General features: G+C 71.5%; 105 protein-coding genes, 1 pseudogene and 1 riboswitch (1 of these 107 cut by a window edge). Of the genes and pseudogenes, 37 read left to right on the forward strand and 69 right to left on the reverse strand.

All coding sequences use genetic code 11. From position 1 onward, the window contains the following. Positions 1-50: 50 nt before the first annotated feature. The 6 genes from BIU98_RS11780 to BIU98_RS11805 form a co-directional block, all read right to left on the reverse strand. Positions 51-1424: a glucose-6-phosphate dehydrogenase gene (locus BIU98_RS11780; protein WP_071276071.1), complete on the reverse strand. Its 1374-nt coding sequence runs from the start codon at positions 1422-1424 to the stop codon at positions 51-53. A gap of 167 nt (positions 1425-1591) precedes the next feature. After that, the gene (locus BIU98_RS11785; protein ID WP_071276073.1) at positions 1592-2008 is read right to left on the reverse strand and encodes a cytochrome c oxidase subunit 4; all 417 of its coding nucleotides are present in this window, start codon (positions 2006-2008) and stop codon (positions 1592-1594) included. A 4-nt stretch (positions 2009-2012) separates the two neighbouring features. Next, positions 2013-3749 carry a cytochrome c oxidase subunit I gene (gene ctaD / locus BIU98_RS11790; protein WP_071276075.1) on the reverse strand — a complete coding sequence of 579 codons (1737 nt, stop codon included), beginning with the start codon at positions 3747-3749 and terminating at the stop codon, positions 2013-2015. An 11-nt stretch (positions 3750-3760) separates the two neighbouring features. Further along, on the reverse strand, positions 3761-4663 hold the full coding sequence (gene coxB, locus BIU98_RS11795) for a cytochrome c oxidase subunit II (protein ID WP_071276077.1): 903 nt from the start codon (positions 4661-4663) through the stop codon (positions 3761-3763). Between the two features lie 296 nt (positions 4664-4959). After that, positions 4960-5331 carry an iron-sulfur cluster assembly accessory protein gene (locus BIU98_RS11800; protein ID WP_071276079.1) on the reverse strand — a complete coding sequence of 124 codons (372 nt, stop codon included), beginning with the start codon at positions 5329-5331 and terminating at the stop codon, positions 4960-4962. Between the two features lie 171 nt (positions 5332-5502). Next, positions 5503-6963, reverse strand: a complete 1461-nt coding sequence (locus tag BIU98_RS11805) for a dipeptidase (protein WP_071276081.1) — start codon at positions 6961-6963, stop codon at positions 5503-5505. Positions 6964-7035: 72 nt separating this feature from the next. On the opposite strand from BIU98_RS11805, the gene BIU98_RS11810 reads away from it, so the two are divergent. Continuing rightward, positions 7036-7608: a DUF3043 domain-containing protein gene (locus tag BIU98_RS11810; RefSeq protein WP_071276083.1), complete on the forward strand. Its 573-nt coding sequence runs from the start codon at positions 7036-7038 to the stop codon at positions 7606-7608. Positions 7609-8743: 1135 nt separating this feature from the next. On the opposite strand, the gene BIU98_RS11815 is transcribed toward BIU98_RS11810, so the two are convergent. From BIU98_RS11815 to BIU98_RS11935, 25 genes are all read right to left on the reverse strand, one after another. After that, on the reverse strand, positions 8744-9820 hold the full coding sequence (locus tag BIU98_RS11815; protein ID WP_083393189.1) for a quinone-dependent dihydroorotate dehydrogenase: 1077 nt from the start codon (positions 9818-9820) through the stop codon (positions 8744-8746). Further along, positions 9817-10302: a transcriptional regulator NrdR gene (nrdR, locus tag BIU98_RS11820; RefSeq protein WP_071276085.1), complete on the reverse strand. Its 486-nt coding sequence runs from the start codon at positions 10300-10302 to the stop codon at positions 9817-9819. The genes BIU98_RS11815 and nrdR overlap by 4 nt, the downstream gene beginning before the upstream one ends. A gap of 13 nt (positions 10303-10315) precedes the next feature. Then, positions 10316-11623, reverse strand: a complete 1308-nt coding sequence (gene hisD / locus BIU98_RS11825; RefSeq protein ID WP_071276087.1) for a histidinol dehydrogenase — start codon at positions 11621-11623, stop codon at positions 10316-10318. A gap of 53 nt (positions 11624-11676) precedes the next feature. Further along, entirely contained in the window at positions 11677-12471 is a 795-nt protein-coding gene (locus tag BIU98_RS11830; RefSeq protein ID WP_071276089.1) for a hypothetical protein, read from the reverse strand. Positions 12472-12493: 22 nt separating this feature from the next. Then, the gene (gene dnaE / locus BIU98_RS11835; protein WP_083393190.1) at positions 12494-16027 is read right to left on the reverse strand and encodes a DNA polymerase III subunit alpha; all 3534 of its coding nucleotides are present in this window, start codon (positions 16025-16027) and stop codon (positions 12494-12496) included. Positions 16028-16120: 93 nt separating this feature from the next. Then, entirely contained in the window at positions 16121-17050 is a 930-nt protein-coding gene (locus BIU98_RS11840) for an RluA family pseudouridine synthase (RefSeq protein WP_071276091.1), read from the reverse strand. After that, positions 17047-17730 (reverse strand): signal peptidase II, encoded by a 684-nt coding sequence (gene lspA, locus BIU98_RS11845; protein WP_254787873.1) that lies wholly within the window; start codon positions 17728-17730, stop codon positions 17047-17049. Before lspA ends, BIU98_RS11840 begins: the two co-directional genes overlap by 4 nt. A 2-nt stretch (positions 17731-17732) precedes the next feature. Next, positions 17733-18425 (reverse strand): DivIVA domain-containing protein, encoded by a 693-nt coding sequence (locus BIU98_RS11850; protein ID WP_071276093.1) that lies wholly within the window; start codon positions 18423-18425, stop codon positions 17733-17735. Between the two features lie 196 nt (positions 18426-18621). Then, positions 18622-18918, reverse strand: a complete 297-nt coding sequence (locus BIU98_RS11855) for a YggT family protein (RefSeq protein ID WP_071276095.1) — start codon at positions 18916-18918, stop codon at positions 18622-18624. 115 nt (positions 18919-19033) lie between these two features. Next, a complete protein-coding gene (locus BIU98_RS11860) occupies positions 19034-19609 on the reverse strand; it encodes a cell division protein SepF (RefSeq protein WP_071276097.1) in 576 nt (191 codons plus the stop codon). A gap of 45 nt (positions 19610-19654) precedes the next feature. After that, positions 19655-20353 carry a YggS family pyridoxal phosphate-dependent enzyme gene (locus tag BIU98_RS11865; protein ID WP_071276099.1) on the reverse strand — a complete coding sequence of 233 codons (699 nt, stop codon included), beginning with the start codon at positions 20351-20353 and terminating at the stop codon, positions 19655-19657. A 6-nt stretch (positions 20354-20359) separates the two neighbouring features. Beyond that, positions 20360-21520 (reverse strand): cell division protein FtsZ, encoded by a 1161-nt coding sequence (gene ftsZ / locus BIU98_RS11870; RefSeq protein ID WP_071276101.1) that lies wholly within the window; start codon positions 21518-21520, stop codon positions 20360-20362. Positions 21521-21688: 168 nt separating this feature from the next. Next, on the reverse strand, positions 21689-22918 hold the full coding sequence (locus BIU98_RS11875; protein WP_083393192.1) for an FtsQ-type POTRA domain-containing protein: 1230 nt from the start codon (positions 22916-22918) through the stop codon (positions 21689-21691). After that, positions 22915-24342 carry a UDP-N-acetylmuramate--L-alanine ligase gene (murC, locus tag BIU98_RS11880; protein WP_071276103.1) on the reverse strand — a complete coding sequence of 476 codons (1428 nt, stop codon included), beginning with the start codon at positions 24340-24342 and terminating at the stop codon, positions 22915-22917. The genes BIU98_RS11875 and murC overlap by 4 nt, the downstream gene beginning before the upstream one ends. Continuing rightward, the gene (murG, locus tag BIU98_RS11885; protein WP_083393193.1) at positions 24339-25478 is read right to left on the reverse strand and encodes an undecaprenyldiphospho-muramoylpentapeptide beta-N-acetylglucosaminyltransferase; all 1140 of its coding nucleotides are present in this window, start codon (positions 25476-25478) and stop codon (positions 24339-24341) included. Before murG ends, murC begins: the two co-directional genes overlap by 4 nt. Then, positions 25475-26788, reverse strand: a complete 1314-nt coding sequence (gene ftsW, locus BIU98_RS11890) for a putative lipid II flippase FtsW (protein WP_071276105.1) — start codon at positions 26786-26788, stop codon at positions 25475-25477. Before ftsW ends, murG begins: the two co-directional genes overlap by 4 nt. Beyond that, a complete protein-coding gene (murD, locus tag BIU98_RS11895; protein WP_254787875.1) occupies positions 26751-28280 on the reverse strand; it encodes a UDP-N-acetylmuramoyl-L-alanine--D-glutamate ligase in 1530 nt (509 codons plus the stop codon). Before murD ends, ftsW begins: the two co-directional genes overlap by 38 nt. After that, on the reverse strand, positions 28273-29376 hold the full coding sequence (gene mraY / locus BIU98_RS11900; RefSeq protein ID WP_071276109.1) for a phospho-N-acetylmuramoyl-pentapeptide-transferase: 1104 nt from the start codon (positions 29374-29376) through the stop codon (positions 28273-28275). Before mraY ends, murD begins: the two co-directional genes overlap by 8 nt. Beyond that, positions 29373-30848: a UDP-N-acetylmuramoyl-tripeptide--D-alanyl-D-alanine ligase gene (murF, locus tag BIU98_RS11905; protein ID WP_071276111.1), complete on the reverse strand. Its 1476-nt coding sequence runs from the start codon at positions 30846-30848 to the stop codon at positions 29373-29375. The genes mraY and murF overlap by 4 nt, the downstream gene beginning before the upstream one ends. After that, positions 30845-32470, reverse strand: a complete 1626-nt coding sequence (locus BIU98_RS11910) for a Mur ligase family protein (protein ID WP_071276529.1) — start codon at positions 32468-32470, stop codon at positions 30845-30847. Before BIU98_RS11910 ends, murF begins: the two co-directional genes overlap by 4 nt. 14 nt (positions 32471-32484) lie before the next feature. Beyond that, a complete protein-coding gene (locus tag BIU98_RS11915; protein ID WP_071276113.1) occupies positions 32485-34257 on the reverse strand; it encodes a penicillin-binding protein 2 in 1773 nt (590 codons plus the stop codon). A gap of 34 nt (positions 34258-34291) precedes the next feature. Further along, positions 34292-35023, reverse strand: a complete 732-nt coding sequence (locus BIU98_RS19450; protein ID WP_071276115.1) for a hypothetical protein — start codon at positions 35021-35023, stop codon at positions 34292-34294. 1 nt (position 35024) lies between these two features. After that, positions 35025-35978: a 16S rRNA (cytosine(1402)-N(4))-methyltransferase RsmH gene (gene rsmH / locus BIU98_RS11925; RefSeq protein WP_071276117.1), complete on the reverse strand. Its 954-nt coding sequence runs from the start codon at positions 35976-35978 to the stop codon at positions 35025-35027. A 108-nt stretch (positions 35979-36086) separates the two neighbouring features. Beyond that, complete coding sequence (gene mraZ, locus BIU98_RS11930; RefSeq protein ID WP_071276119.1) at positions 36087-36518, reverse strand: division/cell wall cluster transcriptional repressor MraZ; 432 nt, start codon at positions 36516-36518, stop codon at positions 36087-36089. A gap of 422 nt (positions 36519-36940) precedes the next feature. Then, complete coding sequence (locus BIU98_RS11935) at positions 36941-37345, reverse strand: DUF3040 domain-containing protein (RefSeq protein ID WP_071276121.1); 405 nt, start codon at positions 37343-37345, stop codon at positions 36941-36943. Positions 37346-37429: 84 nt separating this feature from the next. Here BIU98_RS11935 and BIU98_RS11940 point away from each other — a divergent pair, with 84 nt between their 5' ends. Next, positions 37430-38548 (forward strand): polyprenyl synthetase family protein, encoded by a 1119-nt coding sequence (locus tag BIU98_RS11940; RefSeq protein WP_071276123.1) that lies wholly within the window; start codon positions 37430-37432, stop codon positions 38546-38548. A gap of 64 nt (positions 38549-38612) precedes the next feature. Here the strand turns inward: BIU98_RS11940 and BIU98_RS11945 are convergent, their stop codons facing one another. Continuing rightward, positions 38613-38945, reverse strand: coding sequence for an Rv2175c family DNA-binding protein (locus BIU98_RS11945; RefSeq protein ID WP_071276125.1), 333 nt, complete (start codon positions 38943-38945; stop codon positions 38613-38615). Positions 38946-39199: 254 nt separating this feature from the next. Here BIU98_RS11945 and BIU98_RS11950 point away from each other — a divergent pair, with 254 nt between their 5' ends. Then, positions 39200-40378 (forward strand): LysM peptidoglycan-binding domain-containing protein, encoded by a 1179-nt coding sequence (locus BIU98_RS11950; RefSeq protein ID WP_083393223.1) that lies wholly within the window; start codon positions 39200-39202, stop codon positions 40376-40378. A 127-nt stretch (positions 40379-40505) separates the two neighbouring features. Further along, the gene (gene pknB, locus BIU98_RS11955; protein ID WP_071276127.1) at positions 40506-42530 is read left to right on the forward strand and encodes a Stk1 family PASTA domain-containing Ser/Thr kinase; all 2025 of its coding nucleotides are present in this window, start codon (positions 40506-40508) and stop codon (positions 42528-42530) included. A gap of 167 nt (positions 42531-42697) precedes the next feature. Here pknB and BIU98_RS11960 read toward each other — a convergent pair whose 3' ends face one another. The 3 genes from BIU98_RS11960 to BIU98_RS11970 form a co-directional block, all read right to left on the reverse strand. Next, positions 42698-44083: a class II 3-deoxy-7-phosphoheptulonate synthase gene (locus BIU98_RS11960; RefSeq protein WP_071276129.1), complete on the reverse strand. Its 1386-nt coding sequence runs from the start codon at positions 44081-44083 to the stop codon at positions 42698-42700. Positions 44084-44144: 61 nt separating this feature from the next. Further along, on the reverse strand, positions 44145-44885 hold the full coding sequence (locus BIU98_RS11965) for a 1-acyl-sn-glycerol-3-phosphate acyltransferase (protein WP_071276533.1): 741 nt from the start codon (positions 44883-44885) through the stop codon (positions 44145-44147). A 36-nt stretch (positions 44886-44921) separates the two neighbouring features. Continuing rightward, on the reverse strand, positions 44922-45875 hold the full coding sequence (locus tag BIU98_RS11970; RefSeq protein ID WP_071276131.1) for an ROK family glucokinase: 954 nt from the start codon (positions 45873-45875) through the stop codon (positions 44922-44924). 188 nt (positions 45876-46063) lie between these two features. On the opposite strand from BIU98_RS11970, the gene BIU98_RS11975 reads away from it, so the two are divergent. After that, positions 46064-47971 (forward strand): long-chain fatty acid--CoA ligase, encoded by a 1908-nt coding sequence (locus tag BIU98_RS11975; RefSeq protein WP_071276133.1) that lies wholly within the window; start codon positions 46064-46066, stop codon positions 47969-47971. A 232-nt stretch (positions 47972-48203) separates the two neighbouring features. Here the strand turns inward: BIU98_RS11975 and BIU98_RS19985 are convergent, their stop codons facing one another. The 4 genes from BIU98_RS19985 to BIU98_RS11990 form a co-directional block, all read right to left on the reverse strand. Next, positions 48204-48335, reverse strand: coding sequence for a hypothetical protein (locus tag BIU98_RS19985; protein WP_302847968.1), 132 nt, complete (start codon positions 48333-48335; stop codon positions 48204-48206). 203 nt (positions 48336-48538) lie between these two features. After that, positions 48539-50050: a hypothetical protein gene (locus BIU98_RS11980; protein ID WP_139200682.1), complete on the reverse strand. Its 1512-nt coding sequence runs from the start codon at positions 50048-50050 to the stop codon at positions 48539-48541. 115 nt (positions 50051-50165) lie between these two features. Continuing rightward, on the reverse strand, positions 50166-50660 hold the full coding sequence (gene def / locus BIU98_RS11985; protein ID WP_071276137.1) for a peptide deformylase: 495 nt from the start codon (positions 50658-50660) through the stop codon (positions 50166-50168). A 1-nt stretch (position 50661) separates the two neighbouring features. Then, positions 50662-54075: a pyruvate carboxylase gene (locus BIU98_RS11990; protein WP_071276139.1), complete on the reverse strand. Its 3414-nt coding sequence runs from the start codon at positions 54073-54075 to the stop codon at positions 50662-50664. A 60-nt stretch (positions 54076-54135) separates the two neighbouring features. On the opposite strand from BIU98_RS11990, the gene BIU98_RS11995 reads away from it, so the two are divergent. Next, complete coding sequence (locus BIU98_RS11995) at positions 54136-54948, forward strand: ParA family protein (protein WP_071276141.1); 813 nt, start codon at positions 54136-54138, stop codon at positions 54946-54948. 763 nt (positions 54949-55711) lie between these two features. On the opposite strand, the gene BIU98_RS12000 is transcribed toward BIU98_RS11995, so the two are convergent. The 5 genes from BIU98_RS12000 to BIU98_RS12020 form a co-directional block, all read right to left on the reverse strand. After that, the gene (locus tag BIU98_RS12000; RefSeq protein ID WP_071276143.1) at positions 55712-56272 is read right to left on the reverse strand and encodes a MerR family transcriptional regulator; all 561 of its coding nucleotides are present in this window, start codon (positions 56270-56272) and stop codon (positions 55712-55714) included. A gap of 169 nt (positions 56273-56441) precedes the next feature. After that, on the reverse strand, positions 56442-57146 hold the full coding sequence (locus tag BIU98_RS12005) for a MerR family transcriptional regulator (RefSeq protein WP_071276145.1): 705 nt from the start codon (positions 57144-57146) through the stop codon (positions 56442-56444). Next, positions 57146-57625, reverse strand: a complete 480-nt coding sequence (locus tag BIU98_RS12010; RefSeq protein ID WP_071276147.1) for an FHA domain-containing protein — start codon at positions 57623-57625, stop codon at positions 57146-57148. Before BIU98_RS12010 ends, BIU98_RS12005 begins: the two co-directional genes overlap by 1 nt. Positions 57626-57737: 112 nt before the next feature. Further along, positions 57738-58709, reverse strand: a complete 972-nt coding sequence (locus BIU98_RS12015) for an iron chelate uptake ABC transporter family permease subunit (protein ID WP_254787877.1) — start codon at positions 58707-58709, stop codon at positions 57738-57740. A gap of 38 nt (positions 58710-58747) precedes the next feature. Continuing rightward, positions 58748-59782, reverse strand: coding sequence for an iron ABC transporter permease (locus BIU98_RS12020; RefSeq protein WP_083393195.1), 1035 nt, complete (start codon positions 59780-59782; stop codon positions 58748-58750). A gap of 158 nt (positions 59783-59940) precedes the next feature. On the opposite strand from BIU98_RS12020, the gene BIU98_RS12025 reads away from it, so the two are divergent. Further along, on the forward strand, positions 59941-61500 hold the full coding sequence (locus tag BIU98_RS12025; protein WP_254787879.1) for a S1C family serine protease: 1560 nt from the start codon (positions 59941-59943) through the stop codon (positions 61498-61500). Here the strand turns inward: BIU98_RS12025 and BIU98_RS12030 are convergent. Both BIU98_RS12030 and BIU98_RS12035 read right to left on the reverse strand, forming a co-directional pair. After that, a complete protein-coding gene (locus tag BIU98_RS12030) occupies positions 61497-62678 on the reverse strand; it encodes a hypothetical protein (RefSeq protein WP_071276151.1) in 1182 nt (393 codons plus the stop codon). The genes BIU98_RS12025 and BIU98_RS12030 overlap by 4 nt on opposite strands. Positions 62679-62868: 190 nt before the next feature. After that, positions 62869-63129 (reverse strand): hypothetical protein, encoded by a 261-nt coding sequence (locus BIU98_RS12035; RefSeq protein ID WP_254787881.1) that lies wholly within the window; start codon positions 63127-63129, stop codon positions 62869-62871. 184 nt (positions 63130-63313) lie between these two features. Here BIU98_RS12035 and BIU98_RS12040 point away from each other — a divergent pair, with 184 nt between their 5' ends. Further along, positions 63314-63676 carry an RNA-binding S4 domain-containing protein gene (locus BIU98_RS12040; RefSeq protein ID WP_071276153.1) on the forward strand — a complete coding sequence of 121 codons (363 nt, stop codon included), beginning with the start codon at positions 63314-63316 and terminating at the stop codon, positions 63674-63676. Positions 63677-63692: 16 nt separating this feature from the next. Here BIU98_RS12040 and BIU98_RS12045 read toward each other — a convergent pair whose 3' ends face one another. The 3 genes from BIU98_RS12045 to BIU98_RS12055 form a co-directional block, all read right to left on the reverse strand. After that, the gene (locus BIU98_RS12045) at positions 63693-64643 is read right to left on the reverse strand and encodes a DnaJ domain-containing protein (protein WP_071276155.1); all 951 of its coding nucleotides are present in this window, start codon (positions 64641-64643) and stop codon (positions 63693-63695) included. Positions 64644-64759: 116 nt separating this feature from the next. Further along, a complete protein-coding gene (locus BIU98_RS12050; RefSeq protein ID WP_071276157.1) occupies positions 64760-65506 on the reverse strand; it encodes an aminoglycoside phosphotransferase family protein in 747 nt (248 codons plus the stop codon). Positions 65507-65678: 172 nt separating this feature from the next. Next, on the reverse strand, positions 65679-66602 hold the full coding sequence (locus tag BIU98_RS12055) for an NUDIX domain-containing protein (protein WP_083393197.1): 924 nt from the start codon (positions 66600-66602) through the stop codon (positions 65679-65681). 46 nt (positions 66603-66648) lie between these two features. Then, positions 66649-66744: riboswitch (TPP riboswitch) on the forward strand. Here BIU98_RS12055 and thiM point away from each other — a divergent pair. The 3 genes and pseudogenes from thiM to thiD all read left to right on the forward strand — a co-directional run. Next, entirely contained in the window at positions 66733-67581 is an 849-nt protein-coding gene (gene thiM, locus BIU98_RS12060; protein ID WP_071276161.1) for a hydroxyethylthiazole kinase, read from the forward strand. Its footprint overlaps the riboswitch before it by 12 nt. Continuing rightward, complete coding sequence (gene thiE, locus BIU98_RS12065; protein ID WP_083393198.1) at positions 67578-68300, forward strand: thiamine phosphate synthase; 723 nt, start codon at positions 67578-67580, stop codon at positions 68298-68300. The genes thiM and thiE overlap by 4 nt, the downstream gene beginning before the upstream one ends. Positions 68301-68314: 14 nt before the next feature. Beyond that, positions 68315-69700 (forward strand): annotated as a pseudogene (gene thiD / locus BIU98_RS12070) (bifunctional hydroxymethylpyrimidine kinase/phosphomethylpyrimidine kinase); the annotation flags it as partial. Between the two features lie 167 nt (positions 69701-69867). Here the strand turns inward: thiD and BIU98_RS19860 are convergent. From BIU98_RS19860 to BIU98_RS12090, 4 genes are all read right to left on the reverse strand, one after another. Then, the gene (locus BIU98_RS19860) at positions 69868-70461 is read right to left on the reverse strand and encodes a metallophosphoesterase (RefSeq protein WP_083393200.1); all 594 of its coding nucleotides are present in this window, start codon (positions 70459-70461) and stop codon (positions 69868-69870) included. After that, on the reverse strand, positions 70458-70931 hold the full coding sequence (locus tag BIU98_RS12080; RefSeq protein WP_071276167.1) for a MarR family winged helix-turn-helix transcriptional regulator: 474 nt from the start codon (positions 70929-70931) through the stop codon (positions 70458-70460). Before BIU98_RS12080 ends, BIU98_RS19860 begins: the two co-directional genes overlap by 4 nt. A gap of 88 nt (positions 70932-71019) precedes the next feature. Further along, the gene (locus tag BIU98_RS12085) at positions 71020-71478 is read right to left on the reverse strand and encodes a VOC family protein (RefSeq protein WP_071276169.1); all 459 of its coding nucleotides are present in this window, start codon (positions 71476-71478) and stop codon (positions 71020-71022) included. Between the two features lie 22 nt (positions 71479-71500). Beyond that, a complete protein-coding gene (locus BIU98_RS12090) occupies positions 71501-71818 on the reverse strand; it encodes a GNAT family N-acetyltransferase (RefSeq protein ID WP_302847972.1) in 318 nt (105 codons plus the stop codon). 30 nt (positions 71819-71848) lie between these two features. On the opposite strand from BIU98_RS12090, the gene BIU98_RS12095 reads away from it, so the two are divergent. Beyond that, the gene (locus tag BIU98_RS12095) at positions 71849-72496 is read left to right on the forward strand and encodes an NADPH-dependent F420 reductase (RefSeq protein ID WP_071276173.1); all 648 of its coding nucleotides are present in this window, start codon (positions 71849-71851) and stop codon (positions 72494-72496) included. A gap of 66 nt (positions 72497-72562) precedes the next feature. On the opposite strand, the gene BIU98_RS12100 is transcribed toward BIU98_RS12095, so the two are convergent. Continuing rightward, positions 72563-73540 (reverse strand): aldo/keto reductase, encoded by a 978-nt coding sequence (locus BIU98_RS12100; protein ID WP_071276175.1) that lies wholly within the window; start codon positions 73538-73540, stop codon positions 72563-72565. A 116-nt stretch (positions 73541-73656) separates the two neighbouring features. Between BIU98_RS12100 and BIU98_RS12105 the strand changes: the two genes are divergently transcribed. After that, on the forward strand, positions 73657-74739 hold the full coding sequence (locus tag BIU98_RS12105) for a hypothetical protein (protein ID WP_139200683.1): 1083 nt from the start codon (positions 73657-73659) through the stop codon (positions 74737-74739). Between the two features lie 154 nt (positions 74740-74893). Here BIU98_RS12105 and BIU98_RS12110 read toward each other — a convergent pair whose 3' ends face one another. Beyond that, positions 74894-75751: a LysR substrate-binding domain-containing protein gene (locus BIU98_RS12110; RefSeq protein ID WP_071276179.1), complete on the reverse strand. Its 858-nt coding sequence runs from the start codon at positions 75749-75751 to the stop codon at positions 74894-74896. 133 nt (positions 75752-75884) lie between these two features. Between BIU98_RS12110 and BIU98_RS12115 the strand changes: the two genes are divergently transcribed. Further along, positions 75885-77210, forward strand: a complete 1326-nt coding sequence (locus tag BIU98_RS12115; RefSeq protein ID WP_071276181.1) for an MFS transporter — start codon at positions 75885-75887, stop codon at positions 77208-77210. A 176-nt stretch (positions 77211-77386) separates the two neighbouring features. Here the strand turns inward: BIU98_RS12115 and BIU98_RS12120 are convergent, their stop codons facing one another. After that, positions 77387-78034 carry an NAD(P)-dependent oxidoreductase gene (locus tag BIU98_RS12120; RefSeq protein WP_071276183.1) on the reverse strand — a complete coding sequence of 216 codons (648 nt, stop codon included), beginning with the start codon at positions 78032-78034 and terminating at the stop codon, positions 77387-77389. A 101-nt stretch (positions 78035-78135) separates the two neighbouring features. Between BIU98_RS12120 and BIU98_RS12125 the strand changes: the two genes are divergently transcribed. Both BIU98_RS12125 and BIU98_RS12130 read left to right on the forward strand, forming a co-directional pair. Next, a complete protein-coding gene (locus BIU98_RS12125; protein WP_139200684.1) occupies positions 78136-78501 on the forward strand; it encodes a helix-turn-helix domain-containing protein in 366 nt (121 codons plus the stop codon). A gap of 151 nt (positions 78502-78652) precedes the next feature. Beyond that, complete coding sequence (locus BIU98_RS12130) at positions 78653-79681, forward strand: NADPH:quinone reductase (protein ID WP_071276185.1); 1029 nt, start codon at positions 78653-78655, stop codon at positions 79679-79681. A 204-nt stretch (positions 79682-79885) separates the two neighbouring features. Here BIU98_RS12130 and BIU98_RS19455 read toward each other — a convergent pair whose 3' ends face one another. Together BIU98_RS19455 and BIU98_RS12135 are read right to left on the reverse strand one after the other, a co-directional pair. Then, a complete protein-coding gene (locus BIU98_RS19455; RefSeq protein WP_175481344.1) occupies positions 79886-80062 on the reverse strand; it encodes a hypothetical protein in 177 nt (58 codons plus the stop codon). Positions 80063-80114: 52 nt separating this feature from the next. Beyond that, positions 80115-80918, reverse strand: a complete 804-nt coding sequence (locus BIU98_RS12135) for a GAF domain-containing protein (RefSeq protein WP_071276187.1) — start codon at positions 80916-80918, stop codon at positions 80115-80117. Positions 80919-81025: 107 nt separating this feature from the next. Between BIU98_RS12135 and BIU98_RS12140 the strand changes: the two genes are divergently transcribed. After that, positions 81026-81898, forward strand: coding sequence for a patatin-like phospholipase family protein (locus BIU98_RS12140; protein WP_071276189.1), 873 nt, complete (start codon positions 81026-81028; stop codon positions 81896-81898). A 65-nt stretch (positions 81899-81963) separates the two neighbouring features. Beyond that, complete coding sequence (locus tag BIU98_RS12145) at positions 81964-84069, forward strand: alpha/beta fold hydrolase (RefSeq protein ID WP_071276191.1); 2106 nt, start codon at positions 81964-81966, stop codon at positions 84067-84069. A gap of 19 nt (positions 84070-84088) precedes the next feature. Here the strand turns inward: BIU98_RS12145 and BIU98_RS12150 are convergent, their stop codons facing one another. Then, a complete protein-coding gene (locus BIU98_RS12150) occupies positions 84089-85282 on the reverse strand; it encodes an acyl-CoA dehydrogenase family protein (protein WP_217635694.1) in 1194 nt (397 codons plus the stop codon). A 45-nt stretch (positions 85283-85327) separates the two neighbouring features. On the opposite strand from BIU98_RS12150, the gene BIU98_RS12155 reads away from it, so the two are divergent. Together BIU98_RS12155 and BIU98_RS12160 are read left to right on the forward strand one after the other, a co-directional pair. Next, complete coding sequence (locus BIU98_RS12155) at positions 85328-85909, forward strand: QsdR family transcriptional regulator (protein ID WP_071276193.1); 582 nt, start codon at positions 85328-85330, stop codon at positions 85907-85909. Then, positions 85906-86337 (forward strand): thioesterase family protein, encoded by a 432-nt coding sequence (locus BIU98_RS12160; RefSeq protein ID WP_071276195.1) that lies wholly within the window; start codon positions 85906-85908, stop codon positions 86335-86337. Before BIU98_RS12155 ends, BIU98_RS12160 begins: the two co-directional genes overlap by 4 nt. A gap of 9 nt (positions 86338-86346) precedes the next feature. Here the strand turns inward: BIU98_RS12160 and BIU98_RS12165 are convergent, their stop codons facing one another. From BIU98_RS12165 to BIU98_RS12185, 5 genes are all read right to left on the reverse strand, one after another. Then, positions 86347-86787: a VOC family protein gene (locus BIU98_RS12165; RefSeq protein WP_071276196.1), complete on the reverse strand. Its 441-nt coding sequence runs from the start codon at positions 86785-86787 to the stop codon at positions 86347-86349. Positions 86788-87007: 220 nt separating this feature from the next. Next, a complete protein-coding gene (locus BIU98_RS12170) occupies positions 87008-87655 on the reverse strand; it encodes an ABC-2 transporter permease (protein WP_071276198.1) in 648 nt (215 codons plus the stop codon). After that, a complete protein-coding gene (locus BIU98_RS12175) occupies positions 87652-88521 on the reverse strand; it encodes an ABC transporter ATP-binding protein (protein WP_175481345.1) in 870 nt (289 codons plus the stop codon). Before BIU98_RS12175 ends, BIU98_RS12170 begins: the two co-directional genes overlap by 4 nt. Continuing rightward, entirely contained in the window at positions 88521-88916 is a 396-nt protein-coding gene (locus BIU98_RS12180; protein ID WP_217635695.1) for a GntR family transcriptional regulator, read from the reverse strand. Before BIU98_RS12180 ends, BIU98_RS12175 begins: the two co-directional genes overlap by 1 nt. Continuing rightward, entirely contained in the window at positions 88913-89095 is a 183-nt protein-coding gene (locus BIU98_RS12185) for a hypothetical protein (protein WP_071276200.1), read from the reverse strand. The genes BIU98_RS12180 and BIU98_RS12185 overlap by 4 nt, the downstream gene beginning before the upstream one ends. A gap of 273 nt (positions 89096-89368) precedes the next feature. Between BIU98_RS12185 and BIU98_RS12190 the strand changes: the two genes are divergently transcribed. From BIU98_RS12190 to BIU98_RS12205, 3 genes are all read left to right on the forward strand, one after another. Further along, the gene (locus BIU98_RS12190; RefSeq protein WP_071276202.1) at positions 89369-90862 is read left to right on the forward strand and encodes a recombinase family protein; all 1494 of its coding nucleotides are present in this window, start codon (positions 89369-89371) and stop codon (positions 90860-90862) included. Between the two features lie 1040 nt (positions 90863-91902). After that, positions 91903-92796: a P22 phage major capsid protein family protein gene (locus BIU98_RS12200; RefSeq protein ID WP_071276206.1), complete on the forward strand. Its 894-nt coding sequence runs from the start codon at positions 91903-91905 to the stop codon at positions 92794-92796. Between the two features lie 10 nt (positions 92797-92806). Further along, a complete protein-coding gene (locus BIU98_RS12205) occupies positions 92807-93082 on the forward strand; it encodes a hypothetical protein (RefSeq protein ID WP_071276208.1) in 276 nt (91 codons plus the stop codon). Positions 93083-93447: 365 nt separating this feature from the next. On the opposite strand, the gene BIU98_RS12210 is transcribed toward BIU98_RS12205, so the two are convergent. Then, on the reverse strand, positions 93448-93696 hold the full coding sequence (locus BIU98_RS12210; protein WP_071276210.1) for a hypothetical protein: 249 nt from the start codon (positions 93694-93696) through the stop codon (positions 93448-93450). A gap of 631 nt (positions 93697-94327) precedes the next feature. Here BIU98_RS12210 and BIU98_RS12215 point away from each other — a divergent pair. Continuing rightward, positions 94328-95836 carry a DNA methyltransferase gene (locus BIU98_RS12215; RefSeq protein WP_071276212.1) on the forward strand — a complete coding sequence of 503 codons (1509 nt, stop codon included), beginning with the start codon at positions 94328-94330 and terminating at the stop codon, positions 95834-95836. A gap of 411 nt (positions 95837-96247) precedes the next feature. Here the strand turns inward: BIU98_RS12215 and BIU98_RS12220 are convergent, their stop codons facing one another. Further along, positions 96248-96682 carry a hypothetical protein gene (locus tag BIU98_RS12220; RefSeq protein WP_071276214.1) on the reverse strand — a complete coding sequence of 145 codons (435 nt, stop codon included), beginning with the start codon at positions 96680-96682 and terminating at the stop codon, positions 96248-96250. Positions 96683-97006: 324 nt separating this feature from the next. On the opposite strand from BIU98_RS12220, the gene BIU98_RS12225 reads away from it, so the two are divergent. The 3 genes from BIU98_RS12225 (at position 97007) to BIU98_RS12230 (ending at position 98165) form a co-directional block, all read left to right on the forward strand. After that, positions 97007-97291 carry a hypothetical protein gene (locus tag BIU98_RS12225; RefSeq protein ID WP_139200685.1) on the forward strand — a complete coding sequence of 95 codons (285 nt, stop codon included), beginning with the start codon at positions 97007-97009 and terminating at the stop codon, positions 97289-97291. A 294-nt stretch (positions 97292-97585) separates the two neighbouring features. Further along, positions 97586-97723 (forward strand): hypothetical protein, encoded by a 138-nt coding sequence (locus BIU98_RS19460; RefSeq protein WP_175481346.1) that lies wholly within the window; start codon positions 97586-97588, stop codon positions 97721-97723. Positions 97724-97928: 205 nt separating this feature from the next. Continuing rightward, on the forward strand, positions 97929-98165 hold the full coding sequence (locus BIU98_RS12230) for a hypothetical protein (protein WP_071276217.1): 237 nt from the start codon (positions 97929-97931) through the stop codon (positions 98163-98165). 45 nt (positions 98166-98210) lie between these two features. On the opposite strand, the gene BIU98_RS12235 is transcribed toward BIU98_RS12230, so the two are convergent. Next, positions 98211-101696 carry a proline dehydrogenase family protein gene (locus BIU98_RS12235; protein WP_071276219.1) on the reverse strand — a complete coding sequence of 1162 codons (3486 nt, stop codon included), beginning with the start codon at positions 101694-101696 and terminating at the stop codon, positions 98211-98213. Between the two features lie 82 nt (positions 101697-101778). Between BIU98_RS12235 and BIU98_RS12240 the strand changes: the two genes are divergently transcribed. The 5 genes from BIU98_RS12240 (at position 101779) to BIU98_RS12260 (ending at position 108699) form a co-directional block, all read left to right on the forward strand. Beyond that, positions 101779-102681 carry a LysR substrate-binding domain-containing protein gene (locus tag BIU98_RS12240; RefSeq protein ID WP_071276221.1) on the forward strand — a complete coding sequence of 301 codons (903 nt, stop codon included), beginning with the start codon at positions 101779-101781 and terminating at the stop codon, positions 102679-102681. 195 nt (positions 102682-102876) lie between these two features. Further along, a complete protein-coding gene (locus BIU98_RS12245) occupies positions 102877-104355 on the forward strand; it encodes a hypothetical protein (protein ID WP_071276223.1) in 1479 nt (492 codons plus the stop codon). A 210-nt stretch (positions 104356-104565) separates the two neighbouring features. Continuing rightward, positions 104566-106149 (forward strand): putative Ig domain-containing protein, encoded by a 1584-nt coding sequence (locus BIU98_RS19465; protein WP_071276225.1) that lies wholly within the window; start codon positions 104566-104568, stop codon positions 106147-106149. Positions 106150-106280: 131 nt separating this feature from the next. Beyond that, positions 106281-107912 carry a hypothetical protein gene (locus tag BIU98_RS18960; protein ID WP_071276227.1) on the forward strand — a complete coding sequence of 544 codons (1632 nt, stop codon included), beginning with the start codon at positions 106281-106283 and terminating at the stop codon, positions 107910-107912. A 142-nt stretch (positions 107913-108054) separates the two neighbouring features. Next, the gene (locus tag BIU98_RS12260; RefSeq protein WP_071276230.1) at positions 108055-108699 is read left to right on the forward strand and encodes an FMN-dependent NADH-azoreductase; all 645 of its coding nucleotides are present in this window, start codon (positions 108055-108057) and stop codon (positions 108697-108699) included. Here the strand turns inward: BIU98_RS12260 and BIU98_RS12265 are convergent, their stop codons facing one another. Then, positions 108700-109749, reverse strand: a complete 1050-nt coding sequence (locus BIU98_RS12265) for an MBL fold metallo-hydrolase (RefSeq protein ID WP_175481347.1) — start codon at positions 109747-109749, stop codon at positions 108700-108702. 124 nt (positions 109750-109873) lie between these two features. Between BIU98_RS12265 and BIU98_RS12270 the strand changes: the two genes are divergently transcribed. The 3 genes from BIU98_RS12270 to BIU98_RS19475 all read left to right on the forward strand — a co-directional run bounded on the left by BIU98_RS12270 (position 109874) and on the right by BIU98_RS19475 (position 111344). Next, positions 109874-110917, forward strand: a complete 1044-nt coding sequence (locus tag BIU98_RS12270; RefSeq protein WP_071276232.1) for an ATP-dependent DNA ligase — start codon at positions 109874-109876, stop codon at positions 110915-110917. Positions 110918-111045: 128 nt separating this feature from the next. Beyond that, the gene (locus BIU98_RS19470) at positions 111046-111207 is read left to right on the forward strand and encodes a hypothetical protein (protein ID WP_175481348.1); all 162 of its coding nucleotides are present in this window, start codon (positions 111046-111048) and stop codon (positions 111205-111207) included. Then, positions 111204-111344 (forward strand): hypothetical protein, encoded by a 141-nt coding sequence (locus BIU98_RS19475; RefSeq protein ID WP_175481349.1) that lies wholly within the window; start codon positions 111204-111206, stop codon positions 111342-111344. Before BIU98_RS19470 ends, BIU98_RS19475 begins: the two co-directional genes overlap by 4 nt. A 41-nt stretch (positions 111345-111385) precedes the next feature. On the opposite strand, the gene ligD is transcribed toward BIU98_RS19475, so the two are convergent. Continuing rightward, positions 111386-112405, reverse strand: a complete 1020-nt coding sequence (gene ligD / locus BIU98_RS12275) for a non-homologous end-joining DNA ligase (RefSeq protein WP_071276234.1) — start codon at positions 112403-112405, stop codon at positions 111386-111388. 121 nt (positions 112406-112526) lie between these two features. Between ligD and BIU98_RS12280 the strand changes: the two genes are divergently transcribed. Continuing rightward, positions 112527-113363: a DUF429 domain-containing protein gene (locus BIU98_RS12280; protein ID WP_071276236.1), complete on the forward strand. Its 837-nt coding sequence runs from the start codon at positions 112527-112529 to the stop codon at positions 113361-113363. Between the two features lie 9 nt (positions 113364-113372). After that, positions 113373-113767: the start of a glycosyltransferase gene (locus tag BIU98_RS12285; protein ID WP_071276238.1), read on the forward strand. Its footprint extends 811 nt past the window's final position; only the first 395 of its 1206 coding nucleotides appear in the window; it begins with the start codon at positions 113373-113375; its stop codon lies beyond the right edge, outside the window.

A 113767-nucleotide genomic window follows, 5' to 3' on the forward strand; every position in this document is an offset into this window, starting at 1 on the left:
GGCACCGGGCCTCCCGTCTGTGGGTGTGCCCGTTCAGGGCACGGGGTGACTCAGGAGGACGACTCCCAGTCCGCCGGGCCGCGCGAACCGGCGCGGTACTCCTCGAGCGGGACGTCGTTGGCCTTCCAGGCGGCAACGACCGGCTCGACGATCTCCCAGCAGCGCTCGGCCACGTCACCGCGGATGGAGAGCAGCGGGTCGTCATGGAAGATGCCGTTGAGGACCTCGCCGTACGGGGTGAGCTCGCCGTCGCTGAAGGACGAGGACAGCGTGACCTGGCCCATCTCGAACGGGTTGCCGCCACCGTTGGCCGACACGGTCAGCTCGATCTCGTCCGGGTTCAGCACGATGCGGAGCGTGTCCGTCTTCGGGCGACCGCTGAGGCCGGAGGGCAGACGCGGGACCGGCTTGAAGGTGATCAGCACCTCCTTGCGGCTGTTCCCGAGGGCCTTGCCGGAACGCAGGGTGAACGGGACGCCCTTCCAGCGGGCGGTGTCCACCTCGACGGAGATCTCGGCGAGGGTCTCGGTCTGGCGCGAGGGGTCGACGCCGTCCTCCTCCTGGTAGGAGGGGAGGTCCTTGCCGTCGATCGTGCCCGCCGTGTAGACGGCGCGACGCGAGGCGACCTTGGCGTCGTCGCCCTTGAGCTGCGTCGAGCGGAGCGCACGGGCCAGCGAGGAACGGAACTCGACCGCGTCGATCTCCGCCGGGGCGTCCATCGTCACGATGCCGAGGATCTGCAGCAGGTGTGACTGGATCATGTCGACCATCGCGCCGGCCTCGTCGTAGTACTGCGCGCGGTTCTCGAGCCCGAGGGTCTCGTCGTAGAAGATGTCGACCTTCTCGATGTTCTCCGCGTTCCAGATGGGCTCGAACAGACGGTTCGCGAAGCGCAGACCGATGATGTTCAGGACCGTGGTGCGGCCGAGGAAGTGGTCGGTGCGGTGGACGCGGTCCTCGGGGACGAGCTTCAGCACCGTCTCGTTGAGGGCCTTGGCGCTCGCGACGTCGGTGCCGAAGGGCTTCTCGAACGCCAGGGTCGTGCCTTCCGGCAGCTCGACGTGCTCGAGCGCCTCGCAGATGTCGGAGGCGATCTGCGGCGGGAGCGCGAAGTAGAGGATCGGCTCGTGCTCGGCGGCCGCGAGGAGCGCCTCGAGGTGCTTGGGGTCCGTCGGGTCACCCTGGATGAAGGTCGTCGACTCGATGGTGGCGTCGACCTCGGGGCCCTTGACGTCCTGCGAGGCGAAGGACGTCGTGACGATGTCCTTCCACTTCTCGGGGCTGCGCTCGCTGCGGCCCGTGCCGATCAGCTGCACGGGGACGGAGCGACCGCTCTGCAGGAACGTGCCGAGACCCGGCAGGAGCAGGCGGGAGGCGAGGTCGCCCGTCGCGCCGAAGATGATGAGTGTGCGCTTGTCGGTCACCGGAGGTGACTCCTTTCGCGAGGTGGATGGGTCCGCGTGGCTCAAGCCGCGGTCGGACCGGTTGATTCCCCAGGCCGGAACGCTGTCACGATCCACAGCCGGGAAGGTCGTCCGGACGCAGTTCGGGCGGCACCAGGTGGTGCCGCCCGAAGCGCGTCAGGTGCGGGTCAGTGCCCGAAGTTGCCGCGGTAGTACTCGAAGACCCAGCCGACGAGCGTGACCGTCACCAGCGCGAGGCCGATCGGGACGATCCAGAGGCCGGCTGCGACCCCGAGGAAGATGATCGAGACCGAGGCCGCCAGGAGGATGGGCCACCACGACCACGGGCTGAAGTGCCCGAGCTCGGCGTCGCCGTCCTCGATGTTGGCGTCCTGACGGTCCTCGGGCAGGTCCCCGCCCTGGGCCGACAGCACACGCTGCAGGTAGAAGGCGATGAACGCCGACATGATCCCGACGAGGCCGATGCCCATCGTGCCGACCGGCTCCCACCCACCGTGGTTGAGGCGGAACCAGATCGTGTACGCGGCGTCCGCGAGGATGAAGAACCCGAAGAGGATCCAGAACAGGTTGACGTTGGCGCGCATGGCCTTACTTCACCTCGCCCTTCGCGGCGTCGTATGTCGGAGCATCGGGAGCATCCTTCGCAGGACCCACACCGATCGGCACACCCGCTTCGGGGTGGTTCAGGTCGAACGCCGGCGACTCCGAACGGATCCGCGGGATCGACGTGAAGTTGTGTCGCGGCGGCGGGCAGGAGGTCGCCCACTCGAGCGAGCGGCCGTAGCCCCACGGGTCGTTGACGGCCACCTTCGGAGCGTTCCGCGCAGTGACGTACACGTTGAAGATGAACGGCAGGAACGAGATGCCGAGGATCATCGCGCCGATGGTCGACAGCTGGTTCATCCAGGTGAAGCCGTCGTTCGGCAGGTAGGTCGCGTAGCGACGCGGCATGCCGATGACGCCCAGCCAGTGCTGGATCAGGAACGTGGTGTGGAACCCGACGAACAGCAGCCAGAAGTGGATCTTGCCGAGACGCTCGTTCAGCATGCGCCCGGTCCACTTCGGCCACCAGAAGTAGAAGCCGGAGAACATGGCGAACACGACGGTGCCGAAGACCACGTAGTGGAAGTGCGCCACGACGAAGTACGAGTCGGACACGTGGAAGTCGAGCGGCGGCGAGGCCAGGATGACGCCCGTGAGCCCACCGAACGTGAACGTGATCAGGAAGCCGATGGCCCACAGGATCGGGGTCTCGAAGGTGACCGAGCCGCGCCACATCGTGCCGACCCAGTTGAAGATCTTCACGCCGGTCGGGACCGCGATGAGCATCGTCATGAGCGAGAACCACGGCAGCAGCACCGAACCGGTGACGTACATGTGGTGCGCCCACACCGTGACCGAGAGGGCCGCGATGGAGATGGTCGCGTAGACGAGGGTCTTGTAGCCGAAGATCGGCTTCCGGCTGAAGACCGGGAAGACCTCGGAGACGATGCCGAAGAACGGCAGCGCGATGATGTAGACCTCGGGGTGCCCGAAGAACCAGAAGAGGTGCTGCCAGAGCAGCGCTCCACCGTTGGCCGGGTTGAACACCTGGGCGTCGAACACGCGGTCGAGACCGAGGCCGAACAACGCTGCGGCGAGGACCGGGAAGGCCATCAGCACGAGGAGCGACGTCACGAGGGTGTTCCACGTGAAGATCGACATGCGGAACATCGTCATGCCGGGGGCGCGCATGGTGATGATCGTCGTGATGAAGTTCACGGCACCGAGGATCGTCGAGAAGCCGGTCAGGCCGAGGCCGAAGACCCAGAGTGTGCCGCCGAGCCCTGGTGTGAACGTCGTGTCACTCAGTGGCGCGTACGCGAACCACCCGAACGACGCGGCGCCCTGCGGGGTGAGGAAGCCACCGACAGCGATGAGGCCACCGAAGAAGTAGAGCCAGAACGCGAAGCCGTTGAGCCGCGGGAAGGCGACGTCAGGGGCACCGATCTGCAGCGGCATGATCGCGTTCGCGAAGCCCGAGAACAGCGGCGTCGCGAACAGCAGCAGCATGATCGTGCCGTGCATCGTGAAGAGCTGGTTGTACTGCTCCTTCGTCGCGACGAGCTGCAGCCCGGGCTCGAAGAGCTGCGCGCGGATGACGAGTGCCATCACGCCGGCGAGCAGGAAGTACAGGAACGACGTGATCAGGTACATGTACCCGATCGTCTTGTGGTCGGTGGAGGTGATCCACCGGACGATGATGTTGCCCTTCCGACCGACCTTGGACGCCTGGAAGTCCGGCGTCGCGGTGCTGGTCGGTTGGCCGACGAATGACGTTGTCATCTGGCGAGCCCCTACTTGTCGTCGCTCGACGCCGTGACGGGCGCCTTGTTGTCAGGCTGGTTCGTGTTGGTGTTGTACTCGTCGCCGAGCAGGCCCACCTTGCCCTGGTCGGTCAGGGTGTCGAGGTACGCCTGGTAGTCAGACGACGACACGACCTTGACCTGGAAGAGCATGAGGGAGTGGTACTCGCCGCAGAGCTCGGCGCACTTGCCCTGGTACGTCCCGATCTTCTGCGGGATGAAGTACTCGTAGTTCGTCTTGCCGGGGAGCATGTCCTTCTTGTACAAGAAGTCGATGACCCAGAAGGAGTGGTCGACGTCACGCGAGTCGAGCTCGATCTTGACCTTCTTGTCGACGGGCAGGTACAGCGTCGGCAGCTGCGACTCGTCGATCGCCCCGTTGGCGTTCTCTTCTTCCTGGGCCTGGATGCCCTGGTAGTAGACGCTCTTCGAGGGGTCGTTCTGGTTGATGTAGTTGAAGTCCCAGCCCCAGCGCTTGCCGTAGACGTGCACCGTGGTGTCCGGCTGTGCGAAGGGCTTCTCGATCGCGGCCTGGTCCTTCGCGGTGAAGGCGAAGAAGCCCAGCACGAGGATGAGCGGCACGATCGTGTAGAAGATCTCGAGCGGCATGTTGTACCGCATCTGCACCGGCAGGCCGGTCTGGCCCTTCCGACGGCGGTAGACGATGGCGGCCCAGATGATCAGACCCCAGACGATGAGCCCCACCGCGAGCAGCACGATCCAGCTCGTGGTCCACAGGCCGACGACGCGGCTCGTGTGGTTGGTGACGTCCTTCGTCTCTTCCGTCCCGGGGAGCCATCCGTTGAGCTGCTGCTGCGAGCAGCCAGCCAGTGCGATGACCAGACCGACGGCCACCGGGACGGCCGCCCAACGTATACGGCGATTCGAACGCACTGTTACCTCTCGGAAAGACGTGGAAGCGAGAGCGCAGTCTGTCGTTGCCGACACCGAGCCGCTCGGAGGCGGCACATGACTGGTTCCCAGCTTGGTTGGAACACTCCTAGCTTACTCGCAGCCGGTGACAGCGAGTGCACGCCCGACACGCGTCGTGGACTGTCCGGGGCCCCGGGGACCCGGTTTTCCCCAGGTCATCTGCGAGATGTCCGGGATCGGCGAGGCCGCCACGCCGGACGACGAACGGGGAGCGACCGTGTCGGTCGCTCCCCGTCCGGGTGCTGATGGCGGCGTGCTCAGTGGAAGCTGTCGCCGCACGCGCAGCTGCCCTGCGCGTTGGGGTTGTCGATGGTGAAGCCCTGCTTCTGGATGGTGTCCTCGAAGTCGATGGTCGCGCCGTCGAGGTACGGGACGCTCATCTTGTCGACGACGACCTCGACACCGTCGAACTCGGCGGTGACGTCGCCGTCGAGCAGGCGCTCGTCGAAGTAGAGCTGGTAGATGAGCCCCGAGCAGCCGCCGGGCTGGACGGCCAGGCGCAGGCGGAGGTCGTCGCGGCCTTCCTGCGCGAGGAGGCTCGCCACCTTGCCGGCTGCGGCGTCGCTGAGCAGGACCCCGTGCGACGGGACGGCCGTGGTGACGGCTTCGGTCGTGATGGTGTCGCTCATGAGCGCCTCCTCCTGGGCGGTGCGGTCACCGCGCCTCGTCGACGATTCTAAGCACCCCCACCGACGGAACGCACACGTCCGTCGCCAGGTGTGGAGGACTTGCACGGTTCCACCTGCCGGGGGCGGGAGACCAGGACCGGTCGACCCGGGCCTCCCGTCCGGTGTCCGCGCTCAGGCGCGCGTCGCGAGCCGGGCCAGCAGGATCGCCTCGGAGGCGACCGCACGGTGCAGGACGCCGAGGTGCTGCGACTCGTTCGGGCTGTGTGCGCGCGTGTCGGGGTCCTCGACGCCCGTCACCAGGATCTGGGCCTCGGGGAACTCGGCGGCGAGGTCGGAGACGAACGGGATCGACCCGCCGATGCCCTGCTCGACCGGCTCGGCACCCCAGCCCTCGGCCATGGCGGTCCTGGCCTCCTTGACGGCCCAGCCGCTGGTGTCGACGAGGAAGCCGTCGCCGGCGTCGGGTTCGCTGAGCTCGACGCGGGCGCCGAACGGGGTGTGCGCACGGATGTGTCGCTCGACGGCCGCCGCGGCCTCGGTCGCGCTCTGGCCGGGGGCGACCCGTACCGAGACGCGCGCGCTGACGGTGGGCAGCAGGGTGTTCGACGCGTTCGCCACGCTCGGGACGTCCATGCCGGTGACCGTGATCGACGGCTGGAACCACATCCGCGAGAGGACGTCGCCGGTCCCGACCGGGCGGACGCCGGACACCAGTGCGGCATCGGCGGCGAGCTCGTCCTCGGAGCGGGCGGGGACGGGAGCGTCGTACGCGGTCAGGCCCTCGACGGCGACCGAGCCGGCGTCGTCGTGCAGGGAGCTGAGCAGCCGGACCATCGGGAGCATCGCGTCGGGTGCCGCTCCCCCGAACATGCCGCTGTGGCTGGCGTGCTCCAGCGTCGTCACGGTCAGCTTGAACGTCACGTTGCCGCGGAGGGACACCGTGATCGCGGGGACCTCGGTGGACCAGTTGTCGCTGTCGGCCACGACGATGACGTCGGCGGCGAGGTGCTCCTTCTGCTCGCGCAGGAAGGTGCGGAACGAGCGGGAGCCGAACTCCTCCTCACCCTCGACGAACAGCACGATGCCGAGGTCGAGGTCGTCCCCGAACCGCGCGTGCAGCGCCCGGAGCGCGGCGACGTGCGTCATCACGCCGGCCTTGTCGTCCGATGCACCACGGCCGTAGAGCCGGTCTCCGCGGAGCGTCGGTTCGAACGGCGGGGTCTCCCACAGTGCGTCGTCGCCCTGCGGCTGCACGTCGTGGTGGGCGTAGAGCATCACCGTCGGCTTGCCGTTGCGGGCGGGACGGACGGCCAGGACAGCGGGCTGCCCCAGCTCGACGCCGTCGTGCTCGGTGCCCTCGGCCTCGCTGGCGCCGTCGGGCGTGTCACCCGACACCGCGGACCGCACGATCCGGACCGACTCGAACACGCCCGTGTCGCGCGCCAGGTCGGCGACCGCCTCGGCACTCCGCCGCACATTCGCCGGGTCGAACGCCGACCACGACACCGACGGGATCCGCACCAGGGCGGAGAGGTCGGCGATCGTGCGGGGCAGGTCGCCGTGGACCTGTTCGCGGAGGGCGTCGAGCAGCTCGAAGTCGGTCGCGGGCGCGGACTGTGCGGTGTCGGTCATGCCCGGTAATCTAGAGGACACCATCGTCGGGCTGTTCCCCGGCGCACCGCTCACCGACCAGCAGGAATCACCGTGGCGAAGGCAGCACCCAAGACCAACACGACAGTCAACCCCTCGGAAGAGGAACTGCTCGAGCAGGGCAAGGGCCGTCCCACCCCGTCCCGTCGTGAGCGGGAAGCGGCCAACCGCCGTCCGCTCGTGGGCAACTCCCCCGTGGACAAGAAGGCCGCCCGTGCACGCCTCAACAGCGAGCGTGAGAAGGCCCGCGTCGGCATGGCGAACGGCGAGGAGCGCTACCTCCCCGCGAAGGACCGCGGCGAGCAGCGCAGGTTCGTGCGCGACTACATCGACGCCCGCTGGAACGTCGGCGAGGTCATGATGCCCGTCCTCGTGCTGTTCCTGATCGTCGGGTTCGCGGCACCCCAGACCTCGGTGGCGTCGTACTCGCTGCTGCTCATCTGGGCGTTCGTGGCGGTGTTCCTCCTCGACTGCCTGGTGCTCTGGCTCATGCTGCGCAAGAAGCTCACGGCGCGGTTCGGCGAGTTCCAGCGCGGCACCTTCTTCTACATCCTGATGCGGGCATGGCAGCTGCGCTTCCTGCGGCTGCCGAAGCCGCAGGTCAAGCGCGGGCAGTACCCCTCCTGACCCCGGGTCCCCGGAGCGCCGTCGGCATCGCCGGCGGCGCTTCGTCGTTCCCGGGGGCCGGCGCGGGCGGCGGGCGCGGGCGGCCGCCGCTGAGGTCGCACTTCGTGTCGGGTCGCGAGGCACCGAGGCGACACAAATCGCGACCTCACCGCGCTCGAGAGCCAGGACGCGCCGGGCTGGAGGCTCCGTGGCGGGCCGGCAGCGAGCCTCCCGTCCACCGAGCGGTCACGGCACCCCGGCGGCGCACCGCCGACCGGTCACCAACCGTCGGTCACGCGGCGCACGAGCGACGGAACGGGACCGCTCGGCGAACCTGAGCGGTGTGTCGCGACCGGTCGCGCAGCGGCCGCCGCTGAGGTCGCACTTCGTGTCGGGTCGCGCGGCACCGAGGCGACACGAAGTGCGACCTCACCAGGGCGGCGGAGCCGGGACGCGCCGGGCCGGAGGCTCGGTGCCGGGCCGGCAACGAGCCTCCCGTCCACCGAGCGGTCACGACACCCCGCCGGCGCACCGTCGACCGGTCACCGACCGTCGGTCACGCGGCGCGCGAGCGACGGAACGGGACCGCTCGGCGAACCTGAGCGGTGTGTCGCGACCGGTCGCGCAGCGGCCGACGGTGAGGTCGCACTTCGTGTCGGGTCACGCGGCACCGAGGCAACACGAAGAGCGACCTCACCGCGGCGGCGGAGCCAGGACGCGCCGGGCCGGAGGCTCGGTGACGGGCCGGCAGCGAGCCTCCCGTCCGGCGAACGGTTACGACACCCCACCGGCGCACCGCCGACCGGTCACCAACCGTCGGTCACGCGGCGCGCGCGCGACGGAACGGGACCGCTCGGCGAACCTGAGCGGTGTGTCGCGACCGGTCGCGCAGCGGCCGCCGCTGAGGTCACACTTCGTGTCGGGTCGCGCGGCACCGAGGCGACACGAAGTGCGACCTCACCGCGGCGACGGAGCCGGGACGAGCCAGGCTGGAGGCTCGGTGACGGGCCGGCAGCGAGCCTCCCGTCCGGCGAGGGGTCACGACACCCCGGCGGCGCACCGCCGACCGGTCACCAACCGTCGGTCACGCGGCTCGCCAGCGACCGGACGTGACCGCTCAGCGGAACTGAACGGGGCGTCGCGACCGCTCAGCGCGTCAGCGCTCCGCGCGCCGCAAGCGCTTCCGACGCAGCCGGTTGATCCGAGTGGCCCAGGTCGGCCCCTCGTAGAGGAACGCCGTGTAGCCCTGCACCAGAGTGGCGCCGGCCTCGATGCGGGCCTGGACGTCGGCCTCGGTCGTGACGCCACCGACGGCGACCACGCAGAAGTCCGCGGGCACGACGGCCCGGACGCGCCGGAGCACGTCGAGCGACCGCGCGGCGATCGGTGCGCCGGACAGTCCCCCGGCGCCCATCGCGGTGACGTCGGCCTCGGGCGTGGTCAGTCCGGACCGCCCGATCGTGGTGTTGTTCGCGATGATGCCGGCGAGCCCGACGTCGACGGCGAGACCGGCGATGGCGTCGATCTGCTCGTCGGTCAGGTCCGGCGCGATCTTGACGAGCACGGGCACCCGGCCAGCGGCCTCGTGCACGGCCGTGAGCAGCGGCCGGAGCTGGTCGAGCTCCTGCAGCCCGCGCAGTCCGGGCGTGTTGGGCGAGCTGACGTTGACGGCGAGGTAGTCCGCGAACGGGGCCAGGAGCCGCGTCGACTCGAGGTAGTCGTCGACCGCGTCGGCGACGTCCACGACGCGGCTCTTGCCGATGTTCACGCCGATGACCGGCCGACCCGGGTTGCGCCGTGCCCGCTCGAGTCGGCGGGCGGCGGCTGCTGCGCCGTGGTTGTTGAAGCCCATCCGGTTGATCAGCGCGCGGTCGGCGATGAGCCGGAAGAGCCGGGGCTTGTCGTTGCCGGGCTGGGGCTTGGCGGTGATGGTGCCGACCTCGACGTGCCCGAAGCCGAGCAGGCCGAGCCCGGCGATGCCCTTCGCGTTCTTGTCGAACCCTGCGGCCAGGCCGAAGCGGGACGGGAAGTGGATGCCCATGGTCGTGACGCCGTCAGCGGCCGACGGACGGGAGTAGCGCTCGACGACCCCGGCGAGGAACGGCACCCGCGGCAGCCACCGGATGACCGCGAACGCGACGTGGTGCGCCCGCTCGGGGTCCATGTTCGCGAACACCGCGCGGAAGACCACGCCGTAGCCGACGCGGATGCACCGTTCGGCGATGTTCGTCACGCGTCCGCCCCGGTGGTCGCCGTGCGCGGGCCGTCGTGGTGGTCGATGCGGAGCTGACCGATCGCCGACTCGAAGTCCTCGAGCGAGTCGAACGCCTGGTAGACGCTGGCGTAGCGGAGGTAGGCGACCTCGTCGAGCTCACGCAACGGGTCGAGGATCGCCAGGCCGATGTCGTTGGCGTCGATCTGGCTGGCCCCGGAGGACCGCACGATCTCCTCCACGCGCTGCGCGAGCACCGCCAGGTCGGAGTCCGTGACGGGTCGTCCCTGGCACGCCTTGCGCACGCCGGAGATGATCTTCTCCCGCGAGAAGGGCTCGAGCACCCCGTTGCGCTTGACCACGTTCAGCGACGCCGTCTCGGTGGTCGAGAACCGGCGGCCGCAGTTCGGGCACTGGCGGCGTCGGCGGATGGAGGTGCCGTCGTCGCTCGTGCGGGAGTCGACGACGCGGGAGTCCGGGTGGCGGCAGAAAGGGCAGAACATGGCACCGCCCAGGCTAGCGGTTCGTGCGCTCCGTCACGGCGGCACCGTGCCCCGGCAGCTGTTCCTCGGTCGAGAGCGCGACGATGTGCGGAGCGACCTCGGCCAGGGCTGCGGCGGTGTAGCGGATGACCTGCTGCGGCCGGAGGAAGGTCGACGCGGACAGCCCCGACCCGAAGCGCGCCTGCCCACCCGTCGGCAGCACGTGGTTCGACCCGGCAAGGTAGTCGCCGAGGCTGACCGGCGTGCTCGGCCCGATGAACACGGCGCCCGCGGCGTCGATGTCGGCGAGCACGGCGTCGTCGTCGACGGTCTGGATCTCGAGGTGCTCGGGCCCGTAGGCGTTGCTCACGGTGGCCGCGTCGGTGAGCGAGTCCACCAGCACGACGGCGGACTGCGGTCCGTCCAGGGCGGCCTGGAGGCGCGTGGCCGTCCCGAGGGCGGCCGTCCGTTCCGGGATGGCGGCTTCCACCGCGTCGGCGAAGGCGGCGGACGTCGTCACCAGCACGCTGCCGGCCTGCTCGTCGTGCTCGGCCTGGCTGATGAGGTCGGCGGCGACGAACCCGGCGTCGGCGGAGTCGTCCGCGATGACGAGGATCTCGGTGGCACCGGCTTCGGAGTCGATGCCGACGACACCACGCACCAGGCGCTTCGCCGCGGCCACGTAGTTGTTGCCGGGGCCCGTGACCAGGTCGACCGGGTCGAGGCCGATCTCGGCGACGCCGTAGGCCAGTGCCGCGACCGCGCCGGCGCCGCCCATCGCGTAGACCTCGTCCACCCCGAGGAGCCCGGCCGCAGCGAGGATCGTCGGGTGCACGGCACCGCCGTGGTCCCGCTGCGGGGGCGACACGAGCGCGATCGACCCGACGCCCGCGACCTGGGCCGGAACGACGTTCATCACGACGCTGGACGGGTACACGGCCTTGCCGCCGGGCACGTAGAGCCCGACGCGGCGCATCGGCTGCCAGCGCTGGTGCACCTCGGCGCCGTCTCCGAGGGTGGTCACGGACGGCTGCGGGACCTGCGCGGCACTCGCGGCGCGGACGCGGGTGATGGCTTCGTCGAGGGCGGTGCGGAGCGCAGGGGTGAGCCCGGCGACCGCGGCGGCGATCTCGGCGGCGGGCACCCGGACGTGCTCGGGCGCTCCCCCGTCGAACCGATCGGCCTGCTCGCGGAGCGCCTCGGCGCCGCGGTCGCGCACGTCGTCGACGAGCACCCGGGCGGCGTCCACCGCGTGACCGACGTCACCGACGGCACGGGGCATGAGTCGGAGGAGTTCGGCACGGGCGGGGAGGCCGCCGCGGAGGTCGATTCGCTGCATCATGAGGCCTCCAGCGTAGCGAGCACCCCTGACCGCCATGCGCTGGCGAGCAGCGGTCAGGCGGCAGCCGTGACGGCTGCGACGACTGCGCGGTGGTGGTCCACGGCGGCCCCGTCCCAGGCACCGAGCAGCACGAGCGTCGTGATGCGGAAGGCGAGCGCGCGGACGAACAGCTGCGGCCACTCGGGGACGTCGTGGCCGAGCGGCCCGAGGTCGTCGAGCGGCACGCCGTGCCAGCACACGGCGTCCACCGCGGCGATCGCCGCACCGAGCCCCGCCGGCCGCCAGTACGGCGCCCAGTCGAACACGACCGGCGGGGCGTCGGCGGCGAACAACACGTTGCCGAGCAGGTCGCCGTGGATCACCTGCGCGGGGGCCTCCACCGCACGGAACGCCGCCGCCAAGGCCTCGAGCGTCGGGTCGGGTGGCAGTGGCGACTCGCCCCACACCATCCGGTCCGCTCGGCTCCAGGGGTCGTCGGTCGCGTCGAGGAACGCCGGTCGGGGCAGGTCGGCGACGGCTCGGTGGAACGCGTCGCCGGCACGGATGACGTCCGACACGCGGGACTCGTCCGTGGCGCCGTCGACCCACGTGGAGGCCTCCCACCCGCCGTGGAGCCAGGCACCGTCCTGCGTGGCGACGGGTCGGGGCGTCCGGAACGCCGCGGTGTGCGGGAGCCCGGCGAGCACGTCCGCCTTCCACACGGCCTCGGTCGGGTCACCGTGCGGCCGCAGCACGACGTCGCCGGCGCGCCAGGTGAGCCCACGCCCACCGGGCAGCGGCTCCGGGAGCGCCCCGGCGACCCCGAAGGCCGTCAGGACCTCGGTGTCGGGGCGACCCGGGCGTTCCACGAGCGTGCTCCGCCGGACCGCGCTACACGAGGCAGCGCGGGCCGAGCAGGCTCTTCAGCTCGCCGAACAGGTCCGGGGTCAGGTTCACCGGGAACGGCAGCTCGAAGGTGCGCGCGACGTCGTCCTTGAGCAGCCGGAGCCGGACCTCGGTGTCGCCGGTGTGCCGGCCGAGGACCGCTGCGAGCTCGGTCACGGTCTCGGTGGTGGCCTGCCGCTCCGGCACCGACAGCGTCAGCGGGCCGGAACCCATGACGTCGCCGAGGGCCGGCTGGAACATGCTCACCGCGTGCAGCGCCTTGCCGTCGTCGCGGACGTTGACCCGGCCACGCAGGACGACGATCGAGTCCGCCACCAGCGACGGTCCGAACTCCTGGTAGGTCTTGCCGAGGAACATGACGCCGATCTCGCCGCCGAAGTCCTCGATCTGGACGATGCCGTACGGGTTGCCGCTCGTCTTCGCCACGCGGTGCTGCACGCTCGTCAGGAGCCCGGCGACCGTGACGGTCTCGCCCTCCACCGAGTCGTCCGCCCCGATGAGGTCGGCGATGGTGATCGACTGGTGCTTCGCGAGCTCGATCTCGAGCCCGGCCAGCGGGTGGTCGGACACGTAGAGCCCGAGCATGTCGCGCTCGAACGCGAGCTTGTCGCGCTTCGACCACTCCGGGCGCTCGGGCACCTGGGACACCGCGGTGACCGTCGGCTGTTCCTCGGCGACCTCGGCGAAGAGGGAGTCGAAGTCGAAGCCGACGTTGCCGTGGACCTCGTCGCGCTTGATCTTCACCGCGGCCTCGACCGCGCCCTCGTGGATCTCGACGAGCGCTCGGCGGGTGTCGCCGAACTCGTCGAACGCCCCCGCCTTGATGAGCGACTCGACCGTCCGCTTGTTGGCGGAGGAGATCGGGATCTTCCGGAGGAAGTCGTGGAAGGAGTCGAAGGCACCCTTCTCCTGGCGGGCCTTGACGATGTCGTCGACGACGTTGAAGCCGACGTTGCGGATCGCCCCCATGCCGAAGCGGATGTCGTTCCCGACGGCGGCGAAGAAGCCGATCGACTCGTTGACGTCCGGCGGCATCACCCGGATGCCCATCCGGCGGCACTCGTTCAGGTAGAGCGCCAGCTTGTCGCGGGCGTCACCGACGGACGTCAGCAGCGCGGCCATGTACTCGGCCGGGTAGTGCGCCTTGAGGTACGCCGTCCAGAAGGAGACCACGCCGTACGCGGCGGAGTGTGCCTTGTTGAACGCGTAGTCGGAGAACGGCAGCAGGATGTCCCACAGCGTCTTGATCGCCGCAGCGGAGTACCCGTTGTCGAGCATGCCGCGCTCGAAGCCGGCGTACTGCTTGTCGAGCTCGGACTTCTTCTTCTTGCCCATCGCGCGACGGAGGATGTCCGCCTGACCGAGCGAGAACCCGGCCACCTTCTGCGCGATGGCCATGACCTGCTCCTGGTAGATGATCAGGCCGTAGGTCCCGCCGAGGATCTCCGCCAGGGGCTCCTCGAGCTCCGGGTGGATCGGCGTGATGGGCTGCTCGCCGTTCTTGCGGAGCGCGTAGTTCGTGTGCGAGTTCGCACCCATGGGGCCCGGACGGTACAGGGCGATGAGCGCGGAGATGTCCTCGAAGTTGTCGGGCTTCATCAGGCGCAGCAGCCCGCGCATCGGGCCGCCGTCGAGCTGGAAGACGCCGAGCGTGTCGCCGCGCTGCAGGAGCGCGTAGGCCTCGGCGTCCTCGAGCCCCATGTGCTCGAGGTCGAGGTCGGTGCCGCGGTTGGACTTGATGTTGTCCAGGGCGTCACTGATGATCGTCAGGTTCCGCAGCCCCAGGAAGTCCATCTTGATCAGGCCGAGCGACTCCGATGCCGGGTAGTCGAACTGCGTGACGATCTGGCCGTCCTGCTCCCGCTTCATGATCGGGATGATGTCGATCAGCGGGTCGCTGGACATGATGACGCCGGCGGCGTGCACGCCCCACTGGCGCTTCAGGCCCTCGAGCCCGAGCGCCGTGTCGAAGACCGTCCGTGCCTCCGGGTCGGTCTCGACGACGGTGCGGACGTCGACGGCCTCCTTGAAGCGCGGGTGCTCCTTGTCGAAGATCCCGGTGAGCGGGATGTCCTTGCCCATCACGGGCGGCGGCATCGCCTTCGTGAGCTTCTCGCCCATGCCGAACGGGAAGCCGAGGACACGCGAGGAGTCCTTGAGCGCCTGCTTCGCCTTGATGGTGCCGTACGTGACGATCTGCGCCACGCGTTCGCTGCCGTACTTGTCGGTCACGTACTTGATGGCTTCACCGCGGCGCCGGTCGTCGAAGTCGACGTCGAAGTCGGGCATCGAGACGCGGTCCGGGTTGAGGAAGCGCTCGAAGATCAGGCCGTGCCGGATGGGGTCGAGGTCGGTGATGCGCATCGCGTAGGCGACCATCGAGCCGGCACCGGAACCACGACCGGGGCCGACGCGGATGCCGTTGTCCTTGGACCAGTTGATGAAGTCGGCGACCACGAGGAAGTACCCCGGGAAGTTCATCTGGTTGATGATGCCGACCTCGTAGTCGGCGCGGTCCTGGACCTCTTTCGAGATGCCGCCCGGGTAGCGGTACTGCAGCCCCTTCGCGACCTCTTTCTCGAACCAGGTGTGCTCGGTCTCGCCCTCCGGCACGGGGAACTTCGGCATGTAGTTCGCCGAGGTGTCGAACTCGACGTCGCACCGCTCGGCGATGAGCAGCGTGTTGTCGCAGGCCTCGATGTTGTCGCGGAACAGGTGCCGCATCTGCTGCGGGGTCTTGAGGTAGAACTCGTCGGCGTCGAACTTGAAGCGGTTCGGGTCGTTCAGCGTCGACCCGGACTGCACGCAGAGCAACGCCGCGTGGGACTTGGCGTCGTGCGAGTGCGTGTAGTGCAGGTCGTTCGTGCCGACCAGCGGCAGGCCGAGGTCCTTGGCCAGGCGGATGAGGTCGCCCATGATCCGGCGCTCGATCTCGAGGCCGTGGTCCATGATCTCGGCGAAGTAGTTCTCCTTGCCGAAGATGTCCCGGAAGTCGGCAGCGGCCTTGATGGCCTCGTCGTACTGGCCGAGGCGCAGGCGCGTCTGGACCTCGCCGGACGGGCACCCGGTGGTCGCGATGATGCCCTCGTGGTGCTCGCTGAGGAGTTCGCGGTCCATGCGGGGCTTGAAGTAGTAGCCCTCGAGCGAGGCCTTCGACGACAGCCGGAACAGGTTGTGCATACCCGTGGTGTTCTCGGCGAACATCGTCATGTGCGTGTACGAGCCCGCACCGGAGACGTCGTCCCCGCCGCCGTCGCCCCACCGCACACGGGTCTTGTCGGACCGGTGGGTACCGGGCGTGATGTAGGCCTCTGTCCCGATGATCGGCTTCACGCCGCCGGCCTTGGCGGCCTTCCAGAACTCGAACGCGCCGAACATGTTGCCGTGGTCGGTCACCGCCACGGCCGGCATGCCCTGCGCCGCCGTCTCGGCGACCAGGTCGTTCAGTCGCGCGGCGCCGTCGAGCATCGAGTACTCGCTGTGCACGTGCAGGTGGACGAAGGAGTCGGAACTCGCCACGGGGCCTCCGGTCGAACGAACTGCGTGTGGGACGCAGACAGCCTAACCGCGGCCGACGACACCCACGGGCGTGTCGACGGAACCGCCCGCGTGTCAGAGCGACGCGGCCCGGATCCGGTCGAGCGCGACCTGCAGGTCGTCCGGGTAGGACGCCTGGAACTCCACCCAGTCGCCGGTGCGCGGGTGCGCGAACCCGAGCCGGACGGCGTCGAGCCACTGCCGCGTCAGCCCGAGCTCGGCAGCGAGGACCGGGTCGGCGCCGTACATCGTGTCGCCGACGAGCGGGTGGCGCGTCGCCGCCATGTGCACGCGGATCTGGTGGGTGCGCCCGGTCTCCAGGTGCACCTCGAGGAGCGTCGCGGACCGGAAGGCCTCGAGCGTCTCGTAGTGGGTGATGCTCGGCTTGCCGTCCGACGTGACCGCGAACTTCCAGTCGCTCGAGGGGTGGCGGCCGATGGGGGCGTCCACGGTGCCGGAGGTCGGGTCGGGGTGCCCCTGCGCGAGCGCGTGGTAGACCTTCTCGACCGTGCGCTCCTTGAACGCCCGCTTGAGGTGCGTGTACGCGAGCTCGGTCTTCGCGACGACCATCAGGCCGCTCGTGCCGACGTCGAGCCGGTGCACGATCCCCGCGCGCTCCGCGGCCCCGGAGGTCGCGATCGTGAAGCCGGCCGCGGCCAGCCCACCGGGGACGGTGGGGCCGTCCCACCCGGGCGACGGGTGTGCGGCGACGCCGACGGGCTTGTCGACGACGACGATGTCCTCGTCGTCGTGCACGACCGTCATCCCGGGGACGTGCGCCGGGACGATGCGTGGCGCCTCCTTCAGCGTCCACTCGACCTCGAGCCACGCGTCGCCGTGCAGGCGGTCGGACTTCTCGGCGGTGACGCCGTCGACCCGCACGCCACCGGCGGCGACGACGTCGGCCGCGAAGGACCGGCTGAAGCCGAGCAGCTTCGCGAGGGCGGCGTCGACACGCTCACCGGCGAGCCCGTCGGGGACGGGCAGACTGCGCGACTCGCTCACGTCGCGTCGTGCCCGAGCGAGTCGTCGGGCAGCGGACGGGAGGCTCGGCTGGCGCCCGCCCCGTCGGTGGCGGCGGTCCCGGACCCAGGGTCGCCGTCGGCGACCGCAGCGTCCATGACGGACCCGTCACGGGCCTCCAGGCCGGCCGTGCGCTGCTTCTCCGACACCGTCCTGGTGCCGTCGAGGTTCACCCCGAGGATGACGAGCAGCACGAAGACGACCATGCTCACGCAGATGAACGCGTCGGCGACGTTGTAGATCGCCGGCATCATCCACGGCGTCGAGATGAAGTCGACCACGTGGCCCCGACCGAAGCCCGGCTCACGGAAGAGCCGGTCGAGCAGGTTGCCGAGCGCGCCGCCGAGCAGCATGCCGAGGACGATCGCCCACCACATGGAGCGGATCCGCCGGGCGAAGACGATGATCGCGACGACGACCGCCGCGGAGACGATCGAGAACACCCACGTCATGTTCACCGCGAACGAGAACGCGGCGCCGGGGTTCCGGACGTAGAGGAACTGGAGCGCCCGGCCGATGACCGGCACCACCTGTCCGTACGGCAGGTTCGCGACGACGAGCGCCTTCACGACCTGGTCGGCCACCACCACCACGACAGCGGCGAAGGCCAGTGCCGCGATCGCGCGGACACTGACCTTCGCTCGTTGGTCTTGCTGGGACAACGTCAGTTGCCGAAGCCCTGCGCCGATGCCGGCGCGGGCGTGAAGCCGGACTGCTCGGTGCCCGACGGGGTGTCGAGCTCGTTGAGCTGGCCCTGGATGTAGCTCTTCAGCTGGGCGCGGTAGTCGCGCTCGAACGTGCGGAGCTCGTCGATCTTGCCCTCGAGCTGGCGCTGCTCGCCCTCGAGCACCTGCACGCGCTGGCGGTTGGTGTTCTCGGTGTCGGCGATGATCTGGCGCTGCTTCGACTCGGCCTCGGACACGAGGCGTGCTGCCTGTGCCTGGCCCTCGGCGATGAGCGCGTCGCGCTTCTCGATGCCCTCGCGGACGTGCTCCTCGTGGAGACGACGGGCGAGCGTCAGGAGGTTCGTGGTGCCCTCGGTGTCCTCGTCCGGGTTGACCGTGGTGGTCGGTGCCGCGGCGGCGACCGGTGCCGGCTCGGGAGCGGCGACGACGGGGGCCGGCTCCGGCTCGGGCTCGGGGGTCGGAGCAGGAGCGGGCTCGGCGGCAGCGGCCGGCTTCGGCGCCGACTCGGCGGCCTGCAGGCGCTGGCGGAGCTCCTCGTTCTCCTGGGTCAGGCGACGCAGCTCGACCACGACCTCGTCGAGGAAGTCGTCGACCTCGTCCTGGTCGTAGCCCTCGCGGAACTTGGTCGGCTGGAACCGCTTGTTGACTACGTCTTCCGGCGTCAAAGCCATTGCCGTCACCTCAATAGAACTGCTGAACGTGTGGAACCGGGACGTCCCGCTGTGAATGTACCAGCGGGGCCCTCGGTGCGAATGCCCGCGGAGGCGGGCATCGATCCCGACCACCGTACACCGAGCGCGGGCATGATCCGTGATCATGGCCACGGCGCGGCGCGTCTCGGACGAGACACGGGCCGGGACGGGCGGGTCAGACCGTCGCGGAGATGAACCGGACGACGCTCATCAGGATGATCACGACGAGCATCACGATGGACCAGCCGAAGTCGAGCGCCACGGCGCCCATCCGGAGCGGCGGGAGCGCGCGACGGACGGTGCGGATCGGCGGGTCGGTGAGCGAGTAGACCGCGTTCGCGACCACGAGCATGCCGCCGCGGGGACGCCAGGAGCGGTTGAACGCCTGCACCATGTCGAACGCGAACCGCCCCCACATGACGAAGAAGTACAGCAGGAGGAGGAAGTACAGGATCGTGAAGATCGAGGACACGGTGCGGCTCGCTCGTCTCGGGTGGTCGGCGTCACGGGGGCGACGACCACGGGGCGGGTGGGCCTGGGCGACGCCCCGTGGTCACGACCGCGGTCGGGACCTGGGACGTGACGACTCAGGACTGGGCGAAGAAGGACGCCTCGATGTTGGACTCTACCTCGGGCGCCTCACCGCTCACTGCGACGTGTGCGGGTGACAGCAGGAAGACCTTGTTCGTGACGCGCTCGATCTTGCCGTAGAGGCCGAGCGACAGGCCGCTCGCGAAGTCGATCATGCGACGCGCATCCGACTCGGTCATCTGCGACAGGTTGATGATGACGGGGATGCCGTCGCGGAAGCTCTCGGCGATGGACTGGGCGTCCTTGTACTCGCGCGGGTGGACGGTGAGGATCTCGTTCATTTCCTGGACCGGGGTCGCCTTCTGTGCGGTCGTGTGCGCGCGGCGGAGCGGAGTGACCTGGGCGCCGCGCTGGTGGGTGTGCGGGGCCTTGGCCTCGGGGGCAGCCGCAGCGGGTGCTGCCGCCGGAGCCGCAGCCGCCGGAGCGGGGGTCTCGTGCTGCTGCGCAGCGGGTGCCGGGGACGGCTGCTGCTGCGCGCGCGACTGGGTCGGCGCTGGCTGCTCGTCCTCGTACTCGAGTTCCTCGTCGGCGAGGCCGAGGTAGACCATCGTCTTCTTCAACGGACCGGCCATGGTTCCTCCAGGAGTGTGCGTGCTCGGGGTTGCCCTGTGACGAGGCTAGGGTGCGGCCGGGCGGTTTCCGGTGATTGCCGTCCCGATCCGCAGGTGTGTCGCGCCCTCGGCGATCGCCTCGGCGAAGTCGCCGCTCATGCCGGCGGAGATGTCGGTCGCCGTGGGCACCGTCAGGCGGACGCGCTCGGAGATCGCACGGAGCCGGGCGAAGGCGGCACGGGGCTCCTCGTCGAGGGGCGCGACGGCCATCACGCCGCGCAGGGCGATCGTGCCGGTGGCCAGGATGCGCTCCACCATGGCGTCGACGTCGTCGGGCTGCACGCCGCCGCGGCCGGGGTCGTCGGTGAGGTTGACCTGCACGAAGCCGTCGAGGACGACGGGGTCCGGTTCCTCGGCCGTGGGCGCGAAGGCGTCGACGACCGACGCCCGGTCGAGCGACTGCACGACGTGGGCGTACCGGCGCACCTGACGGGCCTTCTTCGACTGCAGCTGCCCGACGAAGTGCCAGGTGAGCCCGAGGTCGGCCAGCTCCGCGGCCTTGGCCTGGGCCTCCTGGTGGCGGTTCTCCCCCACGTCGGTCACCCCGAGCGCGGCGAGCTCGGCGACGAGTGACGCCGGGTGGTACTTCGTGACCACGATGAGCGTCAGGTCGTCGGACGAGCGACCGGCCGCCCTGGCCGCGTCGGCGATGCCGTCGCGGACCGAGGACAGCCGGTCCTGGAGGCTCGTGGAGCCGTCCGTCATGTCGTCTTACTTCAGGAAGTCGGGGACGTCGAGCTCGTCGTCGTCACCGTCGAAGGCGGGGTCCGCGGCGCGCTGCGCCGGCGGCTCGTGCTCCTGCGACGCCCACGAGCGGGCCGGGGCGGCGTCCTGCGGGCCGGTCGCGCTCGAGCCGACGGGCACGGTGGCACCGGCGTCCGGGTCGACCCAGCTGGCACGGCGTTCCTTGACCTGCGACGAGGGCTCGCCGCCGTCGAAACCGGCTGCGATGACCGTGACGCGGACCTCGTCGCCGAGGGTGTCATCGATGACGGCACCGAAGATGATGTTCGCCTCGGGGTGGACGGCTTCCTGCACCAGGCGGGCCGCGTCGTTGATCTCGAAGATGCCGAGGTTCGAGCCGCCCTGGATCGACAGCAGCACGCCGTGCGCACCGTCGATGGAGGCCTCGAGCAGCGGGGACGCGACCGCGAGCTCCGCGGCCTTGATCGCCCGGTCGGCTCCCCGCGAGGACCCGATGCCCATGAGCGCCGAACCGGCACCCTGCATGACGCTCTTCACGTCGGCGAAGTCGAGGTTGATCAGGCCGGGGGTGGTGATCAGGTCGGTGATGCCCTGCACGCCGGCGAGGAGCACCTGGTCGGCGGTCGCGAAGGCCTCGACCATCGAGATGCCCCGGTCGGAGATCTCGAGCAGGCGGTCGTTCGGCACGACGATGAGCGTGTCGACCTCGTCCTTGAGGCCGGCGACGCCGTTCTCGGCCTGCGACTGACGACGCTTGCCCTCGAAGCTGAACGGCTTCGTGACGACACCGATGGTCAGGGCGCCGATCGACTTGGCGATGCGGGCGACGACGGGCGCACCACCCGTGCCGGTCCCACCGCCCTCACCGGCGGTGACGAAGACCATGTCGGCCCCGGCGAGGGCCTCCTCGATCTCCTCGGCGTGGTCCTCGGCGGCACGACGGCCGACCTCGGGGTCCGCGCCGGCGCCGAGGCCGCGGGTGATCTCGCGGCCCACGTCGAGCTTGACGTCGGCGTCGCTGAGCAGGAGCGCCTGGGCGTCGGTGTTGATCGCGATGAACTCGACCCCACGGAGGCCCAGCTCGATCATGCGGTTGACGGCGTTGACGCCGCCGCCGCCGACACCGACGACCTTGATCACGGCGAGGTAGTTGTGGTTCGTGGTCACGTCAGTCGGCCTCCGGTAGAACCCTCAACCTCTACTTGAAGTTGCGGGGTGGTGCTGGTATGGGTGCTGCTGGCTTCGACGCTACGGGTGCGCTCCGTACGGTGTCGCCCCGCCACGCCGCGTGTCGTGCAATGCGGTCGCGCACTTTCTCGGCGCGGCGGTCCGAGCTCAGTCCTGCGTGCGGATGATCCCGTTGTCGGGTGCCGACACGTCGTACTCGACGGCCGTGTCCGGCGCGCGGGCGGCGTGGTCCTTCACGAGGGCGTCGAGCAGGGCCGCCTTCGCCGCTGAAGCGTCGGGGCTCCCCCAGACGACGCGCGAGCCGTCCTTCATGGTGAGCGTCACGTCGTCGGAGGTCGACGCCGCGACGCCGGACACCTGCGACCGCACGGCCGACGGGAGCGCCAGGACGACCTCGGTCATCGTGCGGAACACCGACGAGCCGAGCTTGGCCGCCCCGACGTTCGCGAGCGGCATCGAGCCCGGGCGCTTCGCCGACGTCTGCACGACGATGCCCGCCGGGTCGACGAGGTCGTAGGACTTGCCGTTCTTGACGGTCACCACCGGCGTGCGCTCGGTCACCGTGACGACCAGCGTGTGCGGCGGCGCTTCCTCGGTCACGTAGCTCTCGATGAGCGGGAAGGCCGCGATGTCGCGCTTGATGGCCGCGGAGTCGAGTCGGGCCAGTGGTGTGCCGATCTGGTCGGACAGCGCCCGGCGCAGTGCGGCGTCGTCGACCCGGCTCGTGCCCTTGACCTCGATCGTCTGGAGCGCCATCAGCGGGGAGAAGACGGCGACGAGGATCGAGACGCCGAGCACGACGACGATCCCGCCGGTCGTCACCCAGGCGGCGCGGCGGTGCCGGGAGCGCCGGGTGAACCGGCGGACCTCGGCGCGCTCGTGCAGGCGGCGGCGCTTGCGGGCGACCCGCGCCTCGCGTGCCGTCTCGGCAGCGCGGACGCCGGCACCGATGGGCGTGGTCGCGGTGTCCAGGTGGCCGGGACGGGAGGCGGTGCGCAGGTCGACGACGTCGGTCGCGCCCGGCGCGTGGTCACGGTCGTCGTCGTGGTCCCGGCCGTGACGCGCGTCACGGTCGTGGTCATGGTCGTCGTGGCGCGCGTCGAGGTCGTCGTCCGCGTCGAGCACCGTGCCGGTGTCCGTGACGTCGGGCAGGTCCGGCAGGGCACCCGCCGAGCGGGCGGGGGTGGGCGGGACCGTCTCGTGGTCAGGAGCCGACGGGGCGGGGTCGAGCGGGGCCTCCTGGACGTCCTCGACCCCACGACGGCCGGTCAGCCGCCCGAGTCGCGGCACCCGGCGCTCACGTGGTGCGCGGTCGCCCTCCTCGTCGGCGGCGGCGCGCTGCGCCGGTCGCTCGTCGAAGCCCTCGGGACGCTTCACCGGGCGCTGACCCCGTCGGTCCGGTCGCCGAGGGCGGTGAGCACCTGCGGGATGATCCGGTACACGTCGCCGCAGCTCAGCGTCATGATGATGTCGCCGTCGCGGGCGACCGCGGCTGCGCGTGCGGAGGCCTCGGCCCAGTCGGGCAGGTAGTCGACGTGGCTCTGGTCGTGGAAGCGCTCCTGCACCAGGGCGCCGGTGACGCCGGGCTCGGGGTCCTCGCGGGCGCCGTAGACGTCGAGGACGACCGTGTGGTCGGCGAGCTGCTCGTAGACCGCGGCGAAGTCCCCGGCCATCATCCGGGTGCGCGAGTACAGGTGCGGCTGGTGGATCGCGATGATCCGGCCGTCGCCGACGACGTTCCGTGCGGCGCGGAGCGCTGCGGCGACCTCGGTCGGGTGGTGGGCGTAGTCGTCGTAGACGGACACGCCACGCTCGACGCCGTGCAGCTCGAAGCGACGCTCGGTGCCGCCGAAGGCCTCGAGGCCGCGGAGGGCGTCGGCCGGGGACACGCCGAGCCCGACGAGCACGGCGAAGGCACCGACGGCGTTGACCGCGTTGTGGCGCCCGGGCACGCGGAGCGTGAGGTGGTGGGACTCCCCCGCTGCTCGGAAGTCGACCTCGACCCCGGCCGACTCGACGATGCGCTCGATGCGGACGTCGGCGTCGGTGGCCTCGCCGAAGGTCACGACCTCCGGCGCGTGCTCGAGGGCGCGGACGCCGGCGGTGACCCGCTTGGCGCCGGCGTCGTCGCTCGACACGACGATGCGCTCGCGGGCCTTCGCGGCGAACTCGACGAAGGCGTCGATGAACGCGTCCTCGCTGCCGTAGTGGTCGAGGTGGTCGGCGTCGACGTTCGTGATGAGCGCCACCGCGACGTCGTAGAGCAGGAAGGAGCCGTCGGACTCGTCGGCCTCGACCACGAAGAGGTCGCTCGTGCCCGGGGCGGAGCTGGTGCCGAGGGACTGGATGACGCCGCCGTTGACGAAGCTCGGGTCGAGGCCGAGCTCGACCATGGCGGTGACGAGCATGCCGGTCGACGTGGTCTTGCCGTGGGCACCGGCGACCGCGACCAGGCGGTGGTCGGCGATGAGGGCGGCGAGGGCCTGGGAGCGGTGCAGCACCGGCAGCCCGCGGCGCTGGGCCTCGAGCAGCTCGGGGTTGTCCGGCCACAGGGCGCTCGTGACGACGATGGTGTCCGCGGCACCGACGTTGGTGGCGTCGTGGCCGATGTGCACCTCGGCGCCGAGCTCGCGCATGCGACCGGTCGTCGCGGTCTCGCGGGAGTCGCTGCCCGTGACGCGGTGCCCGGCGGCGAGGAACATCCTGGCGATCCCGCTCATGCCGGAGCCGCCGATGCCGACGAAGTGGACCGTGCCGAGGTCGTCCGGGATCGGCTGGGTCAGGTCCGGCTTGATGGTCATGGTTCCTCCGTGGTGCTGCCGTGCGTCGTGCCGCCCTGGGAGCGGGTGCTGGTGCCCGTGCCGACCGTCCTGGCGGCGTCGAGGACCAGGTCGGTCATCCGGTCGGCGCCGTCGCGGTGCCCGACGCTGCCGGCGCGCATCGCCATGTCGGCGATCCTCGCGCGGTCCTGCAGGATCGTCAGGAGCTGGAACGTCACCCAGTCCTGGTCGAACTCCTCGTCGGCCACCAGGACCGCCCCGCCGGCGTCCACGACGTCGCGGGCGTTGTGCCGCTGTTCGCCGTTGCCGACAGGGTACGGCACCAGGACGCTCGGCAGCCCGACGGCCGCGAGCTCGCAGACCATGCCGGCGCCGGCACGCGAGACCACGAAGTCCGAGGCCGCGTACGCCAGGTCCATCCGGTCGCAGTACGGCAAGACGGTGTACCCGTCGAGGTCGCTCGGGCCGATGTCGGACGTGCCGCCGACGACGTGCAGCACCTGCCAGCCGGCGCCCACGATGGACGCGGCCGAACGGTTCACGGTGCGGTTGATGCTCCTGGCACCGGACGACCCACCGGTCACGAGCAGCACCGGACGGGCCGGGTCGAGGCCGAACTCGGCGAGGCCCTCCGCGCGGCTGGCACGGCGGTCCAGGTCCTCGACCTCGCGGCGGAGCGGCATGCCGACCAGGCGGGCGTGCCGCAGGCGGGTGTTCGAGAAGGTGACGCCGACGTGGTGCGTGAGGAACGCGGCGAGCCGGTTCGCCAGGCCCGGCTTGGCGTTCTGCTCGTGCACGACGATCGGCGTGCCCGTGCGCTTCGCCGCGATGTACGCCGGGGCGGCCGCGTAGCCGCCGACGCCGAGGACGACCTCGACGTCGTGCTCGCGGATGAGCTGCTCCGTCCGGCGGACCGCACGCCAGAAGGCCCCGGGGAAGCGCAGGGCCGCGGCGTTCGGCTTCCGCGGGAACGGCAGCCGCGGGATGGTCAGGAGCTCGTAGCCGCGCATCGGCACCAGGCGGGACTCGAGGCCCTCCGCCGTGCCGAGCACGAGGACGCGCGCGTCCGGGGAGCGCTCGGTCAGCCGGTCGGCGACGGCGAGCAGGGGGTTCACGTGGCCGGCGGTGCCGCCGCCGGCGAAGAGGTAGGTGCTCACCGCACACTCCCGTTCCTGGTGCGGACGTCGTGGACGTCGTGGGCGCGGGACAGGGCGTTCTTGCCGGGGATCTCCCGGGCGAAGGACAGCACGACACCGATCGCGACGAGCGTCATGATGAGCGCCGAACCGCCCGCGGAGATGAGTGGGAGTGGGACGCCGAGCACCGGCAGCAGACCGAGGACCACCGCGATGTTGACGAGGGCCTGCCCGATCACCCAGGCGAGCACGCCGCCGGTGACGGTCCGGACGAAGGGGTCGTCCGACAGGCGGATGACCTTGATCATGCTGATGGCGAGCACCACGAAGAGCGCCAGCACGACGACGCAGCCGATGAGCCCGAGCTCCTCGCCGACGATCGCGAAGATGTAGTCGTTGTCGGCCTCCGGCAGCCAGGACCACTTCGCCTTGGAGTTGCCGAGCCCGACACCGAACACGCCGCCGGACGCCAGCGCCCACATGCCGTGCACGGGCTGCCAGCAGATGTCCTGCGCCTGGTTCGAGTCGGTGCACCCGGAGAGCCAGGCGCTGATGCGGACCTGCCGCGAGCTCGACGCCATCGTGACGACGGGCAGCATCACCGCGATCGCCGCGACGCCGACGGCCAGGTGCCGCAGGCGGACGCCGCCGACGAACAGGCTGCCGAACACCAGGATCACCATGATCATCGCCGTGCCCTGGTCGCCGCCGAGCAGGACGAGGCCGATCGACACCGCCGTGGCCAGGCCGACCGGGATGAAGACCTCGCGCCAGTCGTGCAGCTTCTCGCGCTTGCGGAACAGCACCGCGCCGATGCCCAGCACGAGTGCGAGCTTGAGGAACTCGGAGGGCTGCGCCGTGATCCCGCCGAAGCCGATCCAGTTGCGGTTGCCCTGCACGTCGATGCCGATCGGGGTGAACACGAGGAGCTGGAGCACCAGGCCGGCACCGACGATGCGCATCGCCCAGCGACGCCAGAACTCGGCGGGGAACCGGCTGACCACGAGCATGAGCGGCACGCCGATGAGCGCGTAGAGGCCCTGCTTGGCGAAGGCGCCGAAGAACCCGTGCTTGTAGCGGTACTCCTCGACGCTCGACGACGACAGCACCATCACGACGCCGAAGACGACGAGGAAGAGCGTCACGCCGAGGATCGCGTAGAAGCTGCTCGACTCGGCGACGAAGACGTTCCGGACCGCGACGACGGCACCGTTCGCCCGACGTCCGGCAGCGGAGCGGCTCGAGGCCGTGGCGGCGCCGAGCCGACTGCTCGTGGTGGACGTCGTCCGGCCGCTACGGCCGTTCGCCGGAAGATCCGTCGGTGTCGCCATCGGCGTCGCCTCCCAGGTGCTCGTGGACCGCAGCCGCGAAGCGCTCGCCCCGGTCGGCGTACGAGCCGAACTGGTCGAACGACGCGGCAGCCGGGGCGAGGAGGACCGTGTCGCCCGACCTCGCGATCGACGCGGCATGTCGGACCGCCTCGGGCATGACCTGATCAGTGTCCGTTGCTTCGACCTGCAGGACCGGCACCGTCGGCGCGTGTCGCGCGAATGCCTCCACGACGGGTCCCCGATCGGCGCCGATGACCACGACGCCACGGGCGGACGGACCGAACTCCTGCACCAGGGCCTCGACGTCGACGCCCTTGAACAGGCCCCCGACGATCCACACGACCGAGGGGAACGCCGACAACGACGCCGTGGCGGCGTGCGGGTTCGTCGCCTTCGAGTCGTCGACCCAGGCGATGCCGTCGGCGGTGGCCACGTGCTCGGTCCGGTGGTGGTCGGCACGGAACGCCCGGACGGCACGCTGGATCGCCGAGGGACGGACGGTGCCGGCGCGCGCCAGGGCCGCGGCGGCGAGCACGTTCATCGTCATGTGCGGGCTCGCGAGCCCGGCGGCCTCGAGGTCCTCGTGCGTGGCGAGCTCGAGCGCGCTGTTCCGGCGGTCCTCGACGAAGGCCCGGTCGCACAGGACGTCGTCGACGATCCCGACGTCGCCGGCGGCCGGGACACCGGGCGTGAACCCGACGGCCCGGCAGCCCTCGACGACGTCCGCTTCCTCGACCATGCGGCGGGTCGCCTCGTCGGTGACGTTGTAGACGCAGGCCAGCACGGTGCGCTCGTACACCTTCGCCTTGGCGGCCCGGTAGGCCTCGGCGGAGCCGTGCCACTCGAGGTGGTCGTCGGCGATGTTGAGGCACACGGAGGCCAGGGGCAGCACCGCACCGTCGCCGCTGTCCGCCATGTAGTGCAGCTGGTGGCTGGAGAGCTCGACGACCAGGACGTCGAAGCCCTCGGGGTCACGTACGACGTCGAGCACGGGCACGCCGATGTTGCCGCAGGCCACGGCCCGCAGGCCCTCCTCCTGGTACATCGCGGTGGTCAGCTGCGTCGTCGTGGTCTTGCCGTTCGTGCCGGTGATCGTCACCCACGGGGCGGCGACCGGACCGCGCACGACCTTGTCGCGCACACGCCAGGCGAGCTCGACGTCCCCCCAGACGGTGCTGTGCTCGGTGGCCCAGCGGACGGTCGCGTTGTGCGGCGGCAGTCCGGGCGACACCACGACCAGGTCGGGCGCCTGGCGCTCCAGGTCGGCGGGCACCGTGTCGAGCGGCGTCTGCACGAACCGGGCGCCGATCACCGCGAGCAGCTCGACGCTGTCCGCGGGGGCGTCGGTGGACCAGACCGTGACGGTGCTGCCGAGCTCCACGAGTGTGTCGGCGACCGAGAAGCCCGTGGCCCCCAGGCCGAGCACGGCCACGTCGAGGCCCTTCCAGCCCTCCGACCACCAGCTGTCGAGCCCGTCGAGACGATCAACCAACGCGCGTGATCCATTCCAGGTAGAAGAGTCCGACACCGGCTGCGACGCAGAGTCCGGCGATGATCCAGAACCGCACGACCACGGTCACCTCGGCCCACCCCTTGAGTTCGAAGTGGTGGTGCAGTGGGCTCATCCGGAAGATGCGCTTGCCGTGGGTGATCTTGAAGTACGCCCGCTGGAGGATGACCGAGCCGGTGACGATGAAGAACAGGCCCCCGATGAGGACGAGCAGCAGCTCCGTGCGGCTGAGGATCGCGAGGCCCGCCAGCGCGCCGCCGAGGCCGAGCGACCCGGTGTCGCCCAGGAAGATCTGCGCCGGCGACGTGTTGTACCAGAGGAAGCCGATCAGGCCACCGCAGACCGCGGCCGCGACGACCGCGAGGTCGAGCGGGTTCGTCACGGTGTAGCAGGCGTGCTCCGTGTCCGCGTCGAGGCGGGCACCACCGCAGATCTGGTTCGACTGCCAGAAGCCGATGATCACGTACGACCCGATCGCCAGGATGCTCGACCCGGTCGCGAGGCCGTCGAGGCCGTCCGCCACGTTGACGCCGTTCGACGTCGACACCGTGAGCAGGACGATCCACGCGAGGAACAGGATCGTGCCGATGAACGTGCCGAGGGCCATGAAGTCGAGCCACGGGATGTCCCGGATCGCCGAGATCATGGTGGACGCGGGCGGCTTGCCCGTCGAACTCGGGACCACGAGCGCGATCGTCGCGAAGATGACGCCGACGATGACCTGACCGAGGACCTTCGCCCACCCGCCGAGCCCGAGGCTCCGCTGGCGACGCACCTTGAGGAAGTCGTCGACGAACCCGACCAGGCCGAGCCCGACCATCAGGAACAGCACGAGCATGCCCGAGAGCGTGACGGAGTCCGGCCCGACCAGGTGCCCGACGAAGTAGCCGATCACCGTGCCGAGGATGAGCACGATGCCGCCCATCGTCGCGGTGCCGCGCTTGGTGTGGTGCGACTGCGGACCGTCGTCACGGATGAACTGGCCCCACCCGAGACGGTGGAACAGCCGGATGAACAGGGGCGTGAGCAGGAGTGTGAACACCAGCGACACGGCGCCGGCGATCAGGAGGGCGATCATGCGGGGACACCTCCGAGGCGGTCGCCGAGGAACCGCAGCCCGGCCGACTTCGAGGACTTGACGAGGACGACGTCGCCGGGGCGGACCATCTCCTGCAGGGTCTGGACGGCGTCGTCGACGTCCTCGATGAACACGGACTCGCCGTCCCACGATCCCTCGAGGGTGGCGGCCTGGTGGATCGCCATCGCGCCGCGGCCGACGACCACGAGCTGGCCGATCCCGAGCCGGACGACGAGCCGACCGATGGTGTCGTGCTCCTCCACCGAGAACTCGCCGAGCTCGGCCATCTCGCCGAGGACCGCGATGGTGCGCTCCCCCGGTCGGACGACCTGCACGAGCGTGCGGAGGGCAGCGGCGGTGGAGTCGGGTGAGGCGTTGTAGGCGTCGTTGATGACGGTGACGCCCTCCGGCCCGCCCTGGAGCAGCTCCATGCGCCAGCGCTCGGCGCGCGTCATGGACGCGAGCGCGGCGGCGCCGTCGGCGAGCGGGACGCCCCAGCGGTGGGCGACGGCCAGGGCGGCCGTCGCGTTCATCGCGTGGTGCTCGCCCAGGATGGCGAGGCGGACGTCGACGGTCTCAGGGACCTGCTCCGAGCCTCCAGATCGGCCGGGAGGCGCGGTGAGCGTGAAGCGCGTGCCGTCACGGTCCGTGGACACACCGGTCAGGCGGTATTCGGCGTCATCGGACGTGCCGAAGCCGACCACCTGGGCGGCCGTGAGGCCGCGCATCGCCGCGACCCGGTCGTCGTCGACGTTCAGCAGGGCGGTCGCGGAGGCCGGCAGGTCGGTGACCATCTCGGACTTCGCGCGCTGCGTGGCCTCGATGCCGCCGAACTCGCCGGCGTGCGCGAGGCCCACCTTGAGGACGACGCCCGTGTCGGGCTCGGCTACGCATACGAGCTTCGCGATGTGGCCGATGCCGCTCGCGCCCATCTCGACGACGAGGTACCGGGTGTCGTGGGTGATGCGGAGCATCGAGATCGGTGCACCGACGTGGTTGTTGAAGGAGCCCTCCGGCGCGACGGTCTCACCGTGCTCGGCGAGGATCGTCCGCAGCATGTTCTTCGTGCTGGTCTTGCCGTTCGAGCCGGTGATGCCGACCACGCGCAGCCCGGCGGCACGGCCGTGCTCGTCGGTCCGGTCGGCGCTGGACGCACGGACGCGGGCGACGACCTCGTGCGCGAGCGCGGCGAGGGCGGCGTAGCCGTCGGCCACGACGACCTGCGCGGTGGCGCTGCCCTCGGGCAGGTCGGTGGCGCGCTCGGTGACGACCAGGGCGGCACCGGCGTCGGCCGCGGACGGCACGAAGCGGTGGCCGTCGGTCTCCTCACCGAGGAGCGCGAAGAAGACGCTGCCGGGGCCGACCAGGCGGGAGTCGGTCTCCACGGAGCCGTCGACGATCGTGTCGGCGGCACCGCGGACCAGCTCGCCGTCGACCGCTGCTGCGATCTCGGCGAGGGACATGGCGATCATCGCGTTTCCTCCACCGGGCCGGCGTTCGGCTCCCAGCCGGCCTCGCGCAGGGCCGCACGGGCCTCGTCGCGGGCGGAGTACGGCGTCCTGACGCCCTGGATGTCGCGGTAGTCCTGGTGACCGGGGCCGGCCCAGAGGATCGAGTCGCCCTCGCCGACCAGCGCCACGGCGGCGCGGATCGCAGCCTCTGGCGGACTGACCTCGTGGATCTCGTGGTCCGGGAAGGCCGCGCGGGCGGCCTCGACCAGGGTGGTGCGGATCGAGGCGGCGTCCTCGAAGCGCGGGTGGTGGTCGGTCACGACGAGGACGTCCGAGCCCTCGGCGGCCACGCGGGCCATGTCGCCGCGCTTGGTCGTGTCGCGGTCGCCGTCGGCGCCGAAGAGCATGACGACCTTGCCCGGCGTGAACTGCCGGACGGCGGCGAGGGTGTTGAGGAAGGCGTCGGGGCTGTGCCCGAAGTCCACGTACACGCTCGGGCCGCGGTCGCCGGAGACCCGCTCGGTGCGGCCGGGCAGGTAGCACTCGATTGCGCTGACGGAGCGGCCGTCGGTCTCGTCGTGGTAGCGACGGTGGCCGGACCCGAGTGCCTGCGCGATGGCGCCGAGCTCGAAGCCGCCCTCGACGAGCATGACGATCGCCAGCGCGGCGTTCGCGGCCATGTGCCAGCCGATGAGCGGCACGCGGGTGGTGAGCTCGCGGCCCTCGGGTCCGGTGAGGCGGAACTCGGTGTAGGCGGCCTGGGCGTCGGTGATGTCGACGTGCCACTCTGCCTCGACGTCGGGGTGCACCGTGATGGTCGTCACCGGGATCCGGGAGTCCTGCACGACGCGGTGGCCCCAGTCGGTGTCGAGCGAGACGACGCCGCGGCGGCCGTGCTCGGGCTCGAACAGCGGGAGCTTCGCGCGGTAGTACTCCTCCATGTCGGCGTAGTCGTCGAGGTGGTCGTGGCTGAGGTTCGTGAACGCCACGACGTCGAAGACGATGCCGTCGACCCGGTGGCGGCTGAGGGCCTGCGCGCTCACCTCGACGGCGACCGCGCGCACCTCGCTCTCGCGCATCCGGGCGAGGAGGGCGTGCATCTCGCTCGCCTCGGGTGTGGTCAGACGGCTCGTCACGCTGAGCGACCCGATGTGGCGCTCGGCCGTCGAGCTCAGGCCGGTGACCAGGCCGAGCTGCTTGAGGATGCCCTCGAGGATGTAGGACGTGCTGGTCTTGCCGTTCGTCCCGGTGACCGCGAAGAGCTGCGGGAGGTCGTCGGCCTCGTCCGGGTGGGTCCGGTAGACCCAGGCGGACACGTCGCCGAGCGCCGCGCGGGGGTCGTCGACCACGAGCACGGGCAGTCCGGCCGGCTCGGCCAGGGCGACACCGTCGGCGTCGGTCAGCACCGCGACGGCACCGCGCTCGGCGGCGTCGGCGGCGAACTGCGCGCCGTGCCGGTTCGCACCGTGCACACCGACGAACAGGTCACCCGGCTGTACCTCGGCGGCGCTCAGCGTGACGCCGGTCGTCTCGACGCCGTCGAGCGAGCCGACGACGCGGAGCCCGAAGGCGTTCGCGAGCTCGGCCACGGCCCTCGGGGTCGGGTGTTCGGGCCGGAGGACCGGGGGGATCCGTGCGGACAAGTGCTCCTTCTTCCTCACCACGTGGACGGGTAGGTCTTCGCCTCGGTCGTGGAGGGGGCGACACGGTACTTCTCGAGCACCTGGGACATGAGAGTGCGGAACGCCGGAGCGGCGGAGCTGGAGAACTTGTGTCCCGGCCCCGGCTTCGTGAACGTCACCGTGACAACATACTGGGGGTCCTCGGCGGGTGCCATTCCGGCCACCGAGATGATCCGGTCGGAGCCGTAGCCCTTCGCACCGTCTGCGACCTCAGCCGTGCCGGTCTTCGCGGCGATGTTGTAGCCGGAGATCGGCTTCATGCCCACGAGCGTGCCGCCGGTGACGACGCTCTGGAGCATGTCGGTCACCTGCTGGGCGGCTCCCGCGGACACGACGCGCTCCGGCTGCACGTCGGGCGCGTCGATCGTCTTCCCGTCGGCCGTCGTGCAGCCCTTGATGAAGTGCGGCGGGATGCGCACGCCGTCGTTCGCGAGGGTCTGGTAGATCCCCGCGACCTGGATGGCCGTCGTCGAGATGCCCTGGCCGAACATCGAGTTGATGTCGGTCTGCTGGTCCCAGTCCGGGCTCGCGCCGTACTGCATGCCCGGCTGACCCGGGTAGTCGATCGCGGGCTCGGGCTGGAACAGGCCGAACTTCTTCATGACGTCGTAGCGCTGCTGCGTCGTGAGCTGGGCGCCGAGCTCGGTGATGCCGACGTTCGAGGAGTCCCGGAGGATGCCCGTCAGCGTCAGGTTCTCGGTCGCGTGGAACTCGGAGTCGTGGATGGTGCCGCCCCACGGGAACGTGCGGGAGTACGGCACGGAGATGCCCGTCGTCGGCGTGGCCTTGCCCTGGTCGATGAGCGCCGCCGCGATGGCCGCCTTGATCGTCGAGCCGGGCTCGTAGGAGTCCGTCAGGGCACGGGACCCGTACGCACCCTTGTCCGTCGTGGCGTCCACGTCGTTCGGGTCCACCGTCGGGTAGTCCGCGACCGCGAGGATCTCCCCCGTCTTCGCCTTCATGACGGTCGCCGTGGCGGACACGGCGCCGATCTGCTGCGCGGCGTCGGCGATGTCCTGCGACGCCATGTACTGCAGGTCGCTGTCGATGGTGGTCTCGAGCGTGCCGCCGTCCTTGGCCTGCTTCGTCGTGACGGTGCTGCCGGGCAGCTGGACGCCGTCCTCGCCGCGTTCGTACGTCTCGGACCCGTTCGTGCCCGCGAGGCAGCGGTTGTACGCGAGCTCGAGGCCGGCCTGGGCGCCGTCGGTCCCCATGAAGCCGGTCAGGTTGCCGGTCGTGGCGCCGGTCGGGTACGTCCGGGCCGACTGCTGCTGCGGGTAGAGCCACGGGACGTCGAGCGCGCGGACGGCCTCGTACCGCTTCACGTCGAGGCCCTTGACCAGGTAGGCGAAGTCGGACGTCGGGTCGGCGTCGATCGCCTTCTCCATCGCTGCCACGTCCCCGCCGGACGCCTTCGCGATCGCGGCGAGTGCGACGTCGACGCTGACGTCCTTGACGCGGGTGCCGCCGAGCTTGCCCTTGAAGGCCTTGACGAGCCGCGGCGCGGTGGTGATGTTGTACCGGGTGACGCTGTCGGCCAGGGCGGTGCCGTCGCGGTCGACGATCGACCCCCGCGTGCCGTAGAGGGTCACGGGGATGCTGCGCTTGGCCTTCGACTGCTCGTTGAGCTCGGCGGCCTGCACGACCTGGATGTCGACCAGGCGTACGACGAACACCGCCACGAGCGCGATCACGGCGATGATGACCACGCTGTAGCGGAGTCGGCGGTTGCGGATCGTCTTCGTCACGCGGTGCGGTCCTTCCGGGGTCCTGACCCGCAGGTCACCGGGTGGAGGGTGCCTGGAGCTGGTTCGGGTCGGACTCTACGGACGACTTCGAGGAAGCCCCGTCCGACGCGCTGGCACCGCTGGTCTTCCCAGCGTCACCCGTCGCAGCGGCGTCCTTCGCGGCCGGCGCAGCGGCTTCGGGCGCAGCGGCCGGCGCAGCGGCTGCGGGAGCGGCAGCGGCCGGCGCAGCAGCCGTGGGAGCGGCAGCGCCGTTCTCCTTGCTCGTCGTCGTGTCACCCTGCGTCGCCGCCAGGGGCACGCCGTCGAGCAGCGAGTTCGGCACCTGGTTCGCGGTGTTGCCGGTCGCTTCCTCCGGGGTGGCCGGTGTCGGCGTGCCGAACACCTGGCCGGTCGTCGGGTCGAGGTAGACGGGCGTCGAGTTCGCGATCATCCCGAGCGCCTGGGCGTTGCGTGCCAGGTTCTGCGGCGAGTCGAGCACGCGCAGCTCCTCGGACAGGGACTGCTGCGACCGGCTCAGCGTGGTCTGCTCGGCGGACAACGAGTTCAGCTCGTAGGCGCCCTGGCTCAGGACCATGCTGATGCCGAGCTGCGCGAGCAGCAGCGTGCCGAGGGCCGCGACGCCGACGACGGCGTACGCGATGCGCGGGCGGGCGCGGCGCTGGGCCTTCGTGGGGGCGACCTCGACGAGCTCCGGCCGGGGGCGGGAGGGCCTGGGCGCGCGCGACGGGGCGACGGTGGGGTCGACGAGTGCGAGGTTCGTGCTCATGTCACTTCCGGATTCGCTCGGCCGCGCGGAGTCGCACGGGCGTTGCCCTGGGGTTGGCGGCACGTTCGGCCTCGTCGGCCAGTTCCGCGCCCTTGACGACCAGGGAGAAGGTGGGCGCGTGCTCGGGGAGCTCGACGGGCAGGTCCGCCGGGGCGCTGGACGTCGTCCGCTTGACCAGCGCGCGCTTGACGATCCGGTCCTCGAGCGACTGGTACGACTCCACGACGATCCGGCCACCGACGGCGATGGCGTCGAGCGCCGCGGGGATCGCCCGCTCGAGCACGCTCAGCTCGGTGTTGACCTCGATGCGGAGGGCCTGGAACACGCGCTTCGCCGGGTGCCCCTGCCGCTGGATTGCGACCGGGGTGGCGTCGTGGAGGACCTGCACGAGGTCGCCCGACATGGTGAAGGGGGTCTCGGTCCGGCGTTCGACGATCGCCTTGGCGTAGCGGCCGGCCAGCTTCTCCTCGCCGTAGCGCTGGAAGATGCGGCGCAGCTCGCCCTCGTCGTACTCCGCGAGGACCTCGGCGGCGGTGATGCCCTCCGTCCGGTCCATGCGCATGTCGAGCGGGGCGTCCTGGCTGTACGCGAACCCGCGCTCGGCCCGGTCGAGCTGCAGCGACGAGACACCGAGGTCGAACAGCACGCCGTCGACGGTGGTGAAGCCCTGGTCCTCGATGGCCGCCTGGACCTCGTCGTACACGGTGTGCACGAGGCGCACGCGGTCGCCGAACCGGGCGAGGCGCTCCCCCGCGATGCCGAGCGCGTCGGTGTCGCGGTCGAGGCCGATGAGCGTCAGCTCGGGGAATCGCTCGAGGAGGCCCTCGGCGTGTCCGCCCATGCCGAGCGTGGCGTCGACGACGACCTTGCCCGGCCCGTCGAGCGTCGGCGTGAAGAGGTCCACGATCCGCTCGAGCATGACGGGGGTGTGCGGGAACCGTTCGGGTGTGCTCATGTGCAGCCCCTCGCAACTCCTGGGCCACGGGTCCGGATCCCCATCCATACCGACCTGACACCGGGGAAGGTGCATCAGGGCGTACGGCTGGGAGTCCCGATCCGCGGATCAGAAGATGCCCGGGATCACCTCCTCGTCGTTCTCGGCGAAGGCCTCTTCGGCTTCGGCGTAGTAGGCCTCCCACGCGGTGGTCGACCAGATCTCGGCACGGTCACCGCTGCCGATGACCGTGAGGTCCCGCTCGAGCCCCGCGTACTCACGGAGGTTCTGCGGGATCGTCACGCGGTTCTGCTTGTCGGGCTGCTCTGCGCTGGCCCCCGAGAGGAACAGGCGCATGTAGTCCCTGGTGCGCTTCGACGTCATCGGTGCCTGGCGGACGCGTTCGTGGATCTCCTCGAACGTCCTGGCGCTGAAGACGACGACGCACCGTTCCTGACCGCGGGTCATCACGAGCCCCCCGGACAGTTCGTCGCGGAACTTGGCGGGGAGGATCACGCGACCCTTCTCGTCGAGCTTGGGGGCATGGGTACCGAGCAACACGTCGGGGCCTCCCCTCAGCTCCACCGGTCAGCGACAGGCTCCACGGTACTCCACTTCCCTCCACTCCGGGGTGAAAGCCCTCCCCGAAACGGGAGCAGACCCCCGTTCTGGGGGCCGGTCCGGAGGCTCGGCGCGGCTCCGACACCGCCGTCACCCCCGGAACGGCGCGGATCGGCGCCGCGGGGCCACCTGGGGAGCGAAGTGGAGGACTTTCGCAGGCCAGGGCGCGCGGTGGGCGGCATGCGGCTCGGCGCGCGGGGGTCGCACCGTGCGCGGCCGCTCAGCCCGTGCGAGGTCGCACTCCCGGTGCGCCGCCACGACCCCGCACGGGGTGGGCAAGCTCGCACCGGGGGACAGCCCGGGAACGCCGAAACGGGGCCGGCCCGTGATGGGCCGACCCCGTGGAGGAGTGTGGAGGGGGACTACTGGTTCGGGTCGTTGCGCTTGTCCCAGCGCTCGTTCATCCGGTCCATGAACGATCCGCCGTTCGACGAGCCACCGGACGCCGGGCCGCGGCTGCCACCGGACGACGGCGTCCGCGGTGCCCTGGCCGAGGGCTTCGGTGCGCCCATGCCCGGTCGGAGCGCGAACAGCACTCCGGCGAGCATGACGACGAAGCCGACGATGCCGATGAGGGGCTGGCGCATGACCAGCCCGAGGATGACGATGGCGACTCCCGCGAGCGCGCCCAGGACACCGATGGTGATCGACGTGTACGTCGGTCGCCCCTGTCGCCGGGTGACGCGCGCCACGAAGTCGGAGTCGTTCTGGTAGAGGCTGCGTTCCATCTCTTCGAGAAGTCGCTGCTCTTGCTCCGAAAGTGGCATCCGGATTCCCTCTTTGTCCCTGGGATCGACGCTTGGAATGGGTGAACCGATCCTACGACCGGGCCACCCACTAGGCTAGGCACCGTGGCTGAGAGTACGCGATTAGTGGACCTCGTCTCGGCACGGATCGATCGAGCACTGGACGACCAGCGCGATCGACTCGCTGCGATCAGTCCGGACCTGGCTCCGTTCGACGAGTTCGCCCGAGACCTCCTGTCCGGTGGCAAGCGCTTCCGGGCCCTGTTCTGCTACTGGGGGTGGCAGTCCGTGGCAGGGCGTTCCGGGTCGTTCGACCCGTTGGCGGAGGGCTCCCGGCAGACCACCGCCGAGGCCATCGTGACCGTCGCCGCGGCGCTTGAGGTCTTCCACGCGGCAGCCCTCGTCCACGACGACATCATGGACCGCTCGGACACCCGTCGCGGGCGTCCCGCTGCGCACCGCCGCTTCGAGTCCCGACACCAGGACTCCGGCTGGGTCGGCGACCGCGGCCTCTACGGCACGAACTCCGCGCTGCTCCTCGGGGACATGCTGCTCTCGCTGAGCGACGCGGTCTTCGACGAGGGCCTGGCGCTGCTCGACCCCGCGCGGGCCCGCATCGTGCGCCAGGAGTTCCACACCATGCGCCTCGACGTCACCGCCGGCCAGTACCTCGACATCCACGAGGAGACGGCGTGGCCGACCGTGGACGAGGCCGAGCACCTGCTCCGTGCCCAGCGCGTCGTCGTGTTCAAGTCGGCGAAGTACTCGGTGGAGGCCCCGCTCGTCATCGGCGCCCTGGTCGCCGGCGCCTCCGCGTCCCAGCTCGAGGGGCTCCGCGCGTTCGGGCTCCCCCTCGGCGTGGCGTACCAGCTCCGCGACGACATGCTCGGCGTCTTCGGCGACCCCGAGGTCACCGGCAAGCCCGCTGGCGACGACCTGCGCGAGGGCAAGCGCACCGTGCTCATCGCCTCGGCACGCAAGGCGTTGCCCGGTGGGTCCCGTGCGCTCCTCGACGAGCTGCTCGGCGACCCGGACCTCGACGAGGCCCAGGTGCAGATGCTCCGCGCGACCCTGACCGAGTCCGGCGCGGTCACAGCAGTGGAGCGCTCGATCGACCGGCACGTGCAGCGCGCCAAGGCGGCGCTCGACGCCGCCCCGCTGACGCCGTCGGCGCGGGAGCAGCTCGCGTCGCTGGCCGACACGGTCAGCCGCCGGTCCGCCTAGCCGTCACCACGAGACGAGCGGGAGGCTCGGTGCCAGCTGGCACCGGGCCTCCCGGCCGTCTCCGCTAGAGCAGGGACTGCGCGATGCGCCGCACCTCGGCCTTGCGGCCGGCGCGCAGCGCGTTGATCGGCGAGTCGCCGATCGCGTCGTCGACGGCGAGCATCCACCGGACGGCCTCGTCGTCGGTGAACCCGTTGTCGCCGAGCACGATCAGCGTGCCGCGCAGCTCGGGCAGCGGTTCGGCGTCGTCGAGGAACTCGACGGGCACGCGCAGGACACCGCCGACGCGCGCCGCGAGCAGCGTCCGCTGCTCGAAGAGCCGGTGGACGCGGCCGGGGCTGACGCCCAGCAGGTCGACGAGGTCGGGGACCGTCAGCCAGCGTTCGGAAAGGGACATGTCATCCGTGGGTGTGGCACTCACACGCCCATCGTGCCAGAGAGCAGCCCGGACGCGAACCACTCGTCCGTCACATCGGTCACACGCGTCACGTCCGACTCTCTGGTTGACTTGCGATTCACGACATGCCAGCGTGGAGCCGCCTGTGAGCGCGCTGCCGCGTCCCCACAGCTCACCCGCCCTGACAGGAGCACCCCGTGGACACCGACGCCGACGACCGCGCACGACGCGCACGTTCCGCCAGATTCGCCACCATGCCCATCGTCCTGGCCGGGACGATCGCCGTCACCGCCGGGCTCACCGGGCCGGTCGCGCACGCTGAGACGCGGCACGAGGACGACGGCGCCGCGAACAAGCGCCACGTCGACGAGGACCACAGCGTCGGACACCGCTCGGTCTACAGCCCCGCCGTGGCCCGTTCGGCGAAGCCGACCGTGACGACGGTGTCCGCCGTGCGGAAGGCCCCCACCACGTACTCCGTGCAGCAGGGCGACACGGTCTCCGCCATCGCGGCCCGCTACGGCCTGTCGGCGCAGGAGGTCCTCGTGCGCAACGGCCTCGGCTGGAACACGATCATCCACCCCGGGCAGACGCTGCACCTGGCATCGACCCCGGCCGTCGCAGCCCCCGTTCGTGCAGCGGCACCGAGCGGCGCGGTCTACCACGTCAAGCAGGGCGACACCGTCTCGGGCATCGCCGCCCGTGTGGGCGTGTCGACCTCGGCGATGCTCCGGGCGAACGGCCTGTCGCTCGGCAGCGTCATCCAGCCGGGCCAGTCCCTCCGGGTCCCCCGTGCCACGTCGGTCCCCGCCGCAGCCCCCGCGGCGGCGGCACCCGCAGCCGCACCGGTCTCGACGACGCCGTCGTCCTCGTCCGCCGGCTCCGTGACGATCGGGGCCGGTCAGACGATCGCCTCGATCGCGGCAGCGCACGGTGTCGCCGTGTCGTCGCTCCTGTCGGCGAACGGCCTGACCTACACGAGCACGATCTACGCGGGCAAGACCCTGGTGCTGCCGTCATCCGGACCGTCGCTCTCCGCCGAACAGCGGGCGAACGCGCAGACGATCGTGAACGTCGGCCGCTCCCTCGGCGTGCCCGACCGCGGCATCGTCATCGCCCTCGCCGCGGCCATGCAGGAGTCGAGCCTGCGCAACCTGCCCCACGGTGACCGCGACTCAGTCGGCCTGTTCCAGCAGCGGCCGAGCCAGGGCTGGGGCACCGCGGCGCAGCTGCAGGACCCCATGTACGCCACCCGCCTGTTCTTCGGTGGCCGCTCGAACCCGAACAAGGGCACGACCGTCGGCCTGCTCGACGTCCGCGGGTGGGCGTCCAAGAGCGTGGCCGACGCCGCCCAGGCCGTCCAGATCTCCGCCTACCCGAAGGCGTACGCGCAGTGGGAGAAGTCAGCGACCGCCTGGCTGGCGTCGCTCTGAGCACCGTCGCGGTCGGGACGGCGCCGGCCTCCCGACCGCGGGCGCGGCTCATCCTCCAGATCGAGATTGCATCACGGCCGGTGCGTCCCCGCCGACGGATCGCGCCCGCCTTCGTAGAATGCCGCCGATGAGCACGAACGCCGCCACGGACCCCATGATCGGTCGCATGATCGACCAGCGGTACCGCGTGCGCTCGCGGATCGCGCGCGGGGGCATGGCGACCGTGTACCTGGCGACCGACGTCCGGCTCGAACGCCGCGTGGCGATCAAGATCATGCACGGCCACCTGGCCGACGACCAGGCCTTCCGGGAACGCTTCATCCAGGAGGCCCGCTCGGCAGCGCGGCTGTCCCACCCGAACCTCGTCGGCGTGTACGACCAGGGGGCCGAGGACGACACCGCCTACATCGTGATGGAGTACATCCCCGGCATCACGCTGCGGGACCTCCTGCAGGAGCACCACGCCCTGACGCCCGAGCAGGCCACCGACATCCTCCGTGCCGTGCTGGCCGGACTGGCCTCGGCGCACCGGGCGGGCATCGTGCACCGCGACCTCAAGCCCGAGAACGTGCTCCTCGCCGACGACGGCCGCATCAAGCTCGGCGACTTCGGGCTCGCGCGCGCCGCGTCCCAGAACACCGCCACCGGGGCAGCGCTCCTCGGGACGATCGCGTACCTGTCCCCCGAGCTCGTGACCCGCGGCGCTGCCGACTCCCGCAGCGACGTCTACGCGGTCGGCATCATGCTCTACGAGATGCTCACCGGCGAGCAGCCCTACAAGGGCGAGCAGCCGATGCAGATCGCCTACCAGCACGCGAACGACACCGTCCCGGCGCCGAGCGTCGTCACCCCGGGCGTCCCCTCGGAGCTCGACGACCTGGTCACGTGGGCCACGGCCCGTGATCCCGACGACCGTCCGCGCGACGCCCGCGAGATGCTCGAGCACATCAACGGCAACCAGCAGCGCGCCACCGGGCAGTACCGGACGGCCGTCCTGCGCCCGGAGAACGCCACCGCGATCCTGCCGGCCGGCGCACCGAACCCCGACCGGACCCGCGATGCGACCGATGCCACCACGGTGCTCGAACCCCGACGGACCGGCGGTGCCCCGACCGCCAGCGACCGGGGACGCAACCAGCCGGGTCCCCGCCGCACGGGGCAGACACCCGGAGCGCTCTCCCCCGCCAGCCAGCGCCTCGCCGACAAGGCGGCCAAGCGCCGGAAGCGCGGCTGGATCGCGCTCGTCGTGTTCCTCGTGCTGGCCCTCGCCGCTGCCGGCGTCGGCTGGTGGTTCGGCCCCGGGCCCGGCGGCAACGTCCGGATCCCCCAGGTCGCCGGCAAGTCGGTGTCCCAGGCCCGGCAGATGCTCGAGGCCGAGGGACTCCGCACCGCCGACCGCACCGGCGCCCGCTTCGACACCGTCGTCGCGAAGGGCCGCGTCTCCGCCACCGCCCCCGCCGCCGCCCGCGTGGTGCAGAAGGGCACCGCGATCCAGATCCTCGTGTCGAACGGCCCGAAGATGATCGCCCTCCCCGCGATCGTCGGGCAGTCGGTCTCCACGGCGCAGGCAGCACTCGACGACGACTTCGACCTGCAGGACCCGCAGTACCAGTTCTCGGCCGACGTGGCGAAGGACACCGTGATCGCGGCGACCGGTCGGAGCACCGGCGGCGAGACCGTCGACCTGTCGTCGGTCTCCGAGTACGGCCAACGCGGTCCGGTGACCCTCACGGTCTCGCTCGGCGCCGTCCCCGACGTCACCGGCAAGCCCGTCGCCGACGCGCAGGCCGCCCTCGCCGCGGTCGAGCTGACCGTCGGCACGCAGGAGGCCCGCTTCAGTGACGACGTCCCCGACGGACAGGTCATCTCCGCGACCCCGCGCGACGACCCGGCGGTCAAGGGCACGGCCGTCGACCTCGTCGTGTCGAAGGGTCCGACGCCGATCACGCTGCCGGACGTGCACGGCGCCACGATCAACCAGGCGACCTCGACGCTCGAGGCGCTCGGCCTGAAGGTCTCCTACCCGGACTGCACCAACGTGCTCTGCGGCTTCTACGACTGGAAGTCGCTGCTGCCGGTGCGCTCGACTGACCCGGGCGGCGGCGCGACGGTGCACAAGGGCGACACGATCGCCCTGGCCTACGACCAGTAGCCCGCCGAGTCTCGGCCGGGCGGACGACGTGCGCGGTGCGGACCGCGCAGGGCGTCCGGACAGTCGAGTCTCGCCGGCGGCGTGCGGTGGGCGCGACCACCGAGAAGACTGGAGGCCCGGTGCCAGCTGGCACCGGGCCTCCAGTCCGTGACCTGGTCGCGACGCGACTAGCGCGGCGGGTACGGGTGCGCGCCCAGCTCCTCGGCCACCAGGAACGCCAGTTCCAGGGACTGCATGTGGTTGAGGCGTGGGTCGCAGAGCGACTCGTAGCGGGTGGCGAGGGTGGCCTCGTCGATCTGCTCGGAGCCACCGAGGCACTCGGTGACGTCGTCTCCCGTGAGCTCGACGTGCATGCCGCCCGGGTAGGTGCCGGCCTCGCGGTGGACCTCGAAGAAGCCGAGGACCTCGTCCACGACGTCGTCGAAGCGACGGGTCTTGTAGCCCGTCGGCGTGGTCAGGCCGTTGCCGTGCATGGGGTCCGTGACCCACAGCGGGTTGGCGTCCATGCCCTTGACGGCCTGCAGCAGCTTGGGCAGCTCGTGCCGGATCCTCCCGGCGCCCATGCGGGTGATGAACGTCAGGCGGCCCGGCTCGCGGTTCGGGTCGAGCTTGTCGATGAGCGCTTCCATGTCGGAGACGCTCGTGGTCGGGCCGAGCTTCACGCCGATCGGGTTGCGGACACGGGACAGGAAGTCCACGTGGGCGCCGTCGAGGTCGCGGGTGCGCTCCCCGATCCAGATGAAGTGGCCCGAGGTGTCGTAGGCGAGCCCCGAGCGGGAGTCGATCCGGGTCATCGGGCGCTCGTAGTCCATGAGCAGGCCCTCGTGCGAGGCGAAGAACTCGACGTGCTTCAGCTGCTCGAAGTCGGCACCGCAGGCGTCCATGAAGCGGATCGCGCGGTCGATCTCCTTCGCGAGGTGCTCGTACCGGGCGTTCGCGGGGTTCGACGCGAAGCCCTTGTTCCACGAGTGCACCTGGCGCAGGTCGGCGAATCCGCCCTGCGTGAAGGCACGGACGAGGTTCAGCGTCGACGCGGCCGTGTGGTAGCCCTGCACCAGGCGGCGCGGGTCGGCCTGGCGGCTCTCCGGGGTGAAGTCGTAGCCGTTGACGATGTCGCCGCGGTAGGCCGGAAGGGTGACGTCGCCGCGGGTCTCGAGGTCGCTCGAGCGGGGCTTGGCGAACTGCCCGGCCATGCGGCCCATCTTGATGACCGGCATCGAGGCGCCGTACGTCAGCACGACGGCCATCTGCAGGATCGTCTTGACGCGGTCACGGATCGAGTCGGCGGTGGCACCGGCGAAGGTCTCGGCGCAGTCACCGCCCTGCAGCAGGAAGGCCCGGCCCTGCGCGGCGGCGGCGAGGCGGTCGCGGAGCTGGTCGACCTCCCCCGCGAAGACGAGGGGCGGCAGCGTCGCGATCTCCGCCGAGGCGGCCTCGGCTGCGGCCTGGTCGGGCCAGGTGGGCTGCTGCTTGATCGGGAGGGTGCGCCAATAGTCGAGGCCCTCGATGACGTCCGGATCCTGCAGGGCGACGAAGTCGGGCGACTCGGACAAGGCGGTACCTCTGAGTTCTCGTGGGTGGCGCTCCCGACGGTGCTGCCGGGACCGTCTGAGCCTACCGTCCGGCCGTGCCCCGTCGCTCGCGCTTGGCGGTAGCCCGCACGACCTGTGCGCGGGCGGAGCTCGCACGCTCCTTGACGCTCGTCGCGTAGACGTCCTCGTACTCCTGGCGGCTCAGGCCGGCGAGCTCGTGCATGACCTCGTCGGTGACGCTGCGGAGGATGAAGCGGTCGGTCTCGAAGCCCTGGAAGCGCGAGAAGTCGAGCGGCTTGCCGAACACGACGCCGACGCGCTTGAACTTCGGGAACCGCTGGCCGATCTGCTGCACCTCCCTGGTGCCGACCATGGCGACGGGGATGACGAGCACGCGGCCCTCGAGGATCATCCGCGCGATGCCGGTGCGGCCGCGGTAGAGCTTGCCGTCGGGGCTGCGGGTGCCCTCGGGGTAGATGCCGAGCTGCTCACCGCGGGCCAGGACCTGCAGGCCCGTGCGGAGCGAAGCCTCGGAGGCCTTGCCGCCCGACCGGTCGATCGGGAGCTGGCCGATGGCGTTGAAGAACGTCTTCGTCGCCCAGCCCTTCAGGCCACGGCCCGTGAAGTAGTCGCTCTTCGCCAGGAAGGACATGCGCCGGTCGAGCACCGCGGGCAGGATCACCGAGTCGATGAACGAGACGTGGTTCGACGCGAAGATGACCGGCCCCGAGCTCGGCACGTGCTCGCGCCCGACGACCCACGGCCGGAACAGGGTCAGGATGAGCGGACCGAGCAGGAAGTTCTTGAGCAACCAGTAGAGCATCATCGACTCCGGGTCGGGGGACGGCGGACGGTGGTGCTAGGCAGTGCGGGCGTGGATGCGCGCGAGGTCCGCGGCACCGACCACGCCGGCGTCGTTCACGAGCTCGGCGATCACGAACTCCGGCTCCGGGTGGTAGCCCCGGGCCGGGAGGTTGTTGAGGTAGGCCTGACGGATCGGCTCGAGGAGGCGCTCCCCCGCGCTCGCGACGCCGCCGCCGAAGACGAACAGCTGCGGGTCGAGCACGGCGGAGAGCGAGGCGCAGGCCTCTCCGAGGTGCCGACCGAGACGCCGGAGTGCCGCGAGGGCGCCGGGGTCGTCGGCCAGGATCAGCTCGCCCACGACGGCGCCGTCGAGGTGTCCGCCGTTGTCCTCACGCGCCTGGGCCAGCGCGACGCCGATGCCGCCGGCGTCGGCGACGTCGTTCGCCATGCGCTGCAGGGCGCGGCCGGAGCCGTACTGCTCGATGCAGCCACGGGCACCGCACCCGCACGGCAGGCCGTTCGGGACGACGCGCAGGTGCCCGATCTCGCCGCCGGTGCCGAAGCCCCCGCGGAACAGCCGGTCCTCGGTCACGATGGCGCCGCCGACGCCGGTGCCGATCGTGAGCATCGTCATGTCGGAGACGAGCCGACCGGCACCGAAGCGGAACTCGGCCCACCCGGCGGCGTTGGCGTCGTTGTCGACGGTGATGTGCAGGTCGCCGAGTCGCTGCTGGAGCTTCTGCCGCAGGGGTTCGTTCCGCCAGCGGATGTTCGGCGTGTAGTAGACGATCGACTGCGAGGCGTCGATGAAGCCCGGCGCGGCGACGCCGACGGCTCCCACTTGGTGCTGCGCACTGAGGCGCTGGACCATCGTGACGACGTCGTCCAGCATTGCGTCCGGGTCCGCAGCGTTCGTGGCCACACGGTCCTCGGCGATGATCTCGCCCAGCTCCGTGACGACCGCTCCCGCGATCTTGGTGCCCCCGATGTCGATTCCGATGGCCTGCACGAGGGACGAGCCTACCCGTTCGGTGCGTACTCATCGAACGTGCGAGGTCGGCCTCTATGCTGGGATCCGAGTCGTCAACGTGAGACGCACTCGCCATCGAACCGGTCGACAAGGGAGTTGCCGTGAACGATCAGCGACCCGTAGAGGGGTCTCCGACACAGGACCACACGTCCGGGCCCGCAGCGCCGGTGCGGTCATCCGAGCCCGCCGCGCCGGTCCGGTCATCCGGGCCCGCCGCGCCGGTCCGTGCAACCGGTCCTGCCGCGGTCCGCGCATCCGGTCCCGCCGCGCCGGACCACGGCTCCGCAGCGCGACTGCTCGCCGACCGGGCGCGTCGCACCCCGGACCGGCCGATCCTGGCCGAGCGCCACGGTGACACGTGGACCACCATCCGCGCGGACGAGGTCCTCCGCCGGGTCCGCGGGATCGCGAAGGGGTTCGTCGCCGCCGGCCTGGAGCCCGGCGCACACGTGGCGATCCTCTGCCGGACCCGGATGGAGTGGACGCTCGTCGACTTCGCGATCTGGACCGCCGGGCTGGTGTCCGTGCCCGTCTACGAGACGAGCTCCCCCGACCAGGTCCGGCACGTCCTCGGTGACTCGGAGTCCGTGGCGATCGTCGTCGAGCAGGAGGAGCACGCCAGGCGGGTCGCCGGCATCGCGCCGGACCTGCCGCACCTCGGGCAGCACTGGACCATCGACGGCGGCGGCCTCGACGACCTGACCCGGCTCGGCGAGGACGTCACCGACGACGACCTCGACGCCAGGACCGCGACCGTGCACGGCCGCGACGACGCCACCATCATCTACACCTCGGGCACGACCGGTCGGCCGAAGGGCTGCGTGCTCCGCCACGACAACTTCACCGCGACGGTGGAGGGCTCGACCGACGCCATGTCCGAGATCGTCGCGGGCGATGCCTCGACCCTGCTCTTCATCCCGCTCGCCCACGTGTTCGCGCGCTTCATCGCCGTGATGAGCATCTCGGCCGGCACCCTCGTCGGGCACGAACCCGACACGAAGGACCTGATGCGCGCGGTGTCGACGTTCCAGCCGACGTTCCTGCTCGCCGTGCCCCGGGTCTTCGAGAAGATCTACAACTCGGCCGAGCAGAAGGCCGACCTCGCCGGACGGGGCCGCGTGTTCCGGGCAGCAGCCGCCACCGCCGTCGCGCACTCCGAGGCCGTGGCTGCCGGTCGGGTCCCGCTCGGGCTGGCACTGCGCTTCCGCCTGTTCGACCGGCTCGTGTACGCCAAGCTCCGGAGCGCCATCGGCGGCCGGGTCCGGTACGCGATCAGCGGGTCGGCACCGCTCTCCCCCCGGCTGTCGCACTTCTTCCGCTCCATCGGCGTCCTGATCCTGGAGGGCTACGGCCTGACGGAGACCACCGCGCCCGCGACCGTCAACCGCGCCGACGAGCTCCGCATCGGCTCCGTCGGCCGCGCGTTGCCCGGCGTGGAGATCCGCATCGCCGACGACCAGGAGATCCTGATCCGCGGTGTGGACGTCTTCGACCGCTACTGGCACGACACCGAGGCGACGGAGCGCGCCTTCGCCGACGGGTGGTTCCGCACGGGCGACCTCGGCCACCTGGACGGCGACGGCGTGCTCACGGTGACGGGCCGCGCCAAGGAGCTCATCGTCACGGCGAGCGGCAAGAACGTCGCGCCGGCCCCGCTCGAGGACGGCATCCGCGAGCACCCCCTGGTGGGACAGGTCGTCGTCGTGGGCGAGGGCAAGCCGTTCATCGCGGCCCTCGTCACGCTCGACCGCGACATGCTCCCCGGCTGGTGCGAGTCGCGCGGCATCGCGCCGGCGCTGTCCGCGCACGAGGCCGCCTACGACGAGCGCGTGCTCCACGCGGTGCAGGAGGCCGTCGACGCTGCGAACGGACGGGTCTCGCGGGCCGAGTCGGTCCGGTCGTTCACGATCATCGACACCGAGCTGTCCGAGGCCTCCGGGCACCTCACCCCGAAGCTCACGATCAAGCGGTCGGTCGTCATGAAGGACTTCGCCGCGGACGTCGAGCACATCTACTCAGGGTCGAAGGTGCAGACCACGGCGACGCCGGTGGTCGAGGGCCGCCGGCGGCGGTGAGCCGACGGGTCCCGGTGCCGGGGCACTGAGGCAGTTCGACACGCCGGAGGCCCGGTGCCGGTCTCGTGGGCCGGCACCGGGCCTCCGGCGTGGTGCGGTAGTGCTGTGGTGCGGTAGTGCGTTGGTGCGGCTGGTTCCTCGGGTGTCCGCTGCCTGGCCGGGGGTGTCGGTCCGGCAGCGGATCCTGCGGGTGACGGTCGACGTCGTCGTCGCTGACCCGCGCCCCCGAGAGTCAGGCGGAGGCGGGTTCCTGGGCCTGTTCGGGCTCGAGGACCGCGGTGGCAGCAGTCGACGCGGGGAGCGTCTCGGGTCGCCGGTTGGTGCGGGTGCGGTGCGAGCTGAGCTCGTCGGAGTGGAGTGTCATCGTGCGTCCTGGAGGTGGGAGACCGTGTCGGTGGGAAGTCCGACCGGGACACGGTACCGCTTCGTCCGGACATGACGACAATCCCGCGTTGGGGTGTCACACGAATGCGGCACAGACGAGGCAGCGTCATGTCGGCACGGGCCCCAGGAGACGACGAACGCGGCACACCGTGAGGCGTGCCGCGTTCGTCGTTCGTGCTGGTGTCAGCGACGCATGGCGACGACCACGGGCGACTTGGCGGTCGCGGTGGCAACGCCCGGGTGCGTGACGGCGACCCGCACGCGGTACTTGGACTGCGACAGTCCGGCGACGGAGAAGCGCACCGAGTTCGAGCCCTTCTTCACGGCGACGTTCTTGGCGATCGTGTGCCAGGAGCTCGTGCCCGTGCGGGCGACGGACACGGTGGCCGTGGTCCCCGACACCCAGGCGCCGTCGTGGAACTTCACCGTCGTGCTGCCGTAGGCGACCGGGTCGGCACGCAGGTGCAGGGAGCGGAGGTGCCAGGTCAGCGCGCCCGGGTCCTCGTTCGGGTCGAAGCGCAGCTGGGAGACCGTGCGACCGGCCCACCCGAGCTTCGGGGAGAGGGCGTCCTCGTCGAGGTCGTTCTGCGCGTTGAGGTCGAGGTTCACCTCTCGAGCATTGACGCCGGAGTACGTCAGGATGTCGTTCCCGATCTGCGGCACCGTCGAGCTCGGGTCCCACCAGATCAGGCGCGCCATCTTGCCGCCGCCGGGGGTCGCGGCGAGGGAGTAGGGGCCGTCGTACGTGTACTCGAACGCGAGGTTGTGGTACGTGCTGGCGTCGAACCGGGACACCGGCAGGGACAGCTGCGAGTCGCCGGGGTACTGCCCCGAGTTCCGCGCCGTCATGCCCGCGTTGTTGTACCCGAGGATCGTCGCGTACTTGATGCCGATGCCCTGCGCGGCAGCCGGGCTCGTGAACACCCACGGCGTGCCGCGCTGCTTCGTGGCGAGGTCGACGCCCTGCGACGCGTTCGGGGAGTCCACGACGGGACGGGGTCGGCGTGCCACGACGGTGTCGCCGTAGGTCCCGGGCGGGTACGCGGCGTGGTCGCCACCGGCACCGCGGAGTCGGGTCCAGTCGATGAGCGCCGTGCCGGACTTGCCGGCCGGCAGCACCACCGGGTCGAGTCGCAGTGCCACGATCTTGCCGGAGAACGGCCGCTTGCCCTGGAGCGTGGACGCCTTCGAGAGCGAGATGTCGTAGACCTGGTTGCCCGGGGTGACGGGGAAGGTGACGCCACCGCCGCACTCCGAGGTCTTCTCACGGCACGTCCACCAGTAGACCGCGCCGATCTGCCGGGTGAAGGGCTGGTCCATCTTGAACGACAGCCGCTTGTAGCGGGAGGCGTCGATCGGCTGCGAGGCGCCGTCGCGGCCGTACGGCAGGCTGCCACTGACCGTCTGGACGAGCGACACGTGGTCACCCGAGCGCAGGGCGACCCGGAGCTTGCCGTTGCTGATGGCCGCCGAGGTGCCCACCTCGTCGGTGTTCTGGTCCTCCGCGTTGGAGTAGTCCCACGGGTCGCCGTAGACCTCGGACGCGAAGTCCGGCGACTCGACCTGCTGCTTGGTGGCCGCCTGAGCCGGCTGCGCTGCCGGTACGACGCTGATGGTGGTGCCGACGAGTGCGACGAACGCCGCCGCCACCGCGATGGACGTGACTCGTCGTCGCGTCCCTGGAGTCCTGTGCATGCTGTGTCCCCTGCCCCTGGTCGGCCCGGAAGTGACCCGGACGCGGCAACCGTACACAGCGCCACCGACATCGGCATGCCCGCGTCCGGGGGCTGCACAGCGCGACGGGGGCCTGCTAGTGGAACCACTCCTGTGCGCGGACGTCGCGGAGCGCCTGGCGGCGGGTCTCCGGCTCGAGGGTCATCACGTAGACGGTGCCGTCGAGGTGGTCGGTCTCGTGCTGGAGCGCCTCGGCCATCAGCCCGGTGCCCTCGACCTCGACCGGGTTGCCGTCGACGTCGACCCCGCGCACCTTGGCGTAGGGGTACCGCTTCGTCGGGTAGGCGAGCCCGGGGACGGACAGGCAGCCCTCGTCCATGAACTCGGGTTCTCCCGAGACCTCGACGAGCTCGGGGTTGAGGACGTAGCCGACCTCGCCGTCGACGTTGTACGAGAACGCCCGCAGGCCGACACCGATCTGCGGCGCTGCCACCCCCGCGCGGCCGGGCTCCTTGACGGTGTCGATGAGGTCCTGCACGAGCTCGCGGACACCGTCGGCGCCGATGCGCACCGGGTCCGAGGGCGAACGGAGGACAGGGTCGCCGAACAGGCGGATGGGACGGACGGTCACGTTACTGCAGCACCACCAGGAGGTCGCCGGCGTCCACCTGCTGGGTCACCGGGATCGCGAGTCGGCCGACGGTGCCCGCAACGGGCGCCGTGATGGCCGCTTCCATCTTCATCGCCTCGATGCTCGCGACGGCCTGCCCGACCGTCACGACGTCACCGACGGCGACCTTGAGCGTCACGACGCCGGAGAACGGCGCCGCGACCTGTTGCGGGTCGGTCCGGTCCGCCTTCTCGGCGGCCTTCGTCTCGACCTGGATCGAGCGGTCGCGGACGTACACCGGACGGAGCTGCCCGTTCAGCGTCGCCATGACCGTGCGCATGCCCCGGTCGTCGGCCTCGCCGATGGCCTCGAGCCCCACGTGCAGGTCCACGCCCTTGCCGAGGGACACGACGTGCTCCTCGCCGGGACGGAGCCCGTAGAGGTAGTCGACCGTCGAGACGACGGAGAGGTCGCCGTACTCGTCGCGCACCTGCTGGAACTGCCGGGTGGGCTGTTCGAACAGCAGGCGGTTGAGGGCACTGCGGCGGTCCGACCCCGGGGTGTCCAGGTGCACGCGCTCGTGCTCGGGCACCTGGGTGATCTCGAGCGAGACCGTCCGGCCCGCGAGCACCTTCGTGCGGAACGGCTCCGGCCAACCACCGGGCAGCTCACCGAGCTCCCCCGCCATGAAGCCGATGACCGAGTCCGGGATGTCGTACTTCTGCGGGTTCTGCTCGAAGTCGACCGGGTCGGCGTCGACCGCCGCGAGCTGCAGCGCGAGGTCGCCGACGACCTTCGACGACGGCGTCACCTTGGTCGGGCGCCCGAGGATCCGGTTCGCCTCGGCGTACCAGTCCTCGACCTGCTCGAAGCGGTCACCGAGCCCGAGGGAGATGGCCTGCTGGCGGAGGTTCGAGAGCTGCCCGCCGGGGATCTCGTGCTTGTAGACGCGACCGGTCGGCCCGGCGAGCCCGGACTCGAACGGCGCGTACGCCCGCCGCACCGCTTCCCAGTACGGCTCGAGGTCGCCGACGGCGTCGAGCGAGATGCCGGTGTCGCGCTCGGTGTGCGCCAGGGCCGCGACGAGTGCCGACATGCTCGGCTGGCTCGTCGTGCCGGCCATCGGCGCGGCGGCGACGTCGACGGCGTCCGCGCCGGCGCGGGCCGCGGCGAGGAGCGTCGCGAGCTGACCACCGGCGGTGTCGTGGGTGTGCACGTGGACGGGCTGGTCGAAGCGCTCGCGCAGCGCGCTGACGAGCTTCTCGGCGGCGCTCGCGCGGAGGAGCCCGGCCATGTCCTTGATGCCGATGACGTGCGCACCGGCCTCGACCATCTGCTCGGCGAGCCGGAGGTAGTAGTCGAGCGTGTAGAGGTCCTCCGCCGGGTCCAGCAGGTCGCCGGAGTAGCAGAGCGCGGCCTCGGCGACGGCCGTGTCGGTGGCGAGCACGGCCTCCAGGGCGGGTCGGAGGGCGCGCACGTCGTTCAGCGCGTCGAAGACCCGGAAGACGTCGACGCCGGTGGCGGCGGCCTCGGCGACGAACGCGTCGGTGACCTCGGTCGGGTACGGGGTGTAGCCGACCGTGTTCCGGCCGCGCAGCAGCATCTGGATCGGGATGTTCGGCATCGCCTCGCGCAGCGAGGCCAGGCGCTCCCACGGGTCCTCACCGAGGAAGCGGAGTGCGACGTCGTAGGTCGCGCCGCCCCAGGCCTCGGCGCTCAGCAGCTGTGGCGTGAGCCGCGCGACGTACGGCGCGACCGCGACGAGGTCCTTGCTGCGGACCCGCGTGGCGAGGAGAGACTGGTGCGCGTCGCGCATCGTGGTCTCGGTGACCGCCAGCGCGGTCTGCGCACGGAGGGCCTTCGCCCACTCGGCCGGACCGAGCAGCCGCAGGCGGTCGCGCTGACCCTCGGACACGGGCGTGGACAGGTCGATGCCGGTGGGGAGCTTGGCGGCCGGGTCCACGACGTGCGCCGCGGGCGTGCCGTTCGGCTTGTTCACCGTGACGTCCGCCAGCCAGTTCAGGACCTTCGTGCCGCGGTCCTTCGACACGTGGCCGCCGAGCAGCTGCGGACGCTCGCCGATGAACGCGGTGGAGACGTCGCCGCGGGCGAAGTCGGGGTCCTCGAGCACGGCCTGCAGGAACGGGATGTTCGTGCTGACGCCGCGGATGCGGAACTCCGCCAGGGCCCGACGCGCGCGGGCGACGGCGCTCGGGAAGTTGCGGCCGCGGCACGTCATCTTCGCGAGCATGGAGTCGAAGTGCGGGCTGATCTGCGCGCCCGTGGCGACCGTGCCGCCGTCGAGGCGGACGCCGGCACCGCCGGGGCTGCGGTAGGTGGTGATGCGCCCGGTGTCCGGACGGAAGCCCTGGGTCGGGTCCTCGGTCGTGATGCGGGTCTGCAGGGCGGCGCCGTGGACGACGACGGTGTCCTGGGACAGGCCGAGGTCGGCGAGGGTCTCCCCCGCCGCGATCCGCATCTGCGACTGCACGAGGTCGACGTCCGTGACCTCTTCGGTCACGGTGTGCTCGACCTGGATGCGCGGGTTCATCTCGATGAAGACGTGCTGCCCGGCGCGCTCGCCCACGGTGTCGAGCAGGAACTCGACCGTGCCGGCGTTGACGTACCCGATCGACCGGGCGAAGGCCACGGCGTCGCGGTGCAGCGCGCTCGCGATCGCGGGTTCGAGGTTCGGCGCCGGGGCGATCTCGACGACCTTCTGGTTGCGGCGCTGCACGGAGCAGTCCCGCTCGAACAGGTGGATCGTGCCGGCGTCCGTGCCCGTGGCGTCGGCCAGGATCTGGACCTCGATGTGCCGCGGGCGGAGCACGGCCTGCTCGAGGAACATCGTCGGGTCGCCGAAGGCACTGTCGGCCTCCCGCATCGCCTCTTCCAACGCGGGACGGAGTTCCTCCGGCGTCTCGACGCGCCGCATGCCACGGCCGCCACCGCCGGCGACGGCCTTCGCGAACACCGGGAAGCCGACCGCTTCCGCCCCGGCGACGAGCTCGTCGACGTCGCGGCTGGCCGGCGTGCTCGCGAGCACGGGGACCCCCGCCGCGATCGCGTGTTCCTTCGCGGTGACCTTGTTGCCCGCCATCTCGAGCACGTGCTGCCCCGGGCCGATGAACGTGATGCCGGCAGCTGCGGCGGCCGCAGCCAGGTCCGGGTTCTCGGAGAGGAAGCCGTAGCCGGGGTAGATCGCGTCGGCGCCGGACTCGCGCGCGACCCGCACGATCTCCGCGACGTCGAGGTACGCCCGGACCGGGTGGCCGCGCTCTCCGATCAGGTAGGCCTCGTCGGCCTTGAGGCGGTGCAACGAGTTGCGGTCCTCGTACGGGTAGACAGCGACAGTGCGGGCACCGAGTTCGTACGCCGCGCGGAAGGCACGGATCGCGATCTCGCCACGGTTGGCGACCAGGATCTTGCGGAACACGCGGGCCCTTTCAGCACTGGGTCAGGTGCGACCACCCTACTGGCGGTAACGTTGCTCAACGTGCATGTACTCAGCGTGAGCTCTCTCAAGGGCGGTGTCGGCAAGACGACGGTCACACTCGGTCTGACCTCCGCCGCGTTCGCCAAGGGTCTGCGAACGCTGGTGGTGGATCTGGACCCGCAGTCCGACGTCTCCACCGGCCTCGACATCAACATCGCCGGCCACCTCAACGTGGCCGACGTCCTCGAGAACCCGAAGGAGAAGATCGTCCGCCAGGCCATCGCGCCGTCCGGCTGGACCAAGGGTTCCCAGGGCAAGATCGACGTCATGGTCGGCTCCCCGTCGGCCATCAACTTCGACGGGCCGCACCCGTCGATCCGTGACATCTGGAAGCTCGAGGAAGCGCTCGCCAACGTCGAGCAGGACTACGAGCTCGTCCTCATCGACTGCGCCCCCTCGCTGAACGCCCTGACCCGCACCGCGTGGGCAGCGTCCGACCGCGTCACCGTGGTCACCGAGCCCGGTCTGTTCTCCGTGGCCGCCGCCGACCGTGCCCTCCGCGCGATCGAGGAGATCCGCCGCGGACTCTCCCCGCGCCTGCAGCCCCTCGGCATCATCGTGAACCGCGCCCGGGTGCAGTCGCTCGAGCACCAGTTCCGCATCAAGGAGCTCCGCGACATGTTCGGGCCGCTCGTGCTCTCCCCGCAGCTGCCCGAGCGGACCTCGCTCCAGCAGGCCCAGGGTGCCGCGAAGCCCCTGCACGCGTGGCCCGGCGAGTCCGCACAGGAGATGGCCCGCAACTTCGACCAGCTGCTCGAGCGGATCATGCGCACGGGCAAGATCGGCCCGTACGCCGACGGCGCCCCCGTCTGACGCACGGACTTCCGCACTGAGCACGCACCCTGGGTCGCCGATCCGGGGTGCGTTCGTGTGTGGGGGCGTCCGCGGGCCGAGCGGTCAGGACTCCCCGCTCACGTTCGGCGAGGGGTCACGAAGCGTCGGTTCGGGCTCGCTCCACCGACGCTTCCCGACCGGTGGGCGATGTGCACGCGGGGTGTCGTGATCACTCGGCGGGCTGGGTGGGGCGGGACGGGTGCCCATCGGCCCGCTGAGATCGCACTTCGTGTCGGGTCGGCGTCGGTGGAGGCGACGGCGACACCGAGTGCGATCTCACCGAGGGATCTCGCCAGAGCGCGGAGACCGGTCACGTCCGTCGACCGGGCGGCGGGTCCGGTCACTACCGCCGGCCGGGAGGCTCGTCCGGCGCCCGCCACGCCGTGGCCGTCGGCGTGTGGTCGGCCGGGCACCGTCGCGAGCGGTCAGGACTCCCCGCTCACGTCCGGCGAGGGGTCACGGAGCGTCGGCTCAGGCTTCGCTCCAGCGACGCTTCCCGACCGGTGGGCGACGTGCACGCGGGGTGTCGTGACCACTCGGCGGGGCCGCGGGCCGGTCGCAGGGTCGCAGGGCCGCAGGGCCGCGGGGCCGCGGGCACCCCTCGGCGCTGAACGGCACGGTGAGCTCGCAGTCCGTGTCGGGTCGGCGCCGTACGAGGCGACGCGGAGTGCGACTTCAGCGCCAGGTCCAGGTCCAGGGCGGACACGCGCGCCAGGGCGCGCGGGGCGGGAACCCGTCCGGGTCAGGAAGCGCGGGAAGCGCGGCGCGCGGCGAGTTCGTCGGAGGGGTCGGCCGCGGGCGTCGCGTCGAGCTCGACGAGGGAGGACTCCACCTCGCGCAGGACCTTGCCGACCGCGATGCCGAAGACGCCCTGCCCGCGGGAGACCAGGTCGATGACCTCGTCGTCCGAGGTACACAGGTACACCGAGGCGCCGTCGGACATCAGCGTCGTCTGGGCGAGGTCGGAGACGCCGGACTCGCGGAGCTGGTTGACGGCCGTGCGGATCTGCTGGAGGGAGATGCCGGTGTCGAGCAGGCGCTTGACGAGCTTGAGGACGAGGATGTCGCGGAAGCCGTAGAGGCGCTGCGACCCGGACCCGGCAGCGCCTCGGATCGTGGGCTGCACGAGTTCGGTGCGGGCCCAGTAGTCGAGCTGGCGGTAGCTGATGCCGGCGGCCTTGGCGGCGACGGTGCCGCGGTAGCCGTTCTGCTCGTCGTGCTCGGGGAGTCCGTCGGTGAACAGCAACCCGAGGTCGTACCGCGTCGTGTCAGACGGGGTACCGGGGGTGTCGTTCCCACTCATTGGACTGCCTTCCACGACGATCGAGCCCTCACCCGAAGGTTCAACGACGGGTTGAGAGTTGTTCCGAGGTCCACGGTAGCGACTCCGACCGGTCCGACGCGGGACATCCGACTCGGCGCGTCCGGCGTGTCGAGGATACGCCTGCGCACCGACGCTCCACCAGCACCGCTCACGCGTCCATCCGCCCGATCGCGGCGCGGATGAGGTTCGAGCGGATGACCTCGAGGTGCCCGGCGATCTCCCGCGCGAGCTCGGACGCCTTGGCCCGGGACGTGGCGTCACCACGGCGTGAGACGGGCATGAGCGCGGACTCGATGAGCCCGACCTCGCGCTCCGCGGTGCTGCGGAAGGTCCGGAGGTGCCGCGGCTCGATGCCGGTGCGCTGCAGCTCGACGAGGGCCTTGAGCACGACGACCGAGTCCTCGCCGAAGGTCTCGGACGCCGGCAGGAGCGACGCGGACACAGCGTCGGCGACGAGCATCGGAGACGCCTGGGCCGCACGGACGAGGTCGTCCCGCGTGTAGCGCTTCTCACGGCCGAGGATCGAGGGCCGAGGACCGTCGCCACCACCGGGGAGCGCGGGCTGCCGACCGGCGTCGAGGTCGGCGAGGTACTCCTTGATGACCTTCAGCGGCAGGTAGTGGTCACGCTGCAGGCCGAGCACCACGCGGAGCCGGTCGACGTCAGCGGGTGAGAACTTCCGGTACCCGCTGGCGGTGCGGACCGGCATGACGAGCTCGCGTTCCTCGAGGAAGCGGAGCTTGGAGCTCGACAGGTCGGGGAACTCCGGCTTGAGCCGGGCGAGGACCTGTCCGATCGTCAACAGGTCCGCGGCCGGCGAACCCGACCGCACTGCGGCCGAGCGCGCGGCCACTACGCGTTCGCCAGGCGCGCCAGGTCGACCCGGGACGCGTAGAACGTCAGGCGGAACTTGCCGACCTGCACCTCGGCGCCGTCGGTGAGCGGTGCTTCGTCGATGCGGACACCGTCGAAGTAGGTGCCGTTGAGCGAGCCGTTGTCCTTGACCGTGAACGAGGTGCCGTTCCGGAGGAACTGCGCGTGCTTCCGGGAGACGGTGACGTCGTCCAGGAAGATGTCGGCGTCGGGGTGTCGGCCGGTCGTGGTGACGTCGGAGTCGAGCAGGAAGCGCGCTCCGACGTTGGGGCCGCGGCGGACGACGAGCAACGCCGAACCGGACGGCAACGCGGTGATGGCGTCACGTTCTTCGGGTGAGACACCGGACTCGGGCGTCAGGGACGCGCCGAACTCCATGCTGAAGGTCAGCGTCGTGTCGACCAGCCGCTGCTCCGGGGCGCGCTGTCCCTCTGGCTGCGGGACCACTGGATCTGGCATCGGTGGACCTCCTCCTCTTGGCAGTCAAGCGTATCGGAAACGAGCGGCCCGTCGAGAGCCCCGTGGACGAGTGACACGACCTGTCCGCGGGGAGCGGACAGGTCCGCGCCGATCAGCGGGACCGCGCGAGCAGCCAGAGCAGGTAAGGCGCACCGACGACCCCGGTCACGACACCGACCGGCAGCGTGGTTCCGGGGAGGGCGAACTGCGCGACGAGGTCGCTCGCGAGCACGATCACCGCGCCGACCGCTGCGGCCGGTCCGAGCGCCACACGACCACCGCCGACGAGCCGACGTGCGATCGGTGCCGCCATCAGCGCGACGAAGGACACGGGCCCGGCGGTCGCCACGGCCGCAGCGGTCAGACACACGGCGGTCAGGAGCAGGAGCACCTTGGCCCGGTTCGGTCGGAGCCCGAGCGACGACGCGACCTCGTCCCCGAGCGTCAGGACGGTCAGCCGCGGCGACTGCACGAGGGCCGCGACCACGAGCACCGCGAACGCGATCGCCAGCACGCCGACGATGCCCGGGTCCACGGCGTTCAGGCTGCCGGAGAGCCAGAGCAGCGCCGTGCCCGCCTGCTGGACGGTGCCGCTCGTGAGCATCCACCCGGTGACGCTGACCGACATCGCCGCGACACCGATGCCGACGAGCACGACGCGGTTGCCGGTGATGCCGCGGCGCCAGGCGAGGCCGGCGATGAGGGCCGACACGACGACCGCCCCGACGAGCACGGTCCAGAAGAGCCCGATGCCGGAGACGCCGAACAGCACGATCGCGGTCAGGCCCGACGCACTCGCGCCCGAGGTGATGCCGATGACGTCGGGACTGGCGATGGGGTTCCGGACGACGCTCTGCACGATGCCGCCCGCGACGCCGAGACTCGCCCCCACCAGGAGCGCCGCCGCGACCCGGGGTCCGCGCAGCTGCCCGATGACGAAGTCCGACACGGTGTCGCCGTGGCCGACGAGCGCCGCCACGACCTGGCCGGGCGCGAGCGGGATGTCGCCGACGCCGAGCCCGACGAGCACCAGTGCCACGAGCACGACCACGACGACCCCGAGCACGACGAGCTCACGTCGCACCCCCGTCACCCGTCGCCGCGTGGGGCGTCCCGTCGTCGTCACAGGCCCCGCACCGCCTTCGAGCGGACGAGCGCGATGAACACGGGTGCCCCGATGAGCGCGGTCACGATGCCGACCTGCAGCTCCCCCGGGTACGCGACGACCCGGCCGATGACGTCGGCGACGAGCAGCAGGGCCGGTGCGACGATCGCGGACAGGAGGATCGTCCACCGGTGGTCGGGTCCGCTCAGCCGCCGGACGGCGTGGGGCACGGCAAGCCCGATGAACGCGACCGGACCGGCCGCGGCGACCGCCGACCCGGCCAGCAGCACGGTGACGAGTCCGCCGACCGCGCGGACGAGCACCACGCGCTGCCCGAGCGACGCCGCCAGCTCGTCCCCGAGGGCGAGGGTGTTCAGGGAACGCCCGAGGGCGAACGCGATGCCGAGCCCGACGAGCACCGGGACCGTGATCGCGCCGGCAGCCCCGAGGTCCTTGCCCGCGAGGGCGCCGACCTGCCAGAACCGCAGCTGGTCGAGGAGGCTCTGGCTCGTCACGAGCACCGCCGTGGTGATCGAGGCGAGGGCGGCCGCCACGACGGACCCGGAGAGCGCCAGGCCCACCGGGGTGAGTCCGCGCCGCGCGACCGAGGCGATGCCGTAGACGAGGAGCGCCGCCAGCGCCGCCCCGACGAAGGCGAACGGCAGGTAGGCCGCGGTGCCGCTGATCCCGAAGAGCGCGATGCCGGCGACCACCGCGAGCGCCGCCCCGGAGTTGATGCCGAGCACGCTGGGGTCGGCGAGCGGGTTGCGGGTGACGCCCTGCATCACGGCACCGGCGACGCCGAGGGCCGAGCCCGCGAGCAGGCCCACGACGGTGCGCGGCACGCGGTTGCCGAGCACGATCAGCCCGATCTCGTCGTCGCGACCAGGATGCGTGACGGCGTCGAACACCGCCGCGAGCGGGATCGGCCGCGACCCGAACGCGATGCTCAGGGCGACCGCGACGACGAGCACGACGACCGCCAGCACGGTCGCGCCGACGAGTCGTGGCACGGAACTGGGCGCGGGCGGGGCGGGGGACGGAGAGCGCATGGGAGGTGAGGCAACCCTAACCCGGTCGGCTCCCTCGGTGATCGCCGAGGGAGTCGTGAGCGCACGCAGTGCTCGTTCATAGGCTCCCCATGGGAACCGGGCCTGTACTCGATCCATCGACACCCGACCGGGGAGTCGAGAGCGACCGGAGAGCACCGATGAACGAGAACCAGAACCCCGACGCCGAACCGGGCACCACGCCGATCGACGCGCAGGCCGGCGCGCCCCGCGCCTCGTGGGACGCACCGCACGCCGACCGGTCGACGCTCCGACCCGCCTACGCCTTCGACGGCTCGGGCCCCTACCTCTACGGCCCGGACGGCTCCGGCCCGTACGCCTACACGCACGACGGCCACGGCCCGTACCTGATCGGCAGCCCGGCCCTCGCCGGCACGGCCACCTGGTCGCACGCCGCGCAGCACGGCACGCCGTACGGCGCCGCACACCCCGCCGACACGACCGGCTGGAGCGGTGCGTTCGGGGCTCGTCCGGGCACGTCGAAGCGCCGCCGCCTCGGGCTGATGATCGGCTCCGGTGTCGCGGCCCTCGCGATCGTCGGGGCAGCCGGCGGCACCGCACTCGGACTGTCCTCGCACGGCACGCGGACCACGTCGAGCCAGTCGCAGGGCTCCACGACCCTGCCCGGCACCGGCACCGGCAGCGGGTCCGGCACCGGCACCGACGGCAGCGGCACGAACGGCTTCACCGTCCCGGGCGACGGAACGGGCGGCGGAACGGGCAGCGGCACCGACGGCAGCGGCACCGGCAGCGGGTCGGGCAGCAGCACCGGCACCCAGTCCCCCGCCACGGCCGCGACCGCCGCCCAGAAGAAGGGCGTCGTCACGATCAACACGATCCTGAACTACGACGCCGCCTCGCAGGCCGCCGGCACCGGGATGGTCCTGACGTCCGACGGCACGATCCTGACGAACAACCACGTCATCCAGGGCGCGACGAGCATCAGCGTCACCGACGAGACCACCGGCAAGGAGTACGACGCCGAGGTCGTCGGCGCCGACGCCACGAACGACGTCGCCGTCCTCAAGCTCAAGGACGCCTCCGGGCTGAGCACGGTCTCGCTCGACGACGACGGGGGTGCGAAGACGGGCGACACCGTCACCGACGTCGGCAACGCGGAGGGCACCGGCAACCTGGTCGCCGCCGAGGGCACCGTCACGGCGACGGACCAGGACATCCAGGTGCAGAGCGAGTCCGGCACCGGGACCGAGTCCCTCACCGGGCTCATCCAGGTGGCGGCCGACATCGTCTCCGGCGACTCGGGTGGCCCGGTCCTCGACAGCGAGGGCGAGGTCGTCGGCATGGCGACCGCCGCCTCGTCCGGCAGCTCGGACGTCACCGGGTTCGCGATCCCGATCGCCACCGCGAAGTCGATCGCCCAGAAGATCCTGGCGGGCGACGCAACCGGCACGATCACGATCGGGCTCCCGGCGTTCCTCGGGGTGCAGGTGAGCGGGACGGCCACCACGGGTGGCGTCGCGGTCGCGGGCACCGTCGAGGGCTCCGGTGCCGCCGCGGCCGGGCTGGCCGCCGGGGACACCATCACCTCGGTCGACGGCACGACCGTGACGAGCTCCGACGAACTGACGAAGGTCATCCAGTCGAAGTCGGTGGGCGACGAGGTGTCGGTCGCCTACACAGACACCACGGGCGCGGCAAGCACCGTCACCGTGACCCTGACCGCAGGCCCCGCCGCCTAGGGAGTGAGGAACGCCCGTACGACCGATCGGTACACGTTGGCCGGCGACTCCGCAGCGAACGCGGAGGCGCCGGCCTCCGTGCGTCCGACGCGTGCGAAGCCGATGCCCTCCGCGTGCACGATCGTCACCGGGGTCGGCCTCCCCGGCCGACGGAGGTACGAGACCGTCCACGGCGCGGCCCAGAACCGTGCCAGCCGCGGGTCGGCCTCGGCGACGGCGCTCGGCAGCTCAGGCGCGTCGTCCCCACCGGCGAGCCGCCGGTCGAGCAGGTCGGCTCGGAGCGACCCCGTGCGGAACGGGAAGGTCCACGTCGGGCGCACGCCGAGCCTCCCGGCCGTCAGCGCCACCACGCGCTGCGGCGCGAGCCGCGTGAGGACCGCACCCGTGTCGTCCGGTGCGTCGACGACGGTGCGGGACCAGGCCTGGAGGCTCGACACGCGTCCGTCGGGCCGGTGCTGTTCCAGCACGGTCGGCTGGGTCTCCGCGACCCACGGCTCGAGGAGTGCCTGTGTGCCGGCGGGGAGCGTGCCGAAGCGTCCGACGAGGCCCGCGTCCACGAGTTCGCGGCCGCCAGGGGTGCGGAGGAGCGTCGGGTTCCACCGTCGGCCGGCGAGGCTCTGCAGGGTGGCGAGGGCCTCTGGTGAGAGTCGGGGGCCGCTGACCACGGTCTGGGCGAGGGGCGCCGGGAGCGGTTCGAGGTCGCGGGTGGCGCCGGTCGTGACCGGGCCGACGGCGCGGACGGAGTCGAGGACGGCGAACACGAGGTCGTCGGTGTCGGCGAGGCGGGCGAGGGGGCGTTCGACCGTCACGTCGACGCGGTGCCGGCCGGTGACGAAGAGCAGGTGCGCGCCGATGATGTCGCCGGGGCCGTCGTCCTCCTCGGCGCTGGCGTCGGGGCGGACGTACTCGACCAGGCGGGCTGGGGCGCCGACGGTGGTCCAGACGTCGCAGCCGACCAGGAGCAGGCCGTCGACGGAGCCGGGCAGGCGGTCGAGCAGGGAGGCGTTCTCGTCACCGATGGAGCGGTCGCTCGGGCGGGAGCGCACGGTGACGACGACGTCGTCGCCCACCACGCGGAGGTCCGCCTGCGCCGTGTCCGCGCGCTGCCAGGAGTCGGGGCGGCGGAGGACGACGCGTGCGGTGCGGTCCTCGGTGCCGAGCGGGACGGGGACTGCCATGGGCGCAAGGCTACGACGGGGCGGGTGTGGCGGCGGCGGCGGCTCGCCGTGTGGCGCGGCGGCGCGGGTGTTGCACGTGGTGCGAGGTTGCGCACCCCGTGCGGCGGAACAGGCTCGCACGGGGTGGTCGAGCTCGCACGGGCTGAGCGACCGAGCACCGTGCGGGGTGCGGAGCGCCGGACTGGGACGGTCAGCGTGGACGTCGCGGGCGGGGCGCCGGGGGCGGTGGGACGCGCTTGGCGGCGACGACGTCCTCGAGGGCGACGTCGACGAGGCCCCGGCGGGTGTCCACCGTGACGGAGTCCGACGTCCGTGCGACGAGGTCCCCGAGGGCGTCGCGCGCTCCCCCGGCGTCGTGCGCCCGGATGACGACCCGCTCCCCGAGCTCCGCGTCCCGCAGCAGCCCGAGTGCCAGTGCCCGCGCCATGCCCGCCTGCTCGTCCGTGCTCACCCGGGAAGCGTACGGGCTGCCCCACGCCGAGCGAGCGGCATCGAGGGAGCAGAAGACGTCGGATGGGGTCTGCGCACCCGACGTCTTCTGCTCCCTCGATGGGCGGGCGGGTGGGGCGGGGCGGATGGGCGGACGGGGCAGGCTGGCGGAGCGGGCACGAGGGACGCGCGCCTAGGGTGGGGGCATGGACAAGGCCCGGGTGGACAGCTGGATCTGGGCGGTCCGGATCACCAAGACCCGGTCCGCCGCGACGACCGCGTGCAAGGCCGGGCACGTGAAGGTGAACGGCGAGCGGGCGAAACCGTCGCAGCCGGTGGGCCCCGGGGACGAGGTCCGCGTGCGTCAGGCCGGCTTCGACCGGATCGTGGTCGTGAAGAGCCTCATCCTCAAGCGCGTCGGCGCGACCGAGGCGGCGAAGCACCTCGACGACCTGACGCCGGCCCGCCTGCCGAAGGAGGAAGCGGGCTTCGTCCCGATGCGCGAGCGCGGCGCCGGACGCCCGAGCAAGCGGGAGCGCCGCGACCTCGAGAAGCTCCGCGGGTACTAGGCGAGCACAGACCCCGTCAGACGAACCGGACGGTCTGCTGCAGCCGGTCGCGGACGTCGAACACGTCGACTGCGCCCTCGGGCGACCAGATGCCGTTGAGCACCTGCCCGAGCGCACTGCGCCGCACGACGAACGCCGTGGGCTTCCGCTGCGGGCCGACGAGCTGCACGTCGGTGTCGACCGCGGAGTCCGGCACGACGAGGATCCGCCCCGTGAACCGCACCCGCGTCTGCTTCTGCACGGCACGCGCGGCGCGCACGAGCTCCTTCACGGGACGCTCCCCCGGCTCGAGCGTCTCGCCGACGATCTCGCCGTGCTCGACGCGGACGGGTCCGCCCCAGTCGATGGACTCGAGGGCCCACAGCCCGCTCGGCATGAGCACGACGTGGTCGAGCTTGCCCTCGGCCCCGGCGTCGAGGTCGTGCCAGACGGTGACGCCGATGCCCATGTCGGCGACGATCGCGGCGGTCGACTCCTCGGCGAGGGCCTCCCCGAGCAGGCGGCGGATGTACCGCGGCGCCGACCGGATGAGCGACGGGTCGTAGGGGTCCTCGATCGGGTCGCCGAGTCCGACCCACTCGCGCTCGGCCGCGAGGAAGACCTCACGCGACCGACCGCCGGGGTGTCCGTGGGACCGGGCCCGGGGGCGGGAGTCGCGCCGCGCTGCGGGCGGTGCGTAGGCGTCGCGACCCGACCCGGGCCTCCCGGCCGACGCCGACCACGCGGACGAGCCGGAGGGCGCGGACGAGGGCCGGGACCCACCGGCGTCGTAGGCGCGACGGGCCGCCGGCGTGCCGACGCGCTCCCACGCGACCTGGACCTGCCGGAACCGCACGGCGTCGCCACCGAGGTCGGGGTGGGTCTCGCGGGCTGCGCGCCGGTAGGCGCGGCGTAGTTCCTCGTCGTCGGCGCTCGCGGCGACGCCGAGGACTTCGTAGGGGGTGGCGTCGGCCGGGCTGTCCGTCATGGCTCGCGGTACGTTACCGGAGCGAGCGCGAGCACCAGCCGTGTGCGCGCTGAACGGCGGCCGGGAGGCCCGTGGGGCGTCGTGCCTGCCGGCCGCGGTCCGTCAGGTGGCGCGGCTCACGCCACCGCGGCGGCGATCTCGTCGAGGTGGTCCTCGAGGTAGGCGACGTCGGCGCGGTACAGGTCGGCGTGCCCGTGCTGCAGGTCGCTGATGAACTTCGGGTTGCCGGCGGCCGCCTCGGTCTCCATGAGCGTCACGAGGGCGACGAGCGAGGACACCATCGTCTCGGCGACCCGGCTCCTGGACACGTCGTCGAGCCCGTACGCCCGGCAGAACTCGGCGGCGCGGGCCAGGCGGGCCTCGAGCGTCGGGGCGGCCCGGCCCTCGTCCAGGCCGGTCGTGAACGGCGCGAACCGGTACACCGCGCTGGCGACGTCCCAGACGCGGGGGCCCGGGTGCGCGGTGTCGAAGTCGATCAGGCCGACGGCCGCGATGCCGTCGTACACGCAGTTGTACGGGGCGAAGTCACCGTGGACGACGGTCTCGACGGGTGCCCGGTGTGCCTGGGACCAGACGTCGACGGTGTCGTCGAGCGGGAAGGTCGCCGCGGCGTCGTGGTAGTGCCGGAGCATGCGGGCGCTGGTGACGAGGGCGGCCTCGCTCGCGACGTCCTCGGTCCACGGGTACTCGCCGGCGACACCGGGGACGAACGACACGGTCTCGAGCGTGTCCCCGAGGGCGATGGGCTCCGGCGCCGCGACGAACCCCTGCTCGTGCAGGTGGGCGAGGAGCCGGTGGACGGTGGGCGTCCAGGGGCCGGCCGGCCGGTGGACCCGGTCGTCGGCCTTCGTGATGCGCTCCATGGGCGTCTCCTGTCGCGGTCGTCTCCGTTGACGTGCCTTCGTCGTCGCGGTCGTCGTGCTGGCCGCAGTGGCGTGCAGGTCAGCGTAGCGGTCACCGGCGCTGTTGGCGCGATCCATCCGCACACGTGCGCTTGTCGGCCCGGGCGCGGGGCGGCCCGGTCGCGCGGTGTCCCTAGAGCCGGTCGCGGAGCCAGCTCGGCCCCTGCACGCCGGCGCCGAGCGCCGTCACGCGGTCGCGGAGCCCACGGTCCGCCGTCACCACGACGACGGGGCCGTCCCCGGCCGCGACGGCGTCGGCCGCTGCGGCCACGATGGCGTCGTCCCCGGAGCCGGGCGCCCGCACGACGGCCACGCCGGGTGCACCGCCCATGCCGTCGCCCCCGCCGGGACCCGTGGCGACGTCGGCACCGCGGGCGTCGCCCTCGAGCACGACCGTCCACTGCGGCCACCACGTGCTGAACTCGAGCCCGAGGGCCTCGGCGGGCAGCCCCACCGCGGCGAGCGCCGTGATCCCGTCGATGAGCCGGGTCGCCGCGCCGGAGCGGTCCTTCCACCAGCCGTCCGGCACGCTCCCGACGACGTTGGCGGCGTCGACGACGACGTGCGGGCTGGTGTCGATGGTGGCTCGGAGGGCCGGCCAGGAGGCGCCGAAGCCCGGGTGGAGGGGCAGGTCCTCGACGGACTCGACGGGGACCCAGTCGAGCGCCAGGCTCTCGCGGTCGGCGATGACGGGTTCGAAGGGCCGTGCGGCACGGCCGACGACGGTCGTGTACGTCCAGAAGCCGAGGTCGAGCACGGCGGTGTGGCGCAGGTCGATGCCGTCGAGCGGGACGCCGGCTTCCTCGGCGGACTCGCGGAGGGCGCCGGTGACGGCGTCCTCGTGCTGGTGCCTCGCGCCGCCGGGGATGCCCCAGGTGCCGCCGTGGTGGCTCCACTCGACGCGGTGCTGCAACAGGACACGGCCGCGGCCGTCGTCGACGAGGAGTCCGGCGGCGCCGAAGAGGCCCCACGCCTTGGTGCCGTCGGGTCCGTACGCCCAGGCGTCGCCGGGGTCGCGGGGACCGGGCGGCGGACCGGGGGGCAGGGCATCTGGCACCTCTCCACCCTGGCACACGCGCCTGACACGCGTCGTGTACCGTGCTGCTCGAGACACGGGGTGCCGCGACCAGCGGCTGAGATCACACCCGTCGAACCTGCTCGAGCTCGTACTCGCGAAGGGATCGTCCATGGAGAACGCTGCGCCCGTGTGGCCAGAACGAACCGCTGAACTACTCGAGGCCGTCCGTGCCAGGAGTCCCCTGGTGCAGTGCATCACGAACACCGTGGTGCAGAACGTGACGGCGAACGTGCTGCTCGCGCTCGGCGCCTCGGCCGCGATGGTCGACGTGCCGACCGAGGCCGGGCCGTTCGCCCGGGTCGCCGACGCCCTGCTGGTGAACACCGGCACGCCGCACGCCGAGCCCCGGGTGGCGTCGGTCGAGGCCGCGACCGCTGCCGTCGAGCACGGGACGCCGTGGGTGCTCGACCCGGTGGCCGTCGGGTCGCTCCCGGTGCGGACGGCGCTGGCGCGCGACCTGCTCGCGCTCGGGCCGACGGTGCTGCGCGGGAACGCGTCCGAGGTGCTCGCGCTGCTCGGCGCCTCCGCTGGTGGGCGCGGGGTCGACAGCACGGCCGGCACCGACGACGCGCGTGCGGCGGCGGTCGACGCGACGGCCGGGAGGCTCGTGGGCGCCGTCGCCGTGTCGGGTCCCGTCGACCTGGTGGCCGGTTCCGGCGCCCCGGGCTGGTCCGGCACGGTGGTACGGGTCGCGAACGGGTCGGAGCTGCTGACGCGGATCACCGGCGGCGGGTGCGCGCTCGGCGCCGTCATCGCGGCCTTCACGGCGGTGTCGCCGGACGACCCGGGTGCCGCTGCGGTGGCCGGCACGCTCGTGCACACGGTCGCGGCGGAGCTCGCGGCGGTGGACGCCGGTGGCCCGGGGACGTTCCAGCCGCTGTTCCTCGACCGGTTGGCGTCGCTGACCCCCGAGGACGTGCTGCGTGTCGCGCGCGTCACCGAGGAGCGTGCCGCGTGAGCGACGTCGGCGTGTACCTGGTGACCGACCGGCTGCTGTGCGACCGGCACGGGATCGGTGTGCTCGGTGTCGTCCGGGCGGCCGTGCACGCGGGGGTCCGGATCGTGCAGGTGCGGGACAAGGACGCGAGCGCCAGGGACCTCCTCGCGCTGACGATCGCCGTCGCGGACGCGGTGGGCGACCGGGCCGCCGTGGTCGTGGACGACCGGCTCGACGTCGCCCTGGCTGCCCGGTGCGCGGGACACCGGGTGGCGGGCGTGCACCTCGGGCAGTCCGACGTGCCGGTGTCCGCGGCGCGGGCGCTGCTCGGGCCGGACGCGCACGTCGGGCTGACCGCGAACACCCCGGCGCACCTCGACGCCCTGGCGGCGCTCCCCCGCGGGACCGTCGACCTGCTCGGGGTGGGGGTCGTGCACCCCACGACGACGAAGCCGGACCACCCGCCGGCGCTCGGCCACGACGGCTTCGCCCGGATCGCCGCGGCCACGGACCTGCCGTGCGTCGCGATCGGCGGGGTCGACCTGGAGGACGTGGCGCCGCTGGCGGCTGCCGGTGCGGCGGGCATCGCCGTCGTCTCGGGGATCTGTGCCGCGCCCGACCCCGGTGCTGCGGCCGCGGCGTACGTGGCGGCGTGGCGCGGCGGTGGTGCCGGCCACCCGCTCGGCAGACAGCCGGGTGGCGGACGGGTGTCGAGCCTCCCGTCAAGTGGTGCACGGTGAGCGGGCCGGTGCGCGTGCTGAGCATCGCCGGGACCGACCCGACCGGTGGGGCGGGGCTGCAGGCGGACCTCAAGGCGATCGCGGCGCACGACGGCTACGGGATGGCGGTGGTGACCGCGGTGGTCGCGCAGAACACGCACGGGGTGCGGTCGGTGCACGTGCCGGACGTGTCGGTGCTGCGCGACCAGCTCGAGGCGGTGTCCGACGACGTGGTCGTGGACGCGGTCAAGACCGGGATGCTCGGCACGGCAGCGGTCGTCCGCGAGGTCGCGCGGTGGCTGCGGGAACACCGACCACCCGTCGTGGTCGTCGACCCGGTGATGGTGGCCACGAGCGGCGACCGGCTGCTCGACGCGGACGCCGAGGTCGCGATGACGGAGCTGTTTGTGCTCGCGGACCTCGTGACGCCGAACCGGAGCGAGCTGGCGGTCCTGGCGGGACTCGCCGGGGCCGTGGACGTCGACGCGGACCCCGTCGGCGCTGCCCTGGCCGTCGCCCGGCGGTGGGACGTGCTCGTGCTCGCGAAGGGCGGGCACGCGGGTGGGAGCACCTCGGACGACGTGCTCGTCGCTCCCGACGGGGCCGTCCGGGTCTTCCGGGGGCCCCGTGTCCCCACGACGAACACCCACGGCACCGGGTGCTCGCTGTCGAGCGCCATCGCGACGCTCGCGGCACGGCACGGGGACTGGGAGCTCGCGGTCCGCGGGGCGAAGGACTGGCTGACGGCGGCGCTCCAGGGTGCCGACGCGCTCGAGGTCGGGAGCGGCAACGGGCCGGTCGACCACGGGGCGCTCGTGCGCCGGGCGCTCCCACCGGTCCGGTCGACGGACCTGTGGTGGACGGACGCGCAGGAGCTGCTCGCGGCGACGATCGACACGCCGTTCCTGCGGGGGATGGCGGACGGCACGCTCGACCCCGACGTCTTCGCGGGGTACCTGGCGCAGGACGTGCACTACCTGCTGGCGTACGAGCGGCACCTCGGCGCGGTCGGGGCGCGGTCGGCGGGGGCCACCGGGGCTGAGCCGACCGCGGCGGCGTTCTGGGCGGCTGCGGCTGCGGGGTGCGCCGAGGAGGCGGCCTCGCTGCACCACCGACGACTCGCCGGCACCCACGCCGACGACCCGGTCGACCCGACCTGCGACGGGTACCTCGCGCACCTGGCGGCGTGCGCGGACGCCGACGACGTGGCCGTCCTCGCCGCGGCGGTGCTGCCGTGCTTCCGGGTCTACGCCTGGGTCGGGGCGCAGTTCGGCGCAGTCGCACCCGCACCCGCAGCCGTACCCGCACACCCGTTCGCGGACTGGATCACGGCGTACGGGGACCCCGGGTTCGCGGCGTCGAGCGCGGCGGCGACGGAGCACGTCGAGGACCTGACTCGGGCTGCCACCCCGGCCGTGCGCGGCGCGATGGCGCGGGCGTTCCGGGCGTCGGTCGCCTGGGAACTGGCGTTCTTCCGGATGCCGACGGGCCACGCGGTGGGCGCGCCGGCCGCCTCGGACGGGCGGGGCGACGCGGTCGGCTCCCCGGGCGACGCGGTCGGCTCTCCGGGCGACGCGGTCGGACGGGGCTACCCCGCGGCGGCCACCACGACGTCGGTGGCCGGTGTGCTCGGCGCGGCCGACGGCTCCGTCGACCCCGGGGCGAGCCGCACCAGCTCCACGGCGAGCGCCGAGCCGTCGACCGAGCAGCGCATCCAGGTGAAGTCGGGCTGACGACGGCGGTCGGTGGGCGACCCGGGGTTGAGCAGGCGGAGTGCTCCGGTCGTCCCGCCGACACCGGGGCCGGTGACCCGGGTGTCCCAGGGGATGTGGGAGTGCCCGAAGACGAGCACGTCGGTGTCCGGGTACGCCGCTGCGGCACGGCGTTCGCGGCCGGTGGACGCGCCGGTCTCGTGCACGAGGGCGACGCGCAGCTCCTCGACGTCGAAGCGGGCGAAGAGCGGCAGGCGCTCCTCGAAGCCCGGGGCGTCGTCGTTGTTGCCGCGCACCCCGACGAACGACCGGCTGCGGGCCTGCAGGAGGTCGACCGTCGCCAGGTCGACCCAGTCCCCCGCGTGCACGACGAGGTCGGCGGCGTCGACGTCGGCCCAGAGCGCTGTGGGCAGGTCCTTCGCGCGCTTCGGCAGGTGGGTGTCGGACAGCACCAGGAGCGAGGTGCTCACGCGTCGGTGACCCGGTTGGGGACGGGGAGTCCGGCCTCGTCCGCGGCACCGAGGCGTTCGAGCAGCCCGGCCAGCAGGGCGATGTCGTCGTCCGACCAGCTCGCGATCCGCTCGTCGAGGGCGTCGCGGTGCAGCTGCACGGACCGTTCCAGCGCCGCGCACCCCGCCGGCGTGGCCTCGAGGGGCTTGGCGTTGCCGGTACCGCCGTCCGTCGTGCGGATCAGGCCGGCGGCGAGCAGACCGGCCAGCTGTCGGGAGATCGTCGAGCGGTTCAGGCGCAGGTACCGGGCGATGTCGATGGCCATGCAGCCGGGATGTTGCACGACGAAGTCGACGAGCGACTGGTCGACGATGCTCAGCACGGCGTCGTTGCCGCGGGCGCGGATGCTCGCGCGGCGTGTGATGCGTGAGAGCTCCGTGTAGGCGCGTCCGATGTCAGCGTTGCGGACGTCGGACCTCGGGTGGTCCATCGTGCCTCCAGCTTGTTGCACGCCGGTGGGCCGGCGCTCTTCCCCTGCCGGTCACAGTACCGGCAGCCGTCATGCCCCCTCGGGAGCCTCAGCCGCGGATCGCCGCCTGCAGCGCGTCGATGTCGAGCTTCACCATCTGCCGCATCGCCTCGAAGGCGCGGGCGGCCCCGGCCGGGTCACCGCCGGCGCTCATCAGCTCGCCCCAGTTCGCCGGGGTGACCTGCCACGCGACACCCCAGGCGTCCGTGAGCCACCCGCACATCGACGGGGTGGCGCCGGCGTCGAGGAACGCGTCCCAGACGCGGTCGAGCTCGGCCTGGTCGTCGACGTCGATCTGGAACGAGATCGCGTCCGAGTGCGGGTGCCCGGGGCCGGCGTTCATCGCCCGGAACGGCTGCCCGTGCAGACGGAACTCGACGACCATCGTGGAGCCGTCCGGTAGACGCTCGACGTGGTCCAGGGAGGAGTCCGGGATGACCGACGCGTAGAAGGCGGCGGCGTCCTCGGCCTGTCCGTCGAACCAGAGGAAGGGGACGATCTGCTGCACGGGCTGGTCCTGTCGAACGTGCTCAGTCCGCGACGTTGCGGCTGAGGAGCGGGGTCTTCTCGGGGTGTGCGTCGAACCACGTGCCGACGAACCAGCACATCGGCACGATGCGCTTGTCGGTCCTGGCCTCGACGTCGTCCACCGCGTACGCGACGAGCTCGCCGGCGTACCCGTGGCCACGGTGCGCAGGGACCGTGTACGTGTGCGGGAACGTCACGGCGTCGTCGTTCTGGCGGTAGTCGAGGACGCTCACGAGGTCCCCGTCGACGTACATGGCGTACCGACGCTGGTCTGCCTCGTCGCGGAACTCGTGTGCCATGTCGCCATCATGCCTCGGAATGCGCCAGGGGGCACGGCGTTGACTCCAGGCATGACGACCATCGGCATCATCGGAGCAGGCAACATCGGATCAGCGCTGGCACGGCTGGCGGTGCAGAACGGGTACGACGTCGCGATCGCGAACTCGCGCGGACCGGAGACGCTCACGGACCTCGTGTCCGAGCTGGGCGACCGGGCGCGTGCGGTCACGCGCGACGAGGCGGCAGCAGCCGGGGACCTCGTCGTGGTGACGGTTCCCCTCGCCGCGATCGAGAGCATCCCGGTCGAGCCGCTCGTCGGCAAGGTCGTGATCGACACGAACAACTACTACCCGGAGCGTGACGGCCACATCGCCGCGCTCGACGACGAGACCACCACCACGGCGGAGCTGCTGCAGGACCACCTGCCCGGTGCCCGCGTCGTGAAGGCCTTCAACCACATCTACGCGCCCGACCTGCCCGCGCAGGGCTCGCCCCGCGGGACGCAGCACCGTCGTGCGCTCATCGTCGCCGGCGACGACGCCGAGGCGAAGCAGACCGTGGCGGACCTCATCGACGAGTTCGGCTTCGAGCCGGTCGACATCGGCGCCCTGTCCGAGGGATGGCGCATCCAACGCGACACCCCCGGCTACACGAAGCAGTTCGACGCGCTCCAGCTCGAGCAGGCCGTGGCGGACGCGAAGCGCTACCGCGACATGTGACCCACCCGCAGACGCGACGAGGGGCCGGACACGCTGCACGCGTGCCCGGCCCCTCGTCGTCCGGGGTCAGGCCGGTCGTGCCGCGTCGAACACGACCGTCATCTCGGCGAGGTCGTCCTCGCTCGGTACCCACGCGGTGCCCGCGTCGACGTTCTGCGTGATCTGCTCCGGCCGCGTGGCCCCCGCGATGACGCTGGTGAGCCCGGGCTGCGCGAGGAGCCAGGCGAATGTGGCCTGCAGCATCGTGACGCCCCGCTCGTCGCAGAAGTGCTGGTACTCCTCGAGGACGTCCCACGGGGCGGAGTCGAGGAGCTCGGGCTTCAGCCGGGTCAGGCGGCCGTCCTGGGGGCGGTCACCGCGGGTGTACTTGCCGCTGAGCAGCCCGTTGTACAGCGGGAAGAAGGGCAGGAACCCGAGCGCGTACGCCCGGACCGCCGGCAGCACCTCGGCCTCGACGTCGCGGGACAGGGGGCTGTACTCGTTCTGCGCCGAGACGAACGCGGTGGTGCCGGCGATGGACGCGGTCAGCTCGGCCTCGGCGATCTGCCACCCGGCGAAGTTCGAGTGCCCGACGTAGCGGATCTTGCCCTCGCGCACCAGGTCGTCGAGGACCGACAGGGTCTCCTCGATCGGCGTCACGGAGTCCGGCCGGTGCATCTGGTAGAGGTCGATCCAGTCCGTGCCGAGACGCCGCAGGGACGACTCCACCGCGAGCCGCACGTAGCGCCGGGACCCGCGCACGCCCCAGTCGGGCCCGTTCACCCCGCCCATGTCCAGGCCGAACTTCGTCGCGAGCACGACCTCGTCGCGCCGTCCGGCGATCGCCGCACCGAGCATCGTCTCCGACTGCCCCGGCGTCCCGCCGTACATGTCCGCCGTGTCCAGCAGCGTGACGCCGGCGTCGAGGGCCGCGTGCACGACGGCGTCGGTGCCCTCCTGCGTCTCGGTCACCGTCCCCGGTCTGCCGAAGTTGTTGCAGCCGAGTCCGACGGTGGAGACGACGAGCCCCGAGGGGCCGAGAGGACGGTGTTCGATGCCCGTCATGCTCCGACCGTACCGGCGCCACCCCGGAACTGGGGCTGCGCCGAGACCACGTCTTCCGGCTAGAACTGATGGTGGATCAACCGACGGAGGGAGCAGCACACGTGGCGTCGCACCGCATGCCCGATTCCGATCGACCCCGCCGGCCCGTCCCGGCCTGGGTGACGGCCCCGTACGTCGAGAGCCCCCAGGGCACCACCGTCCTGGAGGCTCCCCCCGCGTCCGCCACGACCGCTCCGGCCGCGCACACCGACGGCTCCACCCCGCGGCAGGGCACCCCCGGCTCGGTGCCGGTCCCGGTCAGCGCGCCCGATGCCGGCTACCCCGAGGTCGTCGTCCCGGACCACATGCCGTCCGAGGAGCACCTGCCGCCGGCACCCACCTCGCCGACCGTCCACACGCGTCCGTTCGACCGCGCGGCCGAGCTGCCCGCCCCCACGCCCGTCTCCCCCGTCGACGCCGGCACGACCACGACCGCCGGAGCCCGCGCCGCGGCCCTCGTCGGCGCCGGCATGAGCGCGCCCGCCGCGGCCGGGGTGCACGTCGGACCGGTCGTCCCCCGCACCGGACAGCCGCGGTTCTCCGTCCCCGGCCTGGAGCACGTCGTGGTCGAGGGCACCGAGCCGGAACCCTCGGGACCCGTCGGCTACCGCACGCCTCGCCGCTTCGCACACCAGCAGGGCGCCGGCGCCGCTGCTGCCGTCGCCCCCGCCGCGACCACCCCCTTCGACCAGCTGCTCGCCGCGCCTCCCGTCACCGCTCCGGCGGCGTCCGTCCCGCTCGGGACCGGCACCGCGACGGCGGCGACCGGGTCCGCCGAGGCCGAGCCGAGCCTCCCGTCCGGTGCGCCGGCCGCACCGACGACCGCGCGACGTGCGGCGATCGGGGCGACCCCTGGTGCCGTGCTGGGCGTGGTGGCCGCCCTGGCGACCGTCGGTCTGGCGGCCTGGTGGTTCACCGCTCCCACGACCGTGCACGCCGTCGGGCTGGTGCTCGGGCTCGTCGCGCTCGTCTGCTCGGTCGTGACCCTGCGGAACCCGGCGACCACGTGGCAGCGGCCGGTCGCCCTGCTCGGGGCGGTGCTCGGCGGTGTCGGGACCCTCGTGCTGCTGTGGGCGGTGGCGAGCGCGGTTCTGGCCATGGCCGGCGTGACGCTCCCCGACCTCACGGGCACGGGCGTCGTCCCCACGCTCGCGCCCTGACGCGTCCGCGCGTCCCGTCTCCCGCGCGTCCCGTCTCCGCATCGAGGGAGCAGGAATCGTCGGGTCGCCCGTGCGCACTCGACGTCTTCTGCTCCCTCGATGTCGCCGGGTCGGGGCTGACAGGGGCGTCTCGCGCTGACGGGGGTGTCTCGCGTCAGACCGCGCGGACGACCCCGCGCGACAGGATCGCGTTCGTCAGGGCGTCGATCGGCTCGCGCTGCACGGTCGGGTTGGCGATGAGGACGTAGTCGACGGCCGGCAGGTCGGGCAGCCCGAGTCGCTGCGACACCTTCACCAGGTCGGCGGGGATGAGCGAGTGCGGGAACACCGCCACGCCGATGCCCGCGCGGACGGCCGCCAGCACGCCGTTCACGTCGCGGGTGTTGCAGGTGATGCGCCAGGTGCGGCCGGCGGCCTCGAGCGCGTCGATCGCCATCTGCCGGCTGATGCTCGGCGCCTGGTACACGATGAGCGGCACGGGCTCGTCACGCTCCACGGCGATGCCGTCCTGCGCCATCCACACCATCTGGTCCGTCGCCACGCGGGTGCCCTCGGCCGACTCCCCCGCGGTCTGCTTGATGAACACGAGGTCGAGCTGGCCGGCGTGCACCCGGCGGAGCAGCGGCGACGACTGGTTCACCGTCAGCTCCAGGTTCACCTGGGGGTGCAGGCGCCGGAAGTCCCGCAGGATGCGCGGGAGCTGCGTGATCGCCAGGTCGTCCGCCGCCCCGAACCGGAGTCGCCCGCGGGTCGCCGAGCCGGAGAAGTACGCGTCCGCGGTGGCGTGCGCCGCCAGGATCGTCCGCGCGAACCCGGCCATCGCGTCGCCGTTGTCCGTCAGCGTCACGCCACGGGTGTCCCGCGCCACGAGGGTCCGCGACACCGCGGTCTCGAGCCGTCGGACGTGCTGCGACACGGTGGGCTGGCTGATGCCGAGTCGCGCCCCGGCCTGCGTGAAGCTGCGGGTCTCGGCGACCGCCAGGAAGGTCTGCAGGAGCACGGGATCGATCACGATGGGCCTTCCGGTGACACGGGTCATTCGAGAACGCAATGGACTGATAGCCACCATACGGGTGTCGAATGGCCCGGCATCGACTAGTTTCGAGTGGGTACCTTCCCGCCCTCGACCGCCGGAGAGCCCCACTGTGAGCGCGTCATCGACGACCCTCCACCCGCCCACCGAACCGCTCCCGATCCAGGCCACCCGTCCGCCGTGGCGCCACACCCTGATCGCGCTGTCCGTCCCGAACTTCCGCCTGTTCACCGCGACGAACCTGGTCGCGATGACGGCCGGGTGGATGCAGCGCATCGCGCAGGACTGGCTCGTCCTCCAGCTCACCGGCTCCGTCGCGCAGGTCGGCATCACCGTCGCGTGCCAGTTCGCGCCGATGCTGCTGTTCGGGCTCTTCGGCGGCGTGCTCGTCGACCGGTTCTCCAAGCGGGCGCTGATGATGATCACGCAGGGCGCCTTCGCCCTGCTCTCCGCGCTGCTCGCCGCCCTGACCCTGGCCGGGGTGGTGCAGGCGTGGCACATCTGGGTGATCGCCTTCGTCGTCGGCATGGTCACCGTCATCGACAACCCCGCGCGCCAGGTGTTCGTCACCGAGATCGTGGGACACAAGCACCTGCGGAACGCCATCAGCGTGAACTCGTCCGTGTTCCAGCTCGGCGGCATGATCGGCCCGGCGCTGTCCGGCGCGCTCCTCGTGGCCGTCGGGGCGGGGTGGTCGTTCGGCGTGAACGCGATCGCCTGCGTGGCCGTGGTCGTGACGCTCGGGTTCCTCCGCGTGTCCGAGCTGCACCGCACCCCGGCGGCGCCCCGCGGCAAGGGGCAGCTCCGCGAGGGGCTCCGCTACGCCGTCAGCAAGCCCACCATCATCGTGCCGGTGATCCTCGTCGCGTTCTTCTCGGTCTTCGCGCTGACGATGCCCGTGCTGCTGTCGGCCTTCGCGTCCCAGGTCTACGACGTCGGCGCCGGGGGCTACGGCCTGTTCAACTCCGCGGTCGCGGTCGGCGCCCTGGTCGGGGCCCTGCTGTCGACCCGGCGTGCGGTGGTCCGGCTGCGCACGATCGTCGGCGGGGTGTTCTGGACCGGGATCCTGCTCGTGGTCTCCGGCTCGATCCCGGTGATCGCCCCGTTCACCGTCATGCTCGTCGCCGTCGGGATGTCACAGCTGCTGTTCCAGACCGCGTCGAACTCCATGGTGCAGCTGTCCTCGAACACGGCGATCCGCGGGCGCGTGATGTCGCTCTACATCCTCGTACTGCTCGGTGGTCAGGCGATCGGTGGGCCGCTCATGGGCCAGGTCGTCGACCACTTCGGCGCGCACGTCGGGATGATGGTCGCCGGCGGCGTGCCCGCCGCGGCAGCCGCCGTGATCGGCGTCGTGCTCGCCCGCCGGGGCGGCTTCCACCTGGCGGTCCGGATGCGGCACCACATGCCGTTGCCGGCGATCGTCGGACACCGCTGACGCGGCGGACGGGAGGCTCGTGGCGGGCCGCCACGAGCCTCCCGTCCGGTGGTTGGCGGTGGTCCTGGTTGCTGGACACCGGTGTCCAGGCTCAGCGCCGCGGAAAGCCGCGGCGTGACTGCTGGACACCGGTGTCTTGCGAGGGGTCGCTCGGCGAGGGGTCAGTCGGCGACGGGTCAGTAGGCGACGGCGAAGCGCGCCTGGTGGTGTGCCGGCGTCTCGATCTCGTCGACGAACGCGATGGCGAAGTCGGCGCCAGAGACCTCCGAGTTGCCCTCGGCGTCCGTGAGCAGCAGGTCGTCGCTCGTGCGGTAGGTGCCGAGGCGCTCGCCCGGGTTGAAGCTGCCGAAGGCGGCGGCGGGGCTGACGTAGAACCAGTCGACGTCGGTGTCCGAGGCGCGGAGGGCCTCGAGGACCAGGCCGTGGCTCTTCGCCTCGCCCTTGAAGGCGTCCGGGAACTCCGGCGTGTCGTAGAGGGCCGGGCCGCCGTCGGCGACGAGCAGCGAACCGGCTCCGCCGACGATGCCGAGCCGTGCGCCGGCCGCGGCAGCCGCGTCGACGAAGTGCTGGAACCGGTCCTTGAGCTCGCTGCCGTCCGACTGGACCGCGTGGAGTGCCACGACGACGACGTCGGCGCCCTTCGTGACCTCGGCCACGAAGTCGGCGTCGAACGCGTCGCCCTGCGCGAGGGTGAGGCCGTCGGCGGCGTCGAGCTTGGAGGTGTCGCGCGCGACGGCGACGACCTGGTGGCCGCGGGAGAGGGCCTCGTGGGTGATGGCGGAGCCGGCGTAGCCGGTGCCTCCGAAGACGACGATGGTGGACATGCGTGCTCCTGGTTCGATCGGTACGGGCGTGCTCGACCCACTGTAGAGGCGATACTCTCTTTCAGTAAGTAGGCACCTCGTGGTGCGTGACGGAGGTCGACGTGCGTGTTCTGGAGTACAGCCCCTACGCGGCGGACTGCCCCTCGCGGCAGCTGCTCGACCGGATCGGCGACCGCTGGAGCGTGCTGGTCATCGGCACGCTCGCCGACGGGCCCGTGCGGTACTCGGCGATCGCCGCGCAGGTGCAGGGCGTGTCGCAGAAGATGCTCACGCAGACGCTCCGGGCCCTCGAACGCGACGGCCTGGTGACGCGGACCGTCTTCCCCGAGGTCCCGCCACGCGTCGAGTACGAGCTCACCGACGCCGGACGGTCGCTCCGCGCGGTGCTGCAGCCGCTCGAGGACTGGGCGACGTCGCACATGGCCGCGGTCGCCGTGGCGCGCGAGGAGTACGACGCCACGCGGTGAGCGAGGTGCGGTGCGGCCGTGTCGCGCGGGCGCGGTGCCGCCGTGTGGTGCAGTGGGCGCGGTGGGTGCGGGCGCGGTGCCGCAGTGTCGTGGGGTGGCGGCGTCGACTGTTCCCGGAATCACGCACGGGCGGACGTGGTTGCGTGGAGACATGCGATCGATCGTCTACTCCCAGCCCGGTGACTCGTCCGTCCTCTCCCTCGTCGACCGGGACGTGCAGGAGCCCGGTCCCGGCGAGGTCCGTGTCCGCGTCGTCGTCTCCGGCGTGAACCCGACGGACTGGAAGGCCCGCGCGGGCGGCACCTACGGCGACGGACTGCCGTTCCCGGAGATCACGCCGAACCAGGACGGCGCCGGTGTCGTCGACGCGGTCGGCCCCGGGGTCGACGAGCTCGCGGTCGGTGACCGCGTGTGGCTGTACATGGCGGCGGCGTCCCGCCCGACGGGCACGGCGCAGGAGTCCACCGTCGTGCCGGCGTCCCGCGCCGTGCGCCTGCCGGACGGGGTGTCGTTCGACGTCGGCGCCTCGCTCGGTGTCCCCGCGATGACCGCCCACCGTGCACTGACCACGCACGAGCAGGGCCCTGCGCGCCTGGACCCCGGCGCGCTCGAGGGCAGGACCGTGCTCGTCGCCGGTGGTGCCGGAGCCGTCGGCCACGCCGCGATCCAGCTCGCCCGGTGGGCCGGCGCGACTGTCATCTCGACGATCAGCTCTGACGCGAAGGCCGCGCTCGCCTCGGCCGCCGGGGCGCACCACACCGTCAACTACCGGTCGGACGACGCCACTGGGCAGATCCGCGCGATCGCGCCCGACGGTGTCGACATCGTCGTCGAGGTGTCGATCCCGCAGAACGCGGCCCTCGTCGCCGACGTCCTGGCGAACCACGGCGTCGTGTCGATCTACGCGAACAACGGCGGGGACGAGGCGCCGCTGCCGATCCGCCCGAACATGAGCATCAACGCGCGGTACCAGTTCCTGCTGCTCTACACGATCGGCGACGAGGCGCTCTCCGCGGCCGCCGAGGACATCACCGCAGCGCTGCAGGACGACGTGCTCCCCGTGGGCGACGACGCCGGACTGCCGCTGACGCGGTTCGCGCTCGAGGACACCGCTGCTGCGCACGACGCCGTCGAGCAGGACGCCGTCGGCAAGGTGCTCATCGACGTGCAGGGCGAGTAGGGCGCGGCGCTGGCGCGGCTCGGGCACTGGCGCGGATCGGCGTCGCACAACCGAAGTGGGCTCGAACCAGCGAATTCCGCGGTTCGGTTCGTCTTCGGTGGTGCGACGCCACCGGACGCTGTCCGACGACAGGGACGGCACGCCGCTGCGTCCGCGGCACCCGATGGGCGCTGCGTCCGCGTCAGCCGTGCGGCCGGCGGGCCGTCACCGGCGGCGGGTACGACCCGTCAACCGAGCACGGGCCGCACGCAGCGCCCGCTCGAGGTTCGCCGCGACCACCCGAGGGTCGTCGTAGTCGGCGTCGGTGGCGTCGACGCGCCGGTCCGTCGCACGGACCGGGGCGCGGCCGAACGACAGCGGGGTCGGGTGCACGCTCGTCATGCCGTCAGGGTACGACCGCCGACCGACAGTCGTCACGGCGACGCGCGAGCGCTCAGCGCTGCTGGTGTCGCACGGGGAACGCCAGCGTGCACGCGACGCCGACGTACTGCGCCACGACGCCCACGTTCCGCACGTCGAGGTCCGTGAACGCGTCCGGCGTCGGGCAGTCCACCGTCAGCATGCCGAACGAGTAGCCCTCGCCCCGGATGACGACGGCCACGTACGAGCGGTACCGCGGATCGAAGTCGGGGTCGTCGTCCACCGCGTCGACGTCGGACTCACGGTCCCCCACCACGCGCGGCGGCCCGCCCTGCAGCACCCAGTCGAGGTTCCGGTCCCCGTACGGCGTCCCCGCGCGGAACACCCCCGCGGTGTCGCCGGCGCCGCCGTGCCCGATGGGCTCGAGGGCGTCGAGCGACGGCGCGAGCAGGTACACGTTCGCGCGGACGTCCGGGACGTGCGGGAGCAGGTAGAAGGCCAGGGCTGCCGCTGCCCGGTCGGCGAAGGCCCCGAGCTCGGAGCGCCGGGTGGCGTGGTCGTGCACCGCGAACCGGGTCAGCCGCGTGGCGATCTGGCCGAAGCCGTACTGCACGGCGACCTCGTACGCGGCGAGCGCGGTGGCCCCGGCGTCCTCAGCGCGACGGCGGGCGTCCGCGGTGCGCCGTGCCCGGAGCGCCTGCCACACGACGACCCCGACGAACACGGCGAGCGCGACGATGACGAGCACGGCTTTGCTCACCGGGACGCCGACGAGGTTCGGCACCTGGAACACGGCGGTCGGCAGGGCGGCGGCGACGACGGGCAGCACGACGTCCCCGTACCGACGGCTGCTCGTTCGCTCGTTCCCCTGACCCACGCCACGACGGTACGGCCGACCACCGACTCCCCTGTCGGTCCGCTCCGGTGTCCGGACGCACCGCTGTCCGCGCACCGCGCGCACCGCGGAGTTGGTAAGCATGGTGCATGAGCCAACTCGTACCGCCCAACGCCGGATCCCGAGCGATCGTCCTCGGCGGTGGTGGGGTCGCCGGCATCGCGTGGGAGCTCGGTGTCCTCGCGACGCTCGAGGACGCGGGCGTCGACCTCGGTGCCGCTGACCTGGTGGTGGGCACCAGCGCCGGCAGCGTCGTCGGCACGTTCGTCCGGCACGGCGGCGTGCAGGCCGCGTTCGAGCAGCAGATCTCCCCGCTCCCCACCACGTACGAAGAGCCGGGCGTGATCGACGCCGAGGGCATGCAGCGCGCGTTCGAACAGGCCCTCGCCGGCATGACCTCGGAGCAGGACGGCCGTGCGCGGCTCGGGCAGGCGGCGCTCCGCGTCACGTCCGGGCAGACGGACGACCAGCGCGTCGCGACCTTCGGCGAGACCCTGCCGTCGTCCGAGTGGCCGGACCGGCCCTTCGCGGTCACGACGGTCGACGCCACCGACGGCACCTTCCGCGTGCTCACCGCTGCGGACGGCATCCCGCTCCCCCGCGCGGTCGCGTCGAGCTGCTCCGTCCCCCTCGTCTGGTCGCCGGTCATGATCGATGGCCGCCCCTACGTCGACGGGGGTGTCCGGTCCGGCACGAACGCCGACGTCGCCGCGGGGCACGAGCGTGTGCTGGTCATCGCGTGCGGTCCCGAGGCCCCGTCACCGCTCGGTCCGTGGCTCGACGAGGCCGTCGAGACCCTGCGTGCCGCGGGTTCGAGCGTCGAGGTCGTCGTCGCGGACAGCGCGTCGCAGCAGGCCTTCGGCACGAACTCGCTCTCCCTGTCCACGCAGCGCCCGGCGGCGGAGGCCGGTCGGGCCCAGGCGTCGGCCATCGCCGAGCGCATCGCGGAGTTCTGGGCCTGACCGAGTTGTCCACAGTCTCGTCGCCAACCGAACGGAGCGTCGGGGTGCGCCGCTAGCGTGGTGGCATGACGACGGCGTTCTCTGACCTCGACCAGTACCTCGCACTCCCACGGGTGGACGGCATCGCCCTCAGCCCGGACGGCACCCGTGTCGCGCTGACGGTGAGCACACTCGACCCGGACGGTACCGGCTACCGCCGTGCGGTCTGGTCCGTGCCGGCAGTCGGCGACGGCACGCCCGTCCGTCTGACTAGGAGCGCGAAGGGCGAGTCCGGCACGGCCTTCACCCGGAACGGTGACCTGCTGTTCGTCTCGGGCCGCCCGGACGCCGACGGCGGCGCCGACGACACCGCGCAGCTCTGGCTGTTGCCGGCTGGTGGGGGCGAGGCACGCCCGGTGACGCGTCTGGCCGGAGGCACGGGTGGCGTCCTCGCGACGGCCAGCGCCGCCGACGTGGTCGCCGTCACCGCAGACCTGCTGCCGACGCCCGCCACTGGAGAGCGCGTCGGCGTCGTGACGCGGGACGCCGCGCTGCGGAAGCGCCGCGACGACAAGAAGGTCAGCGCGATCCTGCACGAGTCGTACCCGGTGCGGTACTGGGACCACGACCTCGGCCCCGACCAGACCCACGTGCTCGGCATCGACCTCGGCGACCTGACGGATCCGACCGCCCTCGAACCGGCCACGGGCGTCACGACCGCGGCGAGTGCGGCCGAGTCGACTGAGGACCGTGCCGTGTCCTACCCGGCACACCTGCCGACGCCGGTCGACCTCACGCCGCAGCCCGGTCGCGCCCTCGACCACGTGTCCGGGGCCCTCACCCCGGACGGCTCCACCCTCGTCGCCGCGGTCGGTGTGCCCGAGGTCCGGGGACACCGCTCCGTGCTCGTCGCCATCGACGTCGCCACCGCTGAGCGCACCGTGCTGTTCGACGACCCCGACGTCGACCACGAACTCCCGACGATCTCGCACGACGGCACCACGATCGCCTGGGTGCGCACGGTCCGGTCGACGCCGGCCGGTGCGAACCAGCAGGAGGTCTGGGTGGCCTCGGTCGACGGTTCGGGTGCGCGCCGCATCGCGACCGAGTGGGATCGCTGGCCGAACGAGCTCGTCTTCGAGCACGGCGACGGCGCGCTCCTCGCGACCGCCGACCAGGACGGGCGCGCACCGGTCTTCCGGCTGCCGCTCGACGGCGCAGCCGTCGAACAGCTCACGCACGACGACTGGGCGTACTCGGGTCTCCGCGTCGCCGACGCGACGGGTGTGGTCGTCGCGCTCCGAGCCTCCTGGGCGGCGCCGTTGCACCCCGTCCGGATCGACGCGGACGGCACCGTGACCCCGCTGGCGACGCCCGCCGCCCTCCCGGCCGTTCCCGGCCGGCTGGAGGAAGTGGACACGACCGCCGCCGACGGGGCACGCGTGCGCGGGTGGCTCGTCCTGCCCGAGGGCGACGGGCCGCACCCGCTGCTGCTCTGGATCCACGGCGGACCGCTGAACTCCTGGAACCAGTGGTCGTGGCGGTGGAACCCGATGCTCGCCGCGGCGCGCGGGTACGCGGTGCTGCTGCCGGACCCCGCGCTGTCGACCGGCTACGGCCTCGACTTCGTCAACCGCGGGTGGAACGCCTGGGGGCAGGCGCCCTACACGGACCTGATGGCGATCACCGACACCGTCGTCGCCAGGTCGGACATCGACGAGACCCGCACGGCGGCGCTCGGCGGGTCCTTCGGCGGCTACATGGCGAACTGGGTCGCCGGGCACACCGACCGCTTCCGGGCGGTCGTGACACACGCCAGCCTCTGGGCGCTCGAGCAGTTCAACGGCACGACCGACTCCTCGGACTACTGGCAGTCGATCTTCGACGCGGACGGCATGCACGAGAACGACCCGCACCGCTTCGTCGAGGACATCGTCACCCCGATGCTGGTCATCCACGGGGACAAGGACTACCGGGTGCCGATCGGCGAGGGGCTCCGGCTGTGGTCAGAGCTCGCGGAACACCACGCTGGGCCGGACGGCACGATGGCGCACCGGTTCCTGCTCTTCCCGGACGAGAACCACTGGATCCTCAAGCCCCAGCACGCGTCCGTCTGGTACCAGACGGTGTTCGCGTTCCTGGCGCAGCACGTGCTCGACGAGCCGTGGGAGCGACCCGAGCTGCTCGGGTGACCGGCCGGTCGGGCTGCGTTCAGACGAACGCGGCCTGACCGGTGATGGCCCGCCCGACGATCAGGGTGTTGACCTCACGGGTGCCCTCGTACGAGTAGATGGCCTCGGCATCGGCGAAGAACCGGGCGACGCCCTTGTCGAGCACGATGCCGTTGCCGCCCTGCACCTCACGGCACCAGGCGACGGTCTCGCGCATCTTCGACGTGGCGAACGCCTTCGCCATCGCGGAGTGCTCGTCCGCGCCGACGCCGGCGTCCTGCATCGCCGAGGCCTGCGTGCACAGGGCGATGGACGCGGTGATGTTCGCCAGGGACTTCACGAGGAGGTCCTGCACGAGCTGGTGTGCGGCGATGGGCTTGCCGAACTGGATGCGCTCGCGGGCGTAGGCCAGGGCGGCGTCGTACGCACCGACCGCGATGCCGATGGCCTGCCAGGCGACCTCGGTCCGGGTCAGGCGGAGCACCTCGGCCGTCGTGCGGAACGACGTCGCCCGCTGCAGCCGCCGGCTCTCGGGCACGCGCACACCGGTCATCACGATGTCGGCGTTCTGCACACCGCGCAGCGCGATCTTGTCCTCGATCTTCGTCGCGGTGAAGCCGGGGGTGTCCGTCGTGACGAGGAAGCCCTTGACCTGGTCGTCGGCGACGTCCTTGGCCCAGATGACGACGACGTCGGCGAAGGTGGCATTGCCGATCCAGCGCTTCTCGCCGTCGAGGACCCACCCGTCGCCGTCACGGCGGGCGGTGGTGCGGAGGCCCCGCGCCGAGTCGCTGCCGGAGTACGGCTCCGTCAGGCCGAAGGCGCCGATGAGCTCCCCGGTCGCCATCCGGGGCAGCCACTCCTGCTGCTGCTCGTCGCTGCCGGCGACCGCGATCGAGTTCATCGCCAGGCCGGACTGCACACCGATGAACGTCGCGACGCTGGCGTCGATGCGTCCGAGCTCGAGAGCCGCCCACCCGCGGTAGACGGCGGAGTTCTCGAACTCGCGCACGAGCGGGATGCCGGGGCCGTACATGCCGAGGTCGGCCAGCGGCTTGATGACCTGCATCGGGAACTCGGCACGGGCCCAGTACGCGTCGGCGATCGGGGCGACCTCGCGCTCCAGGTACTCCCGCAGGCGCCCGAGCGACTCGCGCTCACGCTCCGTCAACTGCAGTGCGAACCCGTAGAAGTCCGACTCGAGCAGGGAGGGCAGGGACACCGACGTTGACATGAGACCAACGATGCATCATTCTCGGAAACGTTGCAAGGGAGATTCGTGTACACGTCGGAAACCGCGCTGCGCGCCTTCCGGGAGGCTCGCCACACCTTCATCGCCGGGTCCAGGATCGACATGGGCGCGTTGGCCACCTCCCTCGGCGTCGACCGGACGTCCCTGTTCCGGTGGGTGGGCAACCGGGACCGACTGTTGTCCGAGGTGCTGTGGTCACTGGCAGTGCCGACGCTCGACGCCGCCCGCCGCGACGCCGCCCCGTCGGGAGCAGCCCGGATCGTCGACGTCCTCGACCAGTTCACGGCGGACCTCATCCAGGCGCCCTACTTCCGGCGCTTCCTGACCCGCGAGCCGGCCCGGGCACTCCGGCTGCTCACGACGACCGAGAGCGACGTGCAGAGCCGGTTCGTGCACGCCGTCACCGAGCTCGTCGCGGTCGAGGAACGCTCGGGCGAGTTCGACCCCGTACCGTTGTCGGCCGAGGAACTCGCTCGCCTGCTCGTCCGGATCTCGGAGTCGTTCACGTACGCCGACCTGATCTCCGGTGAGACGCCAGACCCCCTGCGGGCACGGACGACGTTCGAGTACGTCCTCCGCCCCAGCACACCCTCGATCGGAGACCGATGACCATCGACGAGTACCCGTTCCGCCGCACCTACCCCACGCGCTGGAACGACAACGACATGTTCGGGCACGTCAACAACACGATCTACTACAGCGCGATGGACAACGCGTCCACGTACTGGTTCCGCGAGCAGGCCGGCCTCGACCCCTTCTCGTCCACGTGGATCGCCGTGCTGGTCACCTCGAGCTGCCGCTTCGTCGAGTCCGCCGTGTGGCCGGACGTCATCGAGGTCGGGATGCGCTCGAAGCACCTCGGCACCACGAGCCTGTCGTGGGAGTTCGGCCTGTTCCGACAGTCGGACGGGGTGCTGCTCGCGACGGGCGAGTTCGTGCACGTCATCATCGACCGCGAGGGCTCCCGGCGGCCGATGCCCCTGCCGGCGGAGCTCCGCGACCTCGTCACGTCGACGATGGTCGCGAGCGCCGCTTGAGGGACCGCGTCAGCTGCTGAGGGCCGCCAGCTCGAGGTTGATGTCGTCGGGGTCCTGCACGGACAGGATCGTCATGCCCGCGTCGCCGAGGTCGGTCACCTCACCGTGCTCCACACCCGCGGCGTCGAGTCGTGCGGCCGCCTGGTGCAGCTCGTCGACGCTGCCGACCACGAAGCTGACGTGGTCGAGCCCGACGGTGTCCGGGTCGAAACGCTGACCCGCGGGAGCGACCGGCCGCAGCCCGAAGACCTGGTCGCCGAGCCGGAACACGCAGCCACCGTAGAAGCGCGCGCGGTCCTCGCGGACACCGGGCTCGTCGACCTGGTCGCTGAAGTCGATCGCCGGGTCGGTCCCGAGCAGCTGCTGGTAGAACGCCTTGCTCCGGTGGATGTCCGTCACGGTGACGCGGACATGGGCCAGGGCGGTCGGGTGTGCGAAGGACTCGGTCATGGTGGTGCTCCTCGGGAGGTCGGTCGGCGTCGACTCCGACGCCTTCCACGACGCAACGCCCCGCGCCTGGGGACCCGCAGGGCGCCGCGCGGAGACCGGACACCGCAGCGCCGTCCGCGTGAGCGGGAGACGGCCGCTGACTCGACTTGATGACGGACTGGAGGCCCGGTACCAGCTGGTACCGGGCCTCCCGTCCGTCATCGGCGCGCGTTCGGGACCGTCACAGCGCGCGACGCCGGTAGCGGCTGACGGAGACGGCGGCGGAGCCGGCGAGCAGGGCGAGTCCCAGCAGGACCGCGAGCCCCTCCGCCGCGGCGAGCGGGACGGTCGCCACGCGGATCTCGGTGACGTGGTCGAGCAGTCCGGAGTTCGACATCAGCCAGGCCGCAGCCACGAGCACGGCCAGTGGCAGGTACATCATCGGCCGCGCTCGGGTGAACCCGACGCTGAAGAAGAACGGCACCTGGACGGCGAGCGCGACGGACACGGCCAGGAACCCGACGGCGTGCGCCAGCACGAACGCGCCGCCGTCGAACGGGGTGCCACGGACGCCGGCTCCCACCAGGCTGACGACGGAGGCGATCGCGGCGGCCGCGAGGTAGAGCACCACGAGCGTGACGTAGCGGCCGACGACGACGTGACGCCGGGTGACCGGCAACGTCGCGTACAGCGTGTCGAGGCGTCCCCGTTCATCGGCGAGGAAGGGCCCGGACGCCGTCAGCGAGCCCACCGCGACCGCACCGACGACGGCGAAGGCGGGCAGCGGGAAGACGATCGCGATGACGGCGACGAACGCGAACGGGGCGAGGACGCGGGTCCCCTGCCCGAACGTGTTGCGGAGGTCGAAGCGTGCGAAGGTGCCGATCATGCGGTGACCTCGGTCCGGTCGTGGTGGCGGGCGGAGAAGACGACGACGTCGTCGACCGTTGCGTCGTCGACCACCACGTCGGGACCGAACAGGGCGGAGTCCGCCAACTGGATGAGCCCGTCCCAGCGGTCGTGCTCGAGGCGCAGACCGATCACGGCGCGCTCGGTACCGGGGTCCGGCCGGCCGGCCCCGCGCACGACCGCGAACTCCTCGTGCAGGGCGTCGACGGTACCGCTCCAGACGACCCGCCCGCGGCCGAGGACCTGGATCCGGTCGGCGAGGGCGTCGAGGTCGGCCGTGGTGTGCGTGGTGAACAGCAGACTGTGCAACGGGTCGGTCATGAACTCACGCAGCACGTCGAGCAGCTCCGCGCGGGACACCGGGTCGAGCCCACTCGTCGGTTCGTCGAGCACGAGCAGCTCCGGACGATGTGCCAGGGCCGTGGCCACGGAGAGCTTGACGCCCTGCCCGCGCGAGAGCCCGCCGACCTTCGTGGTCGTCGGGACCTCGAACCGACGGAGGAGCTCGTGGAACCAGGCCTCGTCCCAGTGCTCGTAGAAGCCGCCGATTCGTCGGCCGATGCGGTCGACACGCCACTCAGGCCCGACGAACGGCAGGTCGAGCACGACCCCGAGCCGCTGGGCGACGTCCGGGTGGCCGGGGCGGAGGCCGTCGAAGAGCGTGACGCTGCCCGGCTCGGTGTCGATCATGCCGACCACCGATCGGATGGTCGTCGTCTTGCCTGCGCCGTTCGGACCGACCAGGCCCAGCACGGTGCCGACGGGCAGCACCAGGTCGACGTCGTCCAGCCGGAAGGTGCCGCTGGCTCGACTGAGCCCCCGCACCTCGATCGCGTTCGTGGTCATCATCGTCTCCATTCGTCGTCGATGCGGGAGTCCAGGTCCTCGCGGGTCATCCGTGCGGCACGTGCGGCGCGGACGACGTCCTGCACCGCGGTGTCGACCCGCTCGACGAGCGCCGTGAGCGCGACGTCCGGGTCGACGGGCAGCACCGCGAACCCGCGGCCGTGCTCGTTCGCCACGACACCCTCGGCGACCAGGTCGTTGTAGGCCCGGGTGATGGTCACCATGCTGACGCGCAGTTCCGCGGCGAGCTGCCGCAACGACGGCAGCATCGCGCCCGGGGGCAGCTCGCCGCTGTGGACCGCGCCGCGGACCGCCGTCTTGATCTGTTCGTACATCGGGACGCCGGAACTCGACGACAGGACGATGCGCAGACCCGTGCCGGGCGGGGAGGTCACTGGCCGGTCCACCCACTGCGGCTGAAGTCGCCGGCGCGGCCGAAGCGACGGAAGACGACCGCGAGTGCGATCACGATCCCGAGGACCCCCGTCAGGGTGGCTGCCCCCCAGAGGTGCAGGACGGCGAGGACGACGGCGGCGAGGACCAGGACGGCCCCGATGATCAGCGAGTTTCGCATGAGCGCTCTTTCGTGGCGTTGGTGGCGTGCTTACTGTGTAGGTACACCAGTACAGTAGGGGTGCCTCGAGCGTTTCGCAAGGGGCCGAGCGGCCGTCCTCCGCCTCAGTCGGCACCTCTCCGCGGCGCTGCACCACGAGACGAACGCAGCACCGCGGAGTTCCGCGGTGCTGCGTTCGTTTCGTGGCCCGGTGCGATGGTGCCGGTCAGATCAGGTCGTCGGTGAGGTGGTTCGGCGTGCCCAACCGTTCACAGTAAGCTCTAGGATCGAGGAATGAAGCGCGCCGTCCTGTACCTCCGCCTGTCCTCGATCTCCGAAGACTCGACCTCGATTGAGCGCCAGCGCGCGGACCTCCAGGGTCTCGCTGAGCGCGAAGGCTGGGACGTTGTCGAGACGCTGACGGACGACGGTATCTCGGGGCGGAAGGCCCGGGCGAACGCCGCCGCGGCGCTCCGGATGCTCCGCGACGGCGAGGCCGACGTGCTCGCCGTGTGGAAGCTCGACCGCTGGACCCGCCAGGGCCTCGGCGCGATCGGTGCTCTCGCAGACACGCTCGACGCGACGCCCGGCGCTACGTTCGTCGCGATGCAGGACGGCCTCCGCTCAAATCAACCGGCCTGGCGCCTGATCGCCGCCGTCCTCTCCGAGGTGGCCCGCACGGAGGCCGACAACACCGCGAAGCGAGTAGCCTCCTCTATCGCGCACCGCCGGACGGTAGCCCACCGCTACACGGGCGGCGCGACGATCCCCTTCGGTTTCGACTCAGTCCCGGCGCCCGACGGCGTCGGCCGGGTGCTCGTGCACGACCCCGAGGAGGCCGTCGTCGTCCGCGAGATCGCACGGCGGCTCCTGGAGTCCGACGTGTCCCTGACGAAGCTCGCGATCGAGCTCACGGCCCGCGGCGTCCCGACCTCGCGCTCTCCGAAGCGACGAGCTCGCAAGCTGGGGAAGCCGGACGCCGGGCTCGACGCCGGGCTCTGGCGCGCCCACACGGTCAAAGACCTTGTGACGCAAGACCTCGCCCTCGGCCGGGTCACGCACCGCGGCGCCCTGGTCCGGGACGAGGACGGCCTCCCGGCGACTGTCTGGGAGCCGCTCCTCGACAGGGCGACGGTCGAGCGCCTCCGAGCTCGCTACGCTGACGCGAAGCGCGGCCCCGTGACACGCGTCGCCCGGAAGGCGCGGCTTCTGTCCGGCGTCGCCTTCTGCGGGCACTGCGACTCGAAGCTCTGGGTCTCGACCCAGGGCAGCCGCCCGATCTACCAGTGTGCGAAGCCGCGCGAGTACGGCGAGTGCACCGGCTACCCGCGCGTCGACGCGGTGAACCTGGAGGCCCTCGTCGTCTCCGAGTTCCTCGCGTTCCGCGGCCCCTTCCCCGAAATGCGCGAGGAGCAGACGGTCGACTCCCGGGACGACTCCGCGGACCTCCAGGACGTCGAGGCAGCTCTTCGAGAGGCGACCGCTGCCCTCCTCGAAGACGACGCGGACCCAGCGGCCCTCATGCGGAGGATCGACGCCCTGAAGGCCCGACGTACAGAGCTGCGCGCCTCGGCCGCCTCTGCGACCGTGACGACGCGACTCGTGCCGACCGGTCGGACGCTCGCAGACGCCTGGCACGCGGACGAAGACCTCGACCGCCGCCGAGCCGTCCTCCTCGAAGCGCTCGATCACGTCGCGATCCTGAAGTCCACGAGCCCGGATCGCCGGTCGCGAGCCCTCGATCGCGAGCGCGTCGTCTTCCGCTGGAGCGACGAAGTCGAGGTCTGACCTAGGCGAGCGCCGCTCGAAGCCCTCTCCTCCCTCGCCGGAGCGAGAGGGCTTCGTCGTTTCTGAACGCCGGATTGACGCCGAAGGCGCGTTTACACGGCTCCGTGAGGCCCTCTGGGGTGACGAAGTGACGGAAGTACCCCCTCCTCTGGTTAGTGCTTATAGGTCGGTCTCCACTCAGAGAGAGAACTAGAAGAGGGTGCACTTCCGTCACTTCGTCACCGCCCCGCCTCCGGCGCCCCTCGGCGTGAGCAGCTCAATGCGCCTGGCCCCCTTCTCCTCTGTCCCCGTCACCGACAAAAGGAGCCAACATGCCGACCCCAGAGGATCACGTGCGCCGGGTGGCGGCGAGGTTCGACGACGGCTCCGGCGAAGTTGTGGCCTCCGCCCTTCGGACCCTCGCTCGCCGCCAGGCCGGATCCGGGAAGACGTGTGCCGCCTGCGGCGAGCGGAAGCCGCTCTCGGCGTTCAGCGCTGACGCGCAGAAGGCAGACGCGCTCGCCTCGCGCTGCCGGTCCTGCCGGAGGCGACGTTGGTAACGCTTTGTTGGTCATACGCCTGGCCCCCTTCTCTTCTGCCCCCCCCCATGTCGCCATTCATGGGAAGGCCCTTCTTGAAGGTCTGCCCCGTCTCGGCAAATCGCCATGTCGAGACGGGGCGCTTCTCTTTCGCCGTCAGCCGTTACCAACCGAGGAGCAGCCACCGTGAACCGCACTTGCGCCGCATGCGGCGCCCCGCTTACGCCCGACCGCCGAGCAGACGCCCGCTACTGCAACAGCACGTGCCGCGTTACCCGCCTCCGCAGCGAGCGTGACCTCGACGCCGCGCGCGACGCCGCCGCGACGTCGCTCCTCCTCCGCCAGACCCGCGCCCTCGCCGACCGAGACGCAGCCTCCGTGTGGGGTGATCCCGTCGCCTGCTCGGCCGCTGAAGCGGCGCTTCGCGAGATCGCCTCGCACGTCCGGCGCCTTTTCGGCGCCTGACCCACGTATCCGCGCCCGGACGAGCAGCCGTCCGGTCACTCCTACCGCAAGGAATTCATGCCTAATCAGCTCCTCACCCCTGACAACATCGCCTCGACTGCCGCCGCGCTCGTCGGTAAGGGCCTCGGCCTCGCCGCGCTCCTGCACCGCGACCTCGAAGCCGACTTCAGCGCAGGCTCCGGCGACACCGTGAAGGTCCGCGTGCCCGGCGCGATCGCTGTCCAGACGAAGGGCATCTACGACACGACGACCCCGCTCGTCCGGGGCTCGATCTCCGAGCAGTCGATCGACGTCAAGCTGACGACCCACGCCTACGACAGCGTCGTGCTGTCCGAGGGCGACATGGACCTGGAGGTCGCCGACTTCGCGAAGCAGATTCTTCTCCCGCAGGCCGACGCGATCGTGAACTACGTCGAGCGCACCGTCGCCGCGACGCTGAAGGCGACGCCGGAGACCGAGTTGAGCTACGACCCGGCCGACCCGGCCCGGGTCTTCACGCAGATTCGCCGCCAGCTCCGCGACAACGGGGTCCCCACCACGGCGACGCTGATCACTGCCGTCGGTTCCGGCGTCATGGCCGACCTGATCGACGGGCCCGTCGGCTCGTCCGGAACCACGTTCGATGCCGACGGGAAGGTCCGCGGCTTCGAGGTCATCGAGTCCACCCGTCTCGCCGCTGACGAGATCGTGGCCTTCGTCCCTGAGGCGTTCGCTCTCGTCGTCCGCGCCCCGGCGGCGCCCGACGGCGCACCTTACTCCGCGTCGGTCAAGTCGGAAGGCTTCGCCCTTCGCCACATCCGTAGCTACGACCCGAGCCTCGCGGTCGACACGTCGCTCCTGAGCGCCTTCGTCGGCGTTCAGGCGATGCCGCTGGCGGTCGACAACGAAGACGGGACCGTGACGCTGAAGCCCAACGCAGGCGCCGTCCGCGTCCTGACCGCCTCGGCCTGAGAGGAACCCCATGCCTAGCCTCGAAGTCATCGCGGCCGTCGTCGACGACGTCCTCCGCAACAGCCCGGTGCCGTCGGTCGACGAGCTCGCTCCCGCGACCGCCGCTCGTGTCCGCGCCGAAGCACTCCGCCGAGGCGTGAGCCTCGCCGAGATCATCGCCGAGGGCCTTCGACTCGATCACGAGCAGCGCGAGGCGACCCTCCGCGCCGACCGGATCGCCACCCGCGCGCGCCGCGCGTGCCGCGGGAGCGGCACCCGCCGGATCGTGTACACGACGCAGGCGTAACAGCTGGAGGGGCCGCATAGGGGAGCGGCCCCTCCTCCCTGCTCGTCGACAGGCGAGTAATCGACAGGTGCTCGGCGGCGGCCAGGGCCCGTCCCGCCACACCGTGACGCCGTCGCCCTTGTCCCCGTACGTCACAGCGCTCATCCGGTCGGAGATGCCAGCAGACCTTTCACACGGTCAGTACGCCGCCGTTGGGGCCGACGTCGGGTGCGCGGAAACAGAGGGCAAATGGCTGTACCGGCGAGACGGGCGCCTCTCAGACTCGACTCCCGGTCCGTGCCGCGTGCGCAGCAGCTGAGCTGACGCTTCGCCACGCGGCGTTCGCAACAAGATGAGTTCGTCGTCTCACAGCCACTACCGAGCGATCATGCTGCGTCGTTCCACCGCTTCCCTAGCTGAACCCAGAGGTGATCAACGGGCGCTGCGCCCGCGCTGACAAGCTCGTCCGTTAGAGCGGCGATCCCTGCCAGCAGGTCGTGCATCGGCCCCTCTGCGGTGTAGGAACCGGTACTCACGTTTACGAATCCGTAGTCGCGCAGGACACCGCGACAGCGGTTGGTAGTCGCGCTGCCGTAGTCGCCTTCCAGGGAGAACCGGATGTTCGCAATCGCCATTGATAATCCCTCGCGTCGAAGTTTCTCGAAGGATACCCAGAACCATGACCTGGCCGGCCACCCCAACTCGGGGAGCAAGTCTTGACCGCACCTCGCAGCCTCACCCCGTCCCGCTGATTGAAGCTGGCTCCAGATCGAGGTCCCCCAACCGCTGAACCGTCGTGGCACCTGACGGTTGTCGCGCGTCGCCGCTGTTCTTCCCCGACGACAACTGCTGCCTGCTGCCTGCTGCCTGCTGCCTGCTGGCCGACTCGACTCGAACCGCCGTCGTCCGAGGCCCATCGCCCAACGCGGACCACCCGACAGGAACCAAGCGACTTTCGAATCGTCTGACCGCGGGGAGGGACTCCCCGGGGTGGGGAGTCCCCCGAACCGAACCGGCATAGCGAGCGGCTGCGAGCGTGAGTCTGAGGTTTTCAACAACTGCCCGGGACGCGGGGGTGTTCGCGCGACTAGCGGGACCGTGGCCGCGACCGGACCGGTTCAAACCAATCCTCCGCGAAAGCCGAGCGACGGGAGGCTCTCCTCAGGATCAAGGCGGCCAACTGGACGCCCCTCTCCGCACACGGCCTCTGGGGAACATGCCCGCGCGGCGATGCGGACCGCTCGTTGCGAGCACTACCCTTGGACGATGGAGCGAAACCACCTCTACTACGGCGACAACCTTGAAGTGATGCGAAAGAGCATCGACTCGGAGAGCGTCGACCTGGTGTACCTGGATCCGCCGTTCAACAGTGCTCGAAACTACAACGTCATCTTCAACCGCGTCGACCGAGCCGACTCGGAGGCTTCCGCGCAAATCGAAGCGTTCGAGGATACTTGGACTTGGACGCCCGAGACGGACCGCCAGTACGACAAATACGTTAACGGCGAATTACCTCCAAAAGTTTCCGACACGCTTGTAGCAATGCGAACGCTTTTGGGAGAGAACGACGCATCCGCCTACCTCGTGAACATGGCACCGCGGCTTGTCGAACTCCACCGCGTCTTGAAGCCCACCGGCTCCGTCTACCTACACTGTGACCCGACGATGAGTCACTACTTGAAGATCCTGCTTGACGCGATCTTCGGACCGAAGCAGTTCCGCAACGAGATAATCTGGCACTACAGCGGATGGAACAAGAAGCTCAAGGCTCATTACGAGCGTCGTCACGACGTGATCCTTTCTTATTCAAAGTCCGACGCGCTCGCGTTCAACTCTGTCACCCAGCCCTGGCTTTCGAAAGAACAGTACCTGACCACACGAAAGCAAAAGCTGCACCGTGAGGAGGACGGCCGCGAATATGTAATGAGCGACCGCGGAGGCGGCCAGCGGATCAAGCGGTACATCGAAGAAGCGATGGCGTACGGGCGACCGATGGACGACGTATGGACGATCGACAAGCTGAATAATTCGTCCGCGGAAGCCCTCGGTTACCCCACACAAAAGCCCCTTGCTCTTCTAGAACGAATCATCTTAAGCGCTACAAAACCCGGGGACGTGATCCTCGATCCGTTCTGTGGCTGCGGTACTTCGGTAGACGCCGCTGAGAAGCTCGGGCGACGTTGGCTAGGCATTGATATCACGTATATCGCCATTGACCTCATCGAGAAGCGACTGGTGAGCACCTATGGCGAGGATATCGAGGACTCCTTTGTCGTCTCGGGTATCCCGCACGACAAGGCTGCAGCTTTTGCACTCTTCAAGAAGAACCCGTTCGACTTCGAACGCTGGGCGGTATCGATGATCGGAGCTCAACCCAACGCGAAGCAGGTCGGTGATAAGGGAATCGACGGTGTCGCGCGCTTCCCTCTCGGACCGAAGGGTCAGTACGGCCGGATTCTTGCCTCCGTCAAGGGCGGCAAGCAACTGAATCCGGCGATGGTGCGCGACCTCGTCGGCACGGTGGAAACCCAGAAGGCGGAACTTGGAGTGCTTATTACTCTGAGTGAACCCACAAAGGGCATGATAGACGCGGTCAATCATGCCGGGAATTACACACACCCGGCAAATGGTCAGGTGTACCGCAAGATTCAGATAATCACCGTCCCCGAGCTTCTCAGCGGGAAAAGACTTATCCTGCCCCCGACGCTACTTCCGTACATTCAGGCGCAGCGCAAGACCGCAACGCAGGAAGAATTCACCCTTTGGGACCACTGACCCTCTGACTCTGCTGAAGGCCGCGCCTTCCGTTGAAGCGGCCTTCGGTTTTGCTTTCAGGGAAGCACCGTCAGCTCTCCCTCCGGCGGCCCGCGACGGAGGGAGGCGCAGCGACAGCACTTGTTTACCTAGCAATTCATTGCCTCAGTCCCACACTCCCATTTGTGGCAACTGCCCTGTTACGGAAGCGGTCAGACTTCGCGACCAGCTGCAACTCACCTCTGCCGTGCATTCGGTAGCGCGGACGCCAAACATCGAAGAGGTACGTCGGGGCGCATCGTCGCGAGGGTCAAGTACGGCGCCTTGCGCGACGGGGCACCAGTCCGACAATCGCTAGAAAGGCACCTCGGGCACGGACTACGACCCCGCCTGGGGATACCACAACGCAGGCGTTTCGTGTCCTCTCGACGCTCAGCGCTCCTCGCGGTACTCGTCGAGCAAGCGCCTCATCGTGTCCGGTTCATAAGGGAAGAGCTCGTTCGCATCGTCAAGCGCTTCCTTGACTTCCGGCCGCTTGTAAAGGATGCGTGCCTCTTCGTAGTGGGGAGTCTGAAGGCGCCGGAACACATCGACCCACTCATCGAGGTCCGCTACGCGAACAGGGATGCTCCCTGGCCCCATAAGAGGTCCGTAGCTGAGGAAGGCCAGCAGGCGAACCTGACCGTCCGGGCCGGTGACTTCGCTCAGTTCAGCGGTAGCCTGACTGTTGTCAACGTCGCATTGGCCCTTGTGAACGATCCGGAAGTTACTCTTTCGTTCACCGTTATCCCAGACAAGCAGCCCCTTGCTCGGCGACTCGATCGCATCGCCACACTCGTCACAGATCCATGAGTTTATCGTGTCCACGTACCCTCCTTGGTAGCGGAAGTGAGCATATCGGGCCGCGCTACGCCGCCGTGTCTTCTTCAGTGCCGCACCGCAAATTCATCGTGAGACAACCGCGGTCTCGACCGCTCCCGCCACCGTGGCCATTGCTTCAGGCCCGGCGTCAGAGAGGCGGATGCGGGGCAACTTCCGCACCTCGGTGGCCGGAAGGGCGGATCGGCAGAGCCTCGATGATCAGCCCACGGGCAAGGCTCGCTGTGGTAGCTGCACTACGAAGGCCCACTCGCATTCAGCGGTGGGGCACTCTCGCATTGTGACGTCGGTGGCAGTCGCCAAGCTCGGCGCATGGCACGCCGACGCTCTGACCGCTTCCAGCCTCCGGTGACCGGGACCCCCTTCAGCCTCTCCCCGGAGGCGTACGGGGGCCCGGTCGTCGGCGCTGAGCTCCTGCCCGTCCGCACGTACGTCCAGACGCCGGACGGGCTCTTCCGCGTGGACGGGGTCGCGGTCTCGCAGACCCCGGACGCGGTCCTCGTGCGCTGGGATCGCGACGACGGGTTGACGCTCGACGCCTGGGTCTGGAGCGCTGGCGTGAAGCACAAAAGGGGCCCGTCCCGCGTGAGCGAGTAGGGACCACTGTTCGCTGCATCGGCGAGGGTGTCGAAGGAGATGGCCGATCTTCTTTGGTCCCCGCACGCCCAAGACCGCTCTGACAATCGCCAGCAAAACGCCTCGCGCACGATCACGCCCTCACCCTGGGGACGACCCGGGACCGGGGCGTTTCGTCGTTGTCAGGCGCGCCAGCGCCGAGCTTTCTCCAGCGCCGCCTCGGCAATCCATCAACTCACGGCCGCGGTCCCGTCGCGCTTCGAGACTTCGGCGATCTCGGCGAGCTCGCTGTCGGCGAGCCGGACGCATTGGGGCTTGAGCTTGTCGTTGTCGGGCAGCAATCGAAACGCCGACCGTCGCATCCCCACGACCTACTCCGACGAGTCCTACGTGATCGGCTGGGCGCCGAGGCCGCTCCTGGACGAAGCCGACGACTACCTCGTCGCCGCGTAGGATCGCGGCATGGAAACCCTGACGCTGATCGTCTCCGTCGCCGCCTTTGCCGTCTCGCTCGCCGCCTTCCGCGCAGCGGCCCGAGGAGCTCGCCGATAGTAGCCGTCGACGAGCGGACCACGCGATGGATCGACCCGCCCGAACCCGAAAGCCCCTGACCCTGCCCGGTCGGGGGCTTCATTCTATCCTGAGGTAATCTCGCGCCATGGCTATCACGAACCGCCCTTATGACGACAACAAGATCGTCGAGTTGACCAAGTCACTGGATCCGAGCACAGAGCTCCTCGGCGAACCAGTGGTGTCGAGCGTGCAAGTCGGCTACGCAGACCGCGACCGCGTGAATAAGTGGATCGAGTATGCCGAGGTCAGCTGGACCACTACCGTGCGCGTCCTGCCTGAGAAGGCGTCGGAGATTCTCGACCAGGCTTCGCTCAATAACTAGCCCCACCCGAAAAGAGCCCGGCCGTTCTCCACGGCCGGGCTCTGCTCACAGAGCGTCCGCCAGAGCGCACACCGCACTGTTGGGCGTGCCGAAGCGGTTCGCCGTGATGGACACCGCCTGCTCGCGGAGGAAGGGCAGCATCTCGATCCGCCCGGCCTCGGTCACCGGCTCCGCGTAGACCGCCACGTCGGGGCGACCGTCGACCGCCTCGTACAGGGCCGACGCCGAGCCGCCGATGAGCCGCACGCGGGTCGACGGGCCTCGGGCGACACGGGCACCGAACGCCGAGTCGGACTCCGACGACGTGGCCGACCGGACGATCGGCAGCGCGGCGATCGCAGCCGGGACGGTCCCCGTCGACGAGACGTCGATCGTCGTCCCGGCACGGAGCGCGGCGGCGACGACCCGGACCAGGGACTCGACGTCATCCGGCTCAGAGGATGCCAGTCGCACGTGCACGCCCGGGAACGGCAGGTACCGTGCGATGTTCCGTTCGGCCGACAGCCCGGACACGTCCACCGCGGCGCCGAAGACCGACGTCCACGCCAGCTCGTCCGAGGCCAGCGCCCGGGACAGCGCCGGGGAGGAGACACCGGCGGCACGGACGAACGCCGACACGGCCGCCGAAACCGGAGCACCGGCGGTGGCGTCGGCAGGTGCCCACGACCCGAGCCCGACCAGGTAGTTCAGCCCACCGGCCTTGGTGCCCGCACCGACGGCCGACTTCTTCCACCCGCCGAACGGCTGCCGGCGCACGATCGCCCCGGTGATGCTGCGGTTCACGTAGAGGTTGCCGGCCTCGATGCGGGACAGCCACGTGCCGATCTCCGCCGGGTCGAGGGAGTGCAGGCCCGAGGTCAGGCCGTAGTCGACCTCGTTGACGATGTCGATCGCCTCGTCGAGGGTCGCGGCGCGCATGACGCCGAGCACTGGGCCGAAGTACTCCGTGCGGTGGAACGCCGACCCGCGGGCGACACCACCGCGGACCCCGGGGCTCCAGAGCTTGCCGGTGTCGTCGAGCTTCCGCGGGCGGACAGCCCAGGACTCCCCCGCGCCGAGCGTCGTCAGGCCGTCGAGCAGCTTGCCCGCGGCCGGTTCGACGATCGGTCCCATCTGCGAGGTCGGGTCCGTCGGGTAGCCGACGGTCATCGAGGACACGGCGTCGACGAGCTGCGAGTGGAAGCGGCGCGAGCGGGCGACGGACCCGACGAGCACGACGAGCGACGCGGCCGAGCACTTCTGGCCGGCGTGCCCGAACGCCGACGCGACGACGTCCTTGACGGCGAGGTCGAGGTCGGCGGACGGCGTGACGATGATCGCGTTCTTGCCCGACGTCTCGGCGAGGAGCGGCAGGTCCTTGCGGAACGACCGGAACAGCGACGCGGTCTCGTAGGCGCCGGTCAGGATCACGCGGTCGACGAGCGGCGAGGCGACCAACGTCGAACCCAGGTCGGCCTCCGAGACGTCGACGAACGCGAGCACGTCCGCGGGGGCACCCATGGCGTCCAGCGCGGTGTCGATGACCGACGCCAGCACCGCACCGCTGCGGGCGGCCGGCGGCGCGGGCTTCAGCACGACGGCGGACCCGGCTGCCAGGGCGGCGAGCGTCGACCCGGCGGGGATCGCCACGGGGAAGTTCCACGGCGGGGCGACCAGGGTCAGCGCTGCCGGGGAGAAGGTGGCGCCGTCGACCTCGTCGAGCGCCGCGGCCATGTCGCCGTAGAAGTGGGCGAAGTCGATCGCCTCGGAGACCTCGGGGTCGGCCTGGTCGATCGTCTTCCCGGTCTCGGAGGCCATCACCTCGATGAGGGCCGCACGGTTGGCCTCGAGCGCGTCGCCGACGGCGTGGAGCACCGCACCACGCGCCGCCCCTGACCAGGTCCCCCAGACGGCACCCGCGCTGCGGACGCGCTGCAGCACCGAGGTGAGCTGCGCGTCGGACGTCAGCCGAGCCTCCTGGACGCCCCGGACCCCGAGCGTCGACGACGCGATCCGCTCGGTGATGGCCGCACCCCAGGCGCGGGTGGCGGCGACCGAGGGGTCGCTGTCCGGGGTGTTCTCGAAGTGACCGGGGGTCGGACGGCCGACGGCCGCGTAGCGGTCGGCGACGCGGTGCGACTCCGGGACGGCGAGCCCGTCCGGTCGCGACAGCGGTTCCAGGGACGCCCGGAACCGGGACTCCTCGCGGGCGAACAGCGACGGCGACGCGTGCAGCGAGAAGACCGCGGACATGAAGTTGTCCTGCGAGGCGCCCTCCTCCAGTCGGCGGATGAGGTAGGCGATCGCGACGTCGAACTCGCCCGGGTGGACGACCGGCGTGTACAGCAGCAGCGACCCGACGGTCCTGCGCACCGCGGCGGCCTGCCCCTGGGCCATGCCGAGCAGCATCTCGAACTCGATGCCGTTGCGCACTCCGCGCTCACCGGCCAGCAGCCAGGCGTGCGCGACGTCGAACAGGTTGTGGCCGGCGACACCGACGCGGACGTTCGCCACGCGGTCGGGCGTCAGCGCCCAGTCGAGCACCCGCTTGTAGTTCGTGTCCGAGTCCTGCTTCGTGTGCCAGGTCGCGAGCGGCCAGCCGTGGACCGAGGCCTCGACCTGCTCCATCGGCAGGTTCGCGCCCTTGACCAGGCGCACCTTGATGCCGGCGCCACCGCGGGCGCGACGGGCGGCGGACCACTCCTGCAGGTGCTGCATCGCGGCGAGCGCGTCCGGCAGGTAGGCCTGCAGCACGATCCCGGCTTCGAGCCCCAGGAACGCCGGCTCGTCGAGGAGCTTCGTGAAGACCGCGATCGTCAGGTCGAGGTCCTTGAACTCCTCCATGTCGAGGTTGATGAACTTCGCCGGATCGGAGGATGCGGCGCGGGCGAAGAGCGGGCGCAGTTTGTCGACGATGTCGTCGACGGCGTGGTCGAAGGCCCACGGCGAGTGCGGGTGCACGGTCGAGGAGACCTTGATCGACACGTAGTCGACGTCGGGGCGCGCGAGCAGCTTGTGGGTGCCCTCGAGCCGTCGGGCCGCCTCGCCCTCGCCGAGGACGGCCTCGCCGAGCAGGTTCACGTTGAGGCGGACGCCGTCCTGCTTGATCTTCGCGATCGCGGGACCGAGCTTCGCGTCGGTCGCGTCGACGATGAGGTGGCCGACCATGTTCCGCAGCACGCGTCGGGCGACGGGGACGACGACACCCGGGAGGCTCGGCGCGAGTCCGCCACCGAGGCGCACCAGACCACGGAGCGCGCTGGGCAGGAAGCCGGGTGCGTCCGGCGCGATGGCGCGCAGCTTCCGCGCGGCGACGCCGAGGTCCTCCGGTCGGACGACCCCGTCGACGAACCCGACGGCGAACGCGAGGCCCTTCGGGTCGGCGAGCACACCGGCGAGCTGCTTCGCCGAGCCGTCGACCGGGTGGGTCTCGGCCTCGGCCAGCCACTGCCGGACGAGGGCGACGGACTCGTCGGCGAGTCCGGCGTGGTCGGTGGCGGATGCGCGGTCGGTCGTGGTCGCTGCGTCGTTGCGCGGCTGGACGTCGGTCATGGGATCAGTGTGTCGCTCGCGCTTCCGGTAGCGGAAGCAACTCTTCCTGATGTGTTCCGTTCAGGTGAACTACCCTTTCGTCATGCTCGACGTCCGCCGCCTGGTGCTCCTCCGCGAGTTGTCGATCCGCGGAACGGTCGCCGCTGTCGCCGAAGCGATGAACTTCACCCCGTCGGCGGTCTCGCAGCAGCTCGCGGTGCTCGAGCGCGAGGCTGGCGTGCAGCTCCTCCGGAAGGCCGGACGGCGGCTCCAGCTCACCCCGCAGGCCGAGGTGCTCGTGGCCGCGGCGGGCGACGTGCTCGACACGCTCGAGCGGGCGCAGTCCACGGTCGAGGCCACGCTCACCAGCGTGCAGGGGCGCGTCCGGGTCGCCGTGTTCCAGTCGGCCGCGCTCGCCCTGATGCCGAACGCGCTGCGCATCATGGTGACCGAGCACCCGGGTGTCCGCGTCGAGATGGTGCAGCGCGAGCCGGAGACCGCGCTCAACGAGACCTGGGCGCGCGACTTCGACATGGTCATCGCCGAGCAGTACCCGGCACACGCGGCCCCGCGGTTCCCGGGCCTCGACCGACGCGACCTGACGACCGACGCCGTCCGCCTGGCGCTGCCGCCGGTGGACACGTCGCTGTGGCCGGTGGACTCCCTGACCGGTGCGGCCGACCTGCCGTGGGTGATGGAGCCGCGCGGGACGGCGTCGCGGCACTTCGCCGAGCAGCTCTGCCGACGATCGGGCTTCGAACCCGACGTCCGCTACGAGACCGCGGACCTGCAGGCGCAGATCCGGTTGATCGAGTCGGGCAACGCCGTGGCGCTGATGCCCGACCTCGTCTGGGCCGGTCGCTCGACCACCTGTCGGCTGCTGGACCTGCCCGGTGACGCCGAGCGGACGATCTTCACGGCGCAGCGGACCGCGTCGTCGCTCTCCCCCGCGGTGGCAGCGCTCCGGGACGCCCTCGAGCGGGCTGCGGCGACGTCCCGTTCCTGAACGCCCCATGTCGGGTTTTCCCTGATCATGACAGGGTTCGCGCAGCTTTTTCCGTGACGGAACCGTGACCGTTCCGACTGCTCGCGGGGGTCTGCCGCACCCTACGATCGGCTCCGAGGGAGCCGTTCGGCCCCACCAGCACGTCCGTCCCATCGGGGGGAACCCATGCACCTGTCCTGCAGGTCGGCAGTCCGCGTGTCCGCGGCCGCCGGCACCGTCGTCGCCATGATCGCGATGTCGTCCGCGTTCGGCGTCGGCGCGGCCGTCGCCGACGAAGCGCCAGCCACGTCCACCACGAGTCCGTCGGTCACGCCCACGCCCAGGTCCGGGCCCGGGCCCGTCGACGCCACCGAGGCCGCGGCCGACCCGACGCCGACGCCGACGGTCGAGCCGAGCGCCGAACCGAGCGCGGACCCGTCCGACGCACCGCCCACCACCGCAGCCCCGACGCCCAGCGCCGACCCCGCTGTCCCGGCTGACAGCGTCCCGACGCCGGCCGCGGCCTCCACGCCCCCCACGGTCCCGACCGCGGACGCCACTCCGGCGGCCGCCCCGGCAGCCACGGCAGCCGGCACCGTCGCCGTCAGCGGCACCGCGACGACCTGGCACACGCTCCGCGCCGTGACCGACGGCTGGCCGACCGGCACCACCTTCACCTACCAGTGGACGCTCGGCACCCAGGTGGTCGACGGCGCGACGGGCGACTCCTACGTGCTCGGGGCCTCCGAGGCCGGGAACGACCTCACCGTCGCCGTCACGGGAACCGCTCCCGACGAGGACCCCACGACGGTCACGAGTGCATCGGTGCGTGTGGAGACCAACGACGGGTCGACGTTCACGACCGGTGTCCGCGAGCTCGACGCGGCCGCTGGCGACACGATCTCGATCCCGATCCAGGCGCTGACCGGTGACCAGGGCGGTCTGCAGTACGGGGTGAGCAGGACAGCCGAGGGTCCGGTCGACGTCGGAGCCCTGCCCGTGGGGCTGACGCTCTCGAGCACCGGCGTGCTCTCCGGCTCGAGCACCACGGCGCGGGTCGTCGACTTCTGGGTGCTCGCGCGCACGACGCAGCAGCCGGACGGCGCGGCGGGGCAGCACGTGCAGCTCCGCATCGGTCTCGCCGCCGACGCCCAGATGTCCGCCGGGGTCAGCAGCAACGACCTCGACGACACCTCCGCATGGACGGTCTTCGCCGACGGGACGATCCTCTTCAACAGGAGAACGGACCCGACCCGACCGATCACCTCCATGGTGGGTGCCGGCATCACCGTCAACGCCGGCCTGAGCGACCGCTACGGCAACACGGAGCCCTACGCGGTGGTCGACAACGACTGGACGTCCTCCGTCGCCAGTGACGTCCTGGGCAAGTACGACCCGGGTACCGGTGTCGGCTTCTTCGAACCCGGCGACCGTGTGCTCACCGGCAGGGCCGTCGACGGCCGGACGATCAGCTTCACCGTGCACGTCGCTCCTGCCGAGGCAGCGGTGGCGCCGACAACGCCCGCCGAGGTCCCGGTTGCAGCGGGCTCTGACGGGCCGGGGGCCGGAGCGTCAGGACCGACGCAGCTCGCCTTCACGGGTGCCGACGAGACCGGTCCGATCGCCTGGGCGCTCGGACTCCTCGCGGCCGGTGCTGCCCTGCTGACGGCTCGTCTGGGTCGCCGTCGCGCCTGACGAGAGAACACGACACGAGGGCGTCCCCACCGGGGGCGCCCTCGTCCGCGTTCCTGACCGGCCGCACAGCAGCACCCCCAACGCGAGTGACATTGCGCGTTTCCGACTACCGCCCCGCGCGCGGATACCAATACGCTCCGATCACGTCGGGGATTCTCGGCGAATTCTTATGTTCCGGCACCCGACCGGACTGCATCCCTGGGGGAACCCGTGCACCGAAGCACCTCCGGAGCTCGACGCGCCTGCGCTGTCGGCACCACCATCGCACTCATCGGTCTGACCACCGGCCTCGGCCTCGTGACCGCGACCGCGGCCTCCGCCGACGAGATCAGCGACCCGACCACCAGCGTCTCCGCGCCCGTCGACTCGACTGGCCCGACGGCCCCGGCCGACGGCACGCCCGCACCGGACGACGCCCAGCCGACCGCTCCCGCGTCCACGGAACCGGCAGCGCCCGCGTCGACCGAGCCGGCAGCGCCCGCATCGACCGAGCCCGCTGCCCCGGCGCCGACCGCGCCGGCGACGCCTCGGCCCACGAAGCCCACCGCTCCGTCGAGCTCCGCACCGACGGCTGACGCCTCCGCCCCCGCTACCGCGCGCATCGCCGCCGAGATCGTCGGCGACGCGAAGGTCGGCTCGGTCCTGCGCGTCGACACCGCCGACATCACCGGTCCGTACGCGTACGCCTGGTCCGTCGGGGACGGTCCGACCGTCTCGACCAAGCCGTCCTTCCCGGTCACGGGAGCCGAGATCGGTTCGACCATCACCGTGGTCGTGACGGGCGCCGACGACGTCACCGCCGAGGCCACGACCGCCGCGGTCACCGAGGACGTCACCTTCGGCGGGGACGCCACCTCCTACGACGAGCCCCTGGTCATCGACACGACGGCCGGCACCACGTTCGCGCAGTCGTTCGCCGTCACCGCGGGCAGCGGCGACGTGACCTACTCCGTCGGGTACGCCGAGCCGGAGTGGGCCGACCCGACCGACCCCGACGACCAGCCGGCGTCGTACCTGCCGGACGGCGTAAAGCTCGACCCCGCGACCGGCCTGCTCAGCGGCATGTCGACCAACGCGAGCTACTACGACTTCACCGTCGTCGCGAGCAACGGCACCTCGACCGCGACGCAGTACGTCGAGGTCGTCGTCGCGCCGGACGCCGCGATCGGGGTCTTCGCCTCGGCCATCGACACGTCGCCGGAGGACCTGTTCCTCGGTGAGGACGGGCGGACGACCGACGCGACCGGATGGATCATCACGCCCGACGGTGAGATCGAGACGATCCACTTCTCGTCCTCCAGCGACGACGAGATCAACTACGGCCTCGCCGACGGCGGACAGCCGACGGTCAAGCAGGGGCAGTCGCTCTGGATCTCGGGCAGCTCCGTCGACCAGTACGGCAACCCGACCGACGAGTGGGAGGACGACGAGGACTACCCGTTGCCGACCGTCACGAGTGACCACGCCACCGACGTGATCGCGTTCGACGAGGACTCCTTCTCGACGAAGGTGACGTTCCCGCACGCGTCCGAGCACCGCCTCACGGTCGCACAGGACGACGTCTCGGTGTCGTTCCCCGTCACCGTGGTCCCGACCCCCGCGGTCGTCCCGGCGGCCGCGGCTCCGGTCTTCCCGGTGGGAGCCGCTCCGATCGCCTCCGCGCCGACCGCCGGCCGTCAGCTCGCCTACACCGGCTCCGACACCACGGACGCCCTGCCCTGGGCGCTCGCGATGCTCCTCGCCGGGGCCGGCCTGGTCGGCTTCCGCGTGCTGCGCCGCCGCACCCAGCGCTGACCCGCGCGACACAGCGAACACCACGAGGGCGTCTCCACCGGGGGCGCCCTCGTCCTCTCCCGTTCCTGCCCACCCGGCCAGCGAACGCTCACGATCCGGCACCCGACCGGACTTCACCCCTGGGGGAACCCGTGCACCGCAGCACCTCCGGAGCTCGACGCGCCTGCGCCGTCGGCACCACCATCGCACTCATCGGCCTGACGACCGGCCTCGGCCTCGTCACCGCGACCGCGGCCTCCGCCGACGAACTCGCGGACCCGACCACCGGCCAGAGCGCGCCGGTCGCGCCCGCCGACCCGACCGCCGACCCGACGCCGGGCGCGACCCCGACCGACCCGGCCAGCCCGACGACGCCGGCGACCGACCCGTCCGGTGCGCCGACCGCGGGACCCGACCAGGGCCTCCCGACCGACGCGCCGACAGCCGCAGCGCCCACCGGAGCCGGCCACGGCACGCCGACCGCGGCCCCGACCACCGGCGCCGGGCCGAGCACCCTGCCGCCGTCGCTCACCGCACCGCGCGCCACCACCCCGTCCCCCGCGGCGACGACGCCGACCGTGACGATCACCGGCACGCCCCGCGCTGGCGAGGACCTGGTCGCGAAGACGTCGGGCTTCACCGCCCCCGCCACGTACTCCTACGTCTGGACCGTCGGCGACGTCGTCGCTGCCGAGACCGGTGCGAGCTACACCGTGCAGACCGCCGACATCGGCAAGGTCGTCCACGTCACCGTGACGAGCGGCACCGAGACCGCCGAGGCCCGGACCGCCACCGCTGTCCCGCTGCCGCCCGCCTTCACGGAGGGCACGATCCAGGAGGACCCGCTCGTCCTCACCACGGTCGCCGGGGAGCCTTACTCGTACACGTTCACCGCGACCGGCGAGCCGGCACCGGAGTACGCGCTCGACTTCTTCGATGACGACGAGGTCGCCGACGTCGGCGACGGCTACACGCCCGACCTGGACCTGCCCGACGCGACGACCTTCGAGGACGGCGTCCTGACCGGCACCCCGACGGGCGCCTCGACGTACACCTTCAGCGTCGACGCCACGAACGCGGGCGGGACGGCGAAGCAGTACGTCGAGCTCGACGTCCTGCCCGCAGCTCCCGCAGGGCTCGAGGTCACCACGGGCGACCGTGACGACCTGACGAAGAACGGTGAGGTCGTGGAGTGGATCATCGCGCCGGACGGCGCCGTGTCGACGCTGCACTTGACGCAGGAGGTCGACGAGGACGGCAACGGGTACGGCTTCGGGTTCTCTGACCCCGGCGGCCGGCCGACGATCGAGCAGGGCGGCACACTGTTCATCTCCGGCAACACCGTCGACGAATTCGGCAACTACACCGACGTGCCCACCGACGACGAGGGTGGCTGGACCTACCCGACGCCGACCGTCACGTCGGACGTGGCGAGCGACGTCGTCCGGACCGACCCGGAGAACGGCGACTACGGCATGGTCGACGTCACCGTGCACGAGGCCTCGACGCACCACCTGACCGTCGCCGACACCGCTGCCGGCTTCGCCACGGCGTTCGACGTCGAGGTCACGCCGACCGCGGCGGTCGCCCCGGTGCCCCCGGTCGCGTTCGTCCAGCCCGCCGCACCGGCAGCCGCCCCGGTCGCCGCCGCGCCGACCGCCGGCCGGCAGCTGGCCTACACCGGCTCGGACGCCACGAACGCCCTCCCCTGGGCGCTCGCGATGCTCCTCGCCGGTGCCGGTCTGGTCGGCTTCCGCACCCTCCGCCGCCGCGCCCAGAGCTGACGGCCCCTCCTGGTCGCGTCGGGTGCACCCCTGACACGGCCGGGAGGCTCCTCCCGCGGCCCCGTCCGACCGGTCACCGGTCCGACGGGGCCGTCCTGCGCGTCCCCGTCCGTCACGCCGCCCGGTCGGTACCGTTGGCGCCATGCCCACACTGCTGCACATCGACTCCTCGGCCGACCTCGCCCACTCCCGCTCACGCGCCCTGACCGCCGCGTTCGCCGATGCCTGGCGTGCCCGGGGTCCGGAGTACACGGTGGTCCGCCGCGACCTGCACACGGACCCGCTGCCGCACCTGGAGACCTCGGCGCTGCACTGGGCCGCCGCGGACCGCACCGCCGAGGAGTCCGTCGACCCGCAGGCCGAGGCGCTGCGGCAGGCGGTGATCGACGAGCTGCTCGGCGCCGACGTCGTCGTGATCGGCGCACCGTTGTACAACTACACCGTGCCGTCGACCCTCAAGGCCTGGATCGACCGCGTGCACGTGCCCGGGGTGCTCGCCCCGGCGGCCGAGGGCGACGCCCAGCCCCTCGCCGGTCGGCCCGTCGTGACCGTCGTCAGCCGCGGTGGCACCTACGACGTCGGCACCCCGACCGAGCACTGGGACCACGGCTCCCCCGTGCTCGAGATCGTCCTCGGGAGCGCGCTCGGCATGCGCCACCACCCGATCACCGTCAGCGCGACGCTCTCCGACCGGCTGCCGGCCCTCGCACCCATGGCCGACCACGCGGCGGCTGAGTTCCACGACGCCAAGACCACGCTCGAGCGCCTGGCGGCGACGCTCGGCTGATCAGGCGGGACGGACCTCGCCGCGGCGACCGAGCAGGTCCGCGTGGAAGGCCGTCTGCGTCAGCGCGCTCGCGAGCAGGAAACCCCGCATCGACGCGATGCCCCCGCTGAACGGCACGCGGGACGCGACCTCGAACAGCGTCGGAGCGTCCAGCGTGTCGAGGGCCGCGGCAACGTGGGCGCTCCGCTCCTCCCGGTGGCGCGCGAGGGTCACGGCGCGGGACACCACGTCGCGGAAGCGGTACTCGTGGCCAGGGCAGACCTCGAGGTCCGCGTACCCGTCGAGCCGCGCCAGGGACGCCAGGTAGTCGCCGAGGGGGTTCGTCTCCGTCCACCCGCCGAGCCCGAGCCCGGAGTTGATCCGCGGCAGCACGTGGTCGCCGGTGAACAGCAGCCCGTCGGCCTCGTCGACGAAGCACAGGTGCCCGCCCGTGTGCCCGGGGGTCCACAGCGCCCGGATCGTCCTGCCCGGGACCGGCAGCACGTCGCCGTCCTCGAGCAGCAGGTCCGCCCACGGCGGTTCGGCGGCACCGAGCCCGATGCGCCGCCCGGTCCCCCACGCCGCGCTCAGCCCATCGCGGAACGCCTGCGGCACGCCCCACGTCGCGATGTCGGCCTCGTGCCGCGCGGCGTCCTCGCGCTCGTGCTCCAGCGCGCGCACCTCGAGCGCGTGCATCGCCACCCGGGCGCCCGAGGCCCGGCGGAGGGCAGCGGCCGCTCCGAGGTGGTCCGCGTGCAGGTGCGTCACGACGACGAGACCGACGTCGGAGACCGTCCGGCCGATGCTGCCCAGCCCCGCGGTCAGCACGTCGAGCGCACCGTCCTCACTCCACCCGGGGTCGATGACCGTCAGCGAGCCGTCCGAGCCCTCGACGACGTACACGAGCGTGGCGTCGGGCACGCCCCCGCGGAACGGGACGGCGAGCGTCCAGATGCCCGGCCGGACCTCCTCGACGGGCGGCAGCTCCCCCGCGGCGAGCGCCGCGGCCTGCACGGTGCTGATCGGGACGGGGGGCGGGGCAGCCGGCGGCGGGGACGGACGGGTCGACACCCGGCCACCATAACGACCGGACGGACGCGGACGAGCCGACCCGGGCCTCCCGGCCGGCGGTCCCGACCCGGACGGACGAACCGAGCCGAGGCTCCCCGACGGCACCTGCGGGTAGACAGGACGCATGGAGATCGCACCGATGCTCGCCAAGGCCGTGCCCGACGTCCCGGACCCCGACAGTGTGAAGGGCGGCCTGCGGTACGAGCCGAAGTGGGACGGCTTCCGCGGGATCGTGACCGTCGACGGGGACGACGTCGAGATCGGCAGCCGCGGTGCGAAGCCGCTCACCCGGTACTTCCCCGAGCTCGTCGAGGCCTTCCGGGCGCAGTTCGGCGGACGCGGCCACCCGGTCGTCCTGGACGGCGAGGTGATCCTGCGGTCCGGTGCGCCGGGGCACGAGAAGCTCGACTGGGAGGCGTTGTCGCAGCGCATCCACCCGGCGGCCTCGCGGATCGCGAAGCTCAGCGCGGAGACACCGGCGCAGTTCGTCGCGTTCGACCTGCTCGCGGCCGACGGTGACGAGCTCGTCGACCTGCCGTTCGACGAGCGGCGTGCGCGGCTCGAAGCCCTGTCCGAGGACTTCGCCGACCCGCTGTTCGTGACGCGGACCACGCTCGACGTGGACGTCGCACGGGGATGGCTGACGACGTTCGAGGGGGCCGGGCTCGACGGCGTCGTCGCCAAGCCCCGCACGCGGGCCTACGAGCCGGGCAAGCGCTCCATGCTCAAGGTGAAGCACCATCGCACCGCGGACGTCGTGGCGATCGGGTACCGCGTCCACAAGAGCGGCAGCGGTGTCGGTTCGCTGCTCGTGGGGTTGTACGGCGACGACGGCGAGGTCCGGCAGGTCGGCGGCGTGTCCGCCTTCTCCGACAAGCGGCGGCTGGCGCTGATCGACGAGCTCGACCCGGTGGTCGTGAAGGACGCGGACGGGAGGCCCGTGACCGGTGCCGGGGAATCGTCGCGGTTCTCGTCGGGTCGCGACACGTCCTTCGTCCGGCTGGCGCCGGAGCTGGTGCTCGAGGTCCGGTACGACCAGATGGAGGGCGACCGGTTCCGGCACACCGTGCAGTTCGAGCGCTGGCGGCCCGACCGCGAGGCCACCTCGTGCGGGTTCGACCAGCTCGAGGTCCCGGCGGCGTACGACCTGCGGGACGTTTTGTCCTGAGCGTCGTTGTCCGTTCTGCGGCCGGCCATGTCCAGTAGTCGAAAGTAGTTAGGCGAACTAGCAACCGCGTGGAATGATCGTCTCCAGCGGCACTCGCAGGGAGTGCCAGCAGATCGGAGCGGATCGACATGAGCAGTGCAACACTTGTCCGCCACTCGCAGCGCCACCCGTTCAGCGAGCTGCGTGAGGCCCGCCACCAGCGCGCCCTGCAGATCAGCGCGGTGATCAGCGGCATCGCCGGCGTCACCGCGACCGCGCTCGCCCTCGTCACGATCGGCCTCGGCGCATGATCGTCGACGGCATCACCGACGCCCACCGCGGCACCTGGTCCAGGCTCACCCGCCTGCACACGGCCACCGTCGTGCTGCCGATGCACACGACGCTCATCGACTCCGCCGACGCGCGGCCCGAGGTCCCCGGGGTCTGAGCCCGCGCCGCTCAGGCGTCCTCCGGTCTGACCGTCTCTGGTCAGGCCTTCTTGGCGCGGGACGGCTGGACGCGGGGCGGCTCCCCCGGCATCTTCGGGAAGTCCGGCGGGAACGGCAGCTCACCGAGCCCGTTCTCCAGGTCCCGCTCCCACCACGCCAGCAGCGGTGCGATCGACGCGGGCTCCTCGCCCATCGCCTCCCACGGGTCGCCGACGGTCCGGAGGCGCTCCGGCATCGTCAGGATCGTGAACGTCGTGGGGTCGGCGTCCCGCAGCTCCTCCCAGCGCAGCGGTGCGGACACCGAGGCGTGCGGGAGTGCACGCGGGCTGTAGGCACCGGCCATCGTCCGGTCGCGGTTCGCCTGGTTGAAGTCGACGAAGACGCGCTCCCCGCACTCCTCCTTCCACCACGCGGTCGTGACCTGGTCGGGCATTCGGCGCTCGAGCTCCCGTGCGGCGGCGATCACCGCGTGCCGCACGTCGAGGAACTCGTGCTCGGGCTCGATCGGGGCGAACACGTGCAGCCCGCGGTTGCCGCTCGTCTTGATCCACGCGGTCAGGCCGACCTCGGCCAGGACCTTGCGGAGCTCCTCGGCTGCCGGCACCGCGTCGTGGAAGTCCGTGCCCGGCTGCGGGTCGAGGTCGATGCGGAGCTGGTCCGGGTGGTCGCTGTCCGACGCCTTCGAGGCCCACGGGTGGAACACGACGGTGTTCATCTGCGCCGCCCACACCGCGACCGCGGGCTCGTCGAGCACCAGCTGCGGGTGCTTCCGGGCGCTCGGGTACGTGACCGTCACGGAGCGCACGTAGTCGGGTGCACCCTTCGGCGGGTTCTTCGAGAAGAACTGCTCGCCGTCAACACCGCCCGGGAACCGCTGCAGCGACAGCGGCCGGTCGCCGTTCGCCCGGACGAAGGCGTCGCCGACCGTCACGAGGTACTGCGCCAGGTCGAGCTTCGTGATGCCGGCGGCCGGCCAGAGCACGCGGGACGGACTGCTGATCCGGACCTCCCGGTCGCCGTCGGGCCCGGGCACGGTCAGCGTCGTCGCTTCGCTCGCCATGCTGGGGAACCTACTCGGCGCTCCGTGTGCGTCCCCACGCGGGCGCTCCGTGTGGGTCCGTCACGCGGACGCGGGCGCTCCGTGTGCGTCGGTCACGCGGCGGGCGCGGCAGGATGGGCGGGTGAGCGCGTACATCGGGGTCGACCTGGCCTGGGGGCTCGGGACGGCGACGCGCCGGCCGAACGAGACCGGGCTGGCCGCGCTCGACGACGCCGGGCGGGTCCGCGACGCCGGGTGGGCCCGGGGCGTGGACGACGTGACCGCCTGGGTCGCGTCGCACCTCGGCCCACGCACGCTCATCGCCGTCGACGCGTCGCTCGTCGTGACGAACCCGACCGGCATCCGCGAGGCGGAACGGCAGGTCGGGCAGCGCTACGGCCGGTGGAAGGTCGCGGCGAACCCCACGAACCTCGCTTCCGCCGCGAGTGCCGGTGCACAGCTGCTCGACCGGCTGACCGCGCTCGGGGTGACCTACGCCTCCGACACGACGGGCATGCGGGAGCGCACGGGTCCAGCGGTGTTCGAGTGCTACCCCTACACGACCCTGGTCGGCGTCGAGGAGCTCGGGTACGACGACGAGCGCCCGCGCTACAAGCGCCTCGACACCGCGCTGCCGGCACCCACGGCGAGGGGCCGCCGTGCCCTCGCGTTCGACGAGCTCGTGCGACGCCTCCGCGAGACTCCGCTCGACCCACCCCTGCACCTCGACTCGCATCCCCTGACCGCCGGGCTCGCCGAGACCTCCGGGATCCACGGTCCGACGCACAAGCACCGGGAGGACCTGCTCGACGGCGTCCTGTGTGCCTGGACCGCCGCGTTCTGGGAGCGGCACGGCGACCAGCGGGTGCAGGTGCTGGGAGGTGATCCGAGCCTCCCGTCCGACCCGGTGGACGAGGCGGGCCGGATGCCGACGATCGTGACGCCCGCACGCGCGTCGCAGCGGCGGCCCCGCGGCTAGTCTTGACCGGTGAGCGCCACCACCGAACCCCTGCGCATCGGGCTGGTCTCGCTGCACACCTCCCCCGGCGACGAGCCGGGCTCCGGCGAGGTCGGCGGGATGAACGTCGTGGTCCGCCACCAGGCCGAGGCCCTCGCCGACCGCGGGCACCACGTCGAGATCATCACGCGACGCTCGTCGCCGACCCAGCCCGACTCCGTGTCGCTCGTGCCGGGCGTGTGCCTGCGCTTCCTCTCCGCGGGACCGGCCGCACCCGTGCCGAAGGGTGAGCACGACGCCTTCATCGAGCCCTTCCGGCACGAGCTCGAGGCCCTGGGGCCGTTCGACGTCCTGCACTCGCACCACTGGTTCTCCGGCGTGGCCGCTCTGCCTGTCGCCCGGGAGCGGCACGTCCCGCACGTGCA

The organism is Curtobacterium sp. MMLR14_010 (genome assembly GCF_001865015.1).
Classification (GTDB): domain Bacteria; phylum Actinomycetota; class Actinomycetes; order Actinomycetales; family Microbacteriaceae; genus Curtobacterium.

Excerpts from the sequence above, each read along its gene's own strand:
- ctaD (WP_071276075.1), bottom strand. The coding sequence starts at position 3,749 with ATGACAACGTCATTCGTCGGCCAACCGACCAGCACCGCGACGCCGGAC.
- BIU98_RS12230 (WP_071276217.1), top strand. The coding sequence starts at position 97,929 with ATGGCTATCACGAACCGCCCTTATGACGACAACAAGATCGTCGAGTTG.
- murF (WP_071276111.1), bottom strand. The coding sequence starts at position 30,848 with ATGATCGCCATGTCCCTCGCCGAGATCGCAGCAGCGGTCGACGGCGAG.
- BIU98_RS12260 (WP_071276230.1), top strand. The coding sequence starts at position 108,055 with ATGCCCACACTGCTGCACATCGACTCCTCGGCCGACCTCGCCCACTCC.
- thiM (WP_071276161.1), top strand. The coding sequence starts at position 66,733 with ATGGAGAACGCTGCGCCCGTGTGGCCAGAACGAACCGCTGAACTACTC.
- BIU98_RS12080 (WP_071276167.1), bottom strand. The coding sequence starts at position 70,931 with ATGGACCACCCGAGGTCCGACGTCCGCAACGCTGACATCGGACGCGCC.
- BIU98_RS19455 (WP_175481344.1), bottom strand. The coding sequence starts at position 80,062 with ATGACGAGCGTGCACCCGACCCCGCTGTCGTTCGGCCGCGCCCCGGTC.
- BIU98_RS19985 (WP_302847968.1), bottom strand. The coding sequence starts at position 48,335 with ATGACACTCCACTCCGACGAGCTCAGCTCGCACCGCACCCGCACCAAC.
- nrdR (WP_071276085.1), bottom strand. The coding sequence starts at position 10,302 with ATGTTCTGCCCTTTCTGCCGCCACCCGGACTCCCGCGTCGTCGACTCC.
- BIU98_RS11800 (WP_071276079.1), bottom strand. The coding sequence starts at position 5,331 with ATGAGCGACACCATCACGACCGAAGCCGTCACCACGGCCGTCCCGTCG.
- BIU98_RS12150 (WP_217635694.1), bottom strand. The coding sequence starts at position 85,282 with ATGTCAACGTCGGTGTCCCTGCCCTCCCTGCTCGAGTCGGACTTCTAC.
- BIU98_RS12010 (WP_071276147.1), bottom strand. The coding sequence starts at position 57,625 with ATGCCAGATCCAGTGGTCCCGCAGCCAGAGGGACAGCGCGCCCCGGAG.
- BIU98_RS12130 (WP_071276185.1), top strand. The coding sequence starts at position 78,653 with ATGCGATCGATCGTCTACTCCCAGCCCGGTGACTCGTCCGTCCTCTCC.
- BIU98_RS12120 (WP_071276183.1), bottom strand. The coding sequence starts at position 78,034 with ATGTCCACCATCGTCGTCTTCGGAGGCACCGGCTACGCCGGCTCCGCC.
- BIU98_RS12185 (WP_071276200.1), bottom strand. The coding sequence starts at position 89,095 with ATGCGAAACTCGCTGATCATCGGGGCCGTCCTGGTCCTCGCCGCCGTC.
- BIU98_RS12170 (WP_071276198.1), bottom strand. The coding sequence starts at position 87,655 with ATGATCGGCACCTTCGCACGCTTCGACCTCCGCAACACGTTCGGGCAG.
- BIU98_RS12105 (WP_139200683.1), top strand. The coding sequence starts at position 73,657 with ATGCCCGATTCCGATCGACCCCGCCGGCCCGTCCCGGCCTGGGTGACG.
- BIU98_RS12040 (WP_071276153.1), top strand. The coding sequence starts at position 63,314 with ATGGACAAGGCCCGGGTGGACAGCTGGATCTGGGCGGTCCGGATCACC.
- BIU98_RS12270 (WP_071276232.1), top strand. The coding sequence starts at position 109,874 with ATGGAGATCGCACCGATGCTCGCCAAGGCCGTGCCCGACGTCCCGGAC.
- BIU98_RS12095 (WP_071276173.1), top strand. The coding sequence starts at position 71,849 with ATGACGACCATCGGCATCATCGGAGCAGGCAACATCGGATCAGCGCTG.
- BIU98_RS12225 (WP_139200685.1), top strand. The coding sequence starts at position 97,007 with ATGGCACGCCGACGCTCTGACCGCTTCCAGCCTCCGGTGACCGGGACC.
- ligD (WP_071276234.1), bottom strand. The coding sequence starts at position 112,405 with ATGGCGAGCGAAGCGACGACGCTGACCGTGCCCGGGCCCGACGGCGAC.
- ftsW (WP_071276105.1), bottom strand. The coding sequence starts at position 26,788 with ATGGCGACACCGACGGATCTTCCGGCGAACGGCCGTAGCGGCCGGACG.
- BIU98_RS11860 (WP_071276097.1), bottom strand. The coding sequence starts at position 19,609 with ATGGCCGGTCCGTTGAAGAAGACGATGGTCTACCTCGGCCTCGCCGAC.
- BIU98_RS11945 (WP_071276125.1), bottom strand. The coding sequence starts at position 38,945 with ATGTCCCTTTCCGAACGCTGGCTGACGGTCCCCGACCTCGTCGACCTG.
- BIU98_RS12200 (WP_071276206.1), top strand. The coding sequence starts at position 91,903 with ATGCCTAATCAGCTCCTCACCCCTGACAACATCGCCTCGACTGCCGCC.
- BIU98_RS12050 (WP_071276157.1), bottom strand. The coding sequence starts at position 65,506 with ATGGAGCGCATCACGAAGGCCGACGACCGGGTCCACCGGCCGGCCGGC.
- murC (WP_071276103.1), bottom strand. The coding sequence starts at position 24,342 with ATGACCATCAAGCCGGACCTGACCCAGCCGATCCCGGACGACCTCGGC.
- BIU98_RS12175 (WP_175481345.1), bottom strand. The coding sequence starts at position 88,521 with ATGACCACGAACGCGATCGAGGTGCGGGGGCTCAGTCGAGCCAGCGGC.
- BIU98_RS12160 (WP_071276195.1), top strand. The coding sequence starts at position 85,906 with ATGACCATCGACGAGTACCCGTTCCGCCGCACCTACCCCACGCGCTGG.
- BIU98_RS12045 (WP_071276155.1), bottom strand. The coding sequence starts at position 64,643 with ATGACGGACAGCCCGGCCGACGCCACCCCCTACGAAGTCCTCGGCGTC.
- BIU98_RS12190 (WP_071276202.1), top strand. The coding sequence starts at position 89,369 with ATGAAGCGCGCCGTCCTGTACCTCCGCCTGTCCTCGATCTCCGAAGAC.
- BIU98_RS11980 (WP_139200682.1), bottom strand. The coding sequence starts at position 50,050 with ATGCACAGGACTCCAGGGACGCGACGACGAGTCACGTCCATCGCGGTG.
- BIU98_RS12205 (WP_071276208.1), top strand. The coding sequence starts at position 92,807 with ATGCCTAGCCTCGAAGTCATCGCGGCCGTCGTCGACGACGTCCTCCGC.
- rsmH (WP_071276117.1), bottom strand. The coding sequence starts at position 35,978 with ATGAGCACACCCGAACGGTTCCCGCACACCCCCGTCATGCTCGAGCGG.
- BIU98_RS11950 (WP_083393223.1), top strand. The coding sequence starts at position 39,200 with ATGCCCATCGTCCTGGCCGGGACGATCGCCGTCACCGCCGGGCTCACC.
- BIU98_RS12165 (WP_071276196.1), bottom strand. The coding sequence starts at position 86,787 with ATGACCGAGTCCTTCGCACACCCGACCGCCCTGGCCCATGTCCGCGTC.
- BIU98_RS12210 (WP_071276210.1), bottom strand. The coding sequence starts at position 93,696 with ATGGCGATTGCGAACATCCGGTTCTCCCTGGAAGGCGACTACGGCAGC.
- BIU98_RS12100 (WP_071276175.1), bottom strand. The coding sequence starts at position 73,540 with ATGACGGGCATCGAACACCGTCCTCTCGGCCCCTCGGGGCTCGTCGTC.
- BIU98_RS11850 (WP_071276093.1), bottom strand. The coding sequence starts at position 18,425 with ATGGCTTTGACGCCGGAAGACGTAGTCAACAAGCGGTTCCAGCCGACC.
- pknB (WP_071276127.1), top strand. The coding sequence starts at position 40,506 with ATGAGCACGAACGCCGCCACGGACCCCATGATCGGTCGCATGATCGAC.
- BIU98_RS12000 (WP_071276143.1), bottom strand. The coding sequence starts at position 56,272 with ATGAGTGGGAACGACACCCCCGGTACCCCGTCTGACACGACGCGGTAC.
- BIU98_RS11865 (WP_071276099.1), bottom strand. The coding sequence starts at position 20,353 with ATGACGGACGGCTCCACGAGCCTCCAGGACCGGCTGTCCTCGGTCCGC.
- BIU98_RS11965 (WP_071276533.1), bottom strand. The coding sequence starts at position 44,885 with ATGCTCTACTGGTTGCTCAAGAACTTCCTGCTCGGTCCGCTCATCCTG.
- BIU98_RS12240 (WP_071276221.1), top strand. The coding sequence starts at position 101,779 with ATGCTCGACGTCCGCCGCCTGGTGCTCCTCCGCGAGTTGTCGATCCGC.
- BIU98_RS12020 (WP_083393195.1), bottom strand. The coding sequence starts at position 59,782 with ATGCGCTCTCCGTCCCCCGCCCCGCCCGCGCCCAGTTCCGTGCCACGA.
- mraY (WP_071276109.1), bottom strand. The coding sequence starts at position 29,376 with ATGATCGCCCTCCTGATCGCCGGCGCCGTGTCGCTGGTGTTCACACTC.
- BIU98_RS19450 (WP_071276115.1), bottom strand. The coding sequence starts at position 35,023 with ATGAGCACGAACCTCGCACTCGTCGACCCCACCGTCGCCCCGTCGCGC.
- BIU98_RS12140 (WP_071276189.1), top strand. The coding sequence starts at position 81,026 with ATGAGCCAACTCGTACCGCCCAACGCCGGATCCCGAGCGATCGTCCTC.
- BIU98_RS11805 (WP_071276081.1), bottom strand. The coding sequence starts at position 6,963 with ATGACCGACACCGCACAGTCCGCGCCCGCGACCGACTTCGAGCTGCTC.
- BIU98_RS12145 (WP_071276191.1), top strand. The coding sequence starts at position 81,964 with ATGACGACGGCGTTCTCTGACCTCGACCAGTACCTCGCACTCCCACGG.
- BIU98_RS12215 (WP_071276212.1), top strand. The coding sequence starts at position 94,328 with ATGGAGCGAAACCACCTCTACTACGGCGACAACCTTGAAGTGATGCGA.
- BIU98_RS12235 (WP_071276219.1), bottom strand. The coding sequence starts at position 101,696 with ATGACCGACGTCCAGCCGCGCAACGACGCAGCGACCACGACCGACCGC.
- BIU98_RS19475 (WP_175481349.1), top strand. The coding sequence starts at position 111,204 with ATGATCGTCGACGGCATCACCGACGCCCACCGCGGCACCTGGTCCAGG.
- BIU98_RS19470 (WP_175481348.1), top strand. The coding sequence starts at position 111,046 with ATGAGCAGTGCAACACTTGTCCGCCACTCGCAGCGCCACCCGTTCAGC.
- BIU98_RS12025 (WP_254787879.1), top strand. The coding sequence starts at position 59,941 with ATGAACGAGAACCAGAACCCCGACGCCGAACCGGGCACCACGCCGATC.
- BIU98_RS11785 (WP_071276073.1), bottom strand. The coding sequence starts at position 2,008 with ATGCGCGCCAACGTCAACCTGTTCTGGATCCTCTTCGGGTTCTTCATC.
- hisD (WP_071276087.1), bottom strand. The coding sequence starts at position 11,623 with ATGATGCAGCGAATCGACCTCCGCGGCGGCCTCCCCGCCCGTGCCGAA.
- BIU98_RS12030 (WP_071276151.1), bottom strand. The coding sequence starts at position 62,678 with ATGGCAGTCCCCGTCCCGCTCGGCACCGAGGACCGCACCGCACGCGTC.
- BIU98_RS11935 (WP_071276121.1), bottom strand. The coding sequence starts at position 37,345 with ATGCCACTTTCGGAGCAAGAGCAGCGACTTCTCGAAGAGATGGAACGC.